The organism is Flavobacterium sp. 140616W15 (genome assembly GCF_003668995.1).
Taxonomy (GTDB): Bacteria; Bacteroidota; Bacteroidia; order Flavobacteriales; family Flavobacteriaceae; genus Flavobacterium.
In genome coordinates this window covers 2,018,499-2,133,841 of record NZ_CP033068.1, presented here as the reverse complement: position 1 = coordinate 2,133,841, position 115,343 = coordinate 2,018,499, and the positions used below count along the sequence as shown (strand labels likewise).

The 115,343-nt window shown below is 32.7% G+C and carries 86 protein-coding genes (2 of these 86 cut by a window edge); 40 read left to right on the top strand and 46 right to left on the bottom strand.

The window, feature by feature from the left end:
• From EAG11_RS08985 to EAG11_RS22205, 4 genes are all read left to right on the top strand, one after another.
• Positions 1 to 1,782 carry the 3' portion of a TonB-dependent receptor gene (locus EAG11_RS08985; protein ID WP_242499316.1) on the top strand. The gene continues 561 nt to the left of window position 1, outside the view, so the window shows 1,782 of its 2,343 coding nt (coding positions 562–2,343); its start codon lies beyond the left edge, outside the window; the stop codon is at positions 1,780 to 1,782.
• A gap of 25 nt (positions 1,783 to 1,807) precedes the next feature.
• Positions 1,808 to 3,040 carry a DUF4374 domain-containing protein gene (locus EAG11_RS08980; protein WP_129538893.1) on the top strand — a complete coding sequence of 411 codons (1,233 nt, stop codon included), beginning with the start codon at positions 1,808 to 1,810 and terminating at the stop codon, positions 3,038 to 3,040.
• Between the two features lie 265 nt (positions 3,041 to 3,305).
• A complete protein-coding gene (locus tag EAG11_RS08975; RefSeq protein WP_242499315.1) occupies positions 3,306 to 4,415 on the top strand; it encodes a PepSY domain-containing protein in 1,110 nt (369 codons plus the stop codon).
• Complete coding sequence (locus EAG11_RS22205; RefSeq protein WP_242499314.1) at positions 4,412 to 4,627, top strand: PepSY domain-containing protein; 216 nt, start codon at positions 4,412 to 4,414, stop codon at positions 4,625 to 4,627. The genes EAG11_RS08975 and EAG11_RS22205 overlap by 4 nt, the downstream gene beginning before the upstream one ends.
• Before the next feature lie 103 nt (positions 4,628 to 4,730).
• Here EAG11_RS22205 and EAG11_RS22200 read toward each other — a convergent pair whose 3' ends face one another.
• From EAG11_RS22200 to EAG11_RS08920, 12 genes are all read right to left on the bottom strand, one after another.
• The gene (locus EAG11_RS22200) at positions 4,731 to 4,937 is read right to left on the bottom strand and encodes a sensor histidine kinase KdpD (protein WP_242499352.1); all 207 of its coding nucleotides are present in this window, start codon (positions 4,935 to 4,937) and stop codon (positions 4,731 to 4,733) included.
• A complete protein-coding gene (locus tag EAG11_RS08970) occupies positions 4,931 to 6,115 on the bottom strand; it encodes a histidine kinase dimerization/phospho-acceptor domain-containing protein (protein WP_242499313.1) in 1,185 nt (394 codons plus the stop codon). The genes EAG11_RS22200 and EAG11_RS08970 overlap by 7 nt, the downstream gene beginning before the upstream one ends.
• Positions 6,112 to 6,792: a response regulator transcription factor gene (locus tag EAG11_RS08965; protein WP_129538892.1), complete on the bottom strand. Its 681-nt coding sequence runs from the start codon at positions 6,790 to 6,792 to the stop codon at positions 6,112 to 6,114. Before EAG11_RS08965 ends, EAG11_RS08970 begins: the two co-directional genes overlap by 4 nt.
• A gap of 348 nt (positions 6,793 to 7,140) precedes the next feature.
• Positions 7,141 to 9,111, bottom strand: a complete 1,971-nt coding sequence (locus EAG11_RS08960; protein ID WP_129538891.1) for a protein-disulfide reductase DsbD — start codon at positions 9,109 to 9,111, stop codon at positions 7,141 to 7,143.
• Between the two features lie 71 nt (positions 9,112 to 9,182).
• Complete coding sequence (locus tag EAG11_RS08955) at positions 9,183 to 9,665, bottom strand: TlpA disulfide reductase family protein (protein WP_129538890.1); 483 nt, start codon at positions 9,663 to 9,665, stop codon at positions 9,183 to 9,185.
• A 152-nt stretch (positions 9,666 to 9,817) separates the two neighbouring features.
• Positions 9,818 to 10,177, bottom strand: coding sequence for a hypothetical protein (locus EAG11_RS08950; RefSeq protein WP_129538889.1), 360 nt, complete (start codon positions 10,175 to 10,177; stop codon positions 9,818 to 9,820).
• Between the two features lie 347 nt (positions 10,178 to 10,524).
• A complete protein-coding gene (locus EAG11_RS08945; protein WP_129538888.1) occupies positions 10,525 to 11,331 on the bottom strand; it encodes a hypothetical protein in 807 nt (268 codons plus the stop codon).
• Between the two features lie 4 nt (positions 11,332 to 11,335).
• Positions 11,336 to 11,863, bottom strand: a complete 528-nt coding sequence (locus tag EAG11_RS08940) for a heavy-metal-associated domain-containing protein (RefSeq protein WP_242499312.1) — start codon at positions 11,861 to 11,863, stop codon at positions 11,336 to 11,338.
• 1 nt (position 11,864) lies between these two features.
• A complete protein-coding gene (locus tag EAG11_RS08935; RefSeq protein ID WP_129538886.1) occupies positions 11,865 to 12,353 on the bottom strand; it encodes a TlpA disulfide reductase family protein in 489 nt (162 codons plus the stop codon).
• A gap of 30 nt (positions 12,354 to 12,383) precedes the next feature.
• Complete coding sequence (locus EAG11_RS08930; protein WP_129538885.1) at positions 12,384 to 12,746, bottom strand: heavy-metal-associated domain-containing protein; 363 nt, start codon at positions 12,744 to 12,746, stop codon at positions 12,384 to 12,386.
• Between the two features lie 161 nt (positions 12,747 to 12,907).
• A complete protein-coding gene (locus EAG11_RS08925; RefSeq protein ID WP_129538884.1) occupies positions 12,908 to 13,264 on the bottom strand; it encodes a hypothetical protein in 357 nt (118 codons plus the stop codon).
• 227 nt (positions 13,265 to 13,491) lie between these two features.
• Positions 13,492 to 13,935 carry a hypothetical protein gene (locus EAG11_RS08920; protein WP_129538883.1) on the bottom strand — a complete coding sequence of 148 codons (444 nt, stop codon included), beginning with the start codon at positions 13,933 to 13,935 and terminating at the stop codon, positions 13,492 to 13,494.
• A gap of 284 nt (positions 13,936 to 14,219) precedes the next feature.
• Between EAG11_RS08920 and EAG11_RS08915 the strand changes: the two genes are divergently transcribed.
• The 12 genes from EAG11_RS08915 (at position 14,220) to EAG11_RS08860 (ending at position 36,910) form a co-directional block, all read left to right on the top strand.
• Entirely contained in the window at positions 14,220 to 14,960 is a 741-nt protein-coding gene (locus EAG11_RS08915) for a JAB domain-containing protein (RefSeq protein WP_164998682.1), read from the top strand.
• 320 nt (positions 14,961 to 15,280) lie between these two features.
• Complete coding sequence (locus EAG11_RS08910; protein ID WP_129538881.1) at positions 15,281 to 17,383, top strand: glycoside hydrolase family 97 protein; 2,103 nt, start codon at positions 15,281 to 15,283, stop codon at positions 17,381 to 17,383.
• A 573-nt stretch (positions 17,384 to 17,956) separates the two neighbouring features.
• Positions 17,957 to 18,922, top strand: coding sequence for a type I phosphomannose isomerase catalytic subunit (locus EAG11_RS08905; protein WP_129538880.1), 966 nt, complete (start codon positions 17,957 to 17,959; stop codon positions 18,920 to 18,922).
• Between the two features lie 272 nt (positions 18,923 to 19,194).
• Positions 19,195 to 20,205, top strand: coding sequence for a LacI family DNA-binding transcriptional regulator (locus EAG11_RS08900; RefSeq protein WP_129538879.1), 1,011 nt, complete (start codon positions 19,195 to 19,197; stop codon positions 20,203 to 20,205).
• Positions 20,206 to 20,502: 297 nt separating this feature from the next.
• Complete coding sequence (locus EAG11_RS08895) at positions 20,503 to 23,592, top strand: SusC/RagA family TonB-linked outer membrane protein (protein WP_129538878.1); 3,090 nt, start codon at positions 20,503 to 20,505, stop codon at positions 23,590 to 23,592.
• Between the two features lie 16 nt (positions 23,593 to 23,608).
• On the top strand, positions 23,609 to 25,123 hold the full coding sequence (locus tag EAG11_RS08890; protein ID WP_129538877.1) for a SusD/RagB family nutrient-binding outer membrane lipoprotein: 1,515 nt from the start codon (positions 23,609 to 23,611) through the stop codon (positions 25,121 to 25,123).
• 640 nt (positions 25,124 to 25,763) lie between these two features.
• Positions 25,764 to 27,752 (top strand): glycoside hydrolase family 2 protein, encoded by a 1,989-nt coding sequence (locus EAG11_RS08885; RefSeq protein ID WP_242499311.1) that lies wholly within the window; start codon positions 25,764 to 25,766, stop codon positions 27,750 to 27,752.
• A gap of 289 nt (positions 27,753 to 28,041) precedes the next feature.
• Positions 28,042 to 30,318 carry a GH92 family glycosyl hydrolase gene (locus tag EAG11_RS08880; protein WP_129538876.1) on the top strand — a complete coding sequence of 759 codons (2,277 nt, stop codon included), beginning with the start codon at positions 28,042 to 28,044 and terminating at the stop codon, positions 30,316 to 30,318.
• A 369-nt stretch (positions 30,319 to 30,687) separates the two neighbouring features.
• Positions 30,688 to 32,973 carry a GH92 family glycosyl hydrolase gene (locus EAG11_RS08875; RefSeq protein WP_129538875.1) on the top strand — a complete coding sequence of 762 codons (2,286 nt, stop codon included), beginning with the start codon at positions 30,688 to 30,690 and terminating at the stop codon, positions 32,971 to 32,973.
• Between the two features lie 4 nt (positions 32,974 to 32,977).
• Entirely contained in the window at positions 32,978 to 34,438 is a 1,461-nt protein-coding gene (locus EAG11_RS08870; protein ID WP_129538874.1) for a glycoside hydrolase family 125 protein, read from the top strand.
• A 246-nt stretch (positions 34,439 to 34,684) separates the two neighbouring features.
• Positions 34,685 to 35,587: an ROK family protein gene (locus EAG11_RS08865; protein WP_129538873.1), complete on the top strand. Its 903-nt coding sequence runs from the start codon at positions 34,685 to 34,687 to the stop codon at positions 35,585 to 35,587.
• Between the two features lie 318 nt (positions 35,588 to 35,905).
• Positions 35,906 to 36,910 (top strand): isoaspartyl peptidase/L-asparaginase family protein, encoded by a 1,005-nt coding sequence (locus EAG11_RS08860; RefSeq protein WP_129538872.1) that lies wholly within the window; start codon positions 35,906 to 35,908, stop codon positions 36,908 to 36,910.
• 104 nt (positions 36,911 to 37,014) lie between these two features.
• Here EAG11_RS08860 and EAG11_RS08855 read toward each other — a convergent pair whose 3' ends face one another.
• The gene (locus EAG11_RS08855) at positions 37,015 to 37,623 is read right to left on the bottom strand and encodes a YkgJ family cysteine cluster protein (protein WP_129538871.1); all 609 of its coding nucleotides are present in this window, start codon (positions 37,621 to 37,623) and stop codon (positions 37,015 to 37,017) included.
• Between the two features lie 301 nt (positions 37,624 to 37,924).
• On the opposite strand from EAG11_RS08855, the gene EAG11_RS08850 reads away from it, so the two are divergent.
• Both EAG11_RS08850 and EAG11_RS08845 read left to right on the top strand, forming a co-directional pair.
• Complete coding sequence (locus EAG11_RS08850) at positions 37,925 to 39,175, top strand: TMEM143 family protein (RefSeq protein WP_129538870.1); 1,251 nt, start codon at positions 37,925 to 37,927, stop codon at positions 39,173 to 39,175.
• Positions 39,176 to 39,415: 240 nt separating this feature from the next.
• Positions 39,416 to 39,880 (top strand): DUF962 domain-containing protein, encoded by a 465-nt coding sequence (locus EAG11_RS08845; RefSeq protein WP_129538869.1) that lies wholly within the window; start codon positions 39,416 to 39,418, stop codon positions 39,878 to 39,880.
• A 219-nt stretch (positions 39,881 to 40,099) separates the two neighbouring features.
• Here EAG11_RS08845 and EAG11_RS08840 read toward each other — a convergent pair whose 3' ends face one another.
• Entirely contained in the window at positions 40,100 to 41,101 is a 1,002-nt protein-coding gene (locus EAG11_RS08840; RefSeq protein ID WP_164998681.1) for an AraC family transcriptional regulator, read from the bottom strand.
• A gap of 403 nt (positions 41,102 to 41,504) precedes the next feature.
• Here EAG11_RS08840 and EAG11_RS08835 point away from each other — a divergent pair, with 403 nt between their 5' ends.
• Entirely contained in the window at positions 41,505 to 43,898 is a 2,394-nt protein-coding gene (locus EAG11_RS08835) for a TonB-dependent receptor domain-containing protein (RefSeq protein WP_164998680.1), read from the top strand.
• Between the two features lie 9 nt (positions 43,899 to 43,907).
• Positions 43,908 to 45,227: a hypothetical protein gene (locus EAG11_RS08830; RefSeq protein WP_129538866.1), complete on the top strand. Its 1,320-nt coding sequence runs from the start codon at positions 43,908 to 43,910 to the stop codon at positions 45,225 to 45,227.
• Between the two features lie 276 nt (positions 45,228 to 45,503).
• On the opposite strand, the gene EAG11_RS08825 is transcribed toward EAG11_RS08830, so the two are convergent.
• Positions 45,504 to 46,367, bottom strand: coding sequence for a DMT family transporter (locus EAG11_RS08825; protein WP_129538865.1), 864 nt, complete (start codon positions 46,365 to 46,367; stop codon positions 45,504 to 45,506).
• 208 nt (positions 46,368 to 46,575) lie between these two features.
• Here EAG11_RS08825 and EAG11_RS08820 point away from each other — a divergent pair, with 208 nt between their 5' ends.
• Together EAG11_RS08820 and EAG11_RS08815 are read left to right on the top strand one after the other, a co-directional pair.
• Positions 46,576 to 47,070, top strand: coding sequence for a GNAT family N-acetyltransferase (locus EAG11_RS08820; RefSeq protein WP_129538864.1), 495 nt, complete (start codon positions 46,576 to 46,578; stop codon positions 47,068 to 47,070).
• Positions 47,071 to 47,072: 2 nt separating this feature from the next.
• The gene (locus EAG11_RS08815) at positions 47,073 to 47,555 is read left to right on the top strand and encodes a MarR family winged helix-turn-helix transcriptional regulator (RefSeq protein ID WP_129541063.1); all 483 of its coding nucleotides are present in this window, start codon (positions 47,073 to 47,075) and stop codon (positions 47,553 to 47,555) included.
• Positions 47,556 to 47,682: 127 nt separating this feature from the next.
• On the opposite strand, the gene EAG11_RS08810 is transcribed toward EAG11_RS08815, so the two are convergent.
• Positions 47,683 to 48,213, bottom strand: coding sequence for an NAD(P)H-dependent oxidoreductase (locus tag EAG11_RS08810; protein ID WP_129538863.1), 531 nt, complete (start codon positions 48,211 to 48,213; stop codon positions 47,683 to 47,685).
• A 162-nt stretch (positions 48,214 to 48,375) separates the two neighbouring features.
• Here EAG11_RS08810 and EAG11_RS08805 point away from each other — a divergent pair, with 162 nt between their 5' ends.
• Positions 48,376 to 48,741: a helix-turn-helix domain-containing protein gene (locus EAG11_RS08805; RefSeq protein ID WP_129538862.1), complete on the top strand. Its 366-nt coding sequence runs from the start codon at positions 48,376 to 48,378 to the stop codon at positions 48,739 to 48,741.
• 71 nt (positions 48,742 to 48,812) lie between these two features.
• Here the strand turns inward: EAG11_RS08805 and nagB are convergent, their stop codons facing one another.
• The 12 genes from nagB to EAG11_RS08745 form a co-directional block, all read right to left on the bottom strand.
• Entirely contained in the window at positions 48,813 to 50,750 is a 1,938-nt protein-coding gene (gene nagB / locus EAG11_RS08800; RefSeq protein WP_129538861.1) for a glucosamine-6-phosphate deaminase, read from the bottom strand.
• A gap of 260 nt (positions 50,751 to 51,010) precedes the next feature.
• On the bottom strand, positions 51,011 to 52,135 hold the full coding sequence (gene nagA, locus EAG11_RS08795; RefSeq protein WP_129538860.1) for an N-acetylglucosamine-6-phosphate deacetylase: 1,125 nt from the start codon (positions 52,133 to 52,135) through the stop codon (positions 51,011 to 51,013).
• A 9-nt stretch (positions 52,136 to 52,144) separates the two neighbouring features.
• Positions 52,145 to 55,309, bottom strand: coding sequence for a LamG-like jellyroll fold domain-containing protein (locus tag EAG11_RS08790; protein WP_164998679.1), 3,165 nt, complete (start codon positions 55,307 to 55,309; stop codon positions 52,145 to 52,147).
• Positions 55,310 to 55,401: 92 nt separating this feature from the next.
• A complete protein-coding gene (locus EAG11_RS08785) occupies positions 55,402 to 56,625 on the bottom strand; it encodes an AGE family epimerase/isomerase (RefSeq protein WP_129538858.1) in 1,224 nt (407 codons plus the stop codon).
• A 153-nt stretch (positions 56,626 to 56,778) separates the two neighbouring features.
• Positions 56,779 to 58,899 carry a GDSL-type esterase/lipase family protein gene (locus tag EAG11_RS08780; protein WP_129538857.1) on the bottom strand — a complete coding sequence of 707 codons (2,121 nt, stop codon included), beginning with the start codon at positions 58,897 to 58,899 and terminating at the stop codon, positions 56,779 to 56,781.
• Positions 58,900 to 59,031: 132 nt separating this feature from the next.
• Positions 59,032 to 60,264 carry an MFS transporter gene (locus tag EAG11_RS08775; protein WP_129538856.1) on the bottom strand — a complete coding sequence of 411 codons (1,233 nt, stop codon included), beginning with the start codon at positions 60,262 to 60,264 and terminating at the stop codon, positions 59,032 to 59,034.
• A gap of 143 nt (positions 60,265 to 60,407) precedes the next feature.
• On the bottom strand, positions 60,408 to 61,538 hold the full coding sequence (locus EAG11_RS08770; RefSeq protein WP_242499310.1) for a galactose oxidase: 1,131 nt from the start codon (positions 61,536 to 61,538) through the stop codon (positions 60,408 to 60,410).
• Between the two features lie 69 nt (positions 61,539 to 61,607).
• Positions 61,608 to 62,528, bottom strand: coding sequence for a dihydrodipicolinate synthase family protein (locus EAG11_RS08765; RefSeq protein WP_129538854.1), 921 nt, complete (start codon positions 62,526 to 62,528; stop codon positions 61,608 to 61,610).
• A 91-nt stretch (positions 62,529 to 62,619) separates the two neighbouring features.
• Complete coding sequence (locus tag EAG11_RS08760; RefSeq protein ID WP_129538853.1) at positions 62,620 to 63,009, bottom strand: RagB/SusD family nutrient uptake outer membrane protein; 390 nt, start codon at positions 63,007 to 63,009, stop codon at positions 62,620 to 62,622.
• Between the two features lie 35 nt (positions 63,010 to 63,044).
• Positions 63,045 to 64,082: a RagB/SusD family nutrient uptake outer membrane protein gene (locus EAG11_RS08755; protein WP_129538852.1), complete on the bottom strand. Its 1,038-nt coding sequence runs from the start codon at positions 64,080 to 64,082 to the stop codon at positions 63,045 to 63,047.
• A 17-nt stretch (positions 64,083 to 64,099) separates the two neighbouring features.
• Complete coding sequence (locus EAG11_RS08750; RefSeq protein ID WP_129538851.1) at positions 64,100 to 67,537, bottom strand: TonB-dependent receptor; 3,438 nt, start codon at positions 67,535 to 67,537, stop codon at positions 64,100 to 64,102.
• 525 nt (positions 67,538 to 68,062) lie between these two features.
• Positions 68,063 to 69,295: an ROK family transcriptional regulator gene (locus EAG11_RS08745; protein ID WP_129538850.1), complete on the bottom strand. Its 1,233-nt coding sequence runs from the start codon at positions 69,293 to 69,295 to the stop codon at positions 68,063 to 68,065.
• Positions 69,296 to 69,586: 291 nt separating this feature from the next.
• Here EAG11_RS08745 and EAG11_RS08740 point away from each other — a divergent pair, with 291 nt between their 5' ends.
• Complete coding sequence (locus EAG11_RS08740; protein ID WP_129538849.1) at positions 69,587 to 70,081, top strand: TlpA disulfide reductase family protein; 495 nt, start codon at positions 69,587 to 69,589, stop codon at positions 70,079 to 70,081.
• A 415-nt stretch (positions 70,082 to 70,496) separates the two neighbouring features.
• On the top strand, positions 70,497 to 71,954 hold the full coding sequence (locus EAG11_RS08735; RefSeq protein WP_129538848.1) for a glycosyltransferase family 2 protein: 1,458 nt from the start codon (positions 70,497 to 70,499) through the stop codon (positions 71,952 to 71,954).
• Between the two features lie 321 nt (positions 71,955 to 72,275).
• On the opposite strand, the gene EAG11_RS08730 is transcribed toward EAG11_RS08735, so the two are convergent.
• The 3 genes from EAG11_RS08730 to EAG11_RS08725 form a co-directional block, all read right to left on the bottom strand.
• Complete coding sequence (locus tag EAG11_RS08730; RefSeq protein ID WP_164998678.1) at positions 72,276 to 73,310, bottom strand: erythromycin esterase family protein; 1,035 nt, start codon at positions 73,308 to 73,310, stop codon at positions 72,276 to 72,278.
• Positions 73,311 to 73,773: 463 nt separating this feature from the next.
• Positions 73,774 to 74,004 carry a hypothetical protein gene (locus EAG11_RS22195; RefSeq protein ID WP_242499309.1) on the bottom strand — a complete coding sequence of 77 codons (231 nt, stop codon included), beginning with the start codon at positions 74,002 to 74,004 and terminating at the stop codon, positions 73,774 to 73,776.
• On the bottom strand, positions 74,001 to 74,768 hold the full coding sequence (locus EAG11_RS08725) for a metal-dependent hydrolase (protein ID WP_242499308.1): 768 nt from the start codon (positions 74,766 to 74,768) through the stop codon (positions 74,001 to 74,003). The genes EAG11_RS22195 and EAG11_RS08725 overlap by 4 nt, the downstream gene beginning before the upstream one ends.
• 225 nt (positions 74,769 to 74,993) lie before the next feature.
• Here EAG11_RS08725 and EAG11_RS08720 point away from each other — a divergent pair, with 225 nt between their 5' ends.
• The 4 genes from EAG11_RS08720 to EAG11_RS08705 all read left to right on the top strand — a co-directional run bounded on the left by EAG11_RS08720 (position 74,994) and on the right by EAG11_RS08705 (position 78,597).
• Complete coding sequence (locus EAG11_RS08720) at positions 74,994 to 75,785, top strand: polysaccharide deacetylase family protein (RefSeq protein WP_129538846.1); 792 nt, start codon at positions 74,994 to 74,996, stop codon at positions 75,783 to 75,785.
• A 141-nt stretch (positions 75,786 to 75,926) separates the two neighbouring features.
• Complete coding sequence (locus EAG11_RS08715; RefSeq protein WP_129538845.1) at positions 75,927 to 76,664, top strand: type II CAAX prenyl endopeptidase Rce1 family protein; 738 nt, start codon at positions 75,927 to 75,929, stop codon at positions 76,662 to 76,664.
• Positions 76,665 to 76,720: 56 nt separating this feature from the next.
• The gene (locus tag EAG11_RS08710; RefSeq protein ID WP_207209630.1) at positions 76,721 to 77,887 is read left to right on the top strand and encodes a sensor histidine kinase; all 1,167 of its coding nucleotides are present in this window, start codon (positions 76,721 to 76,723) and stop codon (positions 77,885 to 77,887) included.
• A complete protein-coding gene (locus tag EAG11_RS08705) occupies positions 77,887 to 78,597 on the top strand; it encodes a LytTR family DNA-binding domain-containing protein (protein ID WP_129538844.1) in 711 nt (236 codons plus the stop codon). Before EAG11_RS08710 ends, EAG11_RS08705 begins: the two co-directional genes overlap by 1 nt.
• Before the next feature lie 74 nt (positions 78,598 to 78,671).
• Here the strand turns inward: EAG11_RS08705 and EAG11_RS08700 are convergent, their stop codons facing one another.
• From EAG11_RS08700 to EAG11_RS08685, 4 genes are read right to left on the bottom strand one after another with little or no spacing between them, the layout of a single operon-like run.
• Positions 78,672 to 79,889 (bottom strand): hypothetical protein, encoded by a 1,218-nt coding sequence (locus EAG11_RS08700; protein ID WP_129538843.1) that lies wholly within the window; start codon positions 79,887 to 79,889, stop codon positions 78,672 to 78,674.
• Between the two features lie 30 nt (positions 79,890 to 79,919).
• The gene (locus EAG11_RS08695; RefSeq protein ID WP_129538842.1) at positions 79,920 to 80,840 is read right to left on the bottom strand and encodes a DUF4625 domain-containing protein; all 921 of its coding nucleotides are present in this window, start codon (positions 80,838 to 80,840) and stop codon (positions 79,920 to 79,922) included.
• 29 nt (positions 80,841 to 80,869) lie between these two features.
• Positions 80,870 to 83,305, bottom strand: coding sequence for a TonB-dependent receptor (locus EAG11_RS08690; protein ID WP_242499307.1), 2,436 nt, complete (start codon positions 83,303 to 83,305; stop codon positions 80,870 to 80,872).
• A gap of 7 nt (positions 83,306 to 83,312) precedes the next feature.
• On the bottom strand, positions 83,313 to 83,819 hold the full coding sequence (locus tag EAG11_RS08685) for a DUF4625 domain-containing protein (protein ID WP_129538841.1): 507 nt from the start codon (positions 83,817 to 83,819) through the stop codon (positions 83,313 to 83,315).
• Between the two features lie 1,210 nt (positions 83,820 to 85,029).
• Between EAG11_RS08685 and EAG11_RS08675 the strand changes: the two genes are divergently transcribed.
• From EAG11_RS08675 to EAG11_RS08640, 8 genes are all read left to right on the top strand, one after another.
• A complete protein-coding gene (locus EAG11_RS08675; protein ID WP_129538840.1) occupies positions 85,030 to 85,341 on the top strand; it encodes an RNA polymerase sigma factor in 312 nt (103 codons plus the stop codon).
• Positions 85,342 to 85,358: 17 nt separating this feature from the next.
• Positions 85,359 to 85,583 carry an RNA polymerase sigma factor gene (locus tag EAG11_RS08670; RefSeq protein ID WP_129538839.1) on the top strand — a complete coding sequence of 75 codons (225 nt, stop codon included), beginning with the start codon at positions 85,359 to 85,361 and terminating at the stop codon, positions 85,581 to 85,583.
• A gap of 67 nt (positions 85,584 to 85,650) precedes the next feature.
• A complete protein-coding gene (locus tag EAG11_RS08665; protein WP_129538838.1) occupies positions 85,651 to 86,850 on the top strand; it encodes a FecR family protein in 1,200 nt (399 codons plus the stop codon).
• 158 nt (positions 86,851 to 87,008) lie between these two features.
• Positions 87,009 to 90,452, top strand: coding sequence for a TonB-dependent receptor (locus EAG11_RS08660; RefSeq protein WP_242499306.1), 3,444 nt, complete (start codon positions 87,009 to 87,011; stop codon positions 90,450 to 90,452).
• A gap of 10 nt (positions 90,453 to 90,462) precedes the next feature.
• On the top strand, positions 90,463 to 91,881 hold the full coding sequence (locus EAG11_RS08655; protein WP_129538836.1) for a RagB/SusD family nutrient uptake outer membrane protein: 1,419 nt from the start codon (positions 90,463 to 90,465) through the stop codon (positions 91,879 to 91,881).
• Positions 91,882 to 91,985: 104 nt separating this feature from the next.
• A complete protein-coding gene (locus EAG11_RS08650; RefSeq protein ID WP_129538835.1) occupies positions 91,986 to 93,017 on the top strand; it encodes a TlpA disulfide reductase family protein in 1,032 nt (343 codons plus the stop codon).
• Between the two features lie 275 nt (positions 93,018 to 93,292).
• On the top strand, positions 93,293 to 96,100 hold the full coding sequence (locus EAG11_RS08645) for a pitrilysin family protein (protein WP_129538834.1): 2,808 nt from the start codon (positions 93,293 to 93,295) through the stop codon (positions 96,098 to 96,100).
• Between the two features lie 126 nt (positions 96,101 to 96,226).
• Complete coding sequence (locus EAG11_RS08640; RefSeq protein ID WP_129538833.1) at positions 96,227 to 98,302, top strand: cytochrome c biogenesis protein CcdA; 2,076 nt, start codon at positions 96,227 to 96,229, stop codon at positions 98,300 to 98,302.
• A gap of 42 nt (positions 98,303 to 98,344) precedes the next feature.
• On the opposite strand, the gene EAG11_RS08635 is transcribed toward EAG11_RS08640, so the two are convergent.
• Genes EAG11_RS08635 through EAG11_RS08615 form a run of 5 tightly spaced genes read right to left on the bottom strand, consistent with a single transcriptional unit; the run spans position 98,345 to position 103,920 of the window.
• Positions 98,345 to 99,034 (bottom strand): hypothetical protein, encoded by a 690-nt coding sequence (locus EAG11_RS08635; RefSeq protein ID WP_129538832.1) that lies wholly within the window; start codon positions 99,032 to 99,034, stop codon positions 98,345 to 98,347.
• A 12-nt stretch (positions 99,035 to 99,046) separates the two neighbouring features.
• Positions 99,047 to 99,424, bottom strand: a complete 378-nt coding sequence (locus EAG11_RS22615; protein WP_129538831.1) for a PepSY-associated TM helix domain-containing protein — start codon at positions 99,422 to 99,424, stop codon at positions 99,047 to 99,049.
• Between the two features lie 2 nt (positions 99,425 to 99,426).
• Positions 99,427 to 100,203, bottom strand: a complete 777-nt coding sequence (locus EAG11_RS08625) for a PepSY domain-containing protein (RefSeq protein ID WP_129538830.1) — start codon at positions 100,201 to 100,203, stop codon at positions 99,427 to 99,429.
• Positions 100,204 to 100,210: 7 nt separating this feature from the next.
• Positions 100,211 to 101,470, bottom strand: coding sequence for a hypothetical protein (locus EAG11_RS08620; protein WP_129538829.1), 1,260 nt, complete (start codon positions 101,468 to 101,470; stop codon positions 100,211 to 100,213).
• Positions 101,471 to 101,493: 23 nt separating this feature from the next.
• Positions 101,494 to 103,920, bottom strand: a complete 2,427-nt coding sequence (locus EAG11_RS08615; RefSeq protein ID WP_129538828.1) for a TonB-dependent receptor — start codon at positions 103,918 to 103,920, stop codon at positions 101,494 to 101,496.
• 121 nt (positions 103,921 to 104,041) lie between these two features.
• On the opposite strand from EAG11_RS08615, the gene EAG11_RS08610 reads away from it, so the two are divergent.
• Both EAG11_RS08610 and EAG11_RS21665 read left to right on the top strand, forming a co-directional pair.
• Complete coding sequence (locus EAG11_RS08610) at positions 104,042 to 105,046, top strand: AraC family transcriptional regulator (protein WP_129538827.1); 1,005 nt, start codon at positions 104,042 to 104,044, stop codon at positions 105,044 to 105,046.
• A 288-nt stretch (positions 105,047 to 105,334) separates the two neighbouring features.
• Positions 105,335 to 105,634, top strand: coding sequence for a hypothetical protein (locus tag EAG11_RS21665; RefSeq protein WP_164998677.1), 300 nt, complete (start codon positions 105,335 to 105,337; stop codon positions 105,632 to 105,634).
• Between the two features lie 278 nt (positions 105,635 to 105,912).
• On the opposite strand, the gene pgl is transcribed toward EAG11_RS21665, so the two are convergent.
• From pgl to EAG11_RS08585, 4 genes are all read right to left on the bottom strand, one after another.
• Positions 105,913 to 106,665, bottom strand: coding sequence for a 6-phosphogluconolactonase (pgl, locus tag EAG11_RS08600; RefSeq protein ID WP_129538825.1), 753 nt, complete (start codon positions 106,663 to 106,665; stop codon positions 105,913 to 105,915).
• 10 nt (positions 106,666 to 106,675) lie between these two features.
• On the bottom strand, positions 106,676 to 108,184 hold the full coding sequence (zwf, locus tag EAG11_RS08595; protein WP_129538824.1) for a glucose-6-phosphate dehydrogenase: 1,509 nt from the start codon (positions 108,182 to 108,184) through the stop codon (positions 106,676 to 106,678).
• A 19-nt stretch (positions 108,185 to 108,203) separates the two neighbouring features.
• Entirely contained in the window at positions 108,204 to 109,610 is a 1,407-nt protein-coding gene (gene gndA / locus EAG11_RS08590) for an NADP-dependent phosphogluconate dehydrogenase (protein ID WP_129538823.1), read from the bottom strand.
• A 381-nt stretch (positions 109,611 to 109,991) separates the two neighbouring features.
• The gene (locus EAG11_RS08585) at positions 109,992 to 110,402 is read right to left on the bottom strand and encodes a 5-fold beta-flower protein (protein ID WP_129538822.1); all 411 of its coding nucleotides are present in this window, start codon (positions 110,400 to 110,402) and stop codon (positions 109,992 to 109,994) included.
• Positions 110,403 to 110,753: 351 nt separating this feature from the next.
• Here EAG11_RS08585 and EAG11_RS08580 point away from each other — a divergent pair, with 351 nt between their 5' ends.
• On the top strand, positions 110,754 to 112,277 hold the full coding sequence (locus EAG11_RS08580) for a peroxidase, FMP-type (protein ID WP_207209629.1): 1,524 nt from the start codon (positions 110,754 to 110,756) through the stop codon (positions 112,275 to 112,277).
• Between the two features lie 114 nt (positions 112,278 to 112,391).
• Here the strand turns inward: EAG11_RS08580 and EAG11_RS08575 are convergent, their stop codons facing one another.
• Together EAG11_RS08575 and EAG11_RS08570 are read right to left on the bottom strand one after the other, a co-directional pair.
• Positions 112,392 to 114,809, bottom strand: a complete 2,418-nt coding sequence (locus tag EAG11_RS08575) for a heavy metal translocating P-type ATPase (protein ID WP_129538821.1) — start codon at positions 114,807 to 114,809, stop codon at positions 112,392 to 112,394.
• An 89-nt stretch (positions 114,810 to 114,898) separates the two neighbouring features.
• Positions 114,899 to 115,343 carry the 3' portion of an AraC family transcriptional regulator gene (locus tag EAG11_RS08570; protein WP_129538820.1) on the bottom strand. Its footprint extends 119 nt past the window's final position, so the window shows 445 of its 564 coding nt (coding positions 120–564); its start codon lies beyond the right edge, outside the window; the stop codon is at positions 114,899 to 114,901.

Sequence of the window (115,343 nt, the reverse complement as noted above, 5' to 3'; positions counted from 1 at the left end):
GCAGATAGAATTGAGGTTTACAAAGGAGTTGTGCCTATTTGGTTAGGAGGTGATGCACTTGGTGGAGCTATTAATATTGTTACAAATTCTAAACCACGTACCTATCTTGATGCTTCTTATTCTTTTGGATCATTTAATACACACCGTTCCACTATAAATGCAGGCTATACTGCCAAGAGTGGTTTTACTACTGAAATAAATGCTTTCCAGAATTACTCAGATAATAATTATTGGGTAAATGTAGAAGCAGCAGATTTAAATACGGGTGCCTATTTTCCAGATGCACGTGTAAGAAGATTTCATGATAAATATCGTAATGAAACTGTGATACTGAATGTAGGTATAACGGGAAAAAAATATGCAGATAAGTTATTATTTGGTTTTACAGCTGGCGAGAATAGAGCAGATATTCAGACTGGTGCCCGAATGACTAGTGTATTTGGACAAGTGTACGGTAAAGGGAATATCTTGATGCCAACTTTAAAATATCAGGTTAAAGATTTCTTTACAAAAGGGCTAGATGCTAGTGTTACAGGTAATTTTAATTTTGGAGAAGAACAAAATATTGATACCGTTTTTCGAAGATATAACTGGTTTGGAGATTATATAGTAATGCCTGGTTTAGGAGGAGAACGTGGACGTACGTTACGTAAGTTCAAAAACAATAATGGAATAGCTACGGCAAATTTTACCTATGCATTAGGCGAAAGACATTCGTTTATGTTGAATAATACGTTTAATACTTTTAATCGTAAGGAAAGTGATGAGTTAGTTCCAGAATCATTACTATATAAACAGCCTAAAAAATCACAAAAAAATATTTTAGGAGCAGGTTATAAATTTGATTATAACGAAAAATGGAGCACTTCTGTATTTATTAAAAATTATTCTTTGAGAAATACCTATTCCGAGAGTTATAACCCTTCTGGGAATTGGGGAGATATTGCATATATAGAGCATGCAGATAATAAAAACCTGGTCGGATATGGAGCGGCAAGCAGTTATTACTTAAAACAGAATTTACAGATAAAGGGATCTTATGAAAAAAGCTACAGATTGCCAACTCCTGATGAATTATTCGGGAATGTTAATGATAATGTGGCTGGAAATAGTGGCCTTAAGCCAGAAACGAGTAATAATTTTAATCTTGGATTAAGTTATCAAACTAGTTTTAAGAAAGTTAATGCAATGACGTTTGATGTGAATTTTTTATATCGTGATGCAACAGATTTTATTCGTTCTGAAATGAATTTAAATCAAACAATGATTACTAACGTTAACCAAAAAGGAGTAACTAATTTTGGTATAGATGGTGAGGTACGATATTCGTATAAAAATAGATTTACTGCAGGTGTGAATATGACGTACCAAAACATTCGTAATATGACACAATATGAGCCAGGTAAAAATGTTGAATCTGCTTATTATAAAGACAGAGTTCCTAACATTCCTTATCTTTTTGGTAACGCCGATGCCTCTGTTTTCTTTTACGATTTTATAAAAAAAGGAAATAATTTATCTATTGGTTATAACTTTTTATATGTACACACTTATTATTTATCATGGCCAAGTCAAGGTACTAAGAATGGTAAATTAGATATACCGCAACAATTTAATCATGATTTAAATGCAGTATACACTTTTGCAGATGGTAAATACAATATTGCTTTAGAATGTAAAAATGTATTAGACAATAAACTGTATGATAATTTTTCATTGCAGAAGCCAAGTCGTGCTTTCAATATAAAATTCAGGTATTTCTTTACCAAATCAAATAAATAATTTAATAAATCAAACAATAATTATCATGAAAAAAAGTAGCACATTAGCAATATTTGCAGCTCTAATAGCTTTTACATCATTCTCTTGTAGCAGTGATTCTGATTCTCCAGATGGTGGAGCTCCAAGCACAGGAACAGAAAAAACAAAATATATTATTACAGCAACCACAGGAGCAGAAGGAATTGCAGATTATTTATTGACTGCAGATGATATTTCTAAAGGATCTATTACAACTACTGGTAACGGATTAGAGCAAGATGGTTCGTATCGTTTTTATATTACCAATCAGAATAAATTTTTCAGCTTACTTTATGGACAGGGAAATCCTGGAGCTGTTACTACTTATGCATTGACTGCTGAGGGTAAATTGGCTAAAACTTCTAACTTTCAAGCAGAAACAGTACAGGTTTTTGCGGCAGTAAACAAAGAAATTTTAACGATAAAAATACCAAGAAGTGGCGCGTCATCTATTGCATCTATGTATAGAATTGATGCAACATCTTCGCTTATAGTGGGCGGAGCACAGCAAGATATAAAAAAAGTTGCTAAAAACGGAGAAAGAGCACATTATACATGGGCAACACAGGTAGGCGATAAGGTATATATGCCTTATATGAGTATTAAAGGAGATGGAGTAGACACTTTTGGAACTAAATACCCTGATAGTACATGGGTCGCTGTATATAACTATCCGGAATTAAAATTAGAAAAAGTTATCAAAGACAATCGTACAAGTTATTTAGGAAGTTATTTTTCAAATGGATTAATTCAGGACGAAAAAGGAGATGCATATGGCTTTTCGAGTGCAGCGGCAACAAGTAATAGTGTTATAACTTCTACTAAGCCATCTGCGGTTTTAAAAATTAAAAAAGGAACTACAGAATTTGATCAGTCATATTTCTTTAATGTACAGGAAAAATCTGGTGGACATAAAATATCTTCAAGTAGTTATATTGGTAAAGGAAAAGTATTGTTACAAATGTATGGAGATATTGGTAAAGATAGCGGAGTACCTAAATTGGCTGTTGCAGATGTGTACAATCAAACTTTTACCTGGGTAACTAGTGCACCTGCTAAAATTAATTCGACTACGACTAGTTATAATATTACTACTGAAGATAATAATTCTATTATACTAGGAATCAATACGCCTGATGGCAATTGGATTTATACAATCAATGGGGCTACCGGAGTGGCTACTAGAGGAATGAAAGTAGAAGGAGGAGATATTACTGCTATCGCTAAATTAAAATATTAAATTGATTTAAAAGGCCATTTCAATTTGAAATGGCCTTTTAATATAAATTTAGGTGATGCTGTTCTAGTATAAAAAAAAACTTATTTATAATTAGTCTTATTAAATAAAAGTAAATTTATAGATTTGCATTTTAGGACATTATTTTTTGTTGCCCTTACTTTTAGAGCCTTTATGGTTCTTGCTACTTAATTTTTATAGATTTTAAAAACATGTCAACTTCTACTCAAAAAAGAAAAAAAGTAAAAAATCATTTTTCAAACGCGCCGTGGCATGGCTGCATTTATGGTTAGGATTAGGATCTGGTATCATTGTCGTTATTGTAAGTCTTACTGGCTGTATGTATGTTTTTGAGCATGAAATAAAAGATTTTATGGAGGATTGGCGTTTTGTTACTCCTCAGGATAAAGCGTATTTATTGCCATCGCAACTTATAAGTATTGCTGATAAAGAAATGAAAGGCAAAAAAGCCACAAGTGTTACTTTTGGAGATAAAGATGAAGCAGCAATTGTTGGTTATTTTGTAGCTAAAAAAGAAAAGAAAGAAGACAATAAAGGTAAGGAAGAAGAAGCTAAAAAAGAGAAAAAACAAGCAAATACGAGTAATTTAACATCAAATGACAAGCCTAAAGATAAAGAACCAAAACGTAAAAAAAGACGAAGTGGCACTACCTTTAATGTGTATATGAATCCTTATACAGGCCAAGTTCTTAATGTTAAAGCTATTTCTAGAGAAGACCCCGATTTTTTTAGATTCATGCTTAACGGACACCGTGCTTTATGGTTGCCTTATGACATTGGCCGTCCTATTATAGGAGTTGCAATTTTAATTTTTGTGGTAATTTTAATTACAGGAATGGTTTTATGGTGGCCAACAAAATGGATTAAATCGATTAGAGATAAGAGTTTTAAAATAAAATGGTCAGCTAGTTTTAAACGTGTAAATTATGATATGCATAATGTACTTGGTTTTTATAGTATGATTTTTTTATTGGTCATTTCTCTTACAGGTTTAGTTTGGAGTTTTGGCTGGTTTAGTAAATCATTATATTGGGTAACCTCAGGAGGGAAGCCGTTAGTAGAAAACAGAGAATCTCCTAAGTCGGATACAACAAATGTTAAAGATTTTCATGTTTCTACAATAGATAAAGTAATGCTAAAATTAATAAAAGAAAGCCCTCAGGCAGCTGGTATTTTAATATCAATGCCCGAAAAACCATCAGACCCTATTGGAGCTTTTGTTTATAAAAAAGCCATACTTTCTATAATATGGACCGTTATAGTTTCGATCAACAATCACTCAAAGACATTACAATCAAAACCCCATTTTCAGGAAAATACGAAGAAGCAAGTGTTCCTGATAAAATTCGCCGAATGAATTATGATATTCATGTAGGTGCAGTGCTAGGGATTACAGGGAAAATTTTAGCTTTTTTTGCGAGTTTAATTTCTGCAAGTTTGCCAATTACTGGATTTTTAATTTGGTGGGGAAAACAAAAGTTTAGTAAAAAAGGAACAACTCCTAAGCCCAAAGTAGCTACAAAGGCAATACTTGCTCCTAAAAAGTTAGAAGAAGAAATGTCATATTAGTTTCGTTATTCTAAACAAGAATGCTAAAAATAATAAGGTATTAAGAAAACTAAAAGTTAGATTTTTGTTTTCTTAATACCTTTTTTTATAAAAATAAACTTAATTAATCGAGGGTGTTTTTTATACCGTGATAAAGTTCAACAGTAAATATTGTACCCGAATTTTTATCAGATGTAACAGAAATAGTCCCTTTGTGAAGTAAAATAATTTTTTGAGTTAAAGACAATCCAATACCATTTCCATCGGCATATATTTTATTCAGTCCTCGATAGAATGGTTTGAAAATGTGTTTTAAATCTTCTTCTAAAATACCGATGCCGTTATCAGTAAATTGTAAAATAATCTTTTCTTTTTTAGTGATATAACAACCTTACTTTGGTTGTTCTCTGAAAACTTACATCCATTTTCAAGTAAGTTTACAAACGAGACCTTTAATAAATATTCATTTCCATTGACAGTTATTTGCTCATCATCTTCAAAATCATTTTCAAAATGTATGGCAACATTATAATTTGGATTTGATTTTTGCACCTGCTGTCTAGCATCTAATAAAATTTCGTCAATGCGAACTTGTTTAAAAGCAATCTCTGAAGGATCGTAATTAGCTTTGGCAAAATCGAGTAAGCTATTAGATAGTTTTGCTAGTTTTTTTGCATCCTGTAACGTATTAAGAATAACAACTTTATATTCGTCATTATTACGTTCTTTATTGGTGGAGAGTTCTAACTCAGTTATAATAGCAGAAAGTGGTGTACGTAATTCGTGAGAAATATTAGAAACAAATTGCTTTTGAGAATCAAAGGAGTTTTCTAAACGATTTAGCATTTTGTTAAAAGTAGTTGCTAATTCAGAAACTTCATCTTTACTTTCGTTAGTATATAGTCGTAAGTGGAGATTTGTAGCAGAAATAGTTTTTGCTTTATCTGTCATTTCAACAATAGGTTCGAAAGCTTTCTTAGAAAAAAATCGCCCTACAATAAAAAGAAGCAAAATAGATACGATAAAAACAATAATACAGGTTTCGAGTAAGTTTTCTAATTTTATATATCCAAACTCATCGTAGGCAGCTGCTGTAATAATGTACTCTTTGCCTTGAAATTTGTATTTCATTCCTATTACCTGCCAATCATTTTGATAAAATTGTATTTCGTCTTTTTGAACAATTTTTTCAATCATTGGTTTTGTTTCTTTAACAACGTCTATATCAACAGCATCATGATATAACAATTGAAAAGAAGTTGTATAAATAGCAACCTCGACTTCATTTAGTGTCGTTCGATTGTTTCTGTAAATGTTTTGTAATGTCTTGCTATCTACTTTGGCATTAAAAAATAAATTGGCTTTAGTAATTGCTTCTTTTTTTAGTAATGCATAAAATTCTTTTTCTCTATTTTCCTTTGCAGAAATCAAGATGATAATGGCAAATACTAATAAAACAGTAGCTGTTGTAAATGTAAATAATAGGGTTAATCGAGTTCTTATTTTCATTCTACTTTCAAAATAAATCCCATTCCAGATCGGGTATGAATAAGCTTTTTATCAAAATCTTTATCAACTTTTTTCCTCAGGTAATTAATATATACATCGATAAAGTTTGTTCCAGTATCAAAATGAGTATCCCATACTTTTTCGGCAATTTCTGTTCGAGATAAAACACGTTCTGAATTTTGGATCATATACTCTAAAAGTTTGAATTCTTTGGGAGTAAGATTTATTTCGATGTCATTTCTCTTTACATTTTTTGTCTGCAAATTCATTTCAAGATTGTCATATTTTAAAATGAATCCTGTATTATTTATTGTTCCATTACTTCGTTTTAATAAAGCTCTTATGCGAACCAAAAGTTCTCTCATTTCAAATGGCTTTGTCAGATAATCATCGGCACCGGCATCAAAACCTTCTACTTTATCATCTGTTGTACCCAATGCTGTTAGCATTATAATTGGCAAATCGGGCTTTATCTGGCGTATTTCTCTGCATAAATCCAAACCGTCAAGTTTGGGTAAAACAATGTCAGTAATAATCAAATCATACTGATTATTAAGGGCTAATTTTTTTCCAGAGATTCCATCGTAAGCAAGCGTAGGTGTAAAACCATGCTCATCTAACCCTCTTTGGATTAATTCGGCTACTCTTTGGTCGTCTTCTATTATTAAAATTTTCATCGCCCTAAAGTTACTATTTCATTTCTAGATTAACCTCCAAATGCATAAAATAAGGATAATTTTAATGTTTTGTAATTTTAAGATTGAATGGATCATAAAAAAGCTGCCCAAAATAATTTGAACAGCCTCTTTTTTAAGTTGCAAAGGTACTGAGGTACAAAGGATCAAAGGTTCTGTGACTGAATATTAGTACTGAGCACTTTTTCTGCCACAGATTAAAAAAATTAAAGGTTTAAAAATCCGTTTTTATCCGTGTTTTCGCGATAGCGAATCCGTCTAATCCGCGTTCCTTTTTTTAGTCACAGATTTTAAAACTTTGCGGACTTTGCGGTTAATATTTCCTAGAAACTACTTTTTAAATCCCTCGATTCCAGATTTCAACCATTGCTCGTATTCAACAATGTCTGGTGTATATCCTGCAGGTTTATTTAAACTTTGCTCATTGGTATCTAATACAATATAATAGGGTTGTGCATTTGCTTTATAACGGGTAATCTGAAAGTCACTCCATTTATTTCCTATTGATTTTATCTTTTTTCCAGTTTCCTTAGAAGTATATTGTTCTTCGATAGGTAATTCTCTTTTATCATCAACATATAAAGAAATTAATACGACTTCACTATTTAATATTGATAAAATACGTGGATCTGACCATACATAATCCTCCATTTTTCTACAATTAACACAAGCAAATCCTGTAAAATCTAAAAGAATAGGTTTGTTTACACTTTTGGCGTAAGCCAATCCTTTTTCATAATCAGTAAAAGCTATAATATCATGCGGACCTTTATGGGCACCATCTGGTAAAGCAATTGCAGCAGCAGCACTTTTGTTTGAGCCTCCTACACCATAAGGGGATTCGCTATAAGTCATTGGTGGCGGGAAACCGCTTATTAGTTTTAAAGGTGCACCCCATAAACCTGGAATAAGATATATTGTAAATACCAATACCACTAATCCCATAGACAATCGACCTACAGAAATTGAAGACGTAGGAGAGTCATGCGGCAAGGTTATTTTTCCGAATAAGTAGAATGCCAAAGTACCAAATATAGCGATCCAAATAGCTAAGAATATTTCTCTTTCGAACCAATGTAATTGCAATACTAAATCGGCATTAGATAAGAATTTAAAAGCTAAAGCTAGTTCTAGAAAACCCAAAAATACTTTTACAGTATTTAACCATCCACCAGATTTTGGTAATGTATTTAACCATCCTGGGAACATAGCAAATAACATAAATGGTAATGCCAAAGCAGATGAAAAACCAAGCATTCCTACAATTGGAGCAATTCCGCCCTTAGAAGCTGCCTCGACTAGTAAAGTTCCTATGATTGGTCCAGTACAAGAAAAGGAAACAATTGCAAGAGCTAAAGCCATGAATACAATTCCTAATATTCCTCCTTTATCCGCTTGACGGTCAACTTTATTTGCCCATGAATTTGGAAGCATAATTTCGAAAGCACCTAAAAAAGATACTGCAAATACAACTAGCAAGACAAAGAAAATAATATTAAACCATACATTGGTAGATAATGCATTTAGAGCATCGGCGCCAAATAGTAAGGTAATTACGCTTCCAAGGAAGACATAAATCAAGATGATAGAAACACCATATATAATTGCATTTTTGATTCCTTTGGCTTTGGTTTTACTTTGTTTTGTAAAGAAACTTACCGTCATTGGAATCATTGGGAATACGCAAGGTGTAAGCAATGCTGCAAATCCAGATAAGAATGCAATAAAGAAAATCATATATAGATTAGAATCAGATTCTTTTGATTCTGGTTGTTTTTCTACCGTAGTAGCAACAGCTGTTTTAGTTGTTTTTTCGTTTGCAATATCGGCAGCTTGAATTTCTTTTGCAACAAGTGTTTTAAGATTAAATTCAAAATATTTTGTTTCGCTAATGCAATTTTCTTTACAAACTTGATAGGAAAGTTCTACTTGTATCGTTTCTTTATCGTGATTAATTTGTTTGATTAATTGAGTAAAAATTGCTTTATCTGAAAAGAAGATTTCGTCAACACCAAAAATTTCATTAAAGGCTCGTTTCGTTTCGCTTTCGGTTGCTTTTCCAATAAGTTCATAATTGTTTTTGTTATCATGAAAAAGGAATTCGGCAGGTAGCGGACCATCTTCGGGAGTGAATTGAGAATATACATGCCAGCCTGATTCGATAGCCCCTTTAAAAGAAAGCAAATATTCAGAGTCGGATTTTTTCTCAATTGAAGCTTCCCATTTTACAGGATTTATAATCTGTGCCTGAACTTTTGCAAAAGCAAAAACCAGTAATAATAAATAAAAGATTTTCTTCATTTTATAAGTTTAATCAGAACGATTTGTTCTGGTGATGATTTGATTTTAGATCGTGTCTTTTAGTAAAACACTTATTTCTTTTTGATTTGAGCAATTATTTGTGCTTCTGTTGGGTTGATGGCAATTAATTTTCCTGAAGTATTAAAAAGGTAAGTGCTAGGTATTCCTTTTACTCCAAAGATTGCTACCGATTTGGCATCAAAGCCTTTTGGATCAATCAATTGTGGACTTTTTAGTTTGTCTTCTTTAATCGCTTGTAACCATTTTGCTTTACTAATATCTACCGATATCCCAACAATCTCAAAATTTTGCCCTTTGTACTTATCATATAGTTTCACTAAATTTTTGTTGGCTATTCGACAATACGGACACCAAGATGCCCAAAAATCAACTAAAACTGTTTTTCCCGTATAAGAATTTAGTTTGACTGTTTTATTCGTATCATTCTGTAATTGGATATTTGGGAAAGAATCACCTTTTTTAATTTGTGCATTAATAGAAGTGATAGATAATAATACGGTTATTGCTATCAATATATTTTTTATTGAATTCATTGTTTTTGTAATTTTGAAAGAGTTAATTCCAAGACATAACAGTCAACATAACAAATACTGCTATATCCTGAATAGAATTGGTTTTTTTAATGATTTACAGCTTTAAAAATGGTTTTTGGATAAAACGCATTTATGGCTGTCGCAAAAGGAATCTAGCTTATTTTTGGCGGAAGCCAAATGGAACGGAAATCTGAAGAAATAAAGATTTCTGAATAATAATAGTTTTGCTTTCTTTCTGAAAAATTAAAAAAAGAATGATTATCTATTTGAAAAGAAATCATAGGCGAATAATAACTACAGTAAACTACAGGACAATCGGCAGCACTTTCTATACAACCATTAGGACATCTGTGTTCTTTTGTTTTAAAATCTGTTTCTTTACATGAGGCTTTTAAGAACGCTTTATTTTTAAGACATACCTTTTCTATTTTTATTCCACGTGCAAAATTAAGCGTAGGTCCCATAAAGAAACCAAACGTTATAATTAATAGTATGTAGAATTTTTTTGCCATAAGAAATACGAAAATAAAATTTAATTATCAGATGGGTGTTAATTTTGATGTAAATGTTATGCGTTTAATCTGAAGGTTTTGTTCTGAAGGTAATTAGATTTTTATAGAAATAAACCTAACAAGTTTTAGAAACCTGTTAGGCTTGGAATGAGATCTGATTTTATGAGTAAAACGACCTTTTACACAACTATAAAGAGATCTCTATTTTATTCTTTTTCTAATATTTTTTTTGTTTCACGCAGATCTTATAGATTAAAGCAGATTAAATTTAGATTATAAATGAATCTGCCTGTATCAGCTTAGATCTTTTTAAATCTGCGTGAAATAAAATTTACCTACAGCTTAAACTATTTCGTTACATTAAAAAAAGTGTACTCCAGTTTTAAGAAAACACCATCAGATGCTGCACGTTGCATTGAGCTATACAATTCTTTTTTGTAAGCAAGGTCAATTCTTGCCTGACTATTAATGATAAACTGAATAGAAGGAACTACATCTAGATATGATTTTCCGTTTTCGGTAATTGTTTGTCCTGTAAATTCAAGCATAGCATTAATATTCGTTTGCTTATAACTTGTATATTTTTTTGGATGCATTAATTTCCCTACCGAAAAGGTATAGTTTACAGCATTTTTACCCAAGGCATCCGGAAAACTATAATCAGGATTGTTAAGCGCATGCACATAACTTACAGAGGAACTTAATGCCACTTTATGAATTAACTGCGTTGCGACTAAACCTGCTTCGTAACCAGAATTTCCGTTGGCTAAGTCTATAGCTTCCTGATTAAAAAAAGAGTTATTATAACTGTATCTTCCAAACGCAGCCATTCTAAAATGGCTTTGTAGATCATCTACAGAAAAGAATCGGTATTTGGCGTAAAAACCACCCCCTTTAAGACCTAATCCGTTTTCTTGGTTACTTAAAAAAGCTGAGGTACGAACCATCAGATTTTTATTTATTCCCCATGTTACTTCAGGTGTTAAATTATACATAGAGCCACTTTCGTGTTTGTTATCCATGATTGATTGGCCTACACGAACCCCAATAGAACCCGCTGGGGCATTACTGGCAGGTTCGGTTACTACAAATAATTCTTGAGCATCTATATTATATGAAATAAAGAATATAAAGACTAATGATAAATATTTCATTTTTTTATAGTGCTTTTAAGTAATAATCATTTTCATTTTCTGTAGCATAACCAGGATACTTAGAATATGATTTAATTAATTTTTTGTACTCTTTTTGGGTTACAAAACCTTTATCCAGAACTCTATATTTTACTTCTGCATGAGCAACTGGGGTTTTAATATCGATAAAAGTATAGGTAGCATCATCAACTTTTAGAGTTGTATTATCCTCGATTTTATCAGTATGAAACTTAGCTGTTAAAACTAAAGAACCTACAAAGAAACCCGCTTTTTCAACCGCTTTTCTTAGTACTTTAGGCTGTAATGAATTGTCTTTTTTGAAGTAAACAGTAAATGTATTTGTATTCAAATCAGTAGCAATGCTATCTACTTCGGCAAAGGATTTTAATTGTTTGTTTATGGCATTAGAGCACATAGAACAAGTTAATCCAGTTGCCATTATTTCGGCTTTAGAAATTTGAGAATATGATTTTACACCAGTTAATAATAGTACAAGTGTAACAGCTATGAATTTTATATTTATGGTTTTCATTTTATTTTTTGTTTTTTTTGATTTGTGCAATTATTTGCGCTTCAGTTGGGTTTATAGCAATCAGTTTTCCTGATGCATCAAAAAGATAGGCAGATGGCAAGGCATCAACTCCAAAAGTTACAGCCGTTTTAGCATCAAAACCTTTAGGGTCGATTAATTGCTGGTGCTTCAGTTTATCTTTTTCGATGGCTTTTAACCATTTAGTTTTGTCGATATCTATTGATATTCCAACAATTTCAAAGTTCTGACCTTTGTATTGGTCATATAGTTTTACCAATTTTTTATTGGCAACTCTGCAAGGAGCACACCATGAAGCCCAAAAGTCTACTAAAACTGTTTTTCCTTTAAAAGAATTTAGTTTAACGGTAGCATTCTTATTGTTTTGAAGCTGAACATCTGGAAAAGAATCTCCTATTTTTATTTGTGCACTTGCTACAGAAACTGTTGCAACAAGGACAAATAATGTGATTATATTTTTTATTTTGAACATGATATTTTGTTTAAATGATTTTGATTAAGACTATTGCGCTTTTTTAGGGCTTGCTTCTCTATCATATTGGCAACATCCGTGTAGTTCATCATAAACAGAATTAGGAGCTGTAAATTTTTCATTATCATATCCAGCATCAGCAACACGTTTTAGTATTGCATCAAGATTAGTTTTCTTGTTATCGTAAGTAATGGTTGCCATTTTAGTAGTTTCATTCCAGTTTACTTTGGCTTCTTTATTTATGTTTGCTGCAGTTTCGATGGTTTTCTTGCACATACTGCAGTTACCATTGATTTTTACAGTTTCGGTAGTTTTATTTTTTATTTGCGCGCTGGCGAAAGTAACTGATAGTAATAGAGTCATTACCATCAATAAATTTTTTATTGAGTTCATTGTATGTAATTTTTTTTGGATGGACTAACCCTAAAATAGGACAGAAAACATAGCAAATACAGCTATTTCTGCAAAATAGAATAGGATTAAAAAATGTTTTTGATTAAAGCCTTAAAAAAGACTTTTGAATAAGACAGACTTATGGCTGTCAGGAAATAAATCTAGCTTATTTTAGGTGGAAGCCAGATAGAACGGAAATCTGAAGAAATAAAGATTTCAGAATAATAGTAATTTTGTTTTCTTTCAGAAAAACTAAAAAGTGAGTTGTTTTCTGTTTGAAAGATAGCCATTGGCGAAAAGCCACAGTTAGCAGTTGTAGAACCACAAGAGTTTCCTGAACAGCTGTTATCACAATTATGACCTTTTTTGTTAGAATCTTTTTTCTTGCAACAGTCTTTTGTTGTAGATTCTTTTTTGCAACATGACATTTCATTTTTTGTTCCATGCGCATAAGTAAGCGTTGGTCCCATTAGGAAACCAAGCGTTACGAGTAGCAATATGTAGAACTTTTTTGTCATAGTCGAGAGCAAAGATACTTTTTCTTGACTATCGTAGTTGTTAATTTTTTTATAAACATTTTATTGAAGTCTGATTTTATTAGCTTTTTAATATTTGTTTCGCCAATAATAATAAGCTGAAAACATCAAATAACTTACTTTTTTATAAAAAAAACACCTAATTACAATTAAATAATCGACTTTCCATAAAGCAATTACCCTAATCCGTTGTAGTAGCAGTAGTTTTTTTATTCAGAAGTATAACCTAAAATATCAAATTTCTTTTTATTTGAATTGTATTTTAATCTCACATTAATTTTTTGGGTTCCATTATTTAATATTAAAACATTCTCGGCTTTGGAATCTCCAAGAGGATAATTTAAGTCCCCATTTTTAACTTCTAATTTAAATTTAGGGTTTTGCTTTTTTAATTCATTTATTTTTTCCTTTAGTCCTTTTCCAATAAATACAATATTTTCAGTGGAATCTGTTTTTGATAAATCATTCGTAGTTAATTCTTTTCCAACATTCAAAATTTCATTTTTAGTTGTTTGACTTCCGCAAGAAATAAAAAAGACAAGAATAATAAAACTAAAACATTTCTTTACTAAATTCAGTAAAATTACTACTAACTCATCAATATTATTGTCTAATTCTTCTCTCCTTTTATATTCTCGATTAATACTATTCATTTCTCTTAGTGATTTAAACCTTTCTAGCTTGTTTGTTTTATTCGGTAATCCCAAACAAGCTTTATTTCATGATATTTGTGTTTTATTTTTTCAATTTCAAATTTAAACCTCCTAAAAAGTTAGATTGATTTGATGCCATTAAAAGTATGCAAATTATTTAGAGTTACGCATTCAAAAAAAATAATCATCAAAAAAAGACTACAAAATATTTAAAATGCATAGATATTGACTAATAAAAATTTATTATGTTTGTATGTCTTATTAAATTAAAAAGGGTGAAAGAAATGAATGTCAAGATAACAGATAAGGATAAGATTGAAATAGGAGGTGCTCGTGATTTATATGGAATCATGCAGCGTATTTTATTGCGTGAAAATGAAATAGACCGCGAGAAAGAACATTTCTGGATGATAGGGCTTAACATGGCAAACACTATTTTGTATATCGAATTAGTGAGCATGGGCAGCGTAAGAGCTACACAGGTTGAGCCAATGAATGTATATAGAGTGGCTGTGCTAAAAGGAGCAACAAGTGTACTAGCGGTGCATAACCACCCGAGTGGAAGAATGACTCCATCTGATGCTGATAAAGATGTAACAGACAGATTGATACAAGTAGGCAAGATTTTGAATATAGAGCTTCTAGATCATCTTATTATTAGTCCAGAGCGATATATGAGCTTTCTAGATGTAGGATTAATGGATGAATTAGAGAAAAGTGTAAAATATGTTCCTACCTACCAAATAGAAGAAAGAATCCGTAAACAGGTGCTGGAAATAAAAAAAGAAATGGAGAAAACCATAAAGGAAAAAACAGATAAGCTTAAAGAGACAAATAAAAAATTTAAAGAAACAACTGATAAATTTAAAGAAACTGCACAAACTGAAAAGTCGTTAAGAATTGAGACTGAAAATAGAGTTGTAGCTAATCTATTAGATAAAAATATGACAGTCGAAGAAATAGCTGCTATTTTGAATCTTACCTTAAAAGAAGTAGAGAAAATTAGTAAAAACAGAAAATTGTAATTGTTACAAAACTTTTTTTGAACCAGATTAAGTTCCAAATAAAAAACAGCTAAAACCAAAGATGGTAAACACATACATTACCAAGGTAGATACTACTACGGGTAGTTATATCGATTTTGGATGTAATAAATTCTTACTTACCATTGTCTTTAAGTTTTATTGAATTAAAACATAATATTGTTTAATATCATGAATAGACTTCCTTTATTGTGGGATAATACTACTTATAAATCATAATTTTTGCATTAAGTATGCAAGTAAGATATTTTTTATTATGTTTGCTAAATCGATTTAGTAATTCATATAACTTTCTTAAAATTATGAAAAATATACTTTTTATCTGCTTTTTTATTTTTGTTTCAACTTCATTTACGAATGCTCAGGAACTTAAATCGCCAAATGGTAATTTGACTTTAAAGTTTCATTTGAATTCTGAAGGAACGCCAATTTACTCATTAAGTTATAAGAAAAAAGAAGTAATCAAGGAAAGTAAATTAGGCTTAATTATAAAGTCGGATATTATGCTGAATAAAGATTTCCAGATTGCAGGTACCAAGTTTCAATCAGAAAACAGTACTTGGAAACCAGTTTTAGGAGAGCAAAAAGAGATACAAAATCATTATAATGAATTGAAAGTAGCGCTTATTCAAGAGAAAAGTAAGCGAAAAATAGCAATATATTTCCGTTTGTTTAATGATGGTTTAGGATTTAGATATGAATTTCCTGTGCAAGAAAATTTGCGTCATTTTATTATTCAGGAAGAAACAACTGAGTTTAATTTAACAGGAGATCATAAACTCTTTTGGATCCCAGGTGATTATGATACAAACGAATATAGTTATACGACTTCTAAAATATCAGAAATGCAATCTTTGGTGTATGATGCAGTTCATGTTCCACTTGCAGCACAAACACCAATTAAGAATTTGGCAACACAAACACCTTTAATGATAAAGACCGATGCAGGACTTTATATCAATATTCACGAAGCAGCTTTAAAAAATTATCCTGCAATGTGCCTTAATGTCGATGATAAAACCTATTCGTTAAGTTCGCATCTTGTACCAGATGCTGTGGGTAATAAAGGCTATATTCAAACAGGAAGTTTTACGCCTTGGCGAACAATTGTTGTAAGTGATGATGCTAGAAATATCTTGGCTTCAAAAATGATATTGAATCTTAATGAACCATGTAATTTTGAAGATACTTCTTGGATTAAACCCGTAAAATATATTGGTGTTTGGTGGGAATATTTTATAGGAGGTGGATCTACTTGGGCATATTCGGATAATCAGGATGTGGTTATTGGAACTACCGATTTTTCAAAATTAAAACCTAATAACACGCATGGAGCCAATACTAAACATGTCAAAGAGTATATTGATTTTGCTGCTGTAAATGGCTTTGATGCCGTTTTGGTTGAAGGATGGAATGAAGGATGGGAAGATAATACTGCCTTTAAGAAAGAACGCATTTATAGTTTTACTAAAGCATATCCTGATTTTGATGTAAAGGAATTGAATAACTATGCAAATAAAAAGAATGTAAAAATTATTATGCATCATGAAACTACATCTTCGACCGCTGAATATGAACGACAATTAAATGGGGCATTAAATTTCATGACCGATAATAATTATAATGCGGTTAAAACAGGATATGTTGGTCCAATCATTCCAAGAGGAGAACATCATGATGGGCAGCAAATGGTGAATCATTATACTTACGTTGCTAAAGAAGCCGCAAAGCATAAAATCATGGTAAATTCACATGAGGCAGTTCGACCTACAGGTTTGCATCGTACCTATCCTAACTGGTTTGCACAAGAATCAGCACGAGGAACAGAGTTTGAAGCAATGGAAGGAGTTCATCCGGATCATACTACAATCTTGCCTTTTACCCGACTAATGGGAGGTCCTATGGATTATACGCCTGGAATTTTTCAAGGAGATTTATCGGTTTACGGATCTAAAAAGAATAAATTAAGTACAACATTGGTAAAACAATTGGCATTGTATGTAACCATGTACAGTCCGTTACAAATGGCAGCTGATCTACCTGAAAACTACATTCGTTTTAAAGATGCATTTCAGTTTATAAAAGATGTTGCTTTAGATTGGGATGAAACCTATATTCTAGAAGCCGAACCTGGAGATTTTATTACAATTGCCAGAAAAACAAAAGGAAAGCAAGAATGGTTTGTTGGCGGAATTACTGATGAAAAGCCACGTACTGCTATGATTGATTTTAGTTTTCTGCCAGTTGGGAAATCATACACAGCAACGATTTATGAAGACGGAAAAACAGCAGATTACAAAACCAATCCGCAATCGTATAACATTCGTAAAGTAACTGTAAATAGCAAAACTAAATTGAAACAAAAATTAGCTCCTAGTGGTGGAGTAGCTATTTCTATAAAATAAACACAGTTAGAGAATTGGAATACTGATAATACGAATAATATGGATTTGCTTAAGCGAAAACACAGATTAGAAAAATCGGCTTAATCTGCTCGAGAAAAAGTTTAGCCACAGATTTAAATGATTAAAAAGATTTTTGTTTTACCTATATTTAAGTTAAGTGTAAAAAATAATTAGTGGTAAAAAAATGTTTCACGCAGATTTGGCAGATTGAGCAGATTTTTTAAAATCATTTTAATCATTTAAATCTGTGGCAAAAAAAAAATTCACGCAGATTTACTTCGTCTGTAGGCTATCGCTCGGGTGGCAGATTGAGCGGATTTTTTAAAATCATTTTAATCCTTTTTAATCTGTGGCAAAAAAAATCACGCAGATTTACTTCGTCTGTTAGCTATCGCTCGGGTGGCAGATTGAGCAGATTTAAGTTAGATGAAAAATAATTCGTGACAATTCATGAAATTAGTGACAAAAAAATATAAAACAAAGTATTGCTTTAAAATCCGTTTTAATCCGTGCCATCTGCGTTGCCTTTTAGACAATCCCAAAAAAAACAATAATTTTTTAAAAAAAATAAAAATGAGCATAAAAATGTACCCTTTGCAATTTGAACCAATCTTGAAAGAGAGAATCTGGGGAGGCGAAAAATTAAAAACAGTTCTTAACAAACCTATCGTTTCTAATATTACAGGGGAGAGCTGGGAATTATCTACTGTAGAAGGAGATGTAAGTGTTGTTGCAAATGGAGAGCATAAAGGGAAATCATTAGCAGAATTAATAGAGAAACTACCAAACGAAATTTTAGGCACAAGAGTTTATAACCGATTTGGAAAACAATTTCCATTGCTTTTTAAATATCTAAATGCTCGAGAAGATTTATCGATACAAGTACATCCTAATGATCAGTTGGCAAAAGAACGTCATAATTCATTTGGTAAAACAGAAATGTGGTACATAATGCAGGCAGATCCTGAAGCAAGAATCATTGTTGGATTTAAAGAAGATTCCAATAAAGAAGAGTATGTTGAAAATCTAAAGAACAATACATTAGTATCTATTTTAGATGATGTAAAGGTTAAAGCAGGTGATGTGTTCTTTTTAGAAACAGGAATAGTTCATGCTATTGGCGCAGGATTGGTTGTTGCAGAAATTCAGCAAACATCGGATATTACCTATCGATTATATGATTTTGATAGAGTAGATGCTCAAGGAAATAAAAGAGAACTACATGTTGATTTGGCATTAGATGCTATCAATTATAATAAAGTTGATACATATAAGAAATATGAAACTATTGTAAATGAATCTAATGTAGTTGTAGATTGTCCTTATTTTACAACAAATTTTATTCCGTTAAGCGGAGTCGTTAAAGTGAATAGAAATAAAGATACTTTTACAGTCTATATGTGTGTTGAAGGAGCTTTCGAAATTAGATATGAAAATGTAATTTATCAATACAAAAAAGGAGATACGGTTTTGATTCCTGCAGCTATAGATGGGTATGTATTAAATGGAGAAGCATCAATTTTGGAAGTGAGTATTTAGAGGTTCAAAGGGACAAAGGTTCAAAGGGACAAAGGTTCAAAGGTGCTAAGATTCTAAGGTTCTGAGTGAGATTGTTTTTAAAGAGGTGAACTGTAACTGTAACTGAATACTAATTAATCAGTAAATGCTTGTGATAGTTGATTAAAATACTGATAAGTGCGTGTAAAATAATGATATGTTTAAAAAAATAATTACAAAATCGTTTTAGTAACTATTTTTATATATATTTGTGATATAATTAATAACAGCTTAATAATAAATTAACTCGCTAAATGAAAAAGATTACAATTAAGGATATTGCCACAGAGGCGCAAGTGTCTATATCTACTGTATCTTTTGTTATTAATGATAAAGGCGAAAAAATGGGTATTAGCCCTGCAGTTATTAAGAAAGTGCAAGAAGTTGCCGATAAGCTTAATTATCGACCAAGTATGATTGCTACGAGTCTTAGAACAGGAAAGACTAGATCTATCGGACTTATTGTTGAAGATATTTCGAATCAGTTCTTTGCAGATCTAGCCAGAGTTATTGAAGATGAAGCTAAAAGTATTGATTATAGAGTTTTTTATTGTAGTACAGGAGGAGATGATGAGCGTTCTGAAGAACTGATACATAGTCTTTTGCAGGCAAATGTTGATGGTTTTATTATAACACCAACAGAAAAGCTTGAAAAAAGTATCGACCTGCTTTTAAAATTGCAAAAGCCAGTAGTATTAATCGATAGATATTTTCCAGGTCAAAAAGTGAGCCATGTGGTTATGGATAATTACGAAGGTTCTCATTCTGCAACTAAATATCTATTAAATAAAGGAAGAAAAAATATTGCTGTTGTTAATACTAATTCAGGAATGATCCAGATGAAGTTGAGAGAAGATGGATATAGGGATGCCTTAAAAGAGGAAGGTATTTATAATGAGTCTCTTGTTCTTCATATGGATTACAATAGCAGCGAGGAAAATAAAATTGCTGATATATTTAGTTTTTTTACAAAGAACCCAAAGATAGATGCCGTATTATTTTTGGCGAATTACATGGGATTAGCAGGTCTTCAGGCTTTTAGAGGTATGAAGTTTAGGATTCCAGAAGATGTTTCGGTTATAAGTTTTGATGATCACGATAGTTTTCGATTACATACTCCAACCATATCAGTTATTGCACAGCCAATTAAAGAAATAGCCGAAAATGCAATAAAATTATTGATGGATCAAATGACAGGGATTAAACCTTTTGTTATTGAAGGAATACGTAAAAAAGGAAATTTAATAATAAGAGAATCGGTATAATATGACACCGTTTTCAAAAAAAAGAATTAAGGGAACTTTGTTTTTTTTTGCTCTTTTTACTAAATCGTTTTAGTAGGTTTTGATTTATCAAAAAAGAGGAATCGTTAAATTTTTTTGATCTGTTTACTATATCGATTTAGCAAAATAACATAAGTATCAAATTGATGCTAATCAATGACATTCACGGTTCAGGGACTACGGATGACATATTTAAATTGAGTTCCTATTTTTTATTAATATTTTAAAAACAAACAAGTCAAACAAAAATCAAAACAAATAAACCAAAAACAAACGCTTATGAAACAAATTTTAGCAGTGTTAGCGATGGTAATGTTAAGCAGTTTAGGGGCTGTGGCACAAAACCGATCACTAACTGGCGTAGTAGCAGATGCAGATAACAAAGGAATTGTTTCTGCCACCATTAAGGTAAAAGGAAAATCCATTAGCTCTATAACGGATTCTGAAGGGCGCTTTGCAATGACTATTCCAGAAGGAAAGGTTAGTCTAACAGTATCTTCTATTGGATTTATTACACAATCAGTAGAAGTAGGTGAAAGCGAAAAAAATATTACAGTAATACTATCTTCAAGTGTAGAAGAGCTGAAAGATGTTGTGATTACCTCATTTGGAGTTAAAAAACAAAAGAAAAGCTTAGGATATGCTGTTGGAGAACTCAAAGGAGATGATTTAACAAAAACTAAAGAAGTTAACCTAGGAAACGCACTTCAAGGAAAAATAGCAGGAGTAAATGTATCAGCACCTACTTCGGGACCATCAGGATCAAGCCGTGTAGTAATTAGAGGAGCAACTTCGGCTTCGGGACTTAATCAGCCTTTGTATGTTGTAGATGGTATTCCTATTGACAATAGCCAACAAGGAAATGCTAATATGTGGGGTGGAGCAGATAAAGGAGATGGTATGTCTTCATTCAATCCAGATGATATCGCATCTATGTCTGTTTTAAAAGGGAGTGCTGCATCGGCACTTTATGGATATAGAGGATCAAATGGAGTTATCTTGATCACAACTAAAAAAGGTAAAGCTGGTAAAGGAATAGGAGTTGATTTTAGTACGAATTCTACATTTAATACTCCTGTAAATCTTTTAAAATGGCAAGATCAATATGGAACAGGAGAACCTTTAAATGGTATTCCTACCAGATATAATAATTTACAACAGCTTAGAGATAAGTATTATAACGCTTGGGGAGATAAATATGATGGTACGCCTTCACTTTCTCTTGATGGAAAAACTCGACCATATCAGGCATACGGTAAAGATAACGCAGATAATTTTTACAGAACAGGATATTCTTTTAGCAATACTTTAGCAGTGTCTGGAGGGAATGAAAATACAAATTTCAGATTGTCATTTGGAAATACAAAAGATGAGTCAATCTTGCCAGGAACAAACTTTAGAAGAAGTAATGTTGCTTTAAATTTGAACTCAAGAGTAAATGAAAAGATAAGTATTGAGGCCAATGCGCAATACATTGCTGAAAAAAGCCACAACAGACCCTATTTGAATGATTCTCCTAGAAACGCATCTTACCCTATTACTTTTTTATCACCAGCAACAGATATTAGATGGTTAAGTAATGGATATGATGCAAATGGAGGTGAAGCAGATTATTTTGGAGCTAACACCTATCAAACCAATCCTTATTTTGCTACGCAGGAAGATCTGAATAATGATCTTAGAAAACGTTTTATTGGTTCTACTAAAGTAAATTATAATATTACAGATAAAATTTACGCTAAAGCGGTGATCGGTATAGATGATATTAATTACGAATATACTGAAATTGAGCCTACAGGAATTAACTATCTTCCAGGAGGATCTTATGAAAACAGAGTTGAAACCCGTTCAGAGGTTAATGCATCTGGTTATTTAGGATATAAAGGCGATATAGCAAAAGACCTTACATTGGATGCTTTTGTTGGGGCAAACCGTCAGCATAACAGATTTAGCGGTATTAAAATGAAAGGGAATAACTTTATTGTACCGTTTAAATATTTTTATGGAAATACTATGCCAGACAAAACAGAGAAATTGTACTCAGAAAGTGAAGTAAACTCTCTTTTTTATTCTGCTGATTTAGGTTATAAAAATTTCTTATTCTTAAATGTAACTGGTCGTGAAGATTGGTTTTCGACTTTAAATCCGGAAGATAATAGTACTTTTTATCCGTCTGTGAGTACGAGTTTTGTTTATTCAGAAGTTATTGATTTTCCTGAGTGGATGTCCTACGGTAAAATTCGAGCAGGTTGGGGTAACGTAGGGGGAGCATTACCAGACGCATACGCTTTAGCTTTAACATATACTGCGCCAGATGGACAAACAGATTCACAAGGGCAACCAATTTTAGGAGTTAATGGAGAAACTGTTCCAAATAAATATTTAAAACCATATAATGTAAGTACAATCGAATTTGGTTTTGAAAATACATTTTTCAATAATAGAGTTAGTACAGATTTGACTTTTTACCGTAAGAAAACAACTAACGATATCTCTGATGCCGATATTTCTCAAGCTTCGGGTTATAGAACAACCAAAATTAATGTGGGAGAAATACAAAACCAAGGGGTTGAGTTTGCTGTAAATGTAAAAGCTATAAAAACACCAAATTTTAGTTGGAATGTAGGTTATAATTTTGCTTATAATCAAAGTGAAGTACTTAATCTATCTGATAAAATCAATACAAAAACACTTGAAAGAGATAGAAATTCAAACGCTTTTGTGGTTTTAGAAAAAGGACAGCCTTTTGGAATAATTAAAGCATACGATTATTTAAGAGATGAAAATGGAAAAATCCTATTAAGTTCGGATGGTAAATTCATGAGAGGAGACTTAATTGTAGCTGGACAAGGTGTTGCCCCTACTTCAATGGGACTTTCAAATGATTTTACTTATAAAAATTTGACACTTTCGGTTTTTGTAGATGCTAAATTTGGAGGAGATATTTACTCAGCGACAAACCAAAAAGGAACAGAATATGGATTATCAGATAATACACTTGATGGACGTGAGGGAGGAATTGCAGTAACGGGTAAGGATCCTGCTGGAGGTCCTGTTAATCAGCAAGTTTCGGCTTATGATTACTGGAGAAGTTATAGTGATATAACATCAAATTTTGTTTATAATGCAGATTTTGTTAAGCTAAGAGCTGTTTCTTTAAGCTATAATTTTCCGAAAGCATATCTTGCACATTCACCATTTCAATCTATTAGTTTAGCATTCTCTGCTCATAATTTATGGACAATTTATAGTAATACACCAAATATTGACCCAGAATCAAATTATTCTAATAGCAATGCACAAGGACTTGAAAGAGCATCTATGCCTTTGACTAGAAACTACGGACTAACTCTTAATGTCAAATTCTAATAATAAAAATTGTAAGATGAAAAATAAATATATAAAACTATTTTGTATCGCAATTGTTAGTGCAATGACATTGACAGCATGTGATAACGGATTCGAGGAATTAAATAAGAATCCAAATGCTTTAACAGATCCTGCACCTAAATCTATGTTTACGCTTGCCGAAATATATATCGATGGACAAGATTATTCGAATACAAGAGGAAACAATGGATATGCAGCTCAAATAGTGCAACACTTTGCCTCATTAGGAGGACCAGGTTCAAAATATATCTATGTATCAGAGTATTCAGGCTCTTTATTTGGAGAATCATACGGTAAGGGATTGAATCAAATTTTCCAGTTGTTATCAGTTTTACCAAATACGCCAGAAAATTCAAATATGATTCAGGCATGTAGAATCATGAAAGTATTCATGTTCCAGAAATTGACAGATACTTATGGAGAAATTCCATATTTTGAAGCAGGAAAAGGTTATAATGGGAACATTTTTGCACCTAAATATGATACACAGCAAGCAATCTACAATGATTTATTAAAAGAGTTAGATGAGGCTGGTACTGCATTAGATGCCAATAAAGCTTTTGTAGGTAATGCTGATTTATTTTACCAAAGTGATGTAGCAAAATGGAAAAAATTTGCGAATTCATTGATGTTGAGAGTGGCAATGCGTTTATCTAAAGTAGATCCGGCAAAATCAAAAGAATTTGTAGAAAAAGCAGTAGCTAAAGGTGTTTTTAATTCAAATAGTGATAGTGCAGTACTAAAACATGATTCAGGTCCCGCAGGAGTTAGGACAAACCCTATTACTTCATCTTGGGTTAGAAATGATCTAAATGGAGGAGAAGCTAACGTTAAATACAGTAAAACTTTTATAGATTTATTGAAAAATACAAACGATCCACGTTTAAGAATTTATGCAAAATTAGAAGCTTCAGGAGATAATAATCCTGCTCATCAACAAGGACTTGCAAATGATGCAAAAGAATTCCCAGGTGGTGACAAAAAACTTTTTTCAGACCCAAATACTTCTACCGTATTGCGTTTAGATGCACCTACTTTAATTATGTCTTATGCCGAAGTAGAATTTTTATTGGCAGAAGCAGCAGTAAAAGGTTGGAATGTTTCAGGAACAGCACAACAACATTATGAAGATGGAGTAAAAGGAGCAATGCAAGGTTTAACCATTTTTGGAGACAAAGTGCCAGCAGTTACAACAGCAGAGTATGACACATATATTGCGGCTCATCCTTTTAAAGCCACAGGAACAGAGGCTCAAAAAATAGAGCAGATTATAACTCAAAAATGGATTGTTTTATTATTTAATGGTTTCGAAGCTTTTTCTGACTGGAGAAGAACAGGATATCCAGTTTTAGTACCAGTCAATGATCCTTTAGGTGATACTAATGGTATTATTCCAAGAAGATTAATATACGATCAAACTGAGTTAATAACAAATGGAGCCAACTATAAAGAAGCAATACAACGCCAAGGGTTAGACTTAATGACAACCAGAATTTGGTGGGATAAATAATTAATATTGGTTAGGTTAGTTAAAATAAGTCGGGTAGGAGGGTACCTCCCGGCTTATTTTTAAGATTTTATTTTGATTATATAAAAAAACAGTTGTTATAAAGAGGTTAATATATTGTTTTTTAGTACCTTTTTTTTGCAAACAGTGAAATTGCTTTTGCTGAAAAAAATGGAATTACTTTTAATATAACTTAAAAATGGATGATTGATTTTTTGAGCAATCTAAAATCTATCCCGATAGCAATCCTACGGTAAGGACACAAATAGTATAAATAAATTTAGAACACGAATTTCACTAATTTACACTAATATTAATGGCTAACTTAGTTTGTGAAATTAATTTCACAAACTAATTCGTGTCAATTCGTGAAATTAGTGTTTGCTTTTTAGAATTATGTCCAGATGGTAGAATAGCTATAGAAACTAAAATAAATTTATTAAAGTTTGGCAGCTGTAAAAAAGAATATGTGTTTGGATATTTTTGTTAGTTACTTTAATTCTAATACATAAAACTTAAAAGAGAAGGAATTAATTGTGGAGGGCAGTTATCCTTCTCCTCTGCCAACGCTTAATGACCATTGCTCTTTAGAAAAACACACTTAAAAAATAGACCTAAATAATAATTTTATTACACAGTAAAAATGGAATGTAAAAAAAGCTTTTATTGGTTAGTCGGCATTTGTCTTGCAAATTTTTCATTTGCAGTTCGTGCTCAAAATATTGATATAAAAAAAGGCTGGGAATACCGTGAAACAAAAACTGAAAAATGGTATCCAGCAACAGTTCCTGGAGAGATACATACCGATTTGTTAAACAACAAATTAATACCAGACCCATTTTATCGGGACAATGAGAAAAAACTAGAATGGATAGAAAAGAAAGATTGGGAGTATAAAACGACTTTTCAGGTGACTTCAGCAACTTTTAATAAAAAACATACCGAACTGGTTTTTGACGGATTAGATACTTATGCCTCTGTTTATTTGAATAATCAATTGGTTTTAAAGGCAGATAATATGTTTCGCCAATGGAAAGTTGATGTAAAAAAGATAATTAAACCAGGAAATAATGATTTGGTAATCGTATTTAAATCAGCACAAAATGTAGTCGATTCACTTGCAAAAAAAGATTTACCATTTGTAATTCCAGATAACCCTCGTGCCTATGTGCGTAAAGCGCAATATCATTTTGGATGGGATTGGGGACCTAAATTTACTACTTGCGGAATAGTGAAAACTCCACGCTTGGAAGCGTATGATAAAAAAACGCCTGAGAAACCGTATGTACTCAATCGAAAGATAGAGTTGGTACAACAACCAGATAGTTTAGGAAAATCATTTTACTTTAAAATAGATGGGAAGCCAGTGTACATGAAAGGAGCTAATTATATTCCTTCGGATGCATTTCTTTCTAGAGTGACCAAAAAGGAATATGAGAAAGTAGTTGGTATGGCAAAGGATGCCAATATGAATATGCTTCGTATTTGGGGAGGAGGAGTTTATGAAGATGATTATTTTTATGACTTATGTGATAAATACGGAATTAATGTTTGGCAAGATTTCATGTTTGCAGGGACAATGGTACCAGGAGACGACGCTTTTTTCGACAATGTAAAGAAAGAAGTTCAGTATCAGGTAAAACGCTTGCGTCATCATCCGAGTATTGTATTATGGTGCGGAAATAACGAAGCCGACGAAGCATTCAAAAACTGGGGATGGCAAAAAAGTATGAATATGTCCAAACAAGATTCGACACGATTATGGAAAGATTACGTTCGTTTGTTTCAGGATAGTATCCCAAAATGGGTAAAAGAAGTCGATAATAAAAGACCATATATTAGTTCATCACCATTATTTCATTGGTCAAAAGAAAAAAGCATAACTGAAGGAGATAGCCATTATTGGGGAACTTGGTGGGGATTAGAAGATGTAGAAGCAGTACAGAAAAAAACAGGACGTTTTGTGAGTGAATACGGAATGCAGGCGATGCCAAATTATTCGTCAATCGAAAGATTTACGTTGCCAGAAGACCGATATTTATATTCCGATATTTTGCAAGCGCATCAAAAAGCTGGAAAAGGATTCATGAAATTAGATTCTTATTTAAATCGTTATTTTATAGATTCGACCAAAATAAAGAAAATGAATGTCGAAGATTATACATACCTCACACAATGTTTGCAATATTATTCGCTGAAGAACATTATCGGAATTCACCGTTCTAAAGCACCTTATAATATGGGAACATTGGTTTGGCAGCTTAACGATTGTTGGCCTGTTGCAAGTTGGAGTGTAACTGATTATTACGACCGTCAGCCAAAAGCAGCTTGGTACGCCATGAAAGAAGCCTATCGTGATGATATTAAACCTGAAATTGATTTAACACGTCCGATAGATTTAAAGTTAGAAGATCCACAAATCACATGGAAAGTACAAGGAAATAAACTGATTTTAAAAGCTTCAAAATTTGCAAAATATGTAAATGTTTCCATAAAAGGATACACAGGCAAATGGAGTGATAATTATATCGACTTAAAAGCAGGAGAAGAAAGAACAATTACATTCGAAGGAAAAATAGTAAAACCAGAGGTTAAGGTTTATTCTCTTTATGATGTTCTTAAAAGGTACTAAGGTTTTGAGGGACAAAGGGACAAAGGTTTCTTGTGTTGCGAATAAAAAAGGTTCAAAGGTTTTCTGTAAAGACGCACCGCAGTACGTCTTCAATAGATGTTAAAGGCTAAAAACTTTGCGAACTCTGCGTATCCCAATAGCTATCGGGACTGTGCACTTTGCGGTTAAATTTTATTGTAAAAAAAGAAACAAATGGAAAAACTTTGCGAACTCTGCGTATCCCGATAGCTATCGGGACTGTGCACTTTGCAGTTAAATTTCACACAATTCAAATAAAAAAATAGAATAGATGTTTAAAAAATATAACAAAATAGCTTTTAGCGGTATTATCGCTTTAAATCTATTTTTTGCCAATCCTGCGATTTCACAGGAAAAGAAAGCAAAACAAAGCAGTATAGATTACACTAAATATGTAGATCCATTAATAGGATCTGCAGGTCACGGACATGTATTTGTGGGAGCTAATGTTCCTTTTGGGGCAGTACAATTAGGACCAGTAAATGTTTTTGAAGGTTGGGATTGGTGCAGTGGATACAATTATGCAAGTAATACCATATTAGGATTCACACATACCCATTTAAGCGGAACAGGAATTGGAGATTTAAACGATATTCTTTTGTTACCAGTTTCAGGAAAAGTACCGCTTACCAAAGGAACAAAAGAAGATATGGTAACCGGTTATGGATCTTATTTCTCTCATAAAAATGAAGTAAGCAAAGCTGGATATTACAGTGTTTTATTGGATAAATATAAAATTAAAGCAGAGTTAACAGCAAGTGAAAGAGTAGGTTTTCATAAATATACATTTAATACCACTACAGATAATCACGTTTTATTAGACCTTGCCGATGGTGTGGGATGGGATAAACCAGTAAAAACATTTATAAAAAAGATAAACGAAACAACCCTTGTAGGATATAGATATTCTACAGGTTGGGCTGCTGATCAACGTATATTTTTTACCATTGAATTCTCTGAGCCAATTACTAATATGGCATTGTACGACAACACAACTGCTGTTGCAGGAAAAGAAGGAGAAGCGGTAAGAATGAAAGCTGTTTTAGATTTTAAGACTTTAAAAAACAAGCAAGTTTTAGTAAAAGTCGGAATTTCTCCAGTAAGTTATGAAAACGCTTCTGCGAATATTAAAGCGGAGATTCCAAATTGGGATTTTAATGCAGTAGTAAAAGAAGCGACTTCAAAATGGAACAAGGAATTAAATAAGATACAGATAAAAGCAGATGATAAAACAACGAAAGTTTTTTATACAGCAATGTATCATACCATGTTTGCACCATCAATTTTTAATGATGTAAATGGAGATTATAGAGGGACAGACAAAAAAGTATACGAAAAAGCAAATTTCACTAATTACACTACGTTCTCACTTTGGGATACGTATCGTGCTTTGCATCCTTTATATACAATTACGCATCCAGATAAAATTAATGATATCGTTAAATCATTTTTGGCTATCTATGAGCAACAAGGAAGATTACCCGTTTGGCATTTGATGGGGAATGAAACCAATACAATGAACGGGAATCACTCGATTGCAGTTATTGTTGATGCTTATATGAAAGGATATAGAGACTATGATGTGGCATTGGCTTATGAAGCCATCAAAAAAACAGCGATGCAAACGCGTGAGGGAATGGATTATGTTCAAAAACTAGAATATATTCCTGCGGATAAATTACTGGAATCAGTAGGGAATGCTTTAGAATATGCTATTGATGATTATTGTATAGCACTAATGGCAAAGTCATTGGGTAAAACAGATGATTATAACTATTTCACTAAAAGAGCCAATTTGTACAAGCTTTATTTCGATAAAGAAACTACATTTATGAGAGGGAAATTAACGGATGGAAATTGGAGAACACCATTTAATCCGCTTTCATCAGCACATCGCAAAGACGATTATGTAGAAGGAAATGCATGGCAATACACATGGTTAGTTCCACAAGATCCTTATGGTTTAATAGAATTATTCGGTAGCGAAGATAAATTTTTAGCTAAGTTAGATTCGCTTTTCCTGATAACAGACAAAGTAGAAGGCGAAGAAATATCACCAGATATTAGTGGATTAATTGGACAATATGCACAAGGAAATGAGCCAAATCATCATATTCCATATTTGTATGCATACGCAGGGCAACCATGGAAAACGGCTAAGCTAATCCGTGAAATTGATGATAAATTCTACTCAACAAAACCAGACGGATTATGCGGAAATGAGGACTTAGGGCAAATGTCGGCTTGGTATGTATTTTCATCAATGGGTTTTTATTCTGTTAATCCAGCAAATGGAATTTATGTTTTAGGAAGTCCGTTAGTAAACACAGCAACAATTCATCACAAAGAAGGGATTTCATTTACATTAAAAGCAATAGATAATAGCAAAACTAACATCTATATCCAAAAAGCAGAGTACAACGGAAAACCATATACAAAATCATACATCACGCATGATATGATAGTAAAAGGAGGAGAATTAAAACTGTATATGGGAAGTAAACCATCGACGACTTTTGGAGTGAAAAAAGAAGATAGGCCGCTTTAACAAGTTTTCAGGTTTCAGTCACAGTTTTCAGTTTTCTAAAAGGTTTTTAACCCTGAAGCTTCAGGACTGTTAGGTATGATTTTAGGTTTAAGGCGGTTTTGCCAAAGTTGGTCTGCTCATTTTTGTCATTTCGACGAAGGAGAAATCTCCGCGAGAAGCTCGACAAAGATTAGACTTTCATTGCGGAGTTACTTACGGAGATTTCTCCTTCGTCGAAATGACAAGTTTGGGATTATTTTGCGTAAAACTAAAGTTCCTTACAGTCTTGGTTTAAAACTTTGACATAGCTTAGCCAATCGAGATTTACATTTTATAAAGAATAAAATACCTAACAGGTTTTAAAAACCTGTTAGGATAACAAGACATCATATGAAAATAAAGAGTTTAATTTTTTTAGGAGTATTACAATGTTGCATTTTTGTAAATGCACAAGTTAAAACCTTAGATCCAGTAGAATATGTAAATCCATTAATGGGAACACAATCTTTACATAGTCTTTCTAACGGAAATACCTATCCTGCAATTTGCCGACCATGGGGAATGAACTTTTGGACACCACAAACTGGAAAAATGGGTGACGGATGGGCGTATGTTTATACAGCCGAAAAGATAAGAGGATTCAAGCAAACACATCAGCCTTCGCCTTGGATGAATGATTATGGACAATTTTCGATCATGCCAGTAACAGGGAAACTAACTTTTACAGAAGACGAAAGAGGAAGTTGGTTTAGTCATAAAGCAGAGGTTTCAAAGCCCTATTACTATAGTGTATATTTAGCCGATTATGATGTAACGACCGAAATTACAGCAACAGAAAGAGCAGCACATTTTCAGATTACATTTCCAGAAAATGAACAATCTTCTATCGTAATTGACGCATTTGATAAAGGATCTTATATTAAAATAATTCCATCAGAGAATAAGATTATAGGTTATACAACTCGTAATAGTGGTGGTGTTCCAGAGAATTTTAAGAACTATTTTGTATTGCAATTCGATAAACCGTTTTCTACAAATTATACATGGCATGATAAAGTTCTGGAAAAAGACAAACTAGAATTAAAAGACAATCATGTAGGCGCAATAGTTGGTTTTAAAACTAAAAAAGGAGAGAAGGTAAATGTAAAAGTATCATCATCATTTATTAGCATAGAACAAGCAGAACTGAATTTGAAGAGCGAGTTAGGAAAAGCAACTTTTGATGAAACAGTAACGGAATCAAAACAAGAATGGAACAAAATTTTAGGAAAACTAACAGTAGAAGGAGGTAGCGACGAACAGTTAAAAACGTTTTATTCTTGTTTATACCGCACTGTTTGTTTTCCACAGAAACAATACGAGATAGATGGCAAGGGAGAAATTGTGCATTATAGCCCTTATAATGGTAAAGTATTACCAGGATATATGTATGCAGGAACAGGTTTTTGGGATACATTCCGTGCCTTATATCCATTACTTAATTTAGTTTACCCTTCTATAAACAAAGAAATGCAAGAGGGGTTAATCAACGATTACAAAGAAGGTGGGTTTTTGCCAGAATGGTCAAGTCCAGGATTCAGAAATGTAATGGTTGGAAATAATTCGGCATCTGTTGTGTCTGATGCTTATATCAAAGGATTACGAGGATATGATATCAATAAATTATACGAAGCTTTACTGCATGGAGCCAATAACGAAGGTCCGATTGAAGCAGTAGGAAGAAAAGGAGTTGCATATTACAATACTTTAGGCTATGTACCTTATGATGTTAAGATTAACGAAAATGCAGCTAGAACACTAGAATATGCCTACGATGATTTTACCATTTGGAAATTGGCGAAAGCCTTAAACCGCCCCAAAAAAGAAATCAGTTTGTTCGAGAAACGAATGATGAATTATAAGAATCTATATAACCCATCCATCGGATTAATGAGCGGAAGAAATAAAGATGGAAGTTTCCCGAAAAATTTCAATCCGTTTAAATGGGGAGATGCATTTACGGAAGGGAATGCATGGCATTACAGCTGGAGTGTTTTTCATGACATAAATGGTTTAATAGACTTAATGGGTGGAGAGAAAAAATTCACGGCTAAATTAGATGCCGTATTCACCACTCCACCAGTTTTTGACGATAGTTATTACGGGGCAGTTATTCATGAAATCCGCGAAATGCAAATCATGAATATGGGACAATATGCACATGGAAACCAACCCATTCAGCACATGATTTATTTGTATAATTATGCGGGGGAACCTTGGAAAACACAATATTGGTCTCGTGAAGTAATGAATCGTTTGTACAAGCCAACTCCAGATGGATATTGTGGAGATGAGGATAACGGACAAACATCGGCTTGGTATGTGTTTTCTGCGATGGGATTCTATCCAGTTTGCCCGGGTACAGACGAATATGTTCTGGGAGCACCATTATTTAAAAAAGTAACATTACAGTTAGAAAACGGAAAGCAGCTTATTATAAACGCTCCAAATAATTCAGAAACGAATAAATATGTTCAGGATTTAAAATGGAATAATGCAACTCATACCAAAAATTATATCAATCATTTTGACGTACTAAAAGGTGGCGAATTAAATTTTGATATGAACAGCAAACCTAATTTACAAAGAGGAACTTCAGCAAGTGCCTATCCATATTCTTATTCAACTTCAAAATAATACTATGCAATCACGTAGAAAATTTATAAAAAATACAGGAATTTTTTCAGCAGGATTATTGGCACTCCAAACAGATGTTTTCGGAATGCAATCGGATGCGTTCAATTTTGCACTAAAAGATTTTATTACTAAAAGACCACCATTAGCCGAAAGAAAATTTACAAGTAAAGCAATTGAGGCAGCAATTGTAAGAATCAAAAAACAAATAGCAAACCCAGAATTGGCTTGGTTATTTGAGAATTGCTTTCCTAATACATTAGATACAACTGTTGATTTTGAAATCATCGATGGTAAACCAGATACTTATGTAATTACAGGAGATATTGATGCGATGTGGCTAAGAGATAGTACAGCACAAATTTGGCCATATATCCCGTTTATAAAGGAAGATAAAAAACTAGCTGAATTGGTTAAAGGAGTAATCAACCGCCAAACAAAATGTATTTTATTAGATCCTTATGCAAATGCTTTTTACAAAGATTTTAATCAGGTAAGCGAATGGAAGAACGACATGACCAAAATGCAACCAGGTATTCACGAGCGCAAATGGGAAATTGACAGTTTATGTTATCCAATAAGACTGGCACACGGATATTGGAAAGAAACGGGAGATATAAGTTTGTTTGACAGTAAGTGGAAAGAAGCGATGCTTTTGGTACTGCAAACTTTTAAAGAACAACAACGATGGACGGATAAAGGGCCATACAATTTCCAGAGAGTAACAGCTTGGGCTACCGATGGAGTACCATTAAGCGGTTATGGATATCCTGTAAAACCATGCGGATTGATTGTTTCGACTTTTAGACCAAGTGATGATAGTACGTTATTTGGATATTTGATTCCGAGTAATATGTTTGCCATCGAAGTACTTGGATATCTTCAGGAAATTTTCTCTTTGCCAGCATTAAAAGACAATGATTTAGTTGCTAAAGCAAAAGAATTACAGGGGCAAGTTCAGAAAGGATTAGAAGAAAATGGAATCATCGAACATCCAAAATTCGGAAAAATTATTGCTTTTGAAGTTAATGGATATGGAAGTTTCCATATGATGGATGATGCTAATGTTCCCTCATTATTATCATTGCCGTATTTAGGAGCTATTGAGCCAGATAGTCCATTATATTTGAATACACGTAAAGTAGTACTTTCAGACAATAATCCGTTTTTCTACAAAGGAAAAGCAGGAGAAGGCGTAGGAGGACCACATACTGGAACAGATACCATCTGGCCTATGAGTATAGTTTTGAGAGCGATTACTAGTGTTGATGAAAAGGAGATAAAAGCATGTATTAGCAATTTAATAAAAACAAATGCCGATACAGGATTTATGCACGAGTCATTTCATAAAGATGATGTTACCAAGTTTACCCGAAAATGGTTTGCTTGGGCAAATACATTGTTTGGAGAAATGATAGTACATACCAGTATCCATTATCCTCAGATTTTAAAAGATAAAAATATCTAAAAATAGTTACCACTAAGAGATTAAGAAAAATTAAGTTTTTAAAATCTCTATAACTGGTGATAAAAAAAATAAAAGCTAAAAATATACCATTAAGAAATTAAGAAAATTAAGTTTTTTAAAATTTAAGAAAATATTTACCCTTAAGAGATTAAGAAAAATTAAGCAGCCAGACTTAATAATCTTAATTTCTTAATGTTGAAAAACAAATCTTAATCTCTTAATGGTTCAATTCCAAAATAAAAAAGAATGAATAAAACATATGCCGTTGGATTAGACATTGGGGGCACACATATTACCGCAGCGGTTATCGATATAAAAGATATGAAAGTGATTGATTTTTCATTGCATAAAGAGTCATTTGATTCTAATTTGCCAGTAGAAGAAGTAATGACTATATGGGAAAAAGCAATTCGTACTTCTATCGAAAATTCAAAAGTAGGAAACACAATAGGATTAGCAGTTTGTATGCCAGGACCATTTGATTATAACAATGGAGTTTGCTGGATAAAAGGACAATCTAAATATGAACACTTTTATGGTTTAAATGTTAGAGATTTATTTAAAGATAAATTGAATCTTTCCAATGAATTTCCAATTCTTTTTGAGAATGATGCCGTTTGTTTTGGTAAAGGAGAAGTTTTTAAAGACGCTCATAATCTTTCTAAAAAAGTAATGGCAATCACGCTTGGTACCGGACTTGGCGCTTGTTTTATAAATAGGGGAGAGTCAATTAGTACAGGAGATTTAGTACCAAAAGATGGTGAAATATACGATCTTCCGTATAAAGAAGGAATAGCTGAAGATTATGTTTCTGCACGCGGACTTATAGCTGGTTATTTCGCTTTAAGCGGAAAAAAAATTAACAATGGTCTAGAGCTTTTTAATCTGGCTATAACTGGAGATACAATGGCTAAAAAAGTTTTTGAACAAATGGGAGAGGATTTAGCAGCAATTGTTCTTCCGTGGTTAGATAATTTTTCTGTTGATAGTTTTATTATAGGAGGAAAAATCGCAAATGCCAGTGAATTTTTCTTACCAGCTTTCAACCAAAAAATTAAAGAAGCAGGAAGTGATGTTGCAGTTTCAATTTCTACAGACAATGAAATAGCTGCTTTATTGGGAGCTAGCAGTATGCTTTATAAATCGTAGTTTTGATTATATTAGTTGTTTTTTTCTGCCACAGATTAAAGGATTAAAAAGATTTATTGATAAGAATTTTTATCCTGCAAGTTTTTTTCAATCTTGTAGGTTTGATTTTCAATATTTATAAAGTTATGATTAAGTAACTGTTTTTTACCATATAAATTACTTAAGGGAGTATACGTTTTCTAAGCAGTTTACTTTAATGAGCTTATATCACTTATATGGTTTAAATTTATTTTAGTGTTTAATGTAAGAGTAAAATATTTTTTTACAGATTAAAAATCATTTAGAATCCTTTAATCTGTGGCAAACAAAATAATAGATATGACAAATTCAAACCGCAGAAATTTCATAAAAACAGCAGCTATAGCTTCAGTAGCTGTAGCCTTGCAATCTTTCAATTCAGATTCAAGAGAGGAAGAAAAAAATATAGTATCTAAGAAAGTAAAGAAACCAATTGTGCTTTCTACATGGAAGTTTGGAATTCCTGCAAATGAAGCTGCTTGGGAAGTATTAAAAAGTAACGGAAGTGCCTTAGACGCTGTTGAAGCAGGAGTTAAAATCCCCGAGGGAGACCCAAAAGAAAGAAGCGTAGGTTATGGCGGACGTCCAGATAGAGATGGTCGGGTTACGCTGGATGCTTGTATCATGGATGAAAATGCTAATATTGGTTCCGTTGCTTCTTTAGAATATATAAAACACCCAATTTCGGTAGCAAGAGCCGTAATGGAAAAAACGCCTCATGTAATGTTGGTCGGAGATGGAGCTTTACAGTTTGCATTGACACAAGGATTTAAAAAAGAAAATCTGCTGACAGAAGAGTCGGAAAATGAATGGAAAGAATGGCTGAAAGATAGCAAATACAAACCCATTGCCAATATTGAAAATCACGATACTATCGGGATGATTGCTCTGGATGCCAATGGAAATCTGTCGGGAGCATGTACCACCAGTGGAATGGCTTTTAAAATGCATGGGCGTGTTGGCGATTCTCCAATTATCGGAGCTGGTTTATATGTTGATAATGAAATTGGAGCAGCAACTGCAACAGGACATGGCGAAGAAGTAATCCGAATTTCGGGTTGTCATCTTGTTGTAGAGTTAATGCGACAAGGAAAATCACCTCAAAAAGCCTGTGAAGAAGCAGTAGCAAGAATCGTAAAATTAACCAAGAACAGAAACAAAGATTTAAAGGATATTCAGGTAGGATTTATAGCCTTGAATAAAGCAGGAGAATATGGTTCTTATTGTATTCAAGGAGGTTTTAATTATGCAGTTTATGATGACACAGGGAATAAATTAATCGATGCCGATTATTTCCTAAAGTAAAATAGTAATTAGCTCACGAAGAGTTAATTGTTTTGTAATGCGCAATAGTCTTTAGACTTTGCGCATTTTTTGGTTTAGATAATATAAGATTTGTAGATACATATCTAAGCAATATTTTCCAAACCTCCCGGAAAAGGTCTGTAGGCATAATAATGCAAGACTTCCTCGATAGCCATTTTTAGCGCTTCGTTTATAGGAAGCAAGGTAATTCCCATTTTAAGATCAATTTGTGCCAGACGCATATAATAATCAGTAAAAATTGGAACGTTTTTCCCTTTATTGATTAATTCTTCGGCGGTTTGAAAGTTTTCTTGTTGTTCTTCTTTTATGATTTTGCAGGTTGCTAATCGTAATTTTCCATATTTATCCGTGTTTGCTGCATAACCAAAAAGACGGCATATTAATCCGCGATAGCGATAATTGGTACAATTTCCTTTGTGATGTTCTAAAACAGACAATGGATGGTATAAATGACAATTTTTACTAGAAGAATTATTTAATTGGGCTAAGGTTTCTTCGGCAATACCATTTAAGAATAAATGAAATGCCCAAGGTAAGAATTCTAAAGGAGAGGCATCTATACTTGGGTTTGAACAGCATTTACCACAACCAGCGTTGCAAAACAAATGGGTTTCAGATTTAAAAGCAGTAATTTCAATTTCAAGGCGGTCAAACAATGCTTCAACGAGCCGAACTTTATGTTCTATTGCCATTTTTTTGTGTAAGGTAGGCTAATAGAAATGGCTCATGCTATACTATGCTTTTTTTGTGAATAGTTTTTAAAGGCTTAAAGGTTCTGAGATACTGATTAGCAAGGGTCCAAGATATTTAAAAGATATAAAGGAGGATTAGGAGCTAATCCTCCTTTCGAAGTTTCGGGATTAGGTAAGGTTTTTTATTATGTGTAAAAGAATTCTAATCTGGGTATGGGAGTTTAAAAAGCCCATTTAACCTAAAAGAAATTAAGGAAAAGCTTTGTACCTTTGGCGCTTTAAAAAAGTCCTAAAACCCCATATGAAACGAGAACATTATATTCCTTTTAATAAGGAATTCTTACTCGAAGAACAAATAGCAACTATTAGTGAAGACCCCAAAAAGGTTGATGAATTTAAAAAGTTATTTGATATAATCGAACATTATTATCATTATGAAGCTTTTAATCTTAACCGAAATCTAAAACAGAATTACGCTTTATTTGACCCAGATTTAAGCCCAAAAGAGCGAGAAGGATTTATTGGTAAAAGTGATTTTAGAGTTTTTAAAGAAACACTTCATACTGTTCTGGAGCATGGTAACTACAGACGTATTGATAAAGAAACTTTAGATAAAGCTTTTAATGATTCTGATTTAATAGGGTTAAATCTTGCAATAGACTTCAATGCATTTAAGGATTATGAATTGTATGTTCGTGGAAGTTATAAGGCTAAAGAAACAGTAACAAAATTTATTTTTTGGAAGAAAGAAATAGTGATTGAATACTATGATCGTGTTATGATTTATCTCAATTATAACGATGCCAATTATCTTAATTCGAAAAAAGTTAAATTAGGAAAAATGCCTATTGACCCAGGCTCCATAGTTTTAAAAATCTTTAAGCGTGTTCCTAAAAATGATTTGGAAACGATATTTCCAAATGCGATTCCGATGATGTCGACTACAGATAAATTATTGCTCTGGGTTCCTGGAATTTTTGGAGGAGTCTCTTTATTGAGTACTACTGTAATTCCAGCATTAATTGGTATGTATGGAGCCTACCAATCGGGGGAAGCAATTGATTTACTAAATAGTAAAACCTCACTTAATCAAGGTTTAATTGCATTAGGAATACTTTCTGCATACTTATTTCGCCAGTATAGTAATTTTGTAAATAAGAAGATTAAATATTCCAAAATGCTTTCAGATAGTCTTTACTTTAAGAATATAGGAAACAATAGTGGTGCATTTTATTCATTATTGAACTCTTCGGAGGAAGAAGTGCTTAAAGAAACTATTTTGGCTTATGCATTCTTAAACAGAAGTAAGGAGCCTTTAACAGCTGAAGAACTTGACAATCAAATAGAATCTTGGTTCTTGACAAAATTAGATACTGATTTAGATTTTGATGTAAATGATGCATTGTTGAAATTAAAAAGTATCGGACTTGCTATAGAAAAAAATGGAAAGTGGGAAGTAATTCCACTTGACAAGGCACTCATCAAAATTGATGAATTATGGGACAGTGTTTTTGATTATAATCGTCGAGATACAGAGGTTTTAAGTTTCTGAGACACTAAGAAAAAAGGTTTAAAAGTTGTTTAGTTTGTGGAATTCCTTGATGAGATTCTTCCTGCGTCGGAATGGCAATTGTGAGAAAAGATGAATTTTAGAATAATATCACAGTCATTTTTACCCCCAAACAAAACAACCTTTAAATATTAGAGCCTCAGAACCTCAGTACCTTATTTTCAAAACTCTTTGCATCTTGCATAAAATTTATTAGATTTACGTATATCTAAATCCTATAATATGAGAACGTTAGAGCAATGGTTTGAAGAATATGCAGTGAGTCATCAGAACCCAATAAATAAAGCGATACATTATATATGTGTACCTGCTATTTACTTTTCGATTGTAGGTTTATTAATGAGTATTCCAAGTAGTTTTATTGCCAATATTTTAAAACTCAATGCTCCAATAATCGAAAATTGGGCTACGGTAATATTACTTTTTGTACTTGTCTTTTATATTCGATTGTCAGTTGCAATGGCTTTTAAGATTGCAATATTGTCAGCTATTTGTCTGATTGTAAATTACTACATTGGACAAGTTTTTCCGTTATGGATTTTCTCAATTGGTGTTTTTGTCATTGCTTGGGTTGGACAATTCTACGGGCACAATATTGAAGGCAAAAAACCTTCTTTTCTAAAAGATCTTCAGTTTTTAATGATAGGCCCTGCATGGGTAGTAGAGAATTTGTTCTCTAAGAAATAATACTATAGAAAGAAAGGCTCTTAGAAGCTGAGGTTCTAAGTAGAAAAGTAAATAGGAAATGCTTCAGTGTTTTTTATGTTTTGGTTGTGAACAAAGATTAAAGTCCTAGCTAGCCCAGATAGTAGCGACATCCTTTTCTTTGTTTCTTTAGCAAAGAAAAGATATAGCGAATAGCTGGAACTCAACAAGATTAAATAGAAGGGGGATGGTTGCTCCTGATTAATGAATAAGCAATAAATCTAGAACTGATAGTTCTGCAAAAAAGGGACAGAACATACCGATTATTATTTCTTTTGCTTTTGTAAAACTTGCACCTATTTGATTAGCCTGATTCTTAATTTGGCTTGGTGGATAACCAAAATGTTTACGGAATGCAGTACTAAAATGGTTGGGAGTTTTATATCCTAATGATTCTGCTACTTGGTAAATATTTAGCTCGTCTTTTAGTAGTTTTTGTTTGGCTTCGTTCATTTTTAGTTCGTTTAAATAACCAAAAACGGTTGTGCCAAATAGCTCTTTAAAGTACTTCTTCAACTTGAATTCGTTGGTTCCTACTTTACGGGCAAGGTCAATTAGAGAACAAGGAGTAATGATATTTTGAGTGACCAATTCTCTGGCATGATGCATTCTTTTTACATCAATTTTTGGAATTTTAATAGTAAGATCTTGTATTTGTGTTAACTGCTCTACTTGTAGCAATACTAATTCTGTCACTTTTGTTTCCATATACATCCTGCGGAAATGTCCAGTTCTTTCGCAAGAAGCTATATCTCTTACTGCGGTCAGAATTTCTGGTGACATAATTTCGCTATATTTTATTTGTTTTGCAGGATTTTCATTAGTGCAAGTTTCAATAAATTGAAGGTTTAAATCTAATGAATCAACAAGAGTAGTGTATGTATTTTGTGGAATTAATATCGATAAGTATTCAGATACAGTTGAGGTTGCTGGTAGCTTTGCCAGTTTAGTGCCAGCTGGTAAGAGATGTATTTGATGATGCATCAGATTGGAACATCCTTTCATAAAAAAGAACATTTGTATGGCTGGTTCATCTGTATAATATTCAATTTTAATCGGCTTAAGTAAATCTAATTCAATATAATTTATAAAGAACGACCCAGCTAGCGTATGGCTGTCTTTTATATTGCCATATTCAGGGTGATTGAAGGTATTGGTTTCTTCTATAAGTTCACAAACTTGGTCTTCTTCTCTAAAAAACATCTGGTCACAGAGTTTATAATCTATATCTTTTATCGTGGTTTTAAGTTGCATGGAAATTCTTACTTTATTATTTAGCAAATATACACTATAAAATCGATATGTGTATTGAGTCTAAATAAAAACAATCCTTTTTGTGTATGTTATAATCCGTATTTGAAACCCTTATGCTGAGTGAGTCGGGTTAAGTTTGCAAATGAATTAATAATACCAATTTTACTTTGTAATGGGTTTCAAAAACTACATAGATTGTTTTAAAGCAATAAAAAATATAATAACAGTTTGTATTTTAACTTGTTGCGGATTAAGGAAGACGATTTTCTCTTCGACTAATTTAAATATATTGATTTTAAAAAAAAATGGTTCTTTATCACAGTCTTTAAAATTAGGCATATTTTTTATTTGTATGTTTTTTTTACCATCTGGGTTATTAGCACAAAATGGAACTCTTTCGGGGGTTTTAAAATTAGATAGTGGTACGCCAATTACTTATGCCGCTGTTGCTGTTAAAAATACTAAACATCAGGTTATTACCGATGATGAAGGTAAGTTTGAGTTTAGAGGTTTGGCACATGGGCATTACGAAATTGAAGTAAGTTCTATAGAAATCACCAAAAAAAGTATTAAAGTAGACTTTAAAGGGAACAGTGAAAGAATTTTACTAATTGTAGAACCTTCAGCAAGTTTAGGTTTAAAAGAAGTTGTAATTAATGTTAAGACTGAGAAAAAAGAGGTTGAAACTAAAGGATTTGCTGTTAATGTAATTGAGACTCAAAAGATGGCACTGCAATCGATACAGACTAATGAGTTGTTAGACCGTTCGGCAGGGGTTCGTATTAGGCAAGATGGGGGATTGGGATCTAGAATTGATTACAATATTAATGGTTTATCAGGTAATGCTGTAAAGGTTTTTATTGATGGTATTCCTTCTTCTAATTTTGGTTCTTCTTATTCATTAAATAGTATTCCTCCAGCTTTAATTGATCGTATTGAAGTTTATAAAGGAGTTGTTCCTGCTAACCTTTCTGAGGATGCATTGGGTGGAGCAATCAATATTATCTTGAAGAAAAAAACTAAAAATTCACTTGTAACATCTTATTCTCTAGGATCATTTAATACACATCAATGGAATATAGCAAGTAACTACCGTAAAGAGAATGGTTTTACGGTTGATGCTTCTGGTTTTTATAATTATAGTGATAATAATTATGAAGTTTGGGGTCAGAGCATCACATTTAAAGATTATACAGGTAAAACTACAACGAACCATCGTGCAAAACGTTTTCATGATGCTTATAAATCATATGGGACTAAGGTAGAAGTTGGTTTTACTGATGTAAAATGGGCTGACCGATTTATGATAGGTGGTATTTTATCGAAGGATTATAAAGAGGTCCAGCATGGTATTACAATGGATAATGTGTATGGAGATCGTCATACGAGACGTAATTCTAGTATAGCTACATTAACATATAGTAAAAATGATTTTTTGACAAAAGGATTGTCATTCAAAACGGATGCTAGTTATTCTTATCTAAAAAGACAAGCAATAGATACAGTAGGGATTATGTATGATTGGTCAGGTAAGCCACTAATGTATCCTGATGGTACTTATGTAAAATATACTAGCGGGGCTGAGGTTGCAAGTGCTAAAACACTGGGAATTAATACTGATAAGACCTTATTTGTTCGTACAAACTTAGGTTATACAATAAATAGCAACAACACGATATATGCTAATTATATGCATAATAACTTTATACGTGGAATATCTGATGAATTACAACCTTTAGGACTTCAACTATTAGAGAATACAAGAGATTTACAAAAAAATATTGTTTCGTTTACCTATGAGAATTTAGCTTTTTCTCAAAAATTGAGAACTAATGTTTTTTATAAACATTACTTTCAAAAGGTTACTTCAAATGAACCATATAGACAAGATATAACTCCGGGTATTCCTAATTATGAAAAGAGAGTATTTACTAAAAAATCTGATTTTAGTGGTTACGGTATTACTTTATCTTATGAGTTAAACCCTAATTTATACTTGTTAGGATCTGCAGAGAAAGCAATGCGCTTGCCAAGTGCCAACGAATTGTTTGGTAATGTTAATGATAACTTACTTGCTCCGGCAGGAGAACTAAAACCTGAAACGAGTCATAATGTTAACATTGGAGTAAATTGGTCTGGATTAAAATTTCATAATCATTCTATTAGATTAAATACCTCTTTGTTTTATAGAGACACAAAAGGAATGATTAGAGAATCGATAAGAGCGGGAAGTTTTACTTATTCACAGTTTGAAAATTTAGAGAATGTTATGTCTCGTGGTATAGATGCTGAGATAATTTATGATTACGCTAAGAAGTTTAATCTTTCTCTTAATATCTCAAAATTTGAGTCTTTGTTTAATACCAGATTTGATGCCAATGGTGCTCCATACCTGTTTTATCGTATGCAAATAAGAAACGAGCCTTCGTTTAAATTTAATATTAATGCAGTTTATTATCAGGATGATTTGTTCGCGAAAAAATCTAAGACTTCTATTTATTATAACATCAGCTACGTAGATGAATTTCTTAGGAATTGGGCTAATGTTGGAGGCAAAAACTTAGACTATATTCCGACACAATTTTCTAATAGTATAGGAGTTGCTTACACTTTTCCATCTAATAAATTCACAATTAGTGTGGATGCAAAAAACATATTTGATCAACAGATCTTTGATAATTTTGGTTTACAAAAACCAGGTCGTGCATTTTATGCCAAACTAACATATTCATTAACTTCAAAATAATTAATCACAATGAAAATTAAATTTAGAAATTTAAAAAGTACATTACTTTCTGGTGCTTTTGCAATAGCTCTATTGAGCTCATGTAGCAATAATGATAGTGAAGGGGAAATTGCTCCTACATTACCAGAAGTAAAAAAAGACTTTCAATTAGCATTTGCTAGTGGTTCAGGTAGTATTTCTGGAACTTATCTTCAAGGTATCTCTGACCTTTCTAAAGGAGAGGTGTCATTTTTTGGAAAAGGATATTCAATGACTTCATCACGTACAGCCAGAGTATTTACATCTACAGATGGTTCTATTGTTTATAGCCTTAATTATACAGTTGGTACTATCGATAAGTTAACGTATCATGGTGGAGAAAATTATAAAAAAATAATCACTTTTGACGCTTCTATTCCATTAGGAGTAAAAGCTGTTCGTTTTACAAAAATGAATGATAAAGTAGCATCTGTGCATAATATTGCTGCTGTTGAACAATATGGTGGAGCTGATAAAAAAGATTATTTAAAGCACAAAATGACTGTTGCTATTGGTATTTTAGACTTAGAGGCAATGAATTTCGGGAGTAATTTCAAAAAAGATATTGATTTAATTCTTCCAGGAACTTTGGCTAGCGAAGGATATTATATTTCTCGTATTGACTGTCCTGTTATTTCTGGTAATAAATTGTATTATGGAGCATCAGTTAGCAAGTTTAACGCAGCAACTGGTAAAGCAGGAGAAACGGATAAAACTTTTACGCTTGTACTTGATTATCCAAGTTTAACTAATGCTACTGTAATTAGTACTTCGCATGTTAAAGGAGCTACAAATGGTTACCGTACTCCTACACAACACATTAATGAAGCTGGTGAAATCATGCAAATGGTTGGAAACGGAAAAGAGTTAAACATCGTAAAAATTAAAGATGGTAAATATGATGAGACTTATAAATATAGCGTAAGCGGATTATTAAATAAAGTTGTTTCAAGTAGTGGTTGGTTTTATGCTGGTAACGGAATTGGTTATATCCCTTATGAAAAAGTAGGTGTGGATGAAATTCAGGTTGGTGTTGATTCAAATGGTAAACCAACTTATTCAGGTTCATGGGGATTGGCAAGAATGGATTTTAAAAATGGAAAAATCATTGATTTAACTGTTCCTAAAGGATTATGGTTGCAACAATACCAAAATTCAGTTGTGAGAGATGGAAAATTCTATATTGCATTAACTCCAGTTGGAGTACAAGGTAATATTTATATTTTTGATGTTAATTCTGAAAACGCTGATAGTACTGTAGGGGCTAAAGTATTTTCAGGTGCAGATCAATACTACATTGGTATATTCTAGTAGTTTATCTACCATTACTAAAAAAGCAGCGATTCGTTTTGAATCGCTGCTTTTTTTATTTTAGGTTTGGTGGTTCTAAGTTGTAAAGGTTCAAAGGATTCGTTTACACACAAAACAACCACAATATTGTTTCACTGACGAAGGAAGTGTTTCATAAAAGCCACATGATATTCTTAACTTAGCCCAGATAGTAACGACATTTGTTTTTGTTTCTTTAACAAATAAAAGATATAGTGGATAGCTGGAAAATGCTTCTAAATATTCATAATAGGATTCTTAGTCCTTAATTGGAATTGTTTTTTTTGCTGTCATTGTTGAACCAACAGATGCGATTATTACAAAAAATACTGCAACTATTTCGCTAAAACGAAGATGTTCTTGTAAAAACAAGAAGGCACAAATAGATGCGGCAGCAGGTTCTAAGCTCATTAATATGCTAAAAGTGCGTGGTGGAAGTTGACCAAGTGCTTTCATTTCTAATGTAAACGGTATAGCACTTGATAATAGTGCAAGTGCAATTCCCATTCCTAAAAGATTAGGTGTTAGGTTGCTTAATCCATTTTCCATAATTCCAAAAGGAATTATAAGTAGCGATGCAAATAACATTCCGGTTGATACTGCGTCACCATCTTTCATTACTTTAGAAACTTTTCCTCCCAATACAATATATGTTGCCCAAAAGACTCCGGCTAATAGAGCAAATAAAGCTCCAACAATGTCAATTCCATTACCAGACCATGGTGCAATAAGTGCAATTCCCATCGCGGCAATAAATACCCATAGATAATCTATCAAGCGTTTTGAACCAAAAACGGCTAATACTAAAGGCCCTACAAATTCTAAAGTAACTGCTAAACCAACAGGAATTCGCTCTATTGCGAGATAAAAGATAAGGTTCATTGTTCCTAAAGACAATCCATAAGGAATTACAAGTTTCCATTGTTGAGGAGTTATTTTGCGTAAGTTTGGTTTGTAAGCCAAAAATAGAATTAACGCTGAAATTCCTATTCGTAACGATGCTGTTCCTGCTGCTCCAATAGCAGGGAAAAGACTTTTTGCAATCGCTGCTCCAAACTGTACACTAATGATTGCTAGGAGTATTGCTGGAAGTGGCGGTATATTAACTAGTTTATTTTTCATAGGAAGGGTTCAAAATATGAGGCTGCAAAATTACAAAAAAAATCTCTCATAATTTCTCCCTTATAAGTTAAATGAATTGTAATGTTTTTAACAGGATAAATGGTTGTTTTTGTCCTGTTTTTTGGTTGTTGGATTTGAATTTTTTAATGAAATAATTTTTATTTATGTATTTAACTACGTAGTTTTGAATTGTGTAAAATAATAAGCTATGAATATATTAATTGTTCCTATCGAAAATGATCATTCAGTGGCAGTCGTTGATTTGATTTTAAATATCCAGCAAAAGGAATTTAATGTTCCGATAACTTTAGAAGACCAACCTGATCTTTTAGAAATAAATGAATTTTATCACAAAAAAGGAGGGTGCTTTTGGGGTGCTTTTGCTGATGGAGAATTGGTTGGTACTATCGCATTGGTAAAATATGATGATAGTAGGGAAGGTGCCATAAGGAAGATGTTTGTAAAAAAAGAATACCGAGGAAAAGAGTTATTTATTGCTCAACAACTTCTGGATACATTGATTGATTTTAGCAGACAAAATGATCTTAATGATTTATATTTGGGAACAGTTTCGATATTAGAAGCAGCTTTGCGTTTTTATGAAAGAAATAATTTTGTACGAATTGAGAAAGAAACACTTCCAGATGCATTTCCTGTAATGGGGGCTGACAATGTGTTTTGTCATTTAAAATTAAACGAGTAATGATAAATATTATAGATGAATCGGGTATTTTGGCTTTATCGACAAGACTGCAGCGTCTTAGTGAACAACTGCGTAAAGACGGTGCGATGCTCTACAAATCATTTGACATTGAGTTTGAACCTAAATGGTTTCCAGTAATTTACACACTTCATAACAAAGGCGTATTAAGCATTGTAGAAATTGCCAATGAGATTGGTTATACGCATCCATCTACAATTAGTTTACTAAAAGAATTAGAAAAACAGAAGCTTATTCGTTCCAAAAAGGATAAGGAAGATGAGCGTAAACGTTTAATTGTACTTACCACAAAAGGACAAGATCTTATCTTAAAAATGAAACCTGTTTGGGATATTATTTCTGATGTTCTTAATGAAATTACAGATAATGAGAATAATTTACTAAAAGCCATAAATGAAGCCGAAAGTAAAATTGCCAATCAGAGTTTTCTGCAAAGAGCATTACAATTAAAAGAGAGTAGATTGTAATCTGTTTTATGATTGTTTTTTTACGGATATATTTTGTGCGATTACATATTAAGTTAGAGACGCACCGTAGTGCGTCTAATATGGAGTCAATTCAAAAATGAGAATTATGATTGTATAAAATATGATTTTATAAATTTTCTATAAATGAAATATAATCATGTGCGCTTTTTTCTATCCTTCCAGTAGTAGCGTTATGTTCTGCACCATAGAAAGCGAATAATGGTTTATAGTCGGCTTTTATGTAATTAAAAGTAACTTCAAACGGAGCTGTTAATTGTTCTAGGGTGTATTTGTATCTGCCCGTTGCGCTGTAATCTTCTTCATTAATTCCAGCAGTTATTCCTAATGCAATTTTCTTATCGCTTAGTTTATATCCACTTTTTGAGCCATATGCCCATCCGTGTGTTAATACTTCATCTAGCCATTTTTTGAAAAGTGGCGGACAATTAAACCAGTAAAAAGGGAACTGAAATATAATTGTATCGTGTGATTCTACAAGCTGTTTTTCTTTCTCAATATTGATGTTTCCGTCAGGATACGCACTATGTAAATCATGTAAATGATACTTTTCGGGATACTTTTTTAATTCTTCAATCCATCGTTTGTTTATTATTGAATTTTTTAAATCGGGATGTATGATAATTACTAAGGTCTTCATGCTATAAATTTTAAAATTTTGCTTGTGCAAATATCAAACTCATTCAAGCATTAACCAATAAGGGGGAAATTAATCATATAGTGATAAATTAATCACCATTGATAATTAAAGCAGTTACTTCGTTTATTTTTACTTTTGTAGATTAATAAAGAAACTAAAGATATGTATCAACGAAAAATTCCGATAGATTATAATTGTGGTCTTAGTGTTGCCATGGAGGTGGTAGGTTCTAAATGGAAATTTTGTTTGTTGGATGAAATTCATAAAGGAATAAAACGCCCTAAAGATTTGGTTCTGGCGATTAATGGCATTAGCAAACGAGTATTGCAAAACCAACTAAGAGAATTGGAGTTACATGGGCTTTTGGCAAAAACAGTTTATACTGAAGTTCCTCTACGAGTAGAATATTATCTTACTGAAACAGGAATATCTCTTTTACCTTTAATTGTTGCCCTTGATAAGTGGGGAATGAATTTTGCTCCTCAGTTAAAAACGATATTAGAAAAAGAAGAGGAAATAGTGCTTTAGGATTTTAGCCACAGATTAAAATTATTGCCCCTTTTTTAATCTGTGTTAATTGCTAAAATCGATACTTCTTATTAATAATCAAAACGTTTAAAAGCTTCGATTGCTTCGTATTCTGCAAGACCTAAATCATCGTATAAAATCGCTGTGTTTTTGTTACGATCTTCGGCTCTAACCCAAAATTCTCTTGAGTCATTTCCTTGAAACATCACTCTGTCTTTTTGAGATTGGTGATACAAAATAGCATGACGTTTTAATAATACTTCAGATGGACTTAACGGTACAGCCATGTCTATTTCATGAATATCCCATTCGTGCCAAGCACCTCGGTATAACCATAGCCAGCAATCATCCATATAAGGTTGTGGTTTTAGTTCCTTCATTGCAGCAAAAATGGCATTCAAACATACCTCATGCGTTCCATGCGGATCTGCTAAATCTCCTGCTGCAAATACCTGATGTGGTTTTATTTGGTCGATAATGTCTTTTACAATAGCAATATCTTCAAGACCTAACGGATTTTTCTTAATTTGTCCTGTCTCATAAAACGGTAGATCCAGGAAATGAGTATTTTCATCTTTTAACCCAATATATCTCGTAGCGGCATACGATTCTCTTCGGCGGATAAGTCCTTTTAACTTTCTTACTTCCAAGGAATCAATTTGATTTTCTGACTTGTTATTTAGAAAATCAATCACCGATTTGAAATTTATTTTTGTGTCTGAATCAGCAAAAAAATCATTACTTACCTCAGCAAACTTTAACGCCTCATCATCAGTAACTGCAATATTTCCAGAGGTTTGATATACAACATGCACATCATGCCCTTGTTTTATTAATTTTGAGAATGTTCCTCCCATTGAGATAACATCATCATCTGGATGGGGACTAAAAAGAATAATTCTTTTCTTAGCTGGATTAGCTCTCTCTGGACGATGTGAATCATCAGTATTGGGCTTGCCTCCTGGCCATCCTGTAATCGTGTGCTGTAATACGTTGAACATATTAATGTTCAAATCGTAAGCAGAACCTTCTTGAGCCAATAAATCGGACATTCCGTTATTGTTGTAATCTCTGTCGGTTAATTTTAAAATAGATTGTTTTGTTTTTTGACACAACCAAACAATCGCTTTACTTTTTAATTCCTGATTCCAAATACACTCACCAACTAACCATGGCGTTTTAAAACGAGTTAGTTCAGATGCCGCTGATTGGTCTAAAACAAAAGTTGCATTACCATGATTTTGCAAAAATGTTGCTGGAACTTCAGAACTAATATCACCTTGAATAGTTCTCTTGATAATATCGGCTTTGTTTTGTCCCCAAGCCATAAGTACTATTCTTTTGGATCTGAGAATTGTAGATACTCCCATTGTAATGGCCCTTTTTGGCACATTATCAATCCCGTTAAAATCGGAAGAAGCATCTACTCTCGTGATATGATCCAAAGTAATAATACGTGTTCCTGAATTTATATGCGATCCCGGCTCGTTAAACCCTACGTGCCCTGTACGGCCAATTCCTAATAATTGAAAATCTAGTCCTCCAGCATTCTTAATGTTCATTTCATAATCAATACAATATTGATTCAATTCATCAATCGAAACAGTACCATCCGGAATATTTACATTCTCTGGTTTGATATCGATATGATTAAACAAATGTTGATGCATGAAATGGTGGTAGCTCTGATTATTTTCTTTAGTCATCGGATAATATTCATCCAAATTAAAAGTGATAACATTGCTAAAACTCAATCCTTCTTCATTGTGCATTCTAACTAATTCTTCATATACCTTTATGGGTGAAGAACCTGTGGCTAAACCTAGTACACAAGATTTGTTCTTTTCTTGCTTTGATCTAATTAATTGAGCAATTTCCTGCGCAACAATTATCGATGCTTCGGTAGAATTCTTGAAGATTTCGTTGTGGATTTTTTCAAATCGTGTCTCTTCAAATTTACCAGCACTTTTATAACTAATATCTGGTTTGATATCTAAATCGATTTCCATTTTTGTGTTATTTGAGTTGGTTATTTTATAAATTAATTGTAGCCTTTAATTTGTTTTTTGACATAGTTTTCTACGCGATTCACTTTGATCGAAACGCCTTTTTAGACTTTTTAAGTAGTAAACCTATTGGGGATTAGGTAATTATGTATAGGCTAATATTTAGTGGTTTGTAATGAAATAACCCCAAAAAGCATAGCAACTTATGGGGTTTTCATTATTTAAATGAGTGGTTTGTTTTTGGTTAGCATTTGTAATATTGTTTAAATGGTGTTGAAATTTAATGTTTCTATTACTGATAAATCAGTATTGAATTTGACAAAACTTGCAGGAAATCCAGTTTTGATTTTACCTATTTTATCTTCCAAACCAATAGCGCTTGCTACACGACTAGTTGCCATTTTTATAGCTTCGTCAGCCGATACGTTTAAATGATTATAGGCGTTTTGTACTGCTTCTTGCATTGATATTGTAGCGCCAGCCAAATTTCCTTCGTTGTTTCTATAGAAGCCATTTTCTAGATGGGCATCAAAATTTCCCCATTTAAAGTCGGCTATTTTGCGTCCCAAGAATGTAGCATCACTAATTAAGAAAAATTTATCTTGTTTTAGTTTGTATGCTAATTTTGCTGCAGCATAATCACAATGTGCGCCATCTAAAATCACTGGAGCATATACATTTTCATTTTCTAGAGTTGCACCAACTAAACCAGGTTCACGATGACCGAATTGTGTCATAGCATTAAATAAATGAGTTACAAGTTTTATGCCTTTAGAAAAATAAACTTGTGCTTCTTTATGTGTAACGGTCGAATGTCCTATCGAAATCACAATACCACTTTCTAGCAGCATATTTAATTGCTCATCTGTAAAACATTCTGGGGCAATCGTGATTACTTTTATAACATCTTTCCCGTGACGTATAATTTCTTCAAGTTCTGCATTAGTTGGTTTTCGAACTTGGTCAATACTATGAGCACCACGTTTTAAAGGATTTAAAAACGGCCCTTCAAGATGCATTCCGATTACTCCATTGTTATGTTTTTGTTTGTAATTACGAACAGCTTCAATCCCTTGTAGAATTGTTTCCTTTGATGATGAAATTAAACACGGAAGCACATGAGTTGTCCCATATTTAAGACTTGTATCGTATATATCCTGAATTGTTTCTTCAGTAGGCGTCTGACTAAAGTATAGTGTTTCGCCACCGTTTATTTGAATATCTATAAATCCAGCTGCAATGTGGTTTCCTTGTAAATCTATCGTTTCAATATCATTTGGAATTTCTTTTTGAACCGAAATTATAGTTCCATTTTCAATAATAATGACTCCATTATTAATGATTTCATCGCCAGTATGTACAGTGGTATTTATAATTGCTTGTTTCATTTTTATAGTTTATTTCTTTATTAGTTTACTACTAATAGATGAATTTGTATCGTTTGCTTTTAAAATATAAATACCTTGTGCTTGATTTCCTAGTGAAAATGTAGCTTCTGTTTCGTTAGGTTTTATAGTTTCAGTACGTATTACTTTACCTGAGATATCAAATATTTTTATATTTACTGCCCCTTTAGCATTATTAACTTTGAGCTTTACTAAATCATCTATCGGATTTGGCTCTAATATAACACTAAATTTTTGCTCTTTTGATGTTGTGTTTTCTTCTGTTTCTAAACCCAGCGGAGGATTATTTGCAGGAACAAATGTATCTGCTCCATTGGTTAACCAATTAAGGCTGAAACGTACAAAATACATTTGGTATGTTGAGTTTTCTCCATTTTCATAATAAATACCAATTGTTCCGTCTGGCAATATGGTTAAGCTTGAATACGCTGAGGCTCCTGAGAAAATAGTTTTAGGTGCTCCCCAAGTTGTTCCTTCATCGGTACTTAGTTGTACACTAACATTTTTTCGACTTCCTGCAAATGGAATAGAATGCAATAAACGGTCTTTATCATAACCATCTAGAGTAGAAGTATAGCGTATAAAATCACCATCACAATTAGGATCTGTTATACTTGCTTGGTTGTATGCTGTTCCCCAAGTTGCTCCTTTATCTGTAGAAATATTAAATCGGCGTGTTCCCGAATTACGAATACTCATCATGATATTCCCATTGTTTAATTCTACTACTTTGGCTTCATCTCCATCTTGCTCCGCTCTTCCTATCGATGCGGTCCATGTAACTCCATGATCTGCACTAGTAATCATATAATTATTAATATACTCAGTTCCAGAAACATTTTCGCGTACTGCAATTGCAGCAACAATTTTTCCATCACGTAATTGGTGTGCTCTTCCTGAGGCAACAAATAGCCCTTTCCAACCAGGATTTGGACCATAAATTTGATTGGTGATATCTACAGCTGCTCCCCAAGTTATTCCGTTATCAGAGCTTTTGATTATCAAAACTTTGGCTGGTGCCACATTTGTAGAAGCTTTAAAACCTTTTTCCGCCGAAACGATACATATTAATTCTCCATTAGTTTTATCCAAAACTAATGCTGCATCTCCCGCTCCAGTTGGAGCACCAAAATTTGCAATAGTTAATGGTGTCGACCAAGTTTTTCCGTTATCAGTACTACGACGAACGACTGGGTCAATTTTGGCTGCTAAATCTCCTGCATGATTCCATCTTTTATCTGTAACTGTTACCAGTGAACCATCGGCGGCAGTTACAATTGCTGGAATACGATAGTTAGATGAGCCTGCATCTCCAGGTGTAAATAAAAGTGTATTGGCTAATAAAATCACACGATTACCTGCAATTGTATTAGCTAGGGTAGTGTAGGTGATGTTATTAGCAATGATAGATTCGCAAGTAGCATCTAATATGTTTCCTTCGGTTGCATTGGCTGCAACATCATATGCAATCCAAAAGTAATTATCACCAGATACCAATGCTTGTGATCCGTTAACAGCTAGATTGCCATTTGCAGGAGCAATAGTTCCAAATAATGTTGCAGTTGCTGGATTAAAAAGTGCATTTGCTCCGCTAGTATAAATTTTGATATTAGTAACATCGGCAATATTGGTTGTTCCTGCCATTGTAAATTTTAGAGTATTTACAGTAAGTGGATTAAGAGCGCCAGTGGCTGAAACTTTTACTGCAACAATTCGTTGGTTTATGTCTCCTAAACCTGTTGGTAATTCAGTTTGCACTAAGGAAACTGTATTGATATGCATTTCGTTTGTTTGAGCAATTACTGCAGCTCCATTAATTAGTGTACCAGGATGGTTATTCCCAGAAATATCTGGGACAGTTACCCCATTTATATTTTCGAAATCCCATGCAGCAATTAAATTCGTCTCCGTACCTGTTATAGTAGTTATTTTATCAGTAACTACTTCTGTGGCTGTCATTGCCTTGTTCCAAAAGCGTATATCATCCAATTGTGCATTCATATACGAGGCAAAATTACTGACAGTTCCGAATAATAAATCTCCTGTATTAGTTACAGTGTTTGCGCCTCCTATATTTGCTGTTGTTTTGGTTTGTTGTAAAACACCATCTACATAAATTTTACAACTTGTTGTAGCAACATCAATAACCATTGCTAGATGATGCCAAACATTATTGGCTATATTCGATGTACCATACGGAGGCCCAGCAGCTCCGCCACTAGTTGTTAAATTAACTCCAAATTGTCCGTTACCAGCTGTGTTATTTATAAACTCATATCCGATTCCTGCGCCATTAGGTCGTTTGCTCATAATACGCTTAGCATTATCTCCTGTTTTTATCTTGCAGGTTACAGTCAAACTTTGCCCTGCAGCTATATTAAAATCACTATGATTAACAACCGACATATAATCATTTACGCCATCTAGAGTAAGTACCATAGGGAAAGCGTTTGAAGTTGTTGGAGAGCCGTAAAGAGTTCCCGTATGGTTATTTCCAGAAATATCGGCAACAGAATTCTCTGTTATATTTTCAAAATCCCAGGCGGCAAGAAGGTCAGTTGTAGGCGTATTTATCACTGCAGTCATATCTGTTTGTAATTCTGTAGGTGTCATAGCTTTATTCCATACACGGATATTATCTATTTGTCCAGCCCATTTATAACTGTTACTAGCGTCAGATGTGGCACCAATAACAAAGTTTAATGCATTAGAAAAATCGGAAGTAACAGAGGTGAATGTTTTGGCTGTATTTGCCAAAACACCATCTATATAACCATAAATAGTTCTATTGCTTGAGGCATCTATTACCATAGCAATATGGTGCCAAGTACCATCGGAAATAGCGTTTGGTGAATATCCTGCAGTACTAATATTAGCAGGAGTTCCTGTACCGCTTATATTCATTGCAAACTTGCCTGCATTTGTGCCATTGCCTGTCCAGAATTCATATCCGTTGCCAGTTGCTCCATTTCTTTTGGCAAAAATACGCGGTGTACCTGTTGCCATTGTTGTTTTTATCCAACAGGTAATGGTTTTATTTTGACCTGAGCCAAAGTCTAAATCGGTATGATCGGCTACCGTCATATAATTAGAAACACCGTCGAGGTTTAAAACCTTACCACTTTGTGCTTTTGTACTTAAGCAGGATAAATACATAAAACACAAACAAAAAAAGAGTAATAAATTTTCATAGTTTTTGATATTTGGTTGAAATTGGTTAGTTAGCATAAGGTTTTAATCTCGAATAACTAGACGATGTGTCCAATTAATCTAAGTGAATTTAGATTAGTTTTTTCTAAATATTCAGTTAGTATTTGTGTACAATACCATTCTTGACGTGGTAAATGAAAAGGTCCTTTAAAAAGGTTTCCTTTAGCAGTTTGCGCAATGCTTCCGTCTCTGTGTAAATATCCAAACCATTCTCCATTTTCTTTATCATGGAATTTACTATAGGAATAATCATGAATCATTTTATGCCATTTTGCATATTTTTCGTCACCTGTCATTGTATAAGCTAGAAGGGTAGCTATGATAACTTCATTATGTGGCCACCAGAATTTCATGTCTTGCCAATATTCTTGAACGGGTTTACCATATACATCACAGAAATATAAAATTCCTCCATGTTCTTTATCCCAACCACGTTCCCACATATAATCAAGCATTTTACATCCTAATGCTATTAAATGCGGATCATTATTTCTGTATTTTGCTTCGTGTAGTATAAACCAAGCTCCTTCAATGGCATGTCCTGGATTCAGCGTGCGTCCGTCGATATGGTCTATTATAGAACCATCTGGAGCTACTTGTTCCATAACGCATTTTATATCGTCTTTTACAAAATCACGCTCAATCTCGGCAATCCATTTGCTAATCCATTCATCACAACGCGGGTCGCCAATATTTTCTCTTAGTTGTTGTGCCGTATTGATCATAATCATTGGTGAACCAATTCCTTTTGATGGGCGAACGGATGTGTATTTTGGCTCTAATAAACCGGGAGTGGTCGAATATTTTATACATTCTCCAAATAAGGAGCGTGCCATCTCAGCACTTGCTTCGTCTTTGCTAGCTTTTGCATAAGCGCTCATAGCAATTACAGCAAATGTTTCTGAAAAATAATAACGGCGTTTACGAATCGGATTTCCATCACGTGTTACATGAAAGAACATTCTGCCATCGGTATCGAAACAATATTTGTTTATGAAATCAATACCAGATTTTGCTCCTTCTAACCATTCTTGTTTAGGTTCGATTGTATTATAAAGTGTGGCAAGTAGCCATGCTGCTCGCCCTTGAAACCAAACCGATTTATCATCATCAATTAATTCACCCATTTGGTCGCGCATTAATAAATAACCTCCGTATTTGGTGTCTATCGAATGAGGAAACCAAAAAGGTATCGTATCATTTAATAATTGACTTTGATAAAAATCTTTTAAGTGTAACAGATCAGTTTTTGAATAGCTCATTTTATATATGTTTTATACTTAGTGTTTTTTGTATTTACTAAGTGTAGGTTTTTATTTTGTTTGTTTTTTTATGCAGATTAGACAGATTTCAGCATTCTTTTTTGATTCCTCACATCTCTCATCTCTCATCTCTCATCTCACATTTTTCATCTTTCACATTTCATCTTTCACACTATTTACATTAGTCTCTATTTCGAGTTGAAAAGTGGAGCATGGCAAATTGGCTTCATTCACAAGATTTGCTTTTGTGTATGGTTTGTATGCGTATAGAATCTTTTTTATTTGTTCGTTTTTTGGAATCTCAATTTGAACTTGATCTTTTACGATTATTGCTTTACTTTCAATACGAATTCCTTTGTCGGTTACTAATTCAAAGCCAACTAATTCCTTTTGGTTTGCAGTAGCTAATTGCTTGGTATTTGAAAAAGTTATTACAATGTGAGTTGCTTTTTGAGTTGCTTTTAAAGCAGATGGACCATTAGCATTAACAGGTTTTCCATAAGTATGTTGCGATGCTAAAAGTGCCAAACGTTCTGCAATCTGTTTTTTCTTAATAGGATGTACATTGATGGAATCGCCATAATCCATGCTGATTGCCATTTTGCTATTTGGAATTTCTTTTTGCAATTTATTCTGCATTTCTCTAAATGAAGGCCAAGTAGGACGGTCAATACTGGATAGCTGCACGTAATAAAAGGGTAGGGAAGTTCCCCATGCTTTGCGCCAACTTTTTACTAATGTTGGCATTAAGTGTTGGTATAATTCAACATTGTGCGCATTGCTTTCTCCTTGATACCATAGAATTCCTTTTACTGGGAATGCTGTAAAATGTGTTACGCCCGCTTCATAATTATAACTAGGAGCATAGGGATGACGTTGCTTTGGATTTGTGGCATTTTTTAAATTTACATCAGCACGTGATCTAACCCAAGGCATAATAAAATCAGATTTGCGCCAGTTGGTTAATACATCAACTACTTTATCATCATGTTCTAAAGTATATCGGTCTATCCAGGATTCTATAGGAGATCCGCCTACTGCAACTTGTATTAATCCTATTGGTACGTTTTCTTCATGAATGATATTCTGTCCAAAATAATAGGCTATTGCCGAAAAATCTTTGGCACTAATGGAATCACTAATTGCCCATTTTCCAGAAAAGTATTTTAATTGATTGGTCTTTGCTAAAGTGGTAGAATCCCAAGCAATATCATCGGTTTCCTGAATCACTTTGTAGTTGAATAAACGAAGAGTTGTATTATTAATGGCATTTTTAACTTCGGCAACTCCATTCTCAGATTTTTGCAATGGGAATGCCATATTTGATTGTCCGGAGCAAAACCAAACATCACCAATTAGTATGTTTTTTAAAACTAATTTTTTGCCATTTGAAGAGATATTTATCTCATGTTTTCCTCCTGGTTTCATGGCAGGAAAAGTAGCTTTCCATTTTCCGTATAGGTTGGTTGTGACAACTTCTTTATGACTGTTTAAAGTTATCTCTATTTTGTCACCACCATTGGCATTGCCATAAATAACAATTGGTTGATTGCGTTGCAAGACCATATTATCTGTAAAAATGGGAGCGAGTTTTAGTCCGCCATAATCTTGTGTTATATTTTCATAAACAGTTTGTGCCAGAATTGTAGCACCTTCTGTTGTCGGATGTAAAGCGTCTGGAAAAAGTTCTGGACGATTGTATAGTTTTTCGTGTAGGTTTATCAGGTTTACTTTATTTGCTGTAGCAATTTCTTCAATATGTTCTTGAATTTGCCAAAACCAATCTCTAGTTCCTGATTTAAATCGGGGATGCTCATTAAATATAGGTGTCATGCGACAGATATATAATTTTACATTTGGATTTTGCTTTTTTAAAGTATCCAATAACCAAGAATAATCGGCGTTAAAATCTTCTTTGTAATTAGGCCAATTTCTTGGATCGGTATCATTTAGGCCTAAATGAATAATAGCAATATCAGGTCTATATGAAATTGCTTCAGCACATGCTGTAGTTTTATAATAAGGGGTACTTCCTTTCTTTAATAAGGTAGCTCCACTGTGTCCAAAGTTTTTGACTTCATATTGTTTACCCATCAAAACTTGTAGTTGTGAAGGATAGGATTGAGTTTTGGGATTGGCTAAAAGATATCCTGCGGTTACCGAATCGCCAATACATGCTATTTTTACAATTGCTTGTTGCGCAATGATTTCAAAGGTTGAAATCATCGAAATAAAAAATATGTAAAAAAATAGATATCGTTTTTTTGTATTCATTTTTTCTCAGCTATTTTTAAAAATAAGGCATAATATAGGCTGGGCGGAATGTAAGGCTCCGCCCTAGCTCATAAAAAACAAAAGCCAACTAATTATTTTAAACTTTAAAAATGTAGGGTGAACTAATTAATGCTATGCCTCTACAAAGTCATTGACTTTGGGGCGAAGAAAACTTATTTGGACTATTAGTGCTACCAAAACAACTCCTGCCATTAACGCAAAGCCTAAACCTAAAGTTCCTGTATCGGCAGATTTACCTAATAATGAGGTTACCAGCGCACCACATCCAACTCCTGTCATGTTTAGTACTCCATAAGCTGTTGCTCGATACTTAGATGAAACAAATTGGCAAATGATTGGCATATTATTCGCATCAAACATTCCGTAACCAATTCCAAAACATAATACTGCTCCCACTACATGAAAGAGTGAATCTCCAAAACCAATTAGCATTAATGCCGGAATGGTTAAACTTAAACCAATTGCACTAGTATAAACTCTACCCTTAATGTTTTTTTGTACCCATTTGTCTGATAATATTCCTCCAAAAATAACTCCTAATAATGAGGAGAATGAGATTGTAATTGTTGCCAATGGCCCAGCTTGATCCATCGAAATTCCTAAGTTATCAGAGAATAAGGTAGGTAACCAGTTTTTGGTAGCCCAGCCCGGCAAACTAATAATGGCAAAATAGAATAAGATTACCCAAAAGGAAATATTGGTAAACAATAGTGCTAAGCCCTTAAATAGCGTTTGTTCTCCAGTTTTTTTATTTGTTTTTATTACTTCCGAAACTTTTTTCTCACTTAACAGAAAAACCAAAATAAAAGAATAAACGATTCCTATAATTCCAAAATGATGAAAGGTAGAATGCCAAGAGTATTTTGCAGCAATAGTAGCGCCAAAACCACCTAATGCCGAACCTACATAAAGTCCTGTCATGTGAATACCGATAGCTAAGGATCTTGTTTTTTGCTGATGATAATCGGCAATTAATGATAAACCAGCAGGTATATATAAAGCTTCACTAACTCCCATAAGCGCTCTTAACCAATAAACCTGATTGTAGGTTGTTGCATAGCCCATTGCGTAGGTTACTGCTGACCAAACAAATAAACTGCCTATAATTAACCATTTACGGTTTAATTTATCAGCGATGATACCAGATATTGGACTCATTAAAGCATAAATCCAAAGGAATATAGCCATTAAACGTCCGAAATTTTCACCCGAAACAAGTTCAGGAATGTCAGCTTCCATCGATGGTCTCATGGTAGCGAGCATTTGCCTATCCATGTAGTTTAGTAGTGCTACAATCCATAGTAACGCTACTATTACCCAAGGATAATATTTAGAGTTTTTCATATTTTGATATACTTTAAAATCTTTAGTTTTTTAGTTTTTTTGATAATACATAGAAACATAGTTTTTTTTCACTGGTGGTTAATCAGGTGTTTTACTTAAAAATAAAACGAAAAGCACTATGTTTTAAATTGTTTAAGCCAAAGCTATTTCACTGTTCCCAACATTACATCTGGTGTACGTACCCCAGGCTTTATTTCTCCATTGGATAAAACAATTTTATCATCCCAGATTGTTGCTGTTGTTGTTACTTGTGCAAGAAACGGTAATTCACCAATTTTTGACCATTTATCGGTATGGGTATTGTACAATAAGATGGCATTGTAGAAACCTGTATGTGTTGTGTTTAATTTATTTTTTTCGGCGATAAGCCTTGTTTTTTCTTCATCCGAATCGCTTTTAGCAATTTGTGATAAGTAGGTTTCTATTTTATGGAAAGTTTTTCCATTATCTCCTCCAACGATTAAAATATATTCATTTCCTATAGCTACTCCAGCACCAGCCGAAAAGTTGGTTGTGTTTTCTCCATCAGATATATTGGCGCGATTTTCCCAGATTTGTTTTTTAAAGTTAAATACAAAAGTGGTATTGTGTAAATCGCTTATGCCAGATGGTGTTTTTGTTCTTCCGCCTATGATATATATGTTCTTTCCGTTTTTATCATTCTGTACTACTGCAACAGAATTTGCAAGAGGCATTGGTAATTTTGGCAACGCTTTCCATTCAGGGTTAGCTTTGTTTAAATCGATACTGAAAACTAAATCTGAAGATCGTTTTACTTCATCACCACCTATTGCATAAACTACATTATCGATATGGGTAAGGGCAATATTTGTAACTACTATTGGGTAATTTGGTAAAGATTTAATTTCGACTTCATTTTTATTGGCATTCCAATTTAAAATATATGCCTTATTCGAAAGACCATTTTCATTTTCTCCACCTACATAAACCACTCCTAAATTTGTAACTGTATTTCCTGAATACGCTATTGGTTCTGGTAATGTAGTTAGTACGTTTTTGTCCCAAGTGTATTGATCTCCTGATTTCTGTAATACATGAATTTCTTTTGAATAATGTTTTTTTCCTCCTTCCCAAGGCATTTTCTCCTGAAAATTTGCTCCGCCAGCAACAATCAAGGCATTGTTGCTAATACCGTTAATAGGCCCTGCAAAACCTAATGACAAACTTCCATCAGGATTCAGCAACTGCGCAGCTTTTTTCCATTCGACGTGGCTAATATTTGTTTTTTGAGAAAAAGCAACTGTTGTTGACATAATAAAAGAGATAAGGATTATATAAAAAAAGGATTTATTCATAGCGTTTGTTTAAAAAACTAACTAGGATTATTTTGATTTAAATTCATTGAAGTTCAAACTGTCAACGTCTTTTTTAAATAATTCGAATTGTTCAGCTGACATGTTTTTAACGGGTAATCTAAATTCTCCTAAATTATGACCTACTAATTTCATGTATGATTTACCTACTGAGATTCCACCATATTTACCTAATAAACGAATCATATTGATTGATTTTTGTTGTAAAACACGTGCTTTAACCAAATCATTGGCATTAAATGCATCAATTAAATCGTAGTATAAAGGAGCTGCATAGTTAAATGTACTTCCTACAGCACCTTTGGCACCTAATACTAATGCAGATAACATATTTTCGTCACGTCCCCAAAGCATATCGAATTTCCCATTTTCATAACTCATACAACTTTGGAAATCCATAAAATCTTCATGCGTATATTTTACTCCAGCAAAATTTGGGAGCTTGCCATCTAGTGCTCTTACTAAATCAAACATAGCTACATTAACTCCTGTTAATACTGGAATATGGTAGTAATAAAAAGGCATATTTGGAACGCTTTTACCTACTTCTATACAAGCTTCAGCCAGCATATCAACATTGGCAGGTTTAAAATAGAAAGGCGCTGTTAATGAAACGGCATATAAACCTATTTCGTAAGCGTGTTTGGCTAAGTCTATACAATCGCTTAAGCAAGTACCTCCAAGAAATACCATTACTTTAAAATCGGCATCATGATTAGAACAGTCTGCCCAAGCTTGTGCTACCGCTTTCTTTTCTTCTAATGTAATCGAAACACCTTCTCCTGTAGAACCATTGATAAAAGCACCAGTGATTTTGTTTTTCTTTAAAAAAGTATAATAGGCTGGAATTAGGCTAACGTCTAATTTTCCATCGCTGTTAAATGGGGTAAAAGGTGCTGAAATAAGACCTTGTAAATGTTCGATTTTCATGAGATTATTTTTAAGTGTTGTTGTCTTTTATTTTTATTAGACTGGGAACGGTTAAATTCCCAGTCATTTTTTTAATTTTAGTTCTTAGAATTTATTTGCTAAGTGGATTTTGTACAATTTTCGGATTGAAATTGATAGTATTTTGAGAGATAGGAAATAAAACTTCTTTATTAGCTGTCATCGATGGTACTAAGCTTGTTTTATTAAAACGAACTAAATCCCACCATGCTTTTCCTTCAAAAGCCAATTCTTTTAAACGCTCATTTAAAATAGCATCATCATTTGCAGTTTGTGAACTGTTAGTAAATGAAGCTGAAGGATCAGCTCTTTGCATAACAAGATTCATTTCTGTTGTAGGATCTTGACCTAAAGCATTTTTAATTTCAGCTTTCATTAATAAAATGTCTGCCAAACGGTATATGATAATATCACTTACAAATCTTCTTTGCGTACCATCAACAGTTCCGTTGTATTTTACCAAACCTGTTACTACTGGAGTTGATCCGTTGTATAGAGTTAAATAAGTGGCATTTTTCTAGTATCAGTTGCATCGAAATTAAATCTTGTAATATCTGGTTGCACTCTTGAGATACCTGCATTACCAGCACCACTACCCAAAGTTCCAAAAGTAGCAATTGCAGTTGCAGTTGTTAATGGAGCAAAATCACTTGGACCAATAAACATAAATGAGTTCCAGTTGTCTGATAAATTTGAAGGTAAATCTGCTAGTGAATAACGAACTGCAAATAATACTTCTGCATTTCCTTTTTTATCGTAAGCAAAAACATCTTTAAAATTAGGTAATAATGATGCAGTATTTGGTATTGCGTTTATTGCCGCTAAAGCAGTATTTAAATCTGCAGTACCACCATTTAATTGTTTAGCAGTCCATAAATTCACATCCGCTTTTAGCGCATAAGCAGACGGAAGCGAAAGCTGTATTTTATTATTGGTTGCATCGGGAAAATTAGCGATTGCCGCTTCGATATCTGATTTTATAAATGCAAATGTTTCTTGAATTGTATTACGAGGAATGATGTATTCTGACTGATTTGTATTTTCAGTTGGTTTAGTAACAATTGGCACACCTCCCCATGAACGAGCCATAATAAAATAAGCCATTGCGCGCATTGTGTATGCTTGTGCAATATATCTTTTTTGCTCGTTTACTGTTGATGGGCTAAATTGAATTCCTGGAACATATTTAAGAACTAAATTTGCCTGATGTACTACCGTGTATAAACCTGCCCAGTCTACATCTATAGTTGCAGGAGTTAGGGTGTTATTGTAGTAGAAAGCCAAATTTAAAGGCGATTGTACACCTGAAGTTATTTCTGCACTTCTGGCTCCACCCAATAAATAATACGTTTGTTGGGTTTGTGTTCTAAAATTAACGTACATACCGTTTACACCAGCTTTGGCATCATCTTCTGTTTTCCAGAAATTGTCTGAGGTAATAACGCTATCAGATTTTAAGTCTAAATCATCTTGACATGAGTTAAATAGAGAAAGACTAGAAAGAAGTATTGTGTATAAAAGAATTTTCTTTTTCATGATTTTAGTATTAAAATTTACAAAGCGATATTTAAACCAAGTATAATATTTCTAGGAACTGGATAAGTACCTGTAGAACCAGCAGCATTAAGTCCTAAACTAGAACCTCCATCAATACCTTGTACTTCTGGGCTTAAACCGCTATATTTAGTAAAGTAGTATAAGTTGCTTCCTGTTACATATACACGTACAGATGTTAATTTTGCTTTTTCAACAAGTGTTTTTGGAAGGTTATAACTAAATGTAATTTCTCTTATACATAGGTAATCTCCACTTTCGTAGTAACGGCTATTTCCTTGAAACATATTGGTATTATAAGCAGCTCCTCCCGCTTCTGAACGGAATAAGTTATTCTGATTTGTTTGATCTGCCCAACGGTAACGAGGTACATCTGTAATGTCACCTTCTTTTTGCCAAGATTGAGCACTTTCTGCCAATAATCCGTAGTTACCTTGAAATTGCCCTAAGAAACGTGCTCTTGCTTCGTTGTATATTGTAGCTCCTAATGAATAATCTGTTCTTACTGCAATTGAGAATCCTTTGTAGCTTGCATCGAAGTTGAAACCACCTACAAATTTCGGGAACATATTTCCCATATACGTTCTGTCTCTACTATCTATGACACCATTATTATCAGTATCTTCAAATACAGCATCTCCAGCAAATTTTTTACCCGTTGGATTGTTTCCACCAGCTGTTTTAGTCACATAAGTATCATGAACTTTTGCATTGTATGCATCAGCTTCTGCTTGAGTAGAAAGGATGTATAATTGCTTGTGAGCATAGAAATCTCCAATTTTTTGACCTTCTTGTAATCCTCCAACAAATTTGTAAGTACCACTTCCAGCATCCCAAATTTCAGTTCCACCAATTCTATTATTTAAATTTCCATTGAAAGGAAGTTTTTCAATAACGTTTTTATTGTGAGAAACGTTTGCCCCAACATTGATTCTTAAATCATTTTTGTTATAAACATTTGCAATAACTTCTAATTCGAAACCTTTGCTTCTTAATCCTCCAAGGTTAGTTAATACGGTAGAGAAACCACTATTAGAAGGAAGCGTTAAGTTGGTTAATAAATCAGACGTTAATTTATTATAGAAATCCCCAATAACTCTAATTCTATCTTCATTTAATCCTATATCAAATCCTCCATTTATTGTTTGTGATTGTTCCCATTTTAGACCTGGATTTGCAATTTGTGAATTTACAATTGCCGATTGACCGTTGTAACTATTAGGAAGTCCGTTTGTCGTACCTGAGTATAATCCTCCTGCTTGAAAATCGCCCAATGTACCTAAGTTTCCATTCACCCCGTAACTTCCGCGAAGTTTAAGAGAAGAAACAAATTTAGGAGCAACTTTTCCCCAGAATTTTTCTTCTTGTATATTCCATCCTGCAGAGATTCCAGGAAAGAAACCATATTTATTGTCTGGTCCTAAACTTGATGAACCATCGTAACGGAATGATGCTGTTGCGAAATACCTGCTTTTGTAATCATAATTTACACGACCAAAAACACTATTTAAAACCAGTTTTGTATTGTTACTAAAAACAGAAACAGGAACAGGAGATGAATCTAAAGTTTGAGCTAAATCTGACGGGCTTCCTTTTCCAGATGCATTAAAAGATTTTATTGTTCTGTCGTATTTAGAAACTCCTAATTTAGCATCAAAATCTCCAATTGCTTCTAATGATTTGTTATAAGATAAAACCCCTTCGTACTGAAATTGTGCTATCTGATTACTTAATCTTGTTGCTGTACGAGTATTATCTACTAGACCATTATTACCGCTTAAAAATGCTTGTTGAAAAGTGTTATCGTTTTCATTTTCACTATAAAGAGACATAGATGGAGTGAAAGTTAAATCTTTTGTGATTTTTAAATCACCATCAACGCTCATTTGTAATTTATTATTTTCGTTTATACCTTTTACTTTTCCCATTTGGTACAATGGATTTCCGTTGATGTTATTTTGCCCAGGAGCAAGAGTTCCATCTTCTAAGTATAATTTTGTAGTAGGAGAGTTTCCTAAATATCTGTTGAAAACAACGCTATTAGCCACAACTTGATTGTTGCTTGATTTAGAATATAATACACGACCATTAATTGTGAAATTATCTGCTAATTTTAAAGAGGCATTTAATTTACTTGTAAATCTTTGGTATCCAGTAAATATAGTAATACCGTCTCCTTTTAAATAACCTAAGCTTAAGTCAAACACACCGCTTTCGCCACCACCACTAAAACCAAGATTGTGATTTTGAGTAATTGCATTTTGGAATAAAACGTCATTCCAATTGGTGCTTTTATACATAATTGTATTACTAGCATTAAGAGGATCTTGTATTTCTTGCCATCCTTTTGCTTGCAATTGTCCAATTGTTTCAGGCGTTAAGTTAGATTTTAATAAAGTAGCAAACGGAGTATTGTTTTGTAGGTTGTTACCTGTTCCAGCAGGAGTTGCTCCTGTTAGTTGTCCTAATCTAGCTATACCGGTAGTTGTATTTAGTCCAGCAATTTCGGCTGCATTGTACAAACCTAAACGTTGCAATCTGATATACTCACCGCCATCCATAAAATCGTATTTTTTACCGATTTGGCTATTTTGAGTAGATACATTATAAGTAATTTTAAGTTTACCCGCTTTACCAGTAGTTGTTGTAATAATGATAACCCCATTAGAAGCTCTTGCACCATAGATTGATGTTGCCGCCGCATCTTTTAATACTTGAAGTGAAGCAATATCTGCAGAGTTGATATCGTCAATTTGAGTACGAATAACACCATCTACTATATATAAAGGAGTAGCTCCAGATGGATTATCAATTGATGTACCTCCACGAACTAAAATGTTTGATGCTTTACCAGGTTGACCAGATGAAGTACGAACGACTAAACCTGTAACGTTTCCTTGCAATGATTGTGTAACGTTTGAATAAGGTACGTTTTCTAAAACTTTTTTGTCTAGTTTAGAAACAGCTGTACTTAAAGTTCTTCTGTTTTGAGAACCATATCCTACAACAATAACCTCATTCATTTGTTCACCTACTTCTTTTAGAACAACAGTAAGTGGTGCTGAAGTAATAGCAACTTCTTGATCCTGAAGACCAATATAAGATACTACTAATGTAGTGGCATTATCTGGTGCTTCTAGAATGAAACTACCGTCAAAATTGGTTTGTGTACTAATATTGGTTCCTTTAACAACAATATTTACACCAGGCAAAGCTTCACCCTTTTCATTAGTTACAGTTCCAGTAACCTTTTTTAGAATTGGATTTAATTTAGTAGTTACGTTTTTTTCTGAGACTGAAATAGTTTTTGAAGATACTGTAGCCGCCGCCTCTTGTGCATTTAAGGCGAGTAGAAAAATAGAGGTTAATTTCATAACATCTACGAACTTAGATGTAAGTCTAAAATTTTTAGGCTTACTTTTTGGTAATAAATTCATACTTTTGTAATGGTTAGTTAGTAATAATTTTCCTTCTTGGTTTATTTATTTGATTTCTAATCGTAATTCTTTTTGTTAAGAATCTCAGCCAGCAATGTTTTCTCGACCTGCTGGCTTTTTTTATAGATCACAAATGAATCTTTTGTAAAAGGGTGTTTCCTTTTTATTTATATGTCTTATCGTTAATGTTCCTCAAACTTCCTTTAATCTGGAGAACGTACTGTATTTAATTTTTTCAAGATAGTATCTTTCCAATAATAATATATATGTCGAATTAAATTTTGATTTAATTGCTATACTATTTTAAGAGACCTCTCTTTTTTAATATTAAATTATTTTATAAACGATACTCATTTTTGGTTTAATCTGAGACGATTATAAATGAGAAGTATAAATGAAGATTACTAAATCTATTATATAGAATATCTTCCCATAATTTATTATCATGGTGTAAATATATAAATATATTTAATAACAGATGTTTAATTATTAAATTTTTTTAATAATTAAAAGAAGATGTGAAATTTAATTGTTAATTAAAGGAGATAACATTTTTTCCTTTATTACGCAACAAGCCCCAATTACGCCAGCGCGACGCCCTAAAGTAGATTTTTTAAGTTTCATATCTCGGTTAACTAAACCTAGAGAATATTTTTTTAATGCAGTTTGAATTGGTAAAAGTGCAAAGTCACCTAATTGTGCAAAGTCACCACCAATTACTAATAAGTCAGGATTAAATATGTTAAGAAGTATAGATAAATAACGTCCCATTTTTTCACTTTGTTTTGTAATCAGATCGATACAAAGAGTATCTTCTAGATTTACAGCACCAGTAATAATAGCGTTGTGTTGTAGAGCAGGAGTACTATCATCTAGAATTACCTTTGATTGTTTTCCTTCTTTTATAGCATCTTTAAATTGATTTATTAGAGACCAACCTGAAATTTCCGTTTCTAAACATCCTAGTTTTCCACATTGGCACATGATATCATTATCAAAAATGGTGCTGTGTCCGAATTCGCCAGAATAGCCTGATTTTCCATAATAAAGCTTTCCTTCAGTAATAATACCAATTGCAACTCCCCAGCTATAATTTACAAATATGATGTTTTGTTCATCATCTACAACTCCTTCACAATATTCACCAAAAGTCATGGCTCGAGTATCATTTTCTAAGTGAACAGGTAAGTCTAATTGTTCTGAAATGATTTCTGTTAATGGTCGGTTTTCACTAAAAAAGTAATTGTAGCTAAAGCCTTCCATAGAGTTAATACGTCCAGAAAAGTTGATACATACACCTACAATCAATTTTTTTTCTACAGAACTATCTTCTATAAATGAATTAATTAAAGTGCAAAATTTTAATAATGATTCTTGTGTGTTTTGTAAAACAAAAGGGGTTCTTAAATCAACACTTACAAGTTCATTTTTGATGTTTTGCAAGCCAATAGACATTCCCGAAATACCAACTTCGACTCCTAAAAAGTAAGCGCTGGTTGGGTTAATACTATATAAAGAAGGTCTTCTTCCGCCGCTATTGGTAATTTTACCCATATCGACTACGTATTCTTCTAGCAATAATTCATTAACAGCTTTGGTAACTGTAGGAACACTCGATTGTAATTCAGCACTTAATTCAGCAATTGTTGCATTACCTTCAGATAATAAGCGTTTTGTAATTGCCTGTCTTAGCATGTGCCATTTTTGTCCAGAAAGGCTTTTGTCTTTGCTAATGTCTAATAAGTCTTTTAAATTCATCGTAGTGCTATTTATATTCAGAGATGTATTACAAACTTAATGTAATTTTTAAACAATGATGAGAATTTGATTTTCAATATTAAAATATTTTTTTATTTGGAGTTATATTTTAAATAAACGGTATTAATAGCGTTGGGTTAATGAATATAAAAACTACTTTGTTTAGGTAAAAACAATTTCTATTAGTAAAAAATAGTTCTAAATTCGCCACAAGAAGTAAAGAGATATTAATAATAATTTATTTTATAATATAACGAAGCATCCCAAATACTTGTAAATTAACGCCTACCTATGAAAAACTTATTTTTTACGCTTGCATTTTTAATCTGCTCATATACTAGTTCTAATGCACAAACCGAAGGCCTTGAAATAGGAGATATAATTCCAGATATTGATCTTCCAGATGCAAAAGGCAATGTAATATCTCTTTCTTCGTTGAGAGGCTCATTGGTATTAGTCGATTTTTGGGCATCATGGTGTGGTCCTTGTGTTAAAGAGCAACCCGAATTATTAAAATTGTATCAAAAGTATCCTAACAAATTTAGGATTTATGGAGTTTCTTTAGATTCTAAAAAAACGGCTTGGTTAGGAGCTATAGCAAAATTAAAACAGCCTTGGATTCAAGTAAGTGACTTAAAATTATGGGATTCTCCAGCTGTGTTAGATTATAAAATTCAATCTATTCCTTTTAATGCGCTAATTGATAAAAACGGAATTATTCTTGCCAAGAATATTCATGGAAACAAATTAGAAGAACTGATTAAAGAATTAACTACTGATAAATAATTTTTTTTGCACAATCTTGTGATTTCTGATGAAAGAAGAATTTCCGCAAGATGCTAACACAATGTATTCCTAAATTGTCGAGCTACCAGATGTGGTTCTTTGTTCCTCAGAAAGACAAGTTTTCGTGTGTTTTGTACAGACTCTAATTGTTTTGTATAAAGATACAATGTGTGTAATTTTTACACAATTTGGGTAACGGATACACACTTTAAATTTGAAATTACTATCGTAATTGCCTCATTTTCTATTAAAAATGAAAATGGCACAAGGCTTGCTAATTATGATTTGTCTAAACTTTTACACACTTTATTTTGATCGTTGTATCTCATTATTTACGACAAAATGAATGAAAAAAGAAAGGGCATTTTAATAAGAGCCGTAAAATAGAAATCGAAAGTAATACAAGAATACAAGCATGAAAACTGAAACAATCTCAAAACAACTATACGCTACAAACAGCGGTACAAATGATAGTGAACACTCTTTAGCAAGTTCTTTTTTTAGTATTAACAGTAAATCTTTAAAGAAAGCATTAAAATTAAACTCAAGTCCATTAGGTTTTATTGTACTTATAAGCAGTTTTATATTAATGTTAACTGGGGCATTTTTAGTTTATAAATACCAAGCAGACTTTGATCAATTTCAAATAGAAAGAATAAACTCAACATGGGGGTATCCTTTTCTGGTAATAGCTACAGTCTTTTTTATATTTAAGACAGGAGTTTTTCTATATAATTTATTCCTTTATTTTCGTTACAAGCCTATCGAATCAGTTAGCGATGAGTTATTACCAACTTGTACGATAATTGTTCCAGCTTATAATGAAGGGAAGTTGGTTTTAGATACTTTAATAAGTTTAGCAGAAAGTGATTTTCCGGAGCAAAAAATGCAAATACTTGCTATTGATGATGGAAGTAAAGATGATACTTGGTACTGGATGCAACAAGCAAAAGTAAAATTAGGAGATAGATTGTCAATTTATCAGCAACCTAAAAACAAAGGAAAACGTCATGCACTTTACCGTGGATTTGAATTAGGAACGGGAGAAATTTTTGTAACTGTAGATAGTGATTCAGTTGTGAAAAAAGACACAATGAGAAATTTGGTTAGTCCGTTTGTTATAAATAAAAATTGTGGAGCTGTAGCAGGAAATGTTCTCGTTTTAAATAACAAAAAAGCGATACTTCCAAAAATGCTTAATGTGAGTTTTGTAATGAGTTTTGAATTTGCTCGTTCTGCCGAAAGTGTTTTAGGTTCAGTGTTATGTACTCCGGGAGCTTTAGCCGCTTATCGTAGTGAGGCAGTTTATGAGTGCCTTCCAGAATGGATTAACCAAACTTTTATGGGACAACCTTCTGATATTGGTGAAGACCGTGCAATGACGAATATGATTTTAAAACAAGGACGTCAAGTATTGTTTCAAAGAAACTCATACGTATTAACTAATGTACCTGAAGAATATACAGGATTGTATAAAATGTTTATCAGATGGGGGAGAAGTAATGTACGTGAGAGTTTAATGATGGCAAAATATGTTTTTAAAGATTTTAGAAAAGGATCTAAATTTGGTACAAGACTGTTATTTTTAGATCAATCATTAAAGATTGTTATGGCACTTCCATTTGTCTTATTTATGTTTTTCTTTATAGCAGTACATCCAATATTGTTTTTTGGTTCTACACTTTTAAGCATCATGATTGTATCCAGTTTTTCAGCTTTATTTTATGCTAAAAGACATAATATATCAGAGTCATTTTGGGCGTATTCATATAGTATTCTTTTCACTTTTGGATTATTTTGGATAACACCTTATGCTATCCTTACAGCAAATAAAAGTGGTTGGTTAACACGTGGTTTGGCTCAAGGAAAATAGATAAAAAAGTAAGTATAAATAAAAATGCTTGAATGTACATCAGTTGTATATTCGAGCATTTTTTATTAGATGAAAATAAGTTTAATCTGTTAGATGTGATTACTTCGTCAATTCGCTTCGCTCGGGTTATAAAAATAACATTTAACACATAGAGATATGGATTTGAGCTATTGGAATAGAATTTATAACTAAAGGCGATTCAATAAAAAAAAGTTTTTTCGCATAGCCTTATGTGATTTATTTTAAGTGAAACGTATTTTCAGGCTTTATTAGACTATATCTCTATACGCTTAAAAAAAAGATCAATGGTTAAGTTTATATTTATTTCAATATAATTGAAGGAGTTGTTTCTCTTATAAAAATCAAAGCGTCAAAATCAATACCGGGCTTCATTGGTAACGCTATCGCGTTGGTCCAACTTGAATAAATATTGGTTATATTTCCGTTGGCATTGTAGAAAGGACTTTCTTCAGAAGAATCGAAGGATATAAAAAAATTAGGGAACTTAGCTTCAGCAAACAACGCCGAATATGATTTTGGTAATGCTTCAAAGCTTTGTTGTACATAATTATTACCTTCTAATACAGTAACATTTCCTTTATAAGTATCGAAACCAATTGCATAATATTCATTGCCATATTTTTGCTTTAAATGATATCCCATTCCCTCGGCTTTAGGCATATTAGTATCTTTTGCAAAATGGATATTATGTCCCCAAATGATCGTTTTATTTTTATTTTCTTGCTGAAAGTCGATAAGATTTTCGGACATAAATTTATCTCTAGCCAAAGGATTAGATACTAACGTGCTTTGATATAAAAGAGATACATATTTTTTAAATTCGTTATGATCTTTAATAGTTGCCGTTCCTTTCAATTTTACTTCAGCATTTAATTTAGAGATAATTTCTGTTTCTTCATCAGATAATTCATATATAGGAAAATCGGGAGTAGCTATCTTTTTTAAAACTGGTATCGCTGCTTGCCCATTAGTATAATGAGAAACATTTTTAATTAAATAAGCGGAACAAAAGTTGGCAGAAGCGTCAACATCCGATTTAATATAATTAGTATCAAAACCAAAAAGAGTAACTTTATCTTTCAGAGGTTTGGAGGCATTATATGTTTTTACCCATTCAAACAAATCATATATTTCGCTTGTATTAAATAAGCGTAACGGTTTCATGAGTTGTTTTAAATCTCCTTTTCCAGTTAGTAAATACGTATTAATTGGTGCCATTGCCGAATATCCAAACTCGAAACCAATCGTTTTATATTGGGAATTTGTAACTAGGTATTTAATAATGTGATTCTTTTCAGTATAGAATTCATGAGTGCCATGAGAAGCTTCACCCAATCCACAAATTTTGTTATCCTTAAGTAGATTAGTTAACCGCGAATAAAAGATTTTATTATCATTCTCATTGTTAGTAATGGGTATTGCATGAGAATTTATCCAGTTTAGAGATTGCCCTTGTGCAAAAGTGCAAAAAGAAAAAAAGCAACTGAACAAAACGGAGTAAAGGAAGTTTTTGGTCATATAGTAGTTTTGAACTACTAAAATACAAATAATATTTATACGATGTATAATTACATAAACTGCTTTGTAGTAAGTATGTAAAGTAGTGTATGGGTGTGATTAATTTGATACACAGCCCAGATTCAGAAGTGTCCGGAGAATGTCATTAAATCAAGAAAAAAACTTTTAATACTGTACCGAATAAATTTATTACGCAAAGTCACCAAGCAACAAAGTTTATACACAATTTCTTTTGTGACTTTGCGTGAAAAATTGGTATATCAGGTAGAAAAAGTAAAATTTAATTCCCTTTAATTCGATTTAATATTCCTTTCATTAAGGCTTTTCCATCACGTTTTTCTTTAGGAACTTCTTGCGCTTTTAGTTTTCCATTTTCATCTTTAAAAACATAACTAAAAGCAAATTGGGGCTGTTTAGGATCTTTAGTAAGTAAACCAAAACGCAAATCATTAAAGTGATACTCATTATCTTTTTTAGTTACAATATACCATCCTTCACTTACCTTTTTCAAGGTTTCAAAATTAGAGTTTCCACTAAGTTGTTGTGAAAGATTATTGTTTTTTTTATAGCTTTCAAAAGTAATTGGCTGGCTATCAAAAGTGAATAATCGCCCAATAAATAGGCATCTTTAGTCGCTACATTGGCATTCCATAAAATACAATTAAATGCAGTTGGTTTTACGATGAGATCATCATAGGTTATATGTTGTTCTTGTAGTGCATTTTTGAATTGTTGTAATGCATAAAGTTTTAGTACACAAGTTAGCAATAGATAAAACGAACTGAGGTATATACCTCGTAAAACATATTTTTTCCTCAAAGCGGAAGTAGGTTTTCGCCAAGCTAAAATCAAACAAATAAGTAGCGGAAGTGTATATAGAGGATCAATTACAAAAATAGTTTTCAGGGCAATACGATCAGGAAGAGGCCAGAAAATTTGCGTTCCCCAAGAAGTAAACATATCTAGTAATACATGGGTAAACAAGCACCAAAACACCATCAGAGAGGCAGTTCGGAAATTAATTTTCCCTCGTTCTATTTTGGCAATAAGCCAACCTAAGATAGGCGAAAGTAATCCGAAAAATAATAAGGAATGACTTAGTCCCCGATGTATTGCTACACCATCAACAGGATTTAAAAATTGTCCAATAACAACATCGAGATCTGGGATAGTGCCTAGAATAGCCCCATATAAAATAGTTCTACGTTGCAGTTTATCACCTGCGCATAATTCGGCAGTTGCAATTCCTAGCACAATCTGAGTAAAAGAATCCATGAAGTAATTATTGAGTTGCAAATTTAAACAGAAAGAAGTCTTATTCTATCGCCTCTAAAGTAGTTTTTTATTTTAAGTTTTAATCTATAGATGTAATAATATAACTATACCAGAATCATAATGTTTGGGTAAAGTAGTTTATCGTAATAATAATTTTATTTATAATTGATTGTTGGTATTCGTTTTATAAAATAATAACTAAATTTAGATAGCAAAATCTCTCTTATGAATAAAATTACATATACTCTTATTGGGCTTTTTACTGTAGGTGTTTTATTTATTACTGCACGTATTTATTCTGAAGAAGAAAAATCTAAATCTGTTGTGTCTAAAGCAAAAGAATATCAGCCAGGAATACTATTATCGTTTGATGATAATTATGTGGAAGATTGGTATAATGCCGAAAAAAGATTGCGTCATCTAGGATGGAAGGCAACTTTTTTTGTGTGTAAATATGATTCTTTGACAACCCAGCAAAAGAAAAAACTGCACTACTTACAACATATGGGACATGATATCGCTGCACATGGTTATAATCATGAGAATGCACTTAAATATTCTGCTGCATATGGAATTAATAAATATATCGATAATGAGATAATACCTCTTAAAGAAATTATGGATAAAGATGGATTTAACATCCGTTCATTCGCTTATCCTGATGGAGCCCGTGATGCTACTTTAGATAAGGAATTATTGAAATATTTTGATATTATAAGAGGTACAACCTACGGAATGCTTCCACCCGAATCACAGTATTGCTACTACGAAGGAAATAGAGTTATTTACGGTTTAGGAATCGATGATGATTATAAACAGTTTAATGTTGATTATTATAAAACCCTAATGGATTATGCCAAAAAGCATAATAAAATTGTTGTTTTCTATGGTCATAAAACAGTAGACAAAGCAGATGAAAAGCTAGAAACACCACTGGCAGCTTTAGAAGAGTTATGTAAATATGCAATAGATAATAATCTTAAGTTTTATACAGTTGATGATTTGAAAAATTTATAATTTATTAAATTAGGAAGCATTTAGTTTTTCAAAATTACTCATCGACTAGCAACTATTTTTCATCGGTGGCAGGAGGGCTTTCGTCGGTAGGTTTTTTAATCTAGGTATTGTGCTATTACTTTTGATTAAAAAATATAACATATGTCATCACTTACACCACTTATCTGGCTTTTAACAATTTTGCCACTTTTCATTTTTGCTTTTATTAATGTTAAGAAAGTAAACCTGAAATTTCTCTTGTTTTTTGTGCTTTACTTTTTAGCAGATTGCTACTTGCAACAGTTTAGCCAACGCTATCTCAGTCTTGAATTTATTGGATTAAAATTCACATGGATTGGGAAAATACTAAGTTTAATTTTAGCTCTAGGAATTGTCTTTTCGGTAAGTAAAAATGACCGTGAAGAAATTGGATTTACGTCAAAAGGCAATTCAAAACAACAACTGAAATTCGGAATTTTGTTTTTCCTTGGATTTTTACTTTTTGATGTTGTTTTCAAGCTAATTTTGTTTCCAAAAGGGGGGACGTTTGATTTTGAAACGTTTGCTTTTCAGGCTACTATGCCCGGTTTAACAGAAGAAATTGTATTTAGAGGAATCAGTTTATGGCTTCTGGATAAAGCATTTTTACCCAAATGGAATGTTAAAGGAATTAAATTTGGCTGGGGATTTTTTATCGTTACCATCTTATTTGGTGTTGGTCACGGGGTATTTATAACAGAAGACTATCAATTTAAGATTGATATTATTACGATAATTTACCTAACCCTAATCTCATCTTTAAGTCTTGGTGTATTGCGAAAATTTTCTGGTAATATTATATATCCAATTCTAGGTCACAATACGATTAATATAATAAATGCTATCATCAGAATATTATAATTAAAGTAACAACTTCTAAAACTATATTTAAATTTGCTTCATATAAAATGTATTTAATGCAAGACACAAAGATTTTCTCAAATTACTTGGCAAGTAAAATAGCTGAATTTAATTTTGATAAATTTTATACCAAGAGCAATCGGATTCTACTTCATGTCTTTATGTGGCTGAGTTTTTCAATATTGCTAATTTTGAGTTATGTCCTAGCTTATCAACTTTCATATTTCAATGCTTTTATTCTTACCATCAGGATGACAACTGTTAATATGATTGTGTTTTATATGTTCTTTTATTTATTGCTACCAAAGATTTTTTCGGGAGGTAAAGCCAGAATGGTAATTCTATTATTGTTTACTTTTATCATATCTATTTTTGTTTGGATGGCAGTAACTTATTTTTTTTCGTTGCTGTATCATTCACTCGGTTTCGAAATTCTTAAAGGAGAATTGAAGGGGGCTATAGGAATGAGTGCAAGTCAAACGTTTTTGCAAGCAATCTCAATGAAGAGAATGTTTTCTCAAGCCTTCATCATTATTTCAATTTTGTCTCCTTTCTTTTTTGTGAAAATCCTTTTTGAAATTTCGAAGCTTTATAATAAAACTTTAAATATTCAGAGTCAGAAAGCAGCATTAGAAATTCAAAACATTAATATTGAAAAAAACTTTTTGAAAGCACAGCTCAATCCACATTTCCTATTTAATACATTAAATAATTTGTATGGCCTTTCGATAAAAAAAGACGACAGTACACCAGAAGTTATTTTAAATCTTTCGGATATTATGAGTTATACACTTTATGAATCGAATACCGAAAAAGTAGCATTGGAAAAGGAATTGGATTTTATAAAAAATTATTTCGAATTGGAGAAAATGAGATATTCGGCTAATAAAAATATTCAATTTCATATTCCTCAAGGAGAAGATTTATCAGGATTGTACATAGCGCCACTTTTGACTTTCACATTTATAGAAAATGCATTTAAATACGGGCTTAAAGGAAATAAGGAACAGTTTATTTATTTGAACATAAAAGTTCAGGATAGAACGTTTTATTTTGAACTTGAAAATGATGTAGAGCAAGGGATAAAAGATAATGAATTTGGCGGTATAGGAGTTAGAAATGCTCGTAAACGACTGCAATTATTGTATCCTAACAAACACCAACTGGATATTGAAAATTTGGAAACAAAATTTAAAGTCAATTTAAAAATAGATTTAGACTAATGAATAAATTAATTTGCATTGTTATAGATGACGAACCACTTGGGAGAGTGGTTATTGAAACTTTCGTGAAAGAAATTCCATATCTAGAGCTGTCGGCTTCATTTGAAGATCCAGTTGAAGCGTTGGCGTACTTACATAATAATGCGGTGGATATTGTTTTTAGTGATATTCAAATGCCTAAAATTAGCGGAATGGAATTGTTACGCTCGTTAGTGTATCCGCCTGTAGTGATTTTTATTACAGCGCATCGTGATTTTGCCTTGGATGGTTTTGAAGCTGGTGTAACAGATTATTTGGTAAAACCGGTTCGATTTGATCGGTTTTTAAAGGCTGTCAATAGAGCCAAAGATAAAGTTACATCAAGTCAGATAGCAACACTTCAGCAACAAATTCATACTGACAGGATATTTATTAAATCTGAAGGAAAGCTGGTGAAAATTTTATTCAATGAAATCCTTTATATAGAAGCTCAGGGAGATTATCTCAAAATTATTATCCCTTCTGGAAGCTTTACAACACAGGTCACTCTTAAAGCAATGGAGGAGATTCTTAATCTTCCAAATTTCTTTCGAGTACAGCGTTCGTTTATTCTTAATTTAGAAGCTGTGAGAAGCATTAATGGCAATACAGTTGAGCTAACTAATGGTAAGTCAATTGCAATAGCTTTAAATAAAAAAGAAGAGCTTTTTAACCTATTAGGGATAAAGTAAAATAATAGAAGACGATAGGAAATAGTTTATCGCCTTCTATTATTAATTATTTGTAATAAAATAAGAACTTAAGTTTAGTGACCTTTACTGTTTTCGAAGCCAAGAATCGTAATTCTATAAGGAGTATTAGTGACTTTCATTTTCTTAGCAATAGACATAGTAGGCAAGTTCAGTTGTAATAATTCTCCAGTAGTTGGAGAAGTAATGTAAGCAAAGTTTTCTGTTAGTTCAATTTGGGGCTTCATAGAAGCATCTTTTGCTGTTTCACCAATTACTTTTCCTTGTTTTTCAACTTGTAACGTAGTTAAATTAAATAATTTAAATTCACCGTTATGCAATAAAATGCCCAGTTTAGTTTTGTTGTAACTTACTTTGCATTGTACAATATCTACACTTTGTAAAATTGGTTTAATTGTTCCGCTTGCAACATCAATTAGATAGGCGCCTTTTGCTGCAGTATAACCTATAAACTTTCCTTTGGCTTTTGTTTCTAAAATACTTCCAAACCATGATGTCCCAAAATCTTCAGGAAGAGCGATAAGTTTTTGTTTTCCTGAACTTTCAACTACAAGTACACCGCTTGCTGAGCCGAAAACAGCATAGGTTCCGTCTGAAGCGTTTCCGTGAATTCCTTTTGTTGGAGTTGTAGCTTCATACAAAGTTTTACCAATATTATCTATGATTTTTACTTTTTCAGGTAGTGTTCCTGCAACCGAATTATCTTTTTCGGTAATGGCATAAGTTCCATTAGAAAAAGTTGCCATAGCACCATGATGAGCTAATAAACCAGCATTAATTACTTTAAATTTAGCTCCAGCTGTATTAACCTCAGATTCTTTGGCTACAGATAGCGTCCCATCTCCATCATTAAAAGTTAATAGCTCTCCTATTTTACTTTTAAAATGAGTAGGCTTAGATGATTGTCCTGTTAAAGCACCAAATTTTGGAATTCCGTCTACATCAACATGGTCACCATGACCTTCAAATCCACTGTCAAAAGTTTCTACTGTATTGTTTGCTCCATGAATGATGCCTGCATATCTGCCTGATTCAGTAGTGTAAACAGTTGACTTTGCAAATTTTGCATTAAAAAAACTAGAGGTACCATCAACTGGATTTACGAGTGTGATTTCTGTTGTTTTTTCATCAGAAAGTAATACTCTCAAAAATTTATATTCAGTTAAAGTTTCCTTTGGAGTTTCATTAGTATTGTCGTCATCGTCATTGCTACAAGAGATTGTAAAAGAGGATAAAGCAAATAGGAAAATCAGTTTGTAATAATTGTTTTTCATTGTAAATAGGTATTTAAGATAATAGTTAAATTAGTAATTAATGGTAATAGGCATTGATTTGTATACATTGAGATTGTAGGTTGTATTTTTGTACAAAACCACCCAATTATATACACCAGATTCCCATGCTTTTTCACCTGTTATTGGGTTTGCATTAGGTAGGTTTGCATCAGTTGCTGCACCGATAACAATTTTTTCGCCTCCCCAAACATCATTCACTTTTTGCAAAGTCGAAATCTTTGATGCAGAAGCAAGGCCTTTATGCTCGACTTTAGAGATGACGATTACTTTTTTAAAATCAAGATTGTCAATGCTCTCTGGATGATAATTAGCACTTTTTTTAATCAGTACAGAATACAATATTCCATCGCCTTTAATTTGGCTAATCTGAACATGAGCCGTTAGTTCATCGTTCTTTTTAAAGATTAGTTCGGGCTCTACCCAAGTTCCCATATGATAAATTAAATTTTCGTTACGAGAAATCATATCTCTGCCAATTAATGGGTCCGTAGGTAAATTTGCAGCATCGACAATCGTAAAATCTTCTTTAATTTCTAGCTTAGATCCATTGCTGTCTAATAGTATAAAGAAAAAATCATATTTGCCTTCGGGAGCTTCATTTGGGATGTTGAAGTGTTTATGTACAGTGGTATTTTTGGCTCCAACATATTCAGCCCAGCTAAGTTCTAATTTCCAATCGCTTGCATATTTTTCTCCTTTTTTAGGAAGTATTTTAAGTTGCACAGCAGCAATTTTGTCTCCAGCTTTAATATCGGCGTTAAAGTGAAAATCACGACCAATAACACCTTGCTTATTATTAGCAGAACCAATTTCTACATTGGTCATGGTTGGCTTTGCAACTTCGGTGGTGGCATTATCATCATCGCTGTTACATGCAGTAAATGCACTTGCAAATAGCAGGAACAAAGGGAATAATTTTGTTTTTTTCATAAAGGGGGTTTGTGTTAAAGGGTTCATATTTATTTGTGATTAAGAATTAAAAAAGGGATTTTGAGTGATAGGATTATGTTTCTGCTTGCCTCAGGAAGTTCTATTAATCGATAAAAACTGGTATGATTTAAATATTTAGTATTAAACAAGTTTTGTACTTGCAGTGAAATATCTAAATCTTGTTGTCCTGCTTTTACTTTTGTTCCTAGAGCAAGATTAAAAACATGACTGCTGGCAGTTTTCTTTTCAGGAGGTACAATTTGATTTTGTTCGGCAGTAAAACGATAATCCAATGAGAAATAACTATCTCTTAGATTCTTGATTTCTGGACTATAAGTAAGTCCCAATAGCACTGAAGCAGGAGGAGAAAAGGGGAGTGTATAGCCTTTTTTGCTGCCAGAAAGCTGTTCAGAATAAAGATATTCTACTAGAATTTCACCACTTAAATTTTTTAAGAATTGATAACGTGTTTGTAATTCTCCCCCATAGCGCATGACTTTGCTTTGTTCATATTCAAAAATCTGATTACCTGCACCATAATAAATATCATGTTGCGAAGTGGGGTTGAGGTAGATGTAATTTGGAAAGTAATTAAAAAATGGGCTTAGTTGTACAGACCATTTATTATCCTGCCATTCTAATCCAAGATCTAACTGATAGGATTGTTCGGCAGCTAAGTTTGGATCACCTTTTTCGAATCGGAAATAATGATAATTAACACCGTTTGATGCTAATTCTTTGGCAATCGGCATTCTGAAACTAGTCCCAGCATTGGCTTTCAAAGAGAATTTTTCCAGATTATAATTTACTCCAGTCGACCAGGTGAAACTTTTAAAAGTACGTGTAAGTTCTTCCGAGCGTTTTAAGTATTCAAAATTGGTCTGTCCATTAGTAGTTACTTCACTTTCAAACCAATCGGTGTATTGTTTCATTTTAATTCTACCATAATCCATTCGCAGCGCAGCGTGTAGCAGCCATTTTTCATTTAACTGAATTTTGTCATAAGCAAATGCACCAGCATTAATTTGAGAAAAAGCAGGAATTAAGAAACTCCATCCACCAATTTTATTCTGTTGTAATTCAGTATTCACCCCTACAATAAACTGATGATTGCCCAATGAGAATTCATCTTTTACAGATGCAGAGAAAACTTCTTTATCATATTGTCGCTCAAGATCACGTGGAGCATACATATCATCAGGATATATAGGAGGCATATAACCATGATTCACATAATGACTCCATTCACGACGAAAATTCTTTTGAAAACCCACTTGAGTTTCTAGTCGATGTTCTCCTAATTGAAAAGAAGTAGTGTTGCTTATCTTGGTATGATTTACTTCCTGATGCGGCATCTGTATATCGCGGTTGGATTTATCATGAAGTTCCAGATCTACATTTCGAGGTTCAAGCCCATGCGCATTGGCAAAAAAGCCAGTTTTACTATATACATTGCTTAGATACAAAACCGATTTAAACTTCTGACTTATATATCCTGTACTTGCATGCAAATTGAGTTCACGCCCAGCCGTATTACGCAAATGATTTTTATACAAGGGAACAGCATAATTATATACATGAACAACAGTTGTAGGAACACGATAGTCTCCGTAATCCATTGTTGTCATTCGGGTATCAAAAAACCAATTGTCATTGCGGCCAAATAAATTGATAGAACTTCCGTATTGTTCGTTATTGGTTTTGCCAGTGAGGATAGCACTTCCTCCCAAAACGTGTTTGGCAGGAAATGGTAAAGGTTTTATATTAATAGCACCTCCAATAGCATCAGATCCATAAATGAATGAGGATGGCCCCTTGATTATTTCTACACGATTTACAGCATATTGATCAATCTCAAGACCATGATCAGCCCCCCATTGTTGGCCTTCATGTTTAATACCATTCTCTACAACAATAACCTGATTGAAACTTAATCCTCGAATTAAAGGTTTTGAACCTCCAGAACCGATAGATATGGTTTTAATACCAGGTAATCTTTGGAGTGATTGCATAAGACTGCCACCAAGATTACGCTGGATAAAACTGCTGCTTACAATAGCTACATTAAGTGATTTCTCTTTTTTCTGTTGTGCTTCATAATTGTCCTTTATTACAACTTCTTCTAATTCTTTGATTTCTTGCTGTAATATAATATCAGGCAGAATATTTTGGTTTTTTTCTAAAGAAAGGTCTATTTCAGATTGGATATAACCCGAATAACTAACAATGAGTTTCTTTGAGTTTTTAGGAATTTGACTAAAGTAAAATGTTCCTTCTTTATTTGTAAAAGCGTTTGCAAATGAGGGATAAATCGTTACAGTAGATCTCTCTAATGGTTTATTGCTATTAGAAAAAACTTTACCTGATATACTAACACTTTGTGCAGTTACTTTCGTAAAAATACCAGCACAAAATAGTAACAGATAAACAATCTGTAATCGATTTGATTTATATTCTTTTATCAAAATCACTTTATTTAATCTTAATGCTTATTCCTTTAATAGTCTGCCAGCCTTCTTTATCTGTCAAGCGAATAAGGAAATGGTAATCGCCTGGATCGATATCTGCTGGAATGTTGATTTCCTGAGATGCCTCATAACTTTTTAATCCATCAGGAATCGTTACAGAATTAATATAGAGCATAGGTTTAACAGGCTTTTTTATAGCTTCAGCAGCACAGTCATTTACCTCAGTACTATGATTATGATGGTCAAAATTGTGATGAATATCTAAACTGTAAGAGCCTAATTGTGCATTGTCAGTAAATTTTGCTTTAAACGTAAGTTTCTGACCCCGTGTGACTTCACTGCATTGTATCGGGAATGCATTTGCAACTGAGATATCGATAACGGGATATTCTGTATCAATTTTGTCATCATCACTGCCACTACAAGCTATTAATGTGCTAGTTAGTGCAAATCCAGCAAGCATTAATCGTATTGTTTTCGTTTTGCCTTGTTTGAGTTTTACTCTGTTCATATGTATTAATTTTGGATTACGGATTATAGAATGCGATTTTCTAGATGACATAGCTATAAGCAATGACAACTTAAAAAATGGACATAGGAGGATGTATTCATAGAAGCTTATTCTATGAAATCAAAGATTTTTTAAAAATGAAATAACAATAAAAACGATAGTAAAAACTTGGCTTATGTGATAAGCAAAACTCGTAGTTATCTTTTTGGTTCAATAGAACTTTTTAAACGATATAGGCTATGTAAGAAAACATAATTTTTATAAATAATTGGATTATAGACGCCTACAAATTGGTATAATCCGTTTTGTAGAAATATGTAAATAAAAATTATTTAAAATAGTTTAATACGAGTGACATAAGTGCCAATTGATTTTACTTTAAACTGTAGGAGGTGCTCTAAGGGCAAATAAAGATCCCTTAAAAAAAAAGGAGTATGTTATGAAATAATAAGAAACATAAGATGATATGCTACTATTTTTATAAAATTCAAAAGACACAAAAGTAAAAGTACTAACAGGAGTAAATTTAAAATGACATATAGCACATTCTTCAGAAGAATGATTGTGTGTTATAAGCTCACTTTTACTCTCACTATAGTTTTGTGTATGTTTATGTGAAGTAACATGATTTTGAATGTGTTCATAAGAATGGACTATTGGAAATAGTATTGCAAATACTACCACCAACGGCATAAGAAGATTAATAATTTTAAATTTCTTTTTCATTCTGAATGAATCAATTTTCAACTATTTATAGCTAATCAAAGTGATTGAAAATATATAATTTTCACATTTAATCCTTTTGTTAACGCAATAGTGTTGCAAATATAAAAATCTTATCTATAAATGCAACATTGTTTCAATAAAAATAAAATAAGAGGGATCAATTCTTGTTGTTTTTTATTATTTGTGAATAGCTGTACTTATTAATAAAATTTGGATTTCCTAGTCTGAATGTAATTATTAGTTTGATTTTTATTTATTTGGATAGAAAGGATTAATTTTTTTTCCATTTTTACATGTATTTAGTAAGATGCATTTGTAGAAAAAAACACACAACACTTTATGATAGACGTAGTTTTAAAAAAAACATAAATTGATGTTATAGTAAAATATACTATATTTCGAAAGTTTTTAATAATGATAAAGTTTTATCTTACAACGAAGCGCTCCAGCTTTAATTATACTCAAAAAAAAGTAATTATTCTTTATGCAGTCACATGATATAATAATCCTTGAAAAACTCAGGTTGGGAGATTCTTCAGCCTACAAGGAATTATTTGACTTATATTATATGCCTTTAAGTATATATTCTTTTAAGTATTGTGATTCATTTGAATTAGCCGAAGATATTGTGCAAGATTTATTCATAAAGTTTTGGGATGAAAAGCTTTATATGAATCTTGATACAGCCATTGGTCCGTATCTTTTTCGTTCTGTAAAAAACAATACTTTACAGGCAACTAAAAAAATAACAGATACATATTTGAAGAAATTGAAGATCAGATTCATACGTTATTAGATGATGATCATCTAGATATGGATTTTATAGAGCAAGAAAAAAAGAAACTTTACGAACAAATCGAAGCTTTACCTTTAAAAAGTAAAGAAGTTTTTAAAGCGATTGTACTGAATAATTTAAAGTATAAAGAAGTTGCTTTAGAGCTCGGAATATCAGTAAATACAGTTAAAACACATTACTCAAGAGCCTTAAAACAACTACGAAATTCATTGGATATAATTATAACAGTACTAATAGTTTAAAAAAAGTTTGATTTTTTGTCACCCATTTTTCATTTTTTATAATCTATACAATAATTAGATCTAAATAATGAATGATATTCCACAAAATATATTAGAGATACTTTTAGCTTATACTTCAAAAGAAGGAATTAGCGAAAGTCAATTTAATACCCTTAACGAATGGATAAAGAGCAGTTCAGAAAATGAATTTATTTTTTCTGAGTACCTGTTGTTTTACAAAAAATCAAGAAGAATTGGATTTGCTGAAAAAATAAATAAAGATAAGGCTTGGGAAAACATTGTATCTCAATTGCAACGACCTATAGAACTTGAATATTCTGAGAAACCTACACTCTTGTTAAGAATTTTAAAGCATAAAAAAGTCTTTTTGAAATATGCAGCAATAGTGATTGTTTTATTGTCAATTGGTTTTTTATATTATCAAAAGAACGATGATGCTAAATCAACTTTTAAAGTTCCTGAGGAAGCTATAACACTACAATTAGAGAATGGAGCTATTCAGATAATAAAAGAGGATGGCACTACACAAGTTGTAGATGTTAACGGAAATGTTGTAGGCAAACAAAAAGGGAATCTATTGGAGTATGGTAGTTCAGTTGCAAAAGATACCTTAGCTTATAATATTATAAAAATTCCTTATGGAAAGCGCTTTGAGCTAAAATTATCAGACGGAACAAATGTCCATTTAAATTCAGGAAGTAGCTTGCGTTATCCTGTTCGATTTGTAGAGAAAGATAAACGCCAAGTATTCTTAGATGGTGAAGCCTATTTTGATGTTACTAAAGACGCAAAACACCCTTTTATCGTTAGTTCAAATGACATGAATGTTAAGGTTTTAGGAACCAAGTTTAATGTTACTTCTTATAAGAAAGACGCAAAAACATATGCAGTTTTAGTAGAGGGTAGTATAGCCGCTTCTAGCAAATTGGAGCAGAATGATAATGTAATTCTGAAACCTGGATATCGTGCTTATTTTGAAGATAAAAAATTAAAAACAGAGGTAGCAGATGTTAGAAAATATGTTGCTTGGGTTTCTGGAGAACTTATGTTTATTGACGATTCATTTGATGTTATTTCCAATAAATTAGAACGTAAATATAATGTTGAGATTATAAATAATTATAAAGATTTAGATGATATAGTAATAACTGCAACATTTAAAAATGAAAATATTTATCAGGTTTTGAAGACCTTTCAAACCTATGAAGCTTTTGATTTTACTATTAACAATAGAATAATAACCATAAATAAACCAAAAATGAAATAGAATTAACTAAACCAAAAAAAAGGAAGGTGCGCCAACACCTTCCAATCATTTTAAAGTGATTTAATCTTAAACCAGTAAAACTAAACCAGTGTAAACTTATGAAAAAACAACCAATTTCAGGTGCGTGGCCGCGCATTTTTAATAATGCAAACTTAAAAATGAAATTTACAATCTTATTTTTATTTACCAGTCTTTTACAAGTTAGCGCTTCAAGTAGTTACGGACAAAATAAAAAAGTTACCATGGATGTAAACGGGGTAGCTTTAGTAAATGTTTTTAAAATTATTGAAGACCAAACCGACTTTCATTTTTTTTATAATAAGAATGAATTAAACGTGAATCAAAAAATTGATTTAAACGTAGAAAAAAAACAACTAGTAGAAGTCTTAGGTAAACTATTTAATAAAACCAATATTTCTTATCAGATTTTAGGAAATCAAATAATACTCAAAAAACAAGCAGGGTATAATAATAAGTTAGAGAAAGAAACTGTTTCGGTTATTGAGCAAAGACCAATCGAAGGATTTGTAGTTGATGTTCTGGGAATACCGATACCAGGAGTAACTGTCGTGGTAGAAGGTACAAAATTCGTCACCTCTACATCTTATGAAGGAAGATTCAAATTTAATGAGGATGCGAAAGGAAAATTCCTAATCCTATCTTTTATGGGTTTTAAAACGCAACGCATTCCTGTTAGTAATGAATTGATGAAAGTAGTTCTTGTAGAAGAAACTAATGAACTTGAAGAAGTAGTACTTGTAGGGTATGGAAAACAAAAACGTTCAGAGTTTTCGGGAGCAGTTTCTTCTATAGATTCAAAAGATATAGTACAAGCAGCAACTGGAAGTATTGGAATAGACAGAGCGCTAGGCGGATTAACAAAGGGAGTTCAGGTATCACAAAATTCAGGTCGTCCGGGGGCTCCAGTTCGAATTAATGTTAGAGGATTTACTTCACCACTTTCATCAGCAGGAGGATTAAATCAGCCTTTATTTGTAATCGATGGTATATCTTTTAACCTAGATAATATGAAAGGAGCAAATCCATTGTTAACATTAAACCCTAATGATATTGAAAGCCTAGATGTATTAAAAGATGCAGGGGCAACTTCTATTTATGGTTCACGTGGAGCAAATGGAGTAATTATAATTAAAACAAAAAGAGGTAAAAAAGACCAACCTTTAAAAGTTAATGCTTCTTTAACAACTACGTTAGCAACACCTATTAGCACAGTGCAAGTTTTAAATGCTGGTCAATACAAAAACTTCTATAACCAACTGATAAATAATAGTGTTACCGCTATGAATAATGGTCAATTAGACTCATTTTATGCTTTTGATTTGGCTAATATCGGAAAGACTGATTTAGATTTTGATACCGGTATGGTGGTTTATGACGGATTAAGAGATGATTATTTTGGTACTTCAGATACAAATTGGAATAAAGAAGTTTTTAGAAGTGTAGCAGTAACGAGACAAGCTAATTTTAGCTTTAACGGAGGTAGTAGCAATACAAATTATATGTTTAGCTCTTCTTTTATAGACCAAGAAGGATTGACAATTAATGATAAAATGAAACAATATAATGTGTCAATTTCATTAGATTCGGATATAAATAAATATGTAAAGATGGGTGGTTCGATTAATTTAGGACATACTCAAGCTAATTCAGGAGAAAACGATATAACAAACCAATATACAATTAATACTTCTATTGCAAGAGCACGTCCTGACTTGCCAGTGAGAGATGAAAATGGGAAGTTGTTAGGGCAACCAGATTATCAGTATGGGTTTATGACTTTAGAGCCTAATCCTTTGATGCGCTTAAAAAATAAAGCAGATAACAAAACGTATAATTTTATTGGAAGTAGCTATTTAGAAATACAGCCAGTAAAAGATTTGAAGATAAAAACAGAAGTTAATGCATCTGTATTTTATAATAAGAACAGTACTTTTATTCCAAAAATAACAGATACGGACTTTATTTTTTATCCTAATGATTCATTCTTAAGTGAAGCAGATGGAATGGTGTCTAATATCACAACAAACTTGACTGCAAATTATGATTTCAAATTAGCTAGCCATAAATTTGGATTGATGGCTGGAGCGGCTTGGGATGATACAAGTTTTTCTAATTCAAATCAATTTTATTCAGGTTTTCCAGATGATGAAGTATTGACTAATGCTTCTTCAGCTAGAGCCGTAATAGGGTATAGCAGTTTGCGCTATAAAACAGGTTTATATTCATTGTTTTCTCGTTTGAATTATGGATATAAAGATTTGTATAATGCCACTTTCAATTTCAGAACAGATACTTCTTCTAAATTCGGACCAGGTAATAAAAGGGCATATTTCCCTTCATTATCTGTAAGTTGGAATATTTCTAATGAAGAGTTTTTAGCAGACAACAATCATATTAATATTTTAAAACTTAGAGCAAGTGCAGGTAAGGTTGGGTCAACCAATGTGTCTGATTTTGCTTATCTACAATTTTTTCAAAATAATTCTTCTAGCGTTTATAATGGTAATTCGGGAATAATTGCAGATGATAATTTTCCAAATCCAAATGTTGGTTGGGAAACGACTAATGAGGTAAACTTAGGTTTAGATTTTGGATTTTTCAATAATCGTCTAAAAGGAGGAATAGATGTATACAATAGAAAAACAAACGGAGCTTTGGTTAGAACACCAATTCCTTTAGAGTTAGGTCCAGCTGTATATTTTTCAAACTTTATAGATGTAATAAACAGAGGAGTTGAGATTAACTTAGGTGGAGATATTATAAGGAATGATAATTTTACTTGGTCAACTAATATAAATTGGTCGTTTAATAGAAATAAACTAGCGAAGTTAAATGGTGCAAATATTAATGAATACCAAACAGATTATTTTATAGAAGGGCAACCAGTAGGGACTATCATAGGTTATAAAGTGGCCAAAATATTTCAAACTCAAGATGAGGTAGATGCTTTAAATGCTGCATCACCTACAGGTTATTACGACAAGGTATCAACAGGAATTGGAGATTATATGTACGAAGATATTAATGGAGATGGTGAAATATCAGAAGCAGATAAAACAATCATAGGTGATATTCAGCCTGATTTCTTTGGAGGGATTTCAAATACATTTGCTTATAAGAATTTAACATTGAGTGCATTATTTCAATTTTCTGTAGGAGCAAAATCACTTTGGAATGCTATTCCAGCAGGAACATATAATCCTTTGGGAGAAAATAAATATAGTGAATATGCTTTAAATACTTGGACTCCAGAAAACACCAATGCTCGTTATGCAAGAGCGTTATATACAGATCCATCATCAAGCGGAAGAATATCAGATAGATATCTATATGATACATCATACTTACGTTTAAAAAGTATACAGCTAAGTTACAATTTTGATAAAAAGTTATTAAACAGAATAGGACTAGATGGAGCAACTCTTTCTTTGACTGGTACAAATTTATTGACATGGACAAAGTGGCCAGGAATTGATCCGGAAGTTTCTTCAGAAAGAGGTAATATAACTGATCAAATCAGTAATGATGATCCGTATCCATTAGCAAAATCATTCTCTTTAGGTGTCCAAGTTCAATTTTAATTTAAAACAGATGAAACTAATTATAAAAAATAGTATTAAGATTTTATTCTTTACGCTAGCAATTACGATCAGTAGTTGTGATATTGATGATATTAAACCAATTAATAAACTAACAGTAGAAAATACAGTACGAGATGAGGCTTCGGCACAACTAGTTCTTAATGGTGTTTATAGTTTAGGAAAAACGTTTGATGTTAGTTTTTTTCCATTGCATTTAGCAGCTTATGGCAATGAAGGAATAATTAAAGGTGGTTTGAGTGGTGATAAGGGATTTAATATAAATGATGTCCCTGTCAATAACGGCTTTTTGTCTAAATTATATAATGGGCAATACAAGATTATCAATTTAGCCAATTTTTTAATTCAGGAATTAAATGCAGGAAAAGCTATTGGAATCTCGGAGACTAGAAAGGCCGAAATAATTTCGGAGGCTAAGTTTCAAAGAGCATTCGCACATTTTAACTTACTGCGATATTTTGGAGAGTTTTATGATTTGAACTCTACTTATGGAGTGGTTTTAAGAGTTGAATTTTCAGATAAATTAGATGCAAATCCAAGAAACACAGTCTCAGAAGTGTACAATCAGATCGAAGAAGATTTATTATACGCATCAGTAAACGGGCCTGTTTATATTGATCATTTCTACTCAGGAAGTTTAGCTGCAAAGGCGTTACTTGCTAAGGTATATTTATATGAAAGAAAATTTTCTGAAGCTTCAGATTTAGCAGATGAAGTACTTAATAATGATGAAGGATACGTCTTAGAAACGCAATATGATGGTATTTTTAAGAAAAGTTTTAATTCTTCAGAAGTAATTTTTGCTCCACATACTGGACGTGATAATGAAGGTAAAACCAATATGGATTTAGTTTCAAGAACTACTTACAGTCAAATATTAGCAACTCTTGCAGATGAACAAGTTGGAACCCCAACTGATGGATCATTAACAGGAAACGGATCGGGTTACGATCCACGTTTTAAGTTTGCCTATGCTACCAATACAAAAGGAGCAAATAGCAATGGTAAATATCCATTTTTGAATATATTGACGTCACAAGGTAATACTTTGTATCACTTGCGTTTAGCCGAAATATATCTAATAAAAGCAGAAGCAGAAGCTCGTAAACAAGGCGGAGATCTATCAATTGCACTACAAAACTTAAACGAGATCAGAAACCGTGCAGGTGTAACAGAAAAAGATCTTTCTGATAAAGCAACTTTGATAAATGACATACGTCAAGAAAAATTATTAGAGTTGTTCTTTGAAAATGGAGAAAGTTGGTTTGATATCGTACGTTATCATACACAAGGAGACCTTATTGCTTCATCAGTTAAGCCAAGCTTAATATCAGTAAATCAGTTTGTATTGCCAATACCTCTTGATGCACTTATAGGAAACAAAACACTTATTCAGAATAAAGGCTATTAAGCCACAGTGATTTTAAAATGAGAAGTGTGTAAATAATTGGGGATAAAATGATTCTGACAGATTGTACACACTTCTCTTTTAACCAATAATTTAAAATTGAAAAAATGAAAAAACTATCATTTATAGCAATACTAATTGTATTGTTTTCTTTTCAGAAAGCAGATCCAACAAAGGATTATGTGATATTACATGGAAAAATAACAAATCCAATAGAAGGATTAGGATTTAGACTTTTTGATCCAGTTAGTTCAAAATCGTTTACAATCAAAGTAGAAGCAGACGGAACTTATAGAGACACTATTAAATTAGAAAAGGCAACTTATTTTAATGGATTCTATGATAAATTCATTGCATTGTATCTTACTAAGGATATGGATTTAGAAATTAATTTTGATGCAAAAAATGTTTCTAAGAGTATCACAATTAAAGGAAAAGGAGAAGAAGAGAATTCTTTTCTAGGACTTAAAGCCAAGTTAGAAGGCGGTTTATTTGGAGCAGATTATCTAGAGTTTTTAAACGTTGAGAAAAAGATATTCGATGAGAAAATGAAGCAATTTTCAGATAATTTTAAAGTTGAATTAGATAAAAAGAAATCGGTTTTAGATCCAAATTTTACCGCATCTCAACTAAAAAAACTAGAAGAGTTTAATACTAGTTTAGCATCAGAATACACAAAACAACAAATTAATAACAGTGAATTAGGAGTAGGAATGCCATCTCCAGTTTTTACAAATTATATTAATTATAAAGGAGGAAAATCTTCACTTTCAGATTTTAAAGGAAGCTATGTTTTTATAGATGTTTGGGCAACTTGGTGTGGACCATGCAAATATGAAATGCCTTATTTAGCAAAAGTAGAGAAAGAATTTCATGGCAAAAATATAAAATTTGTAAGTATTTCTGTTGACCGCTTAGCTGATGAAAAAAAGTGGAGAGACATGATAAAAGCCCAAGGATTAACTGGTATTCAGCTTTTGGCAGACAAAGAGATTAAATCTACATTTATAACTTCATACTATATACAGGGAATACCACGCTTTATTGTATTAGACAGGGAAGGTAAAATAATTAGTTCAGATGCTCCTAGACCTTCAGAACCTGAACTTACTCAATTATTAAATACACTAGATATTTAATTTAATTAGAAGTTCATATTTTATTTTCTATTAATTAAACGATTGTAACTAAAATTACAGTCGTTTAATTTTCATTTACTCTTTTAAATTCATCTTTAAATAGGGTAGTGATTACTATTGACTCTTTTAAAAAATAAGTAATGCATAAAATCATTCCTTATAAAAATATAAAAGTTTCGATTATTATAAATTGTTAAAAGTGCAGAGACAATTTTTTTAATGGAAACAGATTTTACTAAAGACAAGAATACACCAAAAATTACTATAAATAAAACATGAAAAAACTATTAACTGTATTTTCTCTTTTTTTGGCATTCCATAATGGCAACGCACAAGAGGTGAAATTAAATGACCCGCTCCCAGTAAATACTAAAATAAAAAAAGGAGTTCTTAAAAACGGAATGACTTATTACATATACAAAACAGATGTAATTAAAAATGTGGCGAGCTATTATATTATTCAAAATGTAGGTTCAATTTTAGAGAATGATGATCAACAAGGATTGGCTCACTTTTTAGAACATATGGCTTTTAATGGTACTAAAAACTTTCCAGGAAAAGGAGTTTTAAATACCCTTCAGAAACATGGTGCTGTTTTTGGAAAAGATATCAATGCATATACAGCATTTGATGAGACGGTTTATAACATGGATAATATTCCAACCAATGTAGATGGTTTAATAGATACTTCACTTTTAATCTTACATGATTGGGCTGATGGTTTATTGCTCACAGATGCAGAAATTGATGCGGAACGTGGCGTAATAAAAGAAGAGTGGAGAACCAGACAAAATGGTGATATGAGACTTTTTAAAAAATCATTACCATCTATGTTTAACAATACCAAATATGCAGATCGTATGCCTATTGGTCTAATGAGCGTTGTAGATAATTTTAAATACAAAGCATTAAGAGATTTTTATCACGATTGGTATCGAACAGACTTACAAGCAATAGCAATTGTAGGTGATATTGATGTTGCAGAAATAGAGCAAAAAATTCAAAAATTATTTTCAACTATTCCTGCAATCGCCAATCCGATTAAGAGAACGGTTATTGATATTCCTGACAATAAAGAAATGCTTTATAATTTAGGAATCGATAATGAAGTAACAACATCAAATATTTCTTTTAATATTAATCAGCCTAAATCATTAAAAGACGAAACTGTTGCCGATTATAAAGAGTTAGCTTTTAGTCGAATGGTATCAGGAATGTTAAGTTCAAGACTAAAAGAAATTGCACAAAAACCAGATGCACCTTTTTTTTCAGCTACATGTAGTTATCAGAGTTTAGCTCGTACAGAAAATACGTTCGGGTTAATGATTTCTCCTAAGCCAAACAAACAAGACGAGGCTTTTAAAATTGCTTTAACAGAGTTAAACAGAGCCGTAAAATTTGGTTTCACACAAGCAGAAATTGACAGAACTATTGCTGTTTATGACAATCATTATCAAACTAAAATTAGCAAAGTAGATCAGATTCCTCATTATGAAATTGTAAATACGATTGTCAAAAATTATTTAGAAAATCAAGCAATGACTGATGTTGCGAAGGAATATGAACTTTTTAAATCAATTTTTGAGAAAGCAAATACTACCGATTTTCACGAATTTATTAAAAAATTATACACAGACAACAATAGAGTTTTAGATGTAACGGGAGTTGAAGGAGATAATAACCTTACTAAAGAACATGCATTAAACATTATAAAGAGTGTAGAAAACGATGCGACTTTAACTGCTTACACTGATGAGTTTGTTGGAAAAACATTGATTTCAGATGTTGTTATAAAACCAGGCAAAATTGTTTCAGAAAAACATACTAAAGATATTGATGCAACAACTTTTGTTTTAAGCAATGGAGTTGTTGTTAACTATAAATTTACTGCAATCGAAAAAAACAATGTATTATTTGAAGCGGCAAGTTTTGGAGGAAATTCAATGTTGAAAGACGAAGATCTTCCATCAGCTGGTTTCGTAAGTAGCTTAGTACGAATGTCAGGTCTGGGAGATTATAACGCAACTGATTTGGCAAAAGTTTTAGCAGGTAAAAATGCAAATTCAAGAGTTGGTATTACAGATTTAGAAGAAAACATATCAGGAACTTCTACAACAAAAGATATCGAAACGATGTTTCAAATCATGCATTTACAATTTGTAAAACCACGTTTTGATGAGAATAGTTTTCAGGTTCTAAAAAATAATTTACAGAATAGTTTAATGCAACGTAAAGGCGATGTTGCTTATAAAATGGAAGATAGTTTGACTACTACTTTGTACGGAACCAATAATCCTAAAAAACGTTTGTTTGATGAGAAATTTGTAAAAGAGGTTTCTCTAGAAAAAATAAAATCAATTTATTTAGATCGTTTTAGTAACCCAGCAGATTTTATATTTTTTATTACAGGAGATATTCCAAAAGAAACACTTAAGCCTTTATTAGAAAAATATATTGCTAGTTTACCAACAACTAAGAATAAAGAAAACTGGAAAAATAATTCCGTTGCATGGTTAAAGGACAACAACAAAAAAGAAGTGCTTTTGCCAATGGAAGATCCAAAAGCTACAGTACGTATCGCCTTTAAAAAGCCTGTAAAATATAGTTTAAAAAACACCTACTTAATAAAAGTTTTGCAAGATGTTTTAGAAATGAAATTATTAGAAACTTTAAGAGAGCAAGAAGGTGGAACTTATGGAGCTAGTGTTTACAGCTCATTAACTAAAAGACCGCAAGAGCAAGCTACTTTTTATGTTTATTTTGATTGTGACCCTGAAAAGGCAGAAAAATTAGTTTCGATTGTTTTTCAAGAAATCAATAAAATTAAAAATGGTGAAATTGATAAGGAGGATTTAGAAAAGGCATTAACTAGCAATTTGAAGGATGTAAAGGAAGAAAAAGAATATACTAGTTATGAACTGAATGTACTTTACGACTACTTTGTTGAAGGTTATAATAGAAATGATGCAAAAAATAATGTGGATATAATTACAGCAATTAAACCTATTGATGTTCAGAAATTCACAGCCTTACTGATGAAGGATGCCCAAAGTTATGAACTTGTATTTAAACCTAAAAAATAATAAAGTAAAGGTTTTCGTTGTGGCTTTTATATTGGAGCTTTTGAATTAGTAAACAATCAACGAAAGTTTATTTATGGGGTCATTATTAGAATGACCCTATTTATTTATAGTATAAAAATTATTCTAATGAAAAAAATAATACCACTGTTAGCACTTCTTTTAAGTGTTAATGCGATATCACAAATTTATAAACCAGTCAAATGGACTACAGAGGTAGTCTTTGTTTCTGATACTAAATATGACTTAGTAATGGAGGCAACCATTGCAGATGGATGGCATTTGTATTCTCAAAGTGTGCCAGAAAATGGACCTGTACCCACTGCATTTACCATTACCAAAAATGCCAACTTTGAATTGATTGGTAAACCAACAGAAGGGATTGGTCGTACTATTAATGACCCTGTATTTAATATGAAGATTAAGTTTTTTGAAAGTAAAGCTGTTTTTAAACAGCGAATCAATGTGCTTTCTAAAAATGCTTTTAAAATTACGGGTGAAGTAGAGTTTATGGTTTGTGATGATGCCAATTGCTTACCACCAACTTATGTAGATTTAAGTTTTTCTATTCCTAAGACTAAAATTACTGAGGTAGTTGAACTAAAAGAGGATAAAAAAGAACTTGCTATAGTTACAACAATAGAATCGAATGCAACTTTAACTGATTCAATAGTAAAAGAAGAAATCTTGGTTGATGCAGTTTCTAAGGGAGACAATAAAGTAGCTTTGGATGAAAAAGGAATTGCTAAGAAGAAAGACAAATCTTCAGACAGAAGTTTATTAGCCATATTTATTATCGCTTTCTTTTCAGGATTTGCAGCTTTGTTAACGCCTTGTGTTTTTCCAATGATTCCAATGACAGTAAGTTTCTTTACAAAGCAAAGTAAAAATAGAGCTAAAGGGATTAAAAATGCAATTATTTATGGATTTTCGATTGTTATCATCTATGTTCTTTTAGGTTCTTTAGTTAGTGCTATTTTTGGATCAGATGCTTTAAATGCACTTTCTACAAACGTATGGTTCAATGTTATTTTCTTTGTGTTATTACTGGTTTTTGCAGTTTCATTTTTGGGAGCTTTTGAAATTATGCTTCCTAATTCGTGGGCAAATAAAGTAGATACTAAAGCAGATAAAGGAGGGCTTATCGGGATTTTCTTCATGGCATTAGCACTAGCTATTGTATCTTTTTCATGTACAGGTCCTATTGTTGGAACATTATTAGTTCAAGCAGCAGCAGGAGGAGATCAAGTTGGTCCAATAATCGGTATGTTAGGATTTTCACTGGCTTTGGCCATACCTTTTGCTTTATTTGCAGCATTTCCGGGATGGCTAAATTCATTGCCAAAATCGGGAGGATGGTTAAACACCGTTAAAGTTGTATTGGGCTTTTTAGAATTAGCATTAGCATTTAAATTTTTATCAAATGCTGATTTAGTATTGCAATTGCATTTCCTGGAACGTGAAGTGTTTTTAGCAATATGGATTGCAATTTTTGGTGTGCTTGCTTTTTATCTTTTTGGAAAAATACAATTGCCACACGATTCACCAGTAACGCATATTTCTGTAGGAAGATTGAGTTTAGGTTTAGTTTCATTAATGTTTACCATTTATATGATTCCAGGTTTATGGGGAGCTCCTTTAAACATTATTAGTGCTTTTCCTCCACCACAAAATTATAGTGAATCACCTTATGGAGTAGGAGGTTCGAGTAAAGTTAGTGAGGCAAGTGCAACTAGAGAAATTCCAGAAGGAGCACATTTAATGGCACCACATAATATTTTAGCTTTTAATGATTACGATTTGGGAATGGCTTATGCTAAAAAAGTAAACAAACCAGTCCTACTTGACTTTACAGGATATGCTTGTGTAAACTGCCGAAAAATGGAACAACAAGTTTGGACAAAAGAGCAAATTTTATCCATACTGAATAATGAGGTTGTCCTTATATCTTTGTTTGTAGATGATAAGAGGCCATTGGCGCCAGGTGATGAAATTGATTCTAAACTAAGACCAGGTAAGAAAATAAAATATGTTGGACAAAAATGGAGCGAGTTTCAAACTATAAAATATAAAACAAACGCACAGCCTTTTTATGTGTTAGTAAATCATAACGGAGATAATTTATTAGATCCGATTGCATACACTCCCGATGCAGAAGAATACCAAAATTGGTTAAAAACTGGAGTAGCTGCTTTTAAAAAGTAGTAAAATAAAAAATGGCCATCTTAAGTAAGATGGCCATTTTTTTTATTTAGAAACTAATACATTTGAAGTCAAGTTATGAAAAGCAAATTCATAATCCTTTCCTGGGCGTTCGTCTTTAATCTGAAGCTCGATTTGGTAGATTCCTTTTTCTGTAAAATCAAAATCTAAAACTCCATTTTGTAAATTCTTAAAAGTCTTTAATTCACCAGAAGGAGTAAATAATTTTACTTCAGCTTTCCCTATAGCATATTCAGGTAATGAAAGATTGATTTTCTTCTGGGTTAAATTAAAATTAAGAGGTAATTCATAATTTGTTTCCGTTGATTTAGTATTGCCAACCTGAACAGTTGACTTTGCATAGAAATATGGAATAAAAGGTGGCGTATTTGGAAAGTTTAACGCACCAATAGAAGTGTTTTTTACAATAACCTGATAGATTCCGTCTTCCTTAGGAGTGAAAGTTGCTTGATAATAATCTTGTTGCGAATTCACTTCTAAACGGCTTAGTTCCCCTTTAGGACTTTGTAACCACAGTTCAAAGTTTTTCACCATAGCCCATTCCTGGCCATTAACAGGTTCCCATTTTTCACCAACTTCAGCAAAATAGACTTTAACTAATTGTGAAACTCCTTTTTTCCCTTGAGCATTAGTTTCAACCCAAAGAGCATGAGCCATGCAATTTTGTAGGCCGAAAACGACCATAATAAATAATAAGATTTGTGATAATTTCATAAATTTTAAATGTTATGTATTAATAATTTTTGGGGTTCTTTTTTTCTTAAACTTTCGATTGTACCATATTATAAAACCTGTTATAGGAAGACTGGTACAGATTAAGCAAACTATAAAAGTTAAAATTTTGGCAGGTAAGCCATACCAAGTCCCTAGATGCAGTGACAAATTCATATTCTCCATCTTTAACTCGGTTAATAACTGAGAATTCAGATCTAATTTTTCACCCGAATAGATATTCACGTAAGTAATATCACCTCTATAAGTTACCATGCTAGTTTCATTCTCGGTTCGAATCATAAGAGCCCCTGATTTTGGATTCGGAATACCAATAGTAATTTGCGGAACAGCTGCTTTTTCATAAGGAGCCAAAAGATCTGCTAGAGGCATGGCTACTTTTGTGCTATCAGCCTTCGGCAATGTTTTCTGTAAATTGGCTCTCTCAGTAGTACCGCTAAAAGCCGTAAAAAAACATTTTTCACAGGTTCATAGGTTAAAATCAATCCAGTTATCGTTAGGATAATCCCCAATGGTAAAGCATAAAATCCTAATACATTATGCAGATCAATATTTAACCTTTTCCAGGTAGCATTCCATTTTACCTTAAAACTCTTATTAACATTCGTTTTATTCCATTTCTTTGGCCACCACCATATTAATCCTGATATCAACTCAATCAAAAATATAATGGTAGAGATACGGACAATCTGTGCGCCAACTTTACCTAATAATAGATTTGCATGTATCTCAGCTATAAAGCGAAAGATACCATAGGTAAAATCTATTTTTAATACCTCAGCTGTATAAGGATTCACATAAATGTTTCCTAAACCCAGCAACGGTGGTGTTGCTGAGCGATCAAAACACATGATCTTTATAGATTTAGTGGAGTCTTTATAGCTCGTATATTGCATCAGCATTATTTTCGGATATTGCTGTTTTACACTTTCCAAAATAGAATCTACAGGAAGCTTTTCTAGACCATCTTCAACTTTAACAAAACGAGCTTCTCTATTGACAAAATTGTTTATTTCATCGTGAAAAACAAAGGCTACGCCAGTCAAGCAGATGACAAAAACAATAATTCCAGAGGTTAAGCCCAGCCAAAGATGGAGCCAGTTATTAATTTTACGCCAAGTACTTTTTTGTTTTTTATCTTGTATTGCCATTTATCAATTAATTACCAGACAAGCGTACAAAACCTTTAACTTCTCCACCACGTGAGATAGTAAAGGCAGGACTTGCCGAAACACCATCTGCATTTAACTTATAGTACCCATTAACTCCTTCAGTTTTGTTGATAATACGAATAAACAAAGAGTCATCAATTACTTCTAGATTACCAATAGTAAAACCAAAAGTTGTTAAAGGAAGACCTGTAATTTGTTTAGCCGATTTACTTTCAATATCAACAGCATAAAAGCGGTACATAATATCCATTAGATTGCTATAAGAAGGCAATTCAACTTTTTTCTCAGATACATCAACAAATAACTTTCCATGATACACTCTTAAACTCCATAGTTGTGCTCCAGAAGGCATACCAAGATCTGTTGATTTTAGATACCAGCTCTGATCAAAATCGGTTTGCCCAGCTTTGATACGGAAGATTGTTGAAGGTTGTGGTTCTAAAACCCCTAAATTATTATTATCCCAACCCGTTGTTACCAAGTAGATACTTCCATCAGTAGCCTGAGTCCAAGCAGGAAATTCAGAACGAGCATGTCCTTGATTTTTGACAAAAGAGTGTACAATAGTTTTCTCAGGTTTGCTTGTTGCAATATCAATAACAGCTAATGTAAAATTGCGAGTATTGTCATTAAAACCAGAACCACCTTCGCGAGAATAATTAATATTAACAAACAATTTGCCTTCTTTTGCAACAATAGTCTGATCTCCAGTAGTAACATTAGTACTGATTCCATTGCCTTTTTCTACTAATTCAGTTAGATCAATTTCTCCAGTTCTTTTCATAGTAGAAGGGTTGAACTTTTGAATTTTTGTCTTCCCACGATCAGCATCAAAATAAAAACCGGTGTTTTCATCTACCACTAAGTTTTGTGCCGATGTACCGCATTTTATAAATCCAGATTGTTCTAATATCCCAGAAGCATTTAAAGAAAAACGTACAACACCTGTTTCTCCTGATAGAGTAGCTTTATTAAAGATCCAGTTTTTATAATGTCTAAAACCTCCATAAGCTCGAGCTTGTAAAGAATACCCGCCTATGTTGTCTACAGGACCATTAGGCAAATTAGTATAAGCCGCATAGTAACCTGCATTTGCTGTTGTGCTCTCGGCTGTTAAGAGTACATATTTACCCGATGCAGAAGGTGCTGTTGTACTTGTTTCATTATTGTCATCTTTACTGCAAGATGTTAGCATTAAACCACCCATAGTTAAGGATAGTACCGTAGTTAAAAATCTATTTTTCATCGTTATTTATTTTAATTTTAGGATTAATATTTCAAAATATAATTCAGCTTGAGGTGAAAGCTGCGACCAGCATTTTGCACACGGAAATTATCATAGACTGTTTTATCAAATATATTTTTGCATTCAATATTCACAGATAATAAGCGATCTTTCCATGGAGTCCACAGCATTCCAGCACTTTGAATTGTTTGTGTAGGAATGACATTAGGAGCATTAACCTTTGCATCTCCCCAAAGACCTAAAAATCCGTTAGGCTCAGTATCTTTAGGAATATAATCGAGGTAATATTGATGTACATAGCCCATATTCCAATAGATTTTTAATTGATCTTGTTTGTTAAAGACTTTTGAAAGATGTACATCGGTAGATAAATTGGCAAAGAAGAAAGGCATATTACGTAATCTTGCACCTTCCAAATAGTGCAACAGAGGATCTTCAACATGATACAGGCGGAAATCTTGATAGGTGAAGTTCCCATTTAGGCGCAACCAAGATAATGGAGTCACATGCAGATCAGTTTCTAAACCGATTCCTCTAACTTGCTCTACATTTATGTTTTGTGTGTAAATTAAGTTCATAGGTACTGCATGGATTAAGTCTTTGGTAATGCGATAAAAACCATTTAATTCTAAATCAAAAAGACCTTCTTTACCAGTACCAAAACCGATATTCCCATTTAAGCTGCGTTCTGGTTTTAGATTAAAATTCGATAATGCAAAAGAACCATCACCAAGTATCTCATTTTGTTCAGGTAGCCGTGTAGCCAATTCTCCAGAAATTCTCATAAAGGTCTGTTTCGTCCAATCGTATTTTAAGGATTCAGCTAATCCGAAGGTAGAGATAGTAGCCTTTGAGGTTTCTCCTTTTAACATTGCTGTATTTACATCAACTTCTTGCCCAACCATATTGGCATGATAAAATTTAAGCTGAAAGCTATTTTTTAGTTTTTCATCCATTAGATTAGAGTTCAGTCCTAATGTTGCTATAGCTTTGTTATAATCAGCTGGCAGACTTTGTAAGTCAACAGGATTCTGACCAGTAGTTTTGGCTCCATAGGGATCTTTTCCAGTTCGAGAAAAAGCATTGTAGATAAAGTTGAAAGCAATGTTATGATTAGCAGAAAGCGAATAATTTATTCCAGTTCGAGAGGTGAAATTAGCAAACCAAGCATCTAAAAGAGATGGATTTCCACTTTCCCCACGCTGATTTTGATTAACAGGAGGATGATATTTACCAAACCAATCATACGATCCTCTTAAAGTATCCACACGAAGACTATTGATTTTACTGTACACTAAAAATTGATCAACATCAAGACGGCCATCAATAAATTTCTTTTTATATCGTACAGTAGGAATTATAGGTGTGTACTGCTCATTATATGATGCGCCGTATGGTTTTTCCATCAATGCGGCAAACTGATTGTCACGCTTGATGTAAAAAGATGTCAATCCTACACGAAATTCATCTGCCCAAGATAAATCTCGTAACCCGATAAAAGCTTCCGCGTAGATTTGCTTATAAGCATTATGGAAGAGTTTTACTTTTGTCGGAATTACATTAGCTGTTTCTTGATCAGGCACACCTGCTATAACAGAATAATTATTATCTGAATAATTGTAGAAAGAATTTAAACCCCAGAAAAGTTTGCGATCAGGAGTATTATACAATAAATTGGCTGATACTCTATGCGTATTAAAGGAACCTAACTCATAGGATAAGGCTAAATAACGCTGTTGATCTGCACGAGAAACCATGTTAATAGCTCCTCCGAGTGCGTCTGCACCAATATTGGTAGGCAATACACCTTTAAAAACCTCAACACGTTCGAGGATATTGATTGGAATTGCCGAAATATTAAATGCATTGCCCAGGTAATCTGTAGGGATTCCGTCTTTAAAGACTTTAATAGCTTTTCCTTGAAAACCATTTAGCATGATATTAGTGTTAGCGCCTAATCCTCCCGACTGACGTATGCGTACCCCTGCTGCCTGATTCATTAATTCAACTAGAGTAGCAGCCTGTCCCTGAACAGCTTTCGTATCGATGATCTCAGCTTTAACTGTTTCACTTTTAGCTGATTTATTAGCACTCTTTCCGTAAACTTTAACTTCATCAATTTGAACAGATCCATCCGAAAGGATAAATAAAAGTTCTAAGTCTTTTTTGTCTAGGAGGTGCAAAACTCGTGATTCAGTCTTCATTCCCATATAGCTTACCTTTAAGGTATCAGACTTTGTAGGGATTGTGTTTAAATTAAAATAACCTTGAGCATCGGTTTGTACATGGAGATTAGCGCCAGTTAGTATGATATTTGCAGCATGAATTGCCGATCCATTTTCAAAAAGAACCTGACCATGTATGCGTTTAGATAAATTTTGTGCTGTTACCTCTGTTATTATCGAACAGAAGAAAATCAAAAATGTAGCTGTATAGTATAAGTATTTCATTTAATTTATAAATTTGCATTATTAAGACTTAATAAAAACAAGTGCAAAAATAAAGAGATAGGTATACGGTATTAACAGCATTATATACGGTAATAGCAGTAATATCTAGGATTAGTATGTTATGATGAAAATTGAATTAAAAAACACCCAGTTAACTCTTCCCAAAACTGTTATCGAAGTAAATCGGGGATATATATTGTCTGGTCAAGAAAGTATTTTAGAGACTCAAACCAAGATTGAAACTAAGGAATTTAAGATTGAAAAACGTACAATTCAAATTGATGGAGTATTCATTCATTTCTACAAAAAGAATATTTTTGAACAACAAAAATTAAAAGTTCTAAGTACATCAGGCTATATCCAAATGCATTTTGAACTCTCTACTGGAGCTACTTTGTATGAATCACGTGAGAGCAATGGTTCTGTTTTACCTACCTATCAGGGACAGCATATGTTATTTTTTGAGCCTTATTTAGATGGTTATTTGACTTTTCCAATTTGTTCGGGTGCTACAACTGTTGAAATTGAACTGTCTGAAGAATGGCTTAAAAAACAATTCGGAGAACAATTGTCTTTACTTCAGGATTTTGCTTTTGCTTTAAAAGGAAGTCGAGCCGCTATTTTAGGAGGGCAAGCATATCCGATATGCCCGGATATTTATCGCATCATCAAACAACTTTATGATTGCCCTTATGTAGGCGATTTAAAGAAGTTTTTTATAGAGAGTAAATTACTAGAATTGCTTACCATAAAAATACATAAGGCTACAAATAGTTTACCAACAAAACTTTTAACCAATATATCCAAAATAGATAAGGAAAGACTTTTTCATCTGAAAGAGCTTCTTGCATCGGTTAAAGCGGAACAATATACAATTCAACAAATGACAGAGTTGACTTTTATGAATCGTACAAAACTGCAAAGCTCTTTTAAACAGCTCTTCGGAATGACTATTCATGAATTTGTAGTAGATAAAAGAATGGAGGAGGCTTATCAGCTCTTATCATACTCATCAGGCTGGACAGTTGCAGAAGTAGCTCGTCAGGTTGGATATAAACACTATAATCATTTCTCCACAGCCTTTAAGAATAAATTTGGTATTTCACCGAGCAAAATTTCAAATTAATTTTAGTAGAAAAAATAATACATTTGTACAAATTAAGATTAATTGCAAATGAGTATTCAAAAAATTCCTTTAACAAAAGACGAAAAAGTTATTCTTAAGAGCAGATTTAGAACACACTTATTTGCAATTATTTTTATAGTTCTTCCCGTGTGTATTTTGTTGCTTTTTATGATTGAAAGTTTAATTAATCAAATCCAGTTGTCTAATTATGATTTCATGTTTTTTTTCGGATCTATATTTGTAATTCTCCCTTCATTTTTTTTTATCAAATACCTTGTACCTTTTTACATGGAATCTTATAAAAGCAGTAAGAAAGCAGATAAGTGGGTAATAAGAACACGTGTTTTGAATATCAAAACAAGTTATCAGCAAAATACAATAGGAGTTGGCTATAATAAATTCAAAAAATTAAATGCTGTTCATGAATTTACAACAGACCACGGCTTCAGTATTAATTCAGATAATGTATTTATTGGTAATCCAAAAAATAATTTAAACAATTCAATAATGGCTATTGGTTCAACTATAGAAATTCATTGTCTAGATGACAATTGTACTCAAATTCTAGTTTTTAAGAAAATAGGGTAATATCATATCAAATTTAAAATCAGAAATAAGTCTGCTTTTTTAAGGATTTGCATATAATAAAATAATCTTCAAAATGAAGAAAGTAAGAAGCTAGTTTAATTCTAATTTACAATTAAAAGAACTTATAGCTTCTAAAATTTTTAGACAATATTTTACTCTATTTGATATAGATCTCGTGTGGTTTGTTAAAATCAAGACACTGAATTTCAGTGTCTTGATTAGTATTTAGTCTGTCTTTTTTACTCCGAATAGTTATTCGAACAGATTATTAAGATAGTTTATGAAAGACCTAAAATAGCTTCAGTTGCCCCTTGGTTATTTATTCCAGCAGCACTATTATCTACTAAAAACAGTAATTCTCCCGAAACAGGTTTAATTAATTGCATTGGGTAGGTATTAGGATTATAATCTCCGTATAATACTTCTTTCAAGGCATGAGCCTTTTTTTGACCAAAAGCAACTACAACTATCTTCTCTGCTTTATTTATTAAAGGAGCTGTTAAAGTAATACGATGCATATTTTGTGATTCTAATCGGTAGGCAGCTACCCATTTTGTTTGCTCATGCAATACAGCTTCACCTGGAAAAAGAGAGGCAGTATGACCATCATCACCAAGACCTAACAAAATAAGATCAAATTTTCCGTCAGGACCTAAAATAGTTCTAATAGACTCTTCATACTCGGCTGCATAATCTTCGGCTGAAATCCCATCTTTGTACATTGGGAATATATTATTTTCAGGAATAGGCACATGGCTTAAAAGAGTATCAAAAGACATTTTTGCATTACTGCGATCGTCTTCTAGAGGTACCCAGCGTTCATCGCCCCAAAATATATAGACCTTATTCCAGTCAATTTTAGTTTGGTATTCGGGAGAAGCTAATAGCTTGTATATACCTGCTGGAGATGAACCTCCTGTAAGTACGGCTGTAAAGTTTCCTTTTTCAAGTATTGCTTTTTGTGCAGATGCTACAAAAAGGGCAGCAGCTTTACTATTAATGGCTTCTATAGTATTATATATCTGTATCATTTTAAACTTTTTATTTCACAATATTTTGTGTGTTAGCAACCCAAGCGTGTCCTTGACGGGCAAGTAATTCATCTGCTGCTTCAGGTCCCCAGCTTCCTGCTTTATAATTAGGAAAATCAGTTGGGGTATTATTTTTCCATACTTCCTGAATCGTATCAATCGCATCCCATGCCTGTTCAACTTGATCCCAACGCATAAATAGTGTAGGATCTCCTGCTAAAGCATCAGAGAGCAGAGTCTCATAAGCTTCTGGCGACATTGTAGAACATTGAAAATAATCAAAAATCATTTCTGCAGGTTGTAAAGAAAGAGACAAACCAGGTTTCTTAGTCATAAACTGTAACTTAATATCCATTGCAGGTTGAATATTTATGATAAGCCTGTTAGGAGTCATTCCTTGATTATCATATGAAAACGAGGAATGAGGTACTGGTTTGAACTGGATGATAATCGAAGATTGTTTTTCTTGCATTCTTTTTCCTGTACGCAGGTAAAAAGGAACACCTTGCCATCTCCAGTTATCTAGATAAATTTTCATTGCCACATAGGTTTCTGTATTCGAGTCAGGAGCGATGCCTTTATCGTTTCGGTATGCAGGAACGGGATTACCTTTTATAAAACCTTCATCATATTGGCCTCTAACAGTGTAATGATTAACTTCTTCAGGTTTTATACGTCGGATAGATTTTAGTACATCAGCTTTACGGTTTCGTATGTCATCAGCTCCTAATGAAGCAGGTGCTTCCATAGCAGTCATACATAAAATCTGAAGCAAATGGTTCTGTATCATATCTTTTAAAGCACCAACTCCTTCATAAAAACCACCGCGCTCTTCAACGCCCACTTCTTCTGCTACAGTAATCTGAACAAAATCAATAAAGTTTCGACTCCATAATGGCTCAAACATAGAGTTTCCAAAACGGAATGCAAGGATATTCTGAACGGTTTCTTTACCTAGATAATGATCAATACGGTAAATCTGTTCTTCCTTAAAAGTTTGTGATAACATTTCATTAAGTTCGATCGCAGAACTTTTATCATAACCAAATGGTTTTTCGATAATGATTCGATCTCGTTTTGCTTTGGCAGCAAGACGTAACTTTTTCATGTTGCCTGAAATTGTAGCTATAAATGAAGGTGCTATAGAAAGATAAAAAAGTCTATTGGCACGTACACCAAAATCGGCATCAATACTAGATAGCTTTGCATCTAATTCGTGATAGGATTCTTCTTTGTCAATATCATGTCTCAAATAGGTAATATGAGAAATGAATTGCTGCGTTTCTTCGTTAGAAAGCGCTCCTTTTCTTGAAAAACTCTTTAAGTTTTCGATTACATAATTACGAAATTCTTCATCACTTTTTTCAGCTCTTCCTAGGGCAATAATCTGAAATTTTTCTGGCATACGGCCATCGAGGAATAGATTTTGAAATGCTGGAAAAAGCTTTCTTTTTGCTAAGTCACCGGATGATCCAAAAATAACAATTATAGTTGGATCAGTATTTTTGACATTATTCATTGTTTTCACTTAAAGTTTCTTAATCATTCCATTGAGTATGAAAAGTACCCGGGAGATCAGTGCGTTCGTAGGTATGTGCTCCAAAATAATCACGTTGTGCTTGAATCATATTAGTCGGAAGATTTTCAGATCTATAAGAGTCAAAATATGCTAATGAGTTCATAAGCCCAGCTACAGGTAATCCTTTTTGTACAGCAAATTGAATAACTTCTCTAATACCAGCTTGAGTTTCATTGAATTTAGCTGCAATATCAGTATCTAAAAGAATGTTTGGTAAATTAGGATTCGTTGCAAATGCTTTTCTGAAATCTTCAAGAACATCTGCTCGAATGATACAACCACCACGCCATATTTTTGTAACAGTCTCTAAATTTAGTTCGTAATTATATTCTTTAGAAGCAGTTTTAAGTTGTGCCAAACCTTGAGCATAAGTAATTAGGATAGAAAAGAATAATGCATCTTTTAGTGCACTAATTGCTTCGGGTGCGTTTACAGTGGCCTGTTTGTCATTCCAAACTAATTTGGTAGCAGCTTCAATTCTTTCAGGCTTGCTTTTTGACATATCACGCATAAAAACTGCTGCATCAATGGTAGGAACTGGTACTTGTAAATCCATAGCATTTTGAGAAGTCCATTTTCCTGTTCCTTTAGATTTAGCCCAATCAGATATTAGATTAATCAATCGTTCTCCATTTGGTTCTTTTACTTTAAGAATAGCTCCTGTAATTTCGATTAGAAATGATTTAAGATCAGTTTGATTCCACTCATTAAAAGTATTTTCTATGGTATCTTCATCAAGATTATAACCACGTTTCATCAGGTCATAAATTTCAGAAATAAGTTGCATGATTCCGTACTCAATTCCATTGTGAACCATTTTTACATAGTTACCTGCTGAACCATTTCCTAAATATTCTACACATGGTTCTCCATCTACTTTGGCAGCTATAGCTTCAAAAATAGGACGAAGTCTTTCGTAGGCTTTTTTGTCACCTCCAGGCATCATGCTAGGACCAAATCTTGCTCCTTGCTCACCGCCAGAAATTCCCATTCCAAAGAAATGAATTCCTTTAGCAGATAATTCAAGAAATCTTCTGTCAGTATCAGTAAAGTAAGTGTTTCCACCATCTATTATAATATCACCTTCATCCAGATGAGGTAAAAGGCTTTGAATTGCGCTATCGACAGGCTTACCTGCAGGTACCAACAACATAATCGCTCTTGGGCGTTTGATAAGTTCTACAAAATGTTTAACATCTGTTGTTGCTTCTAATGTATGCTCTGAATCAGCCTCCTGTTGTAAAGAGTTGACTTTTTCTGTATCTAAATCTAAACCTGCAGCAGCAAATTTTTGGCTGGCAATGTTTAAAAGTAGGTTACGACCCATTACGCCGAGTCCGACAATGCCAAAATCAAATGTGTTCATAGTTTTTTAAATTAACTAAGTTATTAGTGAGTTTTTATTTGTAATGCATTGAAATAATGAGTAGTTATGCTGTTTTTTTAATGCGTTACAAAGACCGAATTCTATTTTGTCGACAGTTTTTTGCCATCCAAAAACGGTTGCGCTAAGTTAAATAAAAAGGTTGGAATACTATAGAATAAACTAGTTGATCTATTGTATTGGCTCAGTCGCTTTTATGAATCGTACTTATAGTTAGGGATTTAAAAATCTAAAAAAATAAGAATCTTGAATAGTATTGTTATTTGAGAACTGCTATTTAGATGATAGTTATATAGTTTATGTTAATTAAAATTGAATTTGAACGCATCAATTAGACTTTCTATTTTGACAAAATTGTAGGTTTTAATCAAAGTTGAAAAAGAAATAAACTACAGCTGCCCATTCTTTGCTCACCCCTCTAGCATAGCCAATTGTACTATGATTACTATTTTGTACAGTTCCGTCATCTTTAATGTAACCGATGGTCGAATGATTACTGTTCTCTACAGTTCCGTTACTTTTTACATAACCTACAGTAGAATGGTTACTGTTCTCGATAGTCCCATTACTTTTTATATATCCAATTGTACTGTGGTTGCTGTTTTCTATTGTGCCATTACTTTTGATATAACCTACTGTAGAATGATTACTGTTCTCAATAGTACCATTTGCTTTAATATAGCCAACTGTGCTGTGGTTTCTCGATTCTATGGTTTGTGCTTGCGTAATAGTAACTGCTCCTATTGTTAAGATAAAAAATAGTGTTTTTTTCATTTTAAATGTTTTAAAATTAGAATGATTTGGTTTTTGGTTGTGTTTTATTATAGGCTTGCACAATTTGTATACCATTTTAAGAGCTATATTTTTTTGCTCTATGTATAGAAATCAAAAGTAGAGATTATTTATATCGACAAAATAGAAATATTCATATCAGAAAATCAAATTTAGGATGATATAAAACGAGTAAAAACACCTAGTTAGTTTTTCAAATTTTACGTTATTATTGTATGCCTCTATGTAGTAAAAGAAAAACTTGTTGCTTTTATGAAATAGGCAATGGATTTTTATATATAATTTAAGTTCAACTTGTGAATCCCCAAATCTGTAACTAAAAAAAGATATATCATGCTTAAACCAAAAGAAGAAATTGTAGAAAAAAAGTTTTATGCCAAGGCAGTTGGATCTTCGGATCTTTGGGAAAAATTTAAAGAATACGGAAAGTTAACCATAAATGATGAAATGAAACCTTTTACAGATGAAACTGTAGAAGCTCAAGAAAATAAGGCTGAATATGGTGTTTTAGAATTATTAGAAGGAACATGGGTAAGTTATAAAAGTGATAATGATAAGGAACATGGGCGAATAGGTACAGGAGTGCATACAACCATTATGCCTTCACCCGGTGTAAACTTAGGAACGATTCCCGGAAAATATAGTTTTGAATGCGAAGAATATATTGAGGCATTAACATTCTCTTTAGTTCCTGGTGGTATACGCAATCGAGGTGGAGTTAGCGAACAATTTTGTGGAGCTGTAAAGTATGAACAAAGTATTAAAAGTGTAAATAAAATAGAAGGTCAAAAAGATTTAAAATATACGCCAATTCATGAGGAAAACGGAATGTATCTTTGGCTTAGCGATCTTTACAATCATGCAGCTACAGCAAAATCAATTGAAGAAGATCGAGGTATTCTTACTCAATCAGAGGAAGATAGAATTAAGTATAAATTTAAAGGGGAATACAAAGATGAGACGCTTGTCAAAATAAAAAATGATCAAGGCGCATTTGAGTATATAGCCATAAGTCAATTAAAAGAAGGGCAAAAATACTATGGGGTAGTTCCTGCAAAAGAACTAAAACCTGGATTTGGTTTAGATGGCCCCTATTTTATTCCAGATTATTCTATTTCGCGTAGCGGTGTAATTCCTCATGGAAGTACTATTACCTTATTAGGTGATCTTGTTTCTCAAAAAGGGAAATATGTAATTGGTGGAGCACCAGAATTTCCAAAAGGCATTAAAGCTTGGGATTTTGATCATCTTTCGATTTCAAAAACAATGGGAGGTGCAGATACAAGTCACGACGGACCAATTAATCTAGATGATCCAGCACCAAAATGGGTACATGAAAAACTAACTCACGAAAATGATCCTCGTGAAAATAAAATTTATACACAGCGAATACTTGCTCACAAATTATATCCATATTCAGTAAGACCAGATTTGCGATTAAGGGATTCTATAAATGGAGAAGAAATTGATGAATATATCTCAATTCATATGTCATCAAAAAATAAAACTGGAGCACAAGGAGGAATATTAAATGTTCCTTTTGTGAATCGTTTTGTGCCAACTGTTGAAATGAATGTGAATATGTGGGTTCAAAGAGTACATGATAAAATCTTAAATAAGAAAGTTCTTCAGCTGCAATATGAACAAATTATATTTTTCGAATTTAATTTTGGAGATGATGGAGGTACTACGAGTTGGCCTCATATACAGGTTAATACGCTCCGTAAGATAGAAGACGTTCCTGCTGAACAGAAAGCTGTAATAGAAGAGCAATTTAAAGGTATTAAAAAAACGGATGATAGTAATAAAGCTAGTTATTCCATTTCAGATTCAAGATGTCCTTACCACAAAGAATAAACGGATATAAAAAAAACTCCACCGTATCTATGTAAAAAGTTACGGTAGAGTTATAATCATTTTAGAAAAGAAATAGAGAAGCCGTCTAAATTAGACGGCTTCTTTCATTTATGTTTATTTTTTCCATTTCAAACGTAAGCTATTACTAACAACACTTACACTACTTAAAGCCATTGCAGCACCAGCAATCATTGGGTTCAACAAAAATCCATTAATGGGATATAATATACCAGCAGCAAGAGGAATACCAATAAGATTATAGATAAAAGCCCAGAACAGATTTTGCTTAATTGTTAATACCGTTTGTTTAGATAGACGTATCGCTTGTGGTATTTTTGTCAAGTCAGATGAAATAATGGTCATTTTTGCTACGTCCATAGCAATATCACTTCCTTTACCCATTGCAATACTTACGTCAGCTGTTGCTAGTGCGGTACTATCATTAATTCCATCGCCTACCATTGCCACTGTTTTACCCTGCTGTTGCAATTCTTTTACAAAATCGGCTTTGTGCTGTGGTAATACTTCAGCCTTATAATGTTTAATTCCAGTTTGCTCAGCGATAGCTTTTGCAGTCGCTTCGTTGTCTCCAGTAAGCATATAGAGTTCAATACCCATATCTTGCATTTGCTTGATAGCTTCAACAGATGTTTCTTTGATTTTATCAGAAATTGCAATAACAGACAATGCCTGCTTACTATCAGTAAACCAAATTACAGTTTTTGATTCTTTGCTCCATACACCTGCCTGATTTAATAATTGATCGGCAATAGTAATATTGTTTTCTTCTAATAATTTTTTGTTACCTACAAAATAAGTTTGCCCCATATAAGAGGCTTTTGCTCCTTTACCAGTGATGCTATCAAAATCTGATAATAGGACAGTTTGTACATCCTCGAAATTTTTTACTACGGCTTCGGCCAAAGGATGTTCAGATTGTTTTTCAATACTAATTAAGATCTCTTTTGTTGTATCTTCATCGTCAAGCCATTTAACTCCAGTAACTTGAGGCCTTCCTTCGGTAATGGTTCCAGTCTTGTCTAAGACAATAGCAGAGACTTTCCTTGCTAGCTCCAAACTTTCTGCATCTTTAATCAAGATACCGTTTTCTGCACCTTTACCAACACCAACCATTATTGCAGTAGGAGTAGCCAGACCCAAGGCACAAGGACATGCAATAACCAATACAGTAACTGCGGCCATTAATGCTTGTGCTACAGCATTTTCTCCTCCTAGTACCAACCAAGTAATAAAAGTAATAATGGCTATTCCAATTACAATTGGAACAAAAATACCTGCAATCTTATCTACCAATTTCTGAACAGGAGCTTTACTCCCTTGAGCATCTTGCACCATCTTTATGATCTGAGCAAGCATGGTTTCTTTACCTACTTTAACTGCTTTAAATTGAAAGCTTCCTTTTTGATTTATAGTTCCAGCAAACACTTTTTCATGCTCTTTTTTCAATACAGGAACTGGTTCACCGCTAAGCATACTTTCGTCAACATATGAGTTACCAGAAGTGACTATTCCATCGACAGCAATTTTTTCACCTGGTTTAACCAAAATAATAGCTCCAACACTCACATCTTCAATAGCAATTTGTTTTTCAGTTCCGTCAGCTTGTATAACCATCACAGTTTTTGGTTGTAAGCCCATTAGTTTTTTAATAGCTGAAGAGGTATTGCCTTTTGCTTTTTCTTCTAACAATTTACCTAATAGAATGAATGTAATAACTACAGCAGCTGCTTCAAAATATACGTGAGCGTGTAATCCTCGCTGATGCCAGAAATCCATGAAAAGCATGTTAAATACACTAAATAAATAAGCAATTCCTGTACTCAAAGCAACTAACGTATCCATATTGGCAGAGCGGTGTTTTGTTTGCTTCCATGCGTTTATGAAGAAGTCTTTACCCAGCCAAAGAACTACAGGAGTTGAAAAGAACCACATGATTTCATTGCCATATGGCATATCCATAAAGAACATACCAATAACTACAACAGGTAACGACAGTATAACTGCCCAAATAGTTTTATTTTTTAATTTTCTGAATTTATCAGCATGGATAACTTCCAATGATTCCTGTTGTTTCGTTTCGTCTACAATGAGTAAGTCGTAACCAACAGCCTGAAGAGCTTTCTGTAACTTAGAAGAATCTGTCATAGTAGGAAGATACTCTACAGTTAAATTTCCTGTTGCAAAGTTTACAGAAGCATCAACTACCCCAGATTCAAATTTCGCAATATTTTCTGCACTACCTGCGCAAGAAGCACAGGTCATTCCAAGGACTGGAAAAGTATTTTTAACCGTCGGCACACCATATCCAAGGTCTTTAATAGCCTTAACTGCATTACCAACTACCTCATTGTTGGTAACTGTAATAGCCGCTCTACGGTTGTTTAATTCTATTTTGTAAGTTTCGACACCTTTTACTTGTGCCAATCCCTTTTCTATAATTAATGCACAATGTTCACTATCTACATTCTCCAGAGGAATGTAAATTATTTCTTTGGTTGTATTCGTCGTCATAATTTTGCTTGTTGTATTTCAATTGCAAAGTTCGTGACAAGATCTATGAATTCTATTGTGAAATTATGGATTTGATTTGTAATATTTACTTATACCTTATCTAATGGCTTTCTTTTATCTTCACGAATTTGTTTGAAATGGCTAGGAGTTAATCCTGTAACTTTTTTAAACTGATTACTAAGATAGGCAACACTCGAATAGTTCAACCGATCTGCTATTTCACTTAAAGTTAGTTCATCATAAACTAAAAGCTCCTTTATCTTTTCGACTTTTTGAGCAATAAAATATTTTTCTATTGTTGTACCTTCTACTTCCGAAAACAGATTAGAAAGATAATTGTAGTCATGGTTAAGTTTTTCACTCAATATATCAGATAGATTATTTTTCGAATCATTATCCTGATGATGTACCAAATCTATAATAATGTTTTTTATCTTTTCGATAATTCTACTCTTTTTATCATCAATAAGTTCGAACCCCAAAGGGACTAGTACACTTTCTAGTGCACTTCTTTCGTCAGAGGTTAGTTCCTTT

What these genes read in the sequence shown, in the direction of transcription:
- EAG11_RS08980 (WP_129538893.1), top strand. Translation starts at nt 1,808, where the DNA reads ATGAAAAAAAGTAGCACATTAGCAATATTTGCAGCTCTAATAGCTTTT.
- EAG11_RS22205 (WP_242499314.1), top strand. Translation starts at nt 4,412, where the DNA reads ATGAATTATGATATTCATGTAGGTGCAGTGCTAGGGATTACAGGGAAA.
- EAG11_RS08970 (WP_242499313.1), bottom strand. Translation starts at nt 6,115, where the DNA reads ATGAAAATAAGAACTCGATTAACCCTATTATTTACATTTACAACAGCT.
- EAG11_RS08965 (WP_129538892.1), bottom strand. Translation starts at nt 6,792, where the DNA reads ATGAAAATTTTAATAATAGAAGACGACCAAAGAGTAGCCGAATTAATC.
- EAG11_RS08960 (WP_129538891.1), bottom strand. Translation starts at nt 9,111, where the DNA reads ATGAAGAAAATCTTTTATTTATTATTACTGGTTTTTGCTTTTGCAAAA.
- EAG11_RS08955 (WP_129538890.1), bottom strand. Translation starts at nt 9,665, where the DNA reads ATGAATTCAATAAAAAATATATTGATAGCAATAACCGTATTATTATCT.
- EAG11_RS08950 (WP_129538889.1), bottom strand. Translation starts at nt 10,177, where the DNA reads ATGGCAAAAAAATTCTACATACTATTAATTATAACGTTTGGTTTCTTT.
- EAG11_RS08945 (WP_129538888.1), bottom strand. Translation starts at nt 11,331, where the DNA reads ATGAAATATTTATCATTAGTCTTTATATTCTTTATTTCATATAATATA.
- EAG11_RS08940 (WP_242499312.1), bottom strand. Translation starts at nt 11,863, where the DNA reads ATGAAAACCATAAATATAAAATTCATAGCTGTTACACTTGTACTATTA.
- EAG11_RS08935 (WP_129538886.1), bottom strand. Translation starts at nt 12,353, where the DNA reads ATGTTCAAAATAAAAAATATAATCACATTATTTGTCCTTGTTGCAACA.
- EAG11_RS08930 (WP_129538885.1), bottom strand. Translation starts at nt 12,746, where the DNA reads ATGAACTCAATAAAAAATTTATTGATGGTAATGACTCTATTACTATCA.
- EAG11_RS08925 (WP_129538884.1), bottom strand. Translation starts at nt 13,264, where the DNA reads ATGACAAAAAAGTTCTACATATTGCTACTCGTAACGCTTGGTTTCCTA.
- EAG11_RS08920 (WP_129538883.1), bottom strand. Translation starts at nt 13,935, where the DNA reads ATGAATAGTATTAATCGAGAATATAAAAGGAGAGAAGAATTAGACAAT.
- EAG11_RS08915 (WP_164998682.1), top strand. Translation starts at nt 14,220, where the DNA reads ATGAATGTCAAGATAACAGATAAGGATAAGATTGAAATAGGAGGTGCT.
- EAG11_RS08910 (WP_129538881.1), top strand. Translation starts at nt 15,281, where the DNA reads ATGAAAAATATACTTTTTATCTGCTTTTTTATTTTTGTTTCAACTTCA.
- EAG11_RS08905 (WP_129538880.1), top strand. Translation starts at nt 17,957, where the DNA reads ATGAGCATAAAAATGTACCCTTTGCAATTTGAACCAATCTTGAAAGAG.
- EAG11_RS08900 (WP_129538879.1), top strand. Translation starts at nt 19,195, where the DNA reads ATGAAAAAGATTACAATTAAGGATATTGCCACAGAGGCGCAAGTGTCT.
- EAG11_RS08895 (WP_129538878.1), top strand. Translation starts at nt 20,503, where the DNA reads ATGAAACAAATTTTAGCAGTGTTAGCGATGGTAATGTTAAGCAGTTTA.
- EAG11_RS08890 (WP_129538877.1), top strand. Translation starts at nt 23,609, where the DNA reads ATGAAAAATAAATATATAAAACTATTTTGTATCGCAATTGTTAGTGCA.
- EAG11_RS08885 (WP_242499311.1), top strand. Translation starts at nt 25,764, where the DNA reads ATGGAATGTAAAAAAAGCTTTTATTGGTTAGTCGGCATTTGTCTTGCA.
- EAG11_RS08880 (WP_129538876.1), top strand. Translation starts at nt 28,042, where the DNA reads ATGTTTAAAAAATATAACAAAATAGCTTTTAGCGGTATTATCGCTTTA.
- EAG11_RS08875 (WP_129538875.1), top strand. Translation starts at nt 30,688, where the DNA reads ATGAAAATAAAGAGTTTAATTTTTTTAGGAGTATTACAATGTTGCATT.
- EAG11_RS08870 (WP_129538874.1), top strand. Translation starts at nt 32,978, where the DNA reads ATGCAATCACGTAGAAAATTTATAAAAAATACAGGAATTTTTTCAGCA.
- EAG11_RS08865 (WP_129538873.1), top strand. Translation starts at nt 34,685, where the DNA reads ATGAATAAAACATATGCCGTTGGATTAGACATTGGGGGCACACATATT.
- EAG11_RS08860 (WP_129538872.1), top strand. Translation starts at nt 35,906, where the DNA reads ATGACAAATTCAAACCGCAGAAATTTCATAAAAACAGCAGCTATAGCT.
- EAG11_RS08855 (WP_129538871.1), bottom strand. Translation starts at nt 37,623, where the DNA reads ATGGCAATAGAACATAAAGTTCGGCTCGTTGAAGCATTGTTTGACCGC.
- EAG11_RS08850 (WP_129538870.1), top strand. Translation starts at nt 37,925, where the DNA reads ATGAAACGAGAACATTATATTCCTTTTAATAAGGAATTCTTACTCGAA.
- EAG11_RS08845 (WP_129538869.1), top strand. Translation starts at nt 39,416, where the DNA reads ATGAGAACGTTAGAGCAATGGTTTGAAGAATATGCAGTGAGTCATCAG.
- EAG11_RS08840 (WP_164998681.1), bottom strand. Translation starts at nt 41,101, where the DNA reads ATGTTTTTTAGAGAAGAAGACCAAGTTTGTGAACTTATAGAAGAAACC.
- EAG11_RS08835 (WP_164998680.1), top strand. Translation starts at nt 41,505, where the DNA reads ATGTTTTTTTTACCATCTGGGTTATTAGCACAAAATGGAACTCTTTCG.
- EAG11_RS08830 (WP_129538866.1), top strand. Translation starts at nt 43,908, where the DNA reads ATGAAAATTAAATTTAGAAATTTAAAAAGTACATTACTTTCTGGTGCT.
- EAG11_RS08825 (WP_129538865.1), bottom strand. Translation starts at nt 46,367, where the DNA reads ATGAAAAATAAACTAGTTAATATACCGCCACTTCCAGCAATACTCCTA.
- EAG11_RS08820 (WP_129538864.1), top strand. Translation starts at nt 46,576, where the DNA reads ATGAATATATTAATTGTTCCTATCGAAAATGATCATTCAGTGGCAGTC.
- EAG11_RS08810 (WP_129538863.1), bottom strand. Translation starts at nt 48,213, where the DNA reads ATGAAGACCTTAGTAATTATCATACATCCCGATTTAAAAAATTCAATA.
- EAG11_RS08805 (WP_129538862.1), top strand. Translation starts at nt 48,376, where the DNA reads ATGTATCAACGAAAAATTCCGATAGATTATAATTGTGGTCTTAGTGTT.
- nagB (WP_129538861.1), bottom strand. Translation starts at nt 50,750, where the DNA reads ATGGAAATCGATTTAGATATCAAACCAGATATTAGTTATAAAAGTGCT.
- nagA (WP_129538860.1), bottom strand. Translation starts at nt 52,135, where the DNA reads ATGAAACAAGCAATTATAAATACCACTGTACATACTGGCGATGAAATC.
- EAG11_RS08790 (WP_164998679.1), bottom strand. Translation starts at nt 55,309, where the DNA reads ATGTATTTATCCTGCTTAAGTACAAAAGCACAAAGTGGTAAGGTTTTA.
- EAG11_RS08785 (WP_129538858.1), bottom strand. Translation starts at nt 56,625, where the DNA reads ATGAGCTATTCAAAAACTGATCTGTTACACTTAAAAGATTTTTATCAA.
- EAG11_RS08780 (WP_129538857.1), bottom strand. Translation starts at nt 58,899, where the DNA reads ATGAATACAAAAAAACGATATCTATTTTTTTACATATTTTTTATTTCG.
- EAG11_RS08775 (WP_129538856.1), bottom strand. Translation starts at nt 60,264, where the DNA reads ATGAAAAACTCTAAATATTATCCTTGGGTAATAGTAGCGTTACTATGG.
- EAG11_RS08770 (WP_242499310.1), bottom strand. Translation starts at nt 61,538, where the DNA reads ATGTCAACAACAGTTGCTTTTTCTCAAAAAACAAATATTAGCCACGTC.
- EAG11_RS08765 (WP_129538854.1), bottom strand. Translation starts at nt 62,528, where the DNA reads ATGAAAATCGAACATTTACAAGGTCTTATTTCAGCACCTTTTACCCCA.
- EAG11_RS08755 (WP_129538852.1), bottom strand. Translation starts at nt 64,082, where the DNA reads ATGAAAAAGAAAATTCTTTTATACACAATACTTCTTTCTAGTCTTTCT.
- EAG11_RS08750 (WP_129538851.1), bottom strand. Translation starts at nt 67,537, where the DNA reads ATGAATTTATTACCAAAAAGTAAGCCTAAAAATTTTAGACTTACATCT.
- EAG11_RS08745 (WP_129538850.1), bottom strand. Translation starts at nt 69,295, where the DNA reads ATGAATTTAAAAGACTTATTAGACATTAGCAAAGACAAAAGCCTTTCT.
- EAG11_RS08740 (WP_129538849.1), top strand. Translation starts at nt 69,587, where the DNA reads ATGAAAAACTTATTTTTTACGCTTGCATTTTTAATCTGCTCATATACT.
- EAG11_RS08735 (WP_129538848.1), top strand. Translation starts at nt 70,497, where the DNA reads ATGAAAACTGAAACAATCTCAAAACAACTATACGCTACAAACAGCGGT.
- EAG11_RS08725 (WP_242499308.1), bottom strand. Translation starts at nt 74,768, where the DNA reads ATGGATTCTTTTACTCAGATTGTGCTAGGAATTGCAACTGCCGAATTA.
- EAG11_RS08720 (WP_129538846.1), top strand. Translation starts at nt 74,994, where the DNA reads ATGAATAAAATTACATATACTCTTATTGGGCTTTTTACTGTAGGTGTT.
- EAG11_RS08715 (WP_129538845.1), top strand. Translation starts at nt 75,927, where the DNA reads ATGTCATCACTTACACCACTTATCTGGCTTTTAACAATTTTGCCACTT.
- EAG11_RS08710 (WP_207209630.1), top strand. Translation starts at nt 76,721, where the DNA reads ATGCAAGACACAAAGATTTTCTCAAATTACTTGGCAAGTAAAATAGCT.
- EAG11_RS08705 (WP_129538844.1), top strand. Translation starts at nt 77,887, where the DNA reads ATGAATAAATTAATTTGCATTGTTATAGATGACGAACCACTTGGGAGA.
- EAG11_RS08700 (WP_129538843.1), bottom strand. Translation starts at nt 79,889, where the DNA reads ATGAAAAACAATTATTACAAACTGATTTTCCTATTTGCTTTATCCTCT.
- EAG11_RS08695 (WP_129538842.1), bottom strand. Translation starts at nt 80,840, where the DNA reads ATGAAAAAAACAAAATTATTCCCTTTGTTCCTGCTATTTGCAAGTGCA.
- EAG11_RS08685 (WP_129538841.1), bottom strand. Translation starts at nt 83,819, where the DNA reads ATGAACAGAGTAAAACTCAAACAAGGCAAAACGAAAACAATACGATTA.
- EAG11_RS08675 (WP_129538840.1), top strand. Translation starts at nt 85,030, where the DNA reads ATGCAGTCACATGATATAATAATCCTTGAAAAACTCAGGTTGGGAGAT.
- EAG11_RS08670 (WP_129538839.1), top strand. Translation starts at nt 85,359, where the DNA reads ATGGATTTTATAGAGCAAGAAAAAAAGAAACTTTACGAACAAATCGAA.
- EAG11_RS08665 (WP_129538838.1), top strand. Translation starts at nt 85,651, where the DNA reads ATGAATGATATTCCACAAAATATATTAGAGATACTTTTAGCTTATACT.
- EAG11_RS08660 (WP_242499306.1), top strand. Translation starts at nt 87,009, where the DNA reads ATGAAATTTACAATCTTATTTTTATTTACCAGTCTTTTACAAGTTAGC.
- EAG11_RS08655 (WP_129538836.1), top strand. Translation starts at nt 90,463, where the DNA reads ATGAAACTAATTATAAAAAATAGTATTAAGATTTTATTCTTTACGCTA.
- EAG11_RS08650 (WP_129538835.1), top strand. Translation starts at nt 91,986, where the DNA reads ATGAAAAAACTATCATTTATAGCAATACTAATTGTATTGTTTTCTTTT.
- EAG11_RS08645 (WP_129538834.1), top strand. Translation starts at nt 93,293, where the DNA reads ATGAAAAAACTATTAACTGTATTTTCTCTTTTTTTGGCATTCCATAAT.
- EAG11_RS08640 (WP_129538833.1), top strand. Translation starts at nt 96,227, where the DNA reads ATGAAAAAAATAATACCACTGTTAGCACTTCTTTTAAGTGTTAATGCG.
- EAG11_RS08635 (WP_129538832.1), bottom strand. Translation starts at nt 99,034, where the DNA reads ATGAAATTATCACAAATCTTATTATTTATTATGGTCGTTTTCGGCCTA.
- EAG11_RS22615 (WP_129538831.1), bottom strand. Translation starts at nt 99,424, where the DNA reads ATGCCTCTAGCAGATCTTTTGGCTCCTTATGAAAAAGCAGCTGTTCCG.
- EAG11_RS08625 (WP_129538830.1), bottom strand. Translation starts at nt 100,203, where the DNA reads ATGGCAATACAAGATAAAAAACAAAAAAGTACTTGGCGTAAAATTAAT.
- EAG11_RS08620 (WP_129538829.1), bottom strand. Translation starts at nt 101,470, where the DNA reads ATGAAAAATAGATTTTTAACTACGGTACTATCCTTAACTATGGGTGGT.
- EAG11_RS08615 (WP_129538828.1), bottom strand. Translation starts at nt 103,920, where the DNA reads ATGAAATACTTATACTATACAGCTACATTTTTGATTTTCTTCTGTTCG.
- EAG11_RS08610 (WP_129538827.1), top strand. Translation starts at nt 104,042, where the DNA reads ATGATGAAAATTGAATTAAAAAACACCCAGTTAACTCTTCCCAAAACT.
- EAG11_RS21665 (WP_164998677.1), top strand. Translation starts at nt 105,335, where the DNA reads ATGGAATCTTATAAAAGCAGTAAGAAAGCAGATAAGTGGGTAATAAGA.
- pgl (WP_129538825.1), bottom strand. Translation starts at nt 106,665, where the DNA reads ATGATACAGATATATAATACTATAGAAGCCATTAATAGTAAAGCTGCT.
- zwf (WP_129538824.1), bottom strand. Translation starts at nt 108,184, where the DNA reads ATGAATAATGTCAAAAATACTGATCCAACTATAATTGTTATTTTTGGA.
- gndA (WP_129538823.1), bottom strand. Translation starts at nt 109,610, where the DNA reads ATGAACACATTTGATTTTGGCATTGTCGGACTCGGCGTAATGGGTCGT.
- EAG11_RS08585 (WP_129538822.1), bottom strand. Translation starts at nt 110,402, where the DNA reads ATGAAAAAAACACTATTTTTTATCTTAACAATAGGAGCAGTTACTATT.
- EAG11_RS08580 (WP_207209629.1), top strand. Translation starts at nt 110,754, where the DNA reads ATGCTTAAACCAAAAGAAGAAATTGTAGAAAAAAAGTTTTATGCCAAG.
- EAG11_RS08575 (WP_129538821.1), bottom strand. Translation starts at nt 114,809, where the DNA reads ATGACGACGAATACAACCAAAGAAATAATTTACATTCCTCTGGAGAAT.